The sequence below is a fragment of the Herbaspirillum sp. BH-1 genome, assembly GCF_002870055.1.
In the GTDB taxonomy this organism is placed as follows: domain Bacteria; phylum Pseudomonadota; class Gammaproteobacteria; order Burkholderiales; family Burkholderiaceae_D; genus Herbaspirillum; species Herbaspirillum frisingense.
This window is the reverse complement of record NZ_PKOI01000002.1, coordinates 284,217-399,559: the sequence shown is the minus strand read 5'-3', so window position 1 is coordinate 399,559 and position 115,343 is coordinate 284,217. Positions and strand designations below refer to the sequence as shown.

Annotated in this window: 86 protein-coding genes and 1 tRNA gene (2 of these 87 cut by a window edge); 36 read left to right on the top strand and 51 right to left on the bottom strand. The window is 62.8% G+C overall.

Going from position 1 to position 115,343, the window contains the following annotated elements:
- Positions 1 to 2,055: the 5' portion of an RNA polymerase sigma factor RpoD gene (gene rpoD / locus HBH1_RS04910; protein WP_233207517.1), read on the bottom strand. Its footprint begins 171 nt before the window's first position; only the first 2,055 of its 2,226 coding nucleotides appear in the window; its start codon is at positions 2,053 to 2,055; its stop codon lies beyond the left edge, outside the window.
- A 115-nt stretch (positions 2,056 to 2,170) separates the two neighbouring features.
- Between rpoD and HBH1_RS25360 the strand changes: the two genes are divergently transcribed.
- On the top strand, positions 2,171 to 2,401 hold the full coding sequence (locus HBH1_RS25360; RefSeq protein WP_233207516.1) for a hypothetical protein: 231 nt from the start codon (positions 2,171 to 2,173) through the stop codon (positions 2,399 to 2,401).
- A 497-nt stretch (positions 2,402 to 2,898) separates the two neighbouring features.
- On the opposite strand, the gene dnaG is transcribed toward HBH1_RS25360, so the two are convergent.
- The 8 genes from dnaG to HBH1_RS04870 form a co-directional block, all read right to left on the bottom strand.
- Entirely contained in the window at positions 2,899 to 4,695 is a 1,797-nt protein-coding gene (gene dnaG / locus HBH1_RS04905; RefSeq protein ID WP_077237336.1) for a DNA primase, read from the bottom strand.
- Between the two features lie 52 nt (positions 4,696 to 4,747).
- Positions 4,748 to 5,194, bottom strand: coding sequence for a GatB/YqeY domain-containing protein (locus tag HBH1_RS04900; protein WP_102661793.1), 447 nt, complete (start codon positions 5,192 to 5,194; stop codon positions 4,748 to 4,750).
- A gap of 295 nt (positions 5,195 to 5,489) precedes the next feature.
- Positions 5,490 to 5,702, bottom strand: a complete 213-nt coding sequence (gene rpsU, locus HBH1_RS04895; RefSeq protein ID WP_006462949.1) for a 30S ribosomal protein S21 — start codon at positions 5,700 to 5,702, stop codon at positions 5,490 to 5,492.
- Positions 5,703 to 5,934: 232 nt separating this feature from the next.
- Complete coding sequence (locus tag HBH1_RS04890; RefSeq protein ID WP_102661828.1) at positions 5,935 to 7,143, bottom strand: BaiN/RdsA family NAD(P)/FAD-dependent oxidoreductase; 1,209 nt, start codon at positions 7,141 to 7,143, stop codon at positions 5,935 to 5,937.
- A gap of 246 nt (positions 7,144 to 7,389) precedes the next feature.
- Complete coding sequence (locus tag HBH1_RS04885; RefSeq protein ID WP_233207515.1) at positions 7,390 to 8,619, bottom strand: YbdK family carboxylate-amine ligase; 1,230 nt, start codon at positions 8,617 to 8,619, stop codon at positions 7,390 to 7,392.
- Positions 8,616 to 9,824 carry a cation:proton antiporter gene (locus HBH1_RS04880; protein ID WP_006462946.1) on the bottom strand — a complete coding sequence of 403 codons (1,209 nt, stop codon included), beginning with the start codon at positions 9,822 to 9,824 and terminating at the stop codon, positions 8,616 to 8,618. Before HBH1_RS04880 ends, HBH1_RS04885 begins: the two co-directional genes overlap by 4 nt.
- A gap of 345 nt (positions 9,825 to 10,169) precedes the next feature.
- A complete protein-coding gene (locus HBH1_RS04875) occupies positions 10,170 to 13,622 on the bottom strand; it encodes a UvrD-helicase domain-containing protein (RefSeq protein WP_199181524.1) in 3,453 nt (1,150 codons plus the stop codon).
- Positions 13,623 to 13,633: 11 nt separating this feature from the next.
- On the bottom strand, positions 13,634 to 16,417 hold the full coding sequence (locus tag HBH1_RS04870; RefSeq protein ID WP_102661792.1) for a PD-(D/E)XK nuclease family protein: 2,784 nt from the start codon (positions 16,415 to 16,417) through the stop codon (positions 13,634 to 13,636).
- A 497-nt stretch (positions 16,418 to 16,914) separates the two neighbouring features.
- Here HBH1_RS04870 and trxA point away from each other — a divergent pair, with 497 nt between their 5' ends.
- The 5 genes from trxA (at position 16,915) to HBH1_RS04845 (ending at position 22,658) form a co-directional block, all read left to right on the top strand.
- Entirely contained in the window at positions 16,915 to 17,241 is a 327-nt protein-coding gene (trxA, locus tag HBH1_RS04865) for a thioredoxin TrxA (protein WP_006462943.1), read from the top strand.
- Between the two features lie 125 nt (positions 17,242 to 17,366).
- Positions 17,367 to 18,629, top strand: a complete 1,263-nt coding sequence (rho, locus tag HBH1_RS04860) for a transcription termination factor Rho (protein ID WP_006462942.1) — start codon at positions 17,367 to 17,369, stop codon at positions 18,627 to 18,629.
- Between the two features lie 286 nt (positions 18,630 to 18,915).
- The gene (locus HBH1_RS04855; RefSeq protein ID WP_006462941.1) at positions 18,916 to 19,185 is read left to right on the top strand and encodes a type B 50S ribosomal protein L31; all 270 of its coding nucleotides are present in this window, start codon (positions 18,916 to 18,918) and stop codon (positions 19,183 to 19,185) included.
- A 281-nt stretch (positions 19,186 to 19,466) separates the two neighbouring features.
- Complete coding sequence (locus tag HBH1_RS04850) at positions 19,467 to 21,191, top strand: ArnT family glycosyltransferase (RefSeq protein WP_102661825.1); 1,725 nt, start codon at positions 19,467 to 19,469, stop codon at positions 21,189 to 21,191.
- Positions 21,192 to 21,266: 75 nt separating this feature from the next.
- Positions 21,267 to 22,658 carry an MATE family efflux transporter gene (locus tag HBH1_RS04845; RefSeq protein ID WP_102661791.1) on the top strand — a complete coding sequence of 464 codons (1,392 nt, stop codon included), beginning with the start codon at positions 21,267 to 21,269 and terminating at the stop codon, positions 22,656 to 22,658.
- Here the strand turns inward: HBH1_RS04845 and HBH1_RS04840 are convergent.
- Entirely contained in the window at positions 22,648 to 24,747 is a 2,100-nt protein-coding gene (locus HBH1_RS04840; RefSeq protein ID WP_102661790.1) for a putative bifunctional diguanylate cyclase/phosphodiesterase, read from the bottom strand. The two genes, HBH1_RS04845 and HBH1_RS04840, sit on opposite strands and share 11 nt — an antisense overlap.
- 952 nt (positions 24,748 to 25,699) lie before the next feature.
- On the opposite strand from HBH1_RS04840, the gene HBH1_RS04835 reads away from it, so the two are divergent.
- A complete protein-coding gene (locus HBH1_RS04835) occupies positions 25,700 to 26,152 on the top strand; it encodes a DNA-binding protein (protein ID WP_102661789.1) in 453 nt (150 codons plus the stop codon).
- A gap of 230 nt (positions 26,153 to 26,382) precedes the next feature.
- On the opposite strand, the gene ybiB is transcribed toward HBH1_RS04835, so the two are convergent.
- Positions 26,383 to 27,435 (bottom strand): DNA-binding protein YbiB, encoded by a 1,053-nt coding sequence (gene ybiB, locus HBH1_RS04830; RefSeq protein WP_102661824.1) that lies wholly within the window; start codon positions 27,433 to 27,435, stop codon positions 26,383 to 26,385.
- A gap of 130 nt (positions 27,436 to 27,565) precedes the next feature.
- Here ybiB and tsaD point away from each other — a divergent pair, with 130 nt between their 5' ends.
- Positions 27,566 to 28,627, top strand: a complete 1,062-nt coding sequence (gene tsaD, locus HBH1_RS04825) for a tRNA (adenosine(37)-N6)-threonylcarbamoyltransferase complex transferase subunit TsaD (protein WP_102661788.1) — start codon at positions 27,566 to 27,568, stop codon at positions 28,625 to 28,627.
- A gap of 99 nt (positions 28,628 to 28,726) precedes the next feature.
- Here the strand turns inward: tsaD and plsY are convergent, their stop codons facing one another.
- The 4 genes from plsY to HBH1_RS04805 all read right to left on the bottom strand — a co-directional run bounded on the left by plsY (position 28,727) and on the right by HBH1_RS04805 (position 31,398).
- Positions 28,727 to 29,344, bottom strand: a complete 618-nt coding sequence (gene plsY / locus HBH1_RS04820; RefSeq protein ID WP_077237343.1) for a glycerol-3-phosphate 1-O-acyltransferase PlsY — start codon at positions 29,342 to 29,344, stop codon at positions 28,727 to 28,729.
- A 33-nt stretch (positions 29,345 to 29,377) separates the two neighbouring features.
- Entirely contained in the window at positions 29,378 to 29,878 is a 501-nt protein-coding gene (gene ybaK / locus HBH1_RS04815) for a Cys-tRNA(Pro) deacylase (RefSeq protein ID WP_077237344.1), read from the bottom strand.
- Positions 29,879 to 29,955: 77 nt separating this feature from the next.
- Positions 29,956 to 30,879 carry a site-specific tyrosine recombinase XerD gene (gene xerD / locus HBH1_RS04810; RefSeq protein WP_102661787.1) on the bottom strand — a complete coding sequence of 308 codons (924 nt, stop codon included), beginning with the start codon at positions 30,877 to 30,879 and terminating at the stop codon, positions 29,956 to 29,958.
- Positions 30,880 to 30,888: 9 nt separating this feature from the next.
- Positions 30,889 to 31,398 carry a methylated-DNA--[protein]-cysteine S-methyltransferase gene (locus HBH1_RS04805; RefSeq protein WP_102661786.1) on the bottom strand — a complete coding sequence of 170 codons (510 nt, stop codon included), beginning with the start codon at positions 31,396 to 31,398 and terminating at the stop codon, positions 30,889 to 30,891.
- Between the two features lie 99 nt (positions 31,399 to 31,497).
- Between HBH1_RS04805 and HBH1_RS04800 the strand changes: the two genes are divergently transcribed.
- Positions 31,498 to 32,151, top strand: coding sequence for a VOC family protein (locus tag HBH1_RS04800; RefSeq protein WP_102661785.1), 654 nt, complete (start codon positions 31,498 to 31,500; stop codon positions 32,149 to 32,151).
- A 508-nt stretch (positions 32,152 to 32,659) separates the two neighbouring features.
- Here the strand turns inward: HBH1_RS04800 and HBH1_RS04795 are convergent.
- The 3 genes from HBH1_RS04795 to HBH1_RS04785 all read right to left on the bottom strand — a co-directional run bounded on the left by HBH1_RS04795 (position 32,660) and on the right by HBH1_RS04785 (position 35,642).
- Positions 32,660 to 33,940, bottom strand: a complete 1,281-nt coding sequence (locus tag HBH1_RS04795; RefSeq protein ID WP_102661784.1) for a TRAP transporter large permease — start codon at positions 33,938 to 33,940, stop codon at positions 32,660 to 32,662.
- Positions 33,937 to 34,497 carry a TRAP transporter small permease gene (locus HBH1_RS04790; protein ID WP_102661783.1) on the bottom strand — a complete coding sequence of 187 codons (561 nt, stop codon included), beginning with the start codon at positions 34,495 to 34,497 and terminating at the stop codon, positions 33,937 to 33,939. The genes HBH1_RS04795 and HBH1_RS04790 overlap by 4 nt, the downstream gene beginning before the upstream one ends.
- Positions 34,498 to 34,625: 128 nt before the next feature.
- A complete protein-coding gene (locus HBH1_RS04785; protein ID WP_102661782.1) occupies positions 34,626 to 35,642 on the bottom strand; it encodes a TRAP transporter substrate-binding protein in 1,017 nt (338 codons plus the stop codon).
- A gap of 224 nt (positions 35,643 to 35,866) precedes the next feature.
- On the opposite strand from HBH1_RS04785, the gene HBH1_RS04780 reads away from it, so the two are divergent.
- From HBH1_RS04780 to HBH1_RS04770, 3 genes are read left to right on the top strand one after another with little or no spacing between them, the layout of a single operon-like run.
- The gene (locus HBH1_RS04780) at positions 35,867 to 37,894 is read left to right on the top strand and encodes a two-component system sensor histidine kinase NtrB (protein WP_102661823.1); all 2,028 of its coding nucleotides are present in this window, start codon (positions 35,867 to 35,869) and stop codon (positions 37,892 to 37,894) included.
- Between the two features lie 50 nt (positions 37,895 to 37,944).
- The gene (locus HBH1_RS04775; RefSeq protein WP_102661781.1) at positions 37,945 to 38,535 is read left to right on the top strand and encodes a response regulator transcription factor; all 591 of its coding nucleotides are present in this window, start codon (positions 37,945 to 37,947) and stop codon (positions 38,533 to 38,535) included.
- Between the two features lies 1 nt (position 38,536).
- A complete protein-coding gene (locus HBH1_RS04770; RefSeq protein ID WP_102661780.1) occupies positions 38,537 to 39,427 on the top strand; it encodes an AEC family transporter in 891 nt (296 codons plus the stop codon).
- Between the two features lie 133 nt (positions 39,428 to 39,560).
- On the opposite strand, the gene HBH1_RS04765 is transcribed toward HBH1_RS04770, so the two are convergent.
- The 4 genes from HBH1_RS04765 to queG all read right to left on the bottom strand — a co-directional run bounded on the left by HBH1_RS04765 (position 39,561) and on the right by queG (position 43,410).
- On the bottom strand, positions 39,561 to 40,079 hold the full coding sequence (locus tag HBH1_RS04765; RefSeq protein WP_102661779.1) for an outer membrane lipoprotein YfiB: 519 nt from the start codon (positions 40,077 to 40,079) through the stop codon (positions 39,561 to 39,563).
- Positions 40,076 to 41,341, bottom strand: coding sequence for a diguanylate cyclase DgcN/YfiN (locus HBH1_RS04760; protein ID WP_166758386.1), 1,266 nt, complete (start codon positions 41,339 to 41,341; stop codon positions 40,076 to 40,078). The genes HBH1_RS04765 and HBH1_RS04760 overlap by 4 nt, the downstream gene beginning before the upstream one ends.
- Positions 41,338 to 41,850, bottom strand: coding sequence for a regulatory sequestration protein YfiR (locus tag HBH1_RS04755; protein WP_233207523.1), 513 nt, complete (start codon positions 41,848 to 41,850; stop codon positions 41,338 to 41,340). Before HBH1_RS04755 ends, HBH1_RS04760 begins: the two co-directional genes overlap by 4 nt.
- Before the next feature lie 429 nt (positions 41,851 to 42,279).
- A complete protein-coding gene (queG, locus tag HBH1_RS04750; protein WP_102661776.1) occupies positions 42,280 to 43,410 on the bottom strand; it encodes a tRNA epoxyqueuosine(34) reductase QueG in 1,131 nt (376 codons plus the stop codon).
- Positions 43,411 to 43,467: 57 nt separating this feature from the next.
- Between queG and tsaE the strand changes: the two genes are divergently transcribed.
- The 3 genes from tsaE to HBH1_RS04735 all read left to right on the top strand — a co-directional run bounded on the left by tsaE (position 43,468) and on the right by HBH1_RS04735 (position 47,717).
- The gene (tsaE, locus tag HBH1_RS04745) at positions 43,468 to 43,953 is read left to right on the top strand and encodes a tRNA (adenosine(37)-N6)-threonylcarbamoyltransferase complex ATPase subunit type 1 TsaE (RefSeq protein ID WP_006462917.1); all 486 of its coding nucleotides are present in this window, start codon (positions 43,468 to 43,470) and stop codon (positions 43,951 to 43,953) included.
- Positions 43,917 to 45,272: an N-acetylmuramoyl-L-alanine amidase gene (locus HBH1_RS04740; protein ID WP_102661775.1), complete on the top strand. Its 1,356-nt coding sequence runs from the start codon at positions 43,917 to 43,919 to the stop codon at positions 45,270 to 45,272. The genes tsaE and HBH1_RS04740 overlap by 37 nt, the downstream gene beginning before the upstream one ends.
- A gap of 234 nt (positions 45,273 to 45,506) precedes the next feature.
- On the top strand, positions 45,507 to 47,717 hold the full coding sequence (locus HBH1_RS04735; protein WP_102661774.1) for an OsmC domain/YcaO domain-containing protein: 2,211 nt from the start codon (positions 45,507 to 45,509) through the stop codon (positions 47,715 to 47,717).
- 100 nt (positions 47,718 to 47,817) lie between these two features.
- Here HBH1_RS04735 and HBH1_RS04730 read toward each other — a convergent pair whose 3' ends face one another.
- Positions 47,818 to 48,480, bottom strand: coding sequence for a VTT domain-containing protein (locus tag HBH1_RS04730; protein ID WP_006462914.1), 663 nt, complete (start codon positions 48,478 to 48,480; stop codon positions 47,818 to 47,820).
- 441 nt (positions 48,481 to 48,921) lie between these two features.
- On the opposite strand from HBH1_RS04730, the gene HBH1_RS04725 reads away from it, so the two are divergent.
- The 7 genes from HBH1_RS04725 to HBH1_RS04700 all read left to right on the top strand — a co-directional run bounded on the left by HBH1_RS04725 (position 48,922) and on the right by HBH1_RS04700 (position 59,609).
- Positions 48,922 to 51,942 (top strand): sensor domain-containing protein, encoded by a 3,021-nt coding sequence (locus tag HBH1_RS04725; RefSeq protein ID WP_102661773.1) that lies wholly within the window; start codon positions 48,922 to 48,924, stop codon positions 51,940 to 51,942.
- Positions 51,943 to 52,122: 180 nt separating this feature from the next.
- Positions 52,123 to 52,305, top strand: a complete 183-nt coding sequence (locus tag HBH1_RS24835) for a hypothetical protein (protein WP_146012817.1) — start codon at positions 52,123 to 52,125, stop codon at positions 52,303 to 52,305.
- Positions 52,306 to 52,396: 91 nt separating this feature from the next.
- Positions 52,397 to 54,370: a methyl-accepting chemotaxis protein gene (locus HBH1_RS04720; protein WP_102661772.1), complete on the top strand. Its 1,974-nt coding sequence runs from the start codon at positions 52,397 to 52,399 to the stop codon at positions 54,368 to 54,370.
- Between the two features lie 165 nt (positions 54,371 to 54,535).
- A complete protein-coding gene (mutL, locus tag HBH1_RS04715) occupies positions 54,536 to 56,470 on the top strand; it encodes a DNA mismatch repair endonuclease MutL (RefSeq protein ID WP_199181520.1) in 1,935 nt (644 codons plus the stop codon).
- A gap of 2 nt (positions 56,471 to 56,472) precedes the next feature.
- Positions 56,473 to 57,417 (top strand): tRNA (adenosine(37)-N6)-dimethylallyltransferase MiaA, encoded by a 945-nt coding sequence (gene miaA, locus HBH1_RS04710; protein WP_102661770.1) that lies wholly within the window; start codon positions 56,473 to 56,475, stop codon positions 57,415 to 57,417.
- A 69-nt stretch (positions 57,418 to 57,486) separates the two neighbouring features.
- A tRNA-Met gene (locus HBH1_RS04705) sits at positions 57,487 to 57,563 on the top strand.
- Between the two features lie 738 nt (positions 57,564 to 58,301).
- The gene (locus HBH1_RS04700) at positions 58,302 to 59,609 is read left to right on the top strand and encodes a winged helix-turn-helix domain-containing protein (RefSeq protein ID WP_102661769.1); all 1,308 of its coding nucleotides are present in this window, start codon (positions 58,302 to 58,304) and stop codon (positions 59,607 to 59,609) included.
- 101 nt (positions 59,610 to 59,710) lie between these two features.
- Here HBH1_RS04700 and HBH1_RS04695 read toward each other — a convergent pair whose 3' ends face one another.
- The 22 genes from HBH1_RS04695 to HBH1_RS04595 all read right to left on the bottom strand — a co-directional run bounded on the left by HBH1_RS04695 (position 59,711) and on the right by HBH1_RS04595 (position 93,123).
- On the bottom strand, positions 59,711 to 60,463 hold the full coding sequence (locus HBH1_RS04695; protein ID WP_102661768.1) for a DUF6270 domain-containing protein: 753 nt from the start codon (positions 60,461 to 60,463) through the stop codon (positions 59,711 to 59,713).
- Positions 60,464 to 60,563: 100 nt separating this feature from the next.
- Positions 60,564 to 61,520, bottom strand: coding sequence for a polysaccharide deacetylase family protein (locus tag HBH1_RS04690; RefSeq protein WP_102661767.1), 957 nt, complete (start codon positions 61,518 to 61,520; stop codon positions 60,564 to 60,566).
- 18 nt (positions 61,521 to 61,538) lie between these two features.
- Entirely contained in the window at positions 61,539 to 62,537 is a 999-nt protein-coding gene (locus HBH1_RS04685) for a polysaccharide deacetylase family protein (RefSeq protein WP_102661766.1), read from the bottom strand.
- Positions 62,538 to 62,570: 33 nt separating this feature from the next.
- On the bottom strand, positions 62,571 to 63,725 hold the full coding sequence (locus tag HBH1_RS04680; protein ID WP_233207514.1) for a hypothetical protein: 1,155 nt from the start codon (positions 63,723 to 63,725) through the stop codon (positions 62,571 to 62,573).
- Positions 63,726 to 63,741: 16 nt separating this feature from the next.
- Positions 63,742 to 64,608 (bottom strand): polysaccharide deacetylase family protein, encoded by an 867-nt coding sequence (locus tag HBH1_RS04675; RefSeq protein ID WP_146012816.1) that lies wholly within the window; start codon positions 64,606 to 64,608, stop codon positions 63,742 to 63,744.
- Positions 64,609 to 64,639: 31 nt separating this feature from the next.
- The gene (locus HBH1_RS04670) at positions 64,640 to 68,047 is read right to left on the bottom strand and encodes a glycosyltransferase (protein ID WP_102661764.1); all 3,408 of its coding nucleotides are present in this window, start codon (positions 68,045 to 68,047) and stop codon (positions 64,640 to 64,642) included.
- Between the two features lie 22 nt (positions 68,048 to 68,069).
- Positions 68,070 to 69,980, bottom strand: coding sequence for a coiled-coil domain-containing protein (locus HBH1_RS04665; protein ID WP_102661763.1), 1,911 nt, complete (start codon positions 69,978 to 69,980; stop codon positions 68,070 to 68,072).
- A 76-nt stretch (positions 69,981 to 70,056) separates the two neighbouring features.
- The gene (locus tag HBH1_RS04660; protein ID WP_233207513.1) at positions 70,057 to 71,586 is read right to left on the bottom strand and encodes an LTA synthase family protein; all 1,530 of its coding nucleotides are present in this window, start codon (positions 71,584 to 71,586) and stop codon (positions 70,057 to 70,059) included.
- A gap of 1 nt (position 71,587) precedes the next feature.
- Entirely contained in the window at positions 71,588 to 72,352 is a 765-nt protein-coding gene (locus HBH1_RS04655; protein WP_102661762.1) for an SDR family NAD(P)-dependent oxidoreductase, read from the bottom strand.
- Entirely contained in the window at positions 72,345 to 73,829 is a 1,485-nt protein-coding gene (locus HBH1_RS04650) for a glycosyltransferase (RefSeq protein ID WP_233207512.1), read from the bottom strand. Before HBH1_RS04650 ends, HBH1_RS04655 begins: the two co-directional genes overlap by 8 nt.
- Before the next feature lie 10 nt (positions 73,830 to 73,839).
- On the bottom strand, positions 73,840 to 74,925 hold the full coding sequence (locus HBH1_RS04645) for a CgeB family protein (RefSeq protein ID WP_102661760.1): 1,086 nt from the start codon (positions 74,923 to 74,925) through the stop codon (positions 73,840 to 73,842).
- Positions 74,915 to 76,222, bottom strand: a complete 1,308-nt coding sequence (locus HBH1_RS04640) for a glycosyltransferase family 4 protein (protein ID WP_102661820.1) — start codon at positions 76,220 to 76,222, stop codon at positions 74,915 to 74,917. Before HBH1_RS04640 ends, HBH1_RS04645 begins: the two co-directional genes overlap by 11 nt.
- 95 nt (positions 76,223 to 76,317) lie before the next feature.
- On the bottom strand, positions 76,318 to 77,580 hold the full coding sequence (gene wecC / locus HBH1_RS04635; protein WP_102661759.1) for a UDP-N-acetyl-D-mannosamine dehydrogenase: 1,263 nt from the start codon (positions 77,578 to 77,580) through the stop codon (positions 76,318 to 76,320).
- Between the two features lie 61 nt (positions 77,581 to 77,641).
- On the bottom strand, positions 77,642 to 78,775 hold the full coding sequence (gene wecB / locus HBH1_RS04630) for a non-hydrolyzing UDP-N-acetylglucosamine 2-epimerase (protein WP_006462894.1): 1,134 nt from the start codon (positions 78,773 to 78,775) through the stop codon (positions 77,642 to 77,644).
- Positions 78,776 to 78,792: 17 nt separating this feature from the next.
- Entirely contained in the window at positions 78,793 to 79,950 is a 1,158-nt protein-coding gene (locus HBH1_RS04625; protein ID WP_233207511.1) for a KpsE/RkpR family capsule polysaccharide export protein, read from the bottom strand.
- A 5-nt stretch (positions 79,951 to 79,955) separates the two neighbouring features.
- Positions 79,956 to 80,618, bottom strand: a complete 663-nt coding sequence (locus tag HBH1_RS04620; RefSeq protein ID WP_102661757.1) for an ABC transporter ATP-binding protein — start codon at positions 80,616 to 80,618, stop codon at positions 79,956 to 79,958.
- Positions 80,615 to 81,430 (bottom strand): ABC transporter permease, encoded by an 816-nt coding sequence (locus tag HBH1_RS04615; protein WP_102661756.1) that lies wholly within the window; start codon positions 81,428 to 81,430, stop codon positions 80,615 to 80,617. Before HBH1_RS04615 ends, HBH1_RS04620 begins: the two co-directional genes overlap by 4 nt.
- Positions 81,431 to 82,600: a polysaccharide biosynthesis/export family protein gene (locus HBH1_RS04610; protein ID WP_102661755.1), complete on the bottom strand. Its 1,170-nt coding sequence runs from the start codon at positions 82,598 to 82,600 to the stop codon at positions 81,431 to 81,433.
- Between the two features lie 48 nt (positions 82,601 to 82,648).
- Complete coding sequence (locus tag HBH1_RS04605; RefSeq protein ID WP_102661754.1) at positions 82,649 to 83,971, bottom strand: aminotransferase class I/II-fold pyridoxal phosphate-dependent enzyme; 1,323 nt, start codon at positions 83,969 to 83,971, stop codon at positions 82,649 to 82,651.
- Complete coding sequence (locus HBH1_RS25355; RefSeq protein WP_233207509.1) at positions 83,968 to 87,555, bottom strand: SDR family NAD(P)-dependent oxidoreductase; 3,588 nt, start codon at positions 87,553 to 87,555, stop codon at positions 83,968 to 83,970. The genes HBH1_RS04605 and HBH1_RS25355 overlap by 4 nt, the downstream gene beginning before the upstream one ends.
- The gene (locus tag HBH1_RS25350; protein ID WP_233207508.1) at positions 87,494 to 91,471 is read right to left on the bottom strand and encodes a type I polyketide synthase; all 3,978 of its coding nucleotides are present in this window, start codon (positions 91,469 to 91,471) and stop codon (positions 87,494 to 87,496) included. Before HBH1_RS25350 ends, HBH1_RS25355 begins: the two co-directional genes overlap by 62 nt.
- Before the next feature lie 716 nt (positions 91,472 to 92,187).
- Entirely contained in the window at positions 92,188 to 93,123 is a 936-nt protein-coding gene (locus tag HBH1_RS04595; RefSeq protein ID WP_102661753.1) for a LysR family transcriptional regulator, read from the bottom strand.
- Positions 93,124 to 93,259: 136 nt separating this feature from the next.
- Between HBH1_RS04595 and HBH1_RS04590 the strand changes: the two genes are divergently transcribed.
- The 5 genes from HBH1_RS04590 (at position 93,260) to HBH1_RS04570 (ending at position 98,211) form a co-directional block, all read left to right on the top strand.
- Positions 93,260 to 94,381, top strand: a complete 1,122-nt coding sequence (locus HBH1_RS04590; RefSeq protein WP_102661752.1) for an alkene reductase — start codon at positions 93,260 to 93,262, stop codon at positions 94,379 to 94,381.
- 37 nt (positions 94,382 to 94,418) lie between these two features.
- Complete coding sequence (locus HBH1_RS04585) at positions 94,419 to 95,114, top strand: SDR family oxidoreductase (protein WP_006462885.1); 696 nt, start codon at positions 94,419 to 94,421, stop codon at positions 95,112 to 95,114.
- A gap of 14 nt (positions 95,115 to 95,128) precedes the next feature.
- Positions 95,129 to 95,533, top strand: a complete 405-nt coding sequence (locus HBH1_RS04580; RefSeq protein WP_102661751.1) for a VOC family protein — start codon at positions 95,129 to 95,131, stop codon at positions 95,531 to 95,533.
- Positions 95,534 to 95,871: 338 nt separating this feature from the next.
- Positions 95,872 to 97,305: a GGDEF domain-containing protein gene (locus tag HBH1_RS04575; RefSeq protein ID WP_102661750.1), complete on the top strand. Its 1,434-nt coding sequence runs from the start codon at positions 95,872 to 95,874 to the stop codon at positions 97,303 to 97,305.
- A 78-nt stretch (positions 97,306 to 97,383) separates the two neighbouring features.
- Positions 97,384 to 98,211, top strand: a complete 828-nt coding sequence (locus HBH1_RS04570; RefSeq protein WP_369878597.1) for a TIGR02285 family protein — start codon at positions 97,384 to 97,386, stop codon at positions 98,209 to 98,211.
- A gap of 18 nt (positions 98,212 to 98,229) precedes the next feature.
- Here HBH1_RS04570 and HBH1_RS04565 read toward each other — a convergent pair whose 3' ends face one another.
- From HBH1_RS04565 to HBH1_RS04545, 5 genes are all read right to left on the bottom strand, one after another.
- Positions 98,230 to 99,438, bottom strand: coding sequence for an AGE family epimerase/isomerase (locus HBH1_RS04565; RefSeq protein ID WP_102661819.1), 1,209 nt, complete (start codon positions 99,436 to 99,438; stop codon positions 98,230 to 98,232).
- Positions 99,439 to 99,467: 29 nt separating this feature from the next.
- On the bottom strand, positions 99,468 to 100,469 hold the full coding sequence (locus tag HBH1_RS04560; protein WP_102661818.1) for an ABC transporter permease subunit: 1,002 nt from the start codon (positions 100,467 to 100,469) through the stop codon (positions 99,468 to 99,470).
- A gap of 10 nt (positions 100,470 to 100,479) precedes the next feature.
- The gene (locus HBH1_RS04555) at positions 100,480 to 102,042 is read right to left on the bottom strand and encodes a sugar ABC transporter ATP-binding protein (RefSeq protein ID WP_102661748.1); all 1,563 of its coding nucleotides are present in this window, start codon (positions 102,040 to 102,042) and stop codon (positions 100,480 to 100,482) included.
- Positions 102,043 to 102,178: 136 nt separating this feature from the next.
- Complete coding sequence (locus tag HBH1_RS04550; RefSeq protein WP_102661747.1) at positions 102,179 to 103,129, bottom strand: ABC transporter substrate-binding protein; 951 nt, start codon at positions 103,127 to 103,129, stop codon at positions 102,179 to 102,181.
- A gap of 75 nt (positions 103,130 to 103,204) precedes the next feature.
- Positions 103,205 to 103,822, bottom strand: a complete 618-nt coding sequence (locus tag HBH1_RS04545) for a nucleoside/nucleotide kinase family protein (RefSeq protein WP_102661746.1) — start codon at positions 103,820 to 103,822, stop codon at positions 103,205 to 103,207.
- A gap of 522 nt (positions 103,823 to 104,344) precedes the next feature.
- Here HBH1_RS04545 and HBH1_RS24830 point away from each other — a divergent pair.
- The 7 genes from HBH1_RS24830 to HBH1_RS25595 all read left to right on the top strand — a co-directional run bounded on the left by HBH1_RS24830 (position 104,345) and on the right by HBH1_RS25595 (position 112,160).
- Positions 104,345 to 104,647 carry a hypothetical protein gene (locus HBH1_RS24830; RefSeq protein ID WP_146012815.1) on the top strand — a complete coding sequence of 101 codons (303 nt, stop codon included), beginning with the start codon at positions 104,345 to 104,347 and terminating at the stop codon, positions 104,645 to 104,647.
- Entirely contained in the window at positions 104,644 to 105,315 is a 672-nt protein-coding gene (locus tag HBH1_RS04540) for a hypothetical protein (RefSeq protein WP_102661745.1), read from the top strand. Before HBH1_RS24830 ends, HBH1_RS04540 begins: the two co-directional genes overlap by 4 nt.
- Positions 105,316 to 105,317: 2 nt before the next feature.
- On the top strand, positions 105,318 to 105,812 hold the full coding sequence (locus HBH1_RS24825; RefSeq protein WP_146012814.1) for a hypothetical protein: 495 nt from the start codon (positions 105,318 to 105,320) through the stop codon (positions 105,810 to 105,812).
- Positions 105,809 to 106,384, top strand: coding sequence for a hypothetical protein (locus tag HBH1_RS04535; protein WP_102661744.1), 576 nt, complete (start codon positions 105,809 to 105,811; stop codon positions 106,382 to 106,384). The genes HBH1_RS24825 and HBH1_RS04535 overlap by 4 nt, the downstream gene beginning before the upstream one ends.
- On the top strand, positions 106,381 to 106,896 hold the full coding sequence (locus HBH1_RS04530) for a hypothetical protein (RefSeq protein WP_102661743.1): 516 nt from the start codon (positions 106,381 to 106,383) through the stop codon (positions 106,894 to 106,896). Before HBH1_RS04535 ends, HBH1_RS04530 begins: the two co-directional genes overlap by 4 nt.
- Before the next feature lie 389 nt (positions 106,897 to 107,285).
- A complete protein-coding gene (locus HBH1_RS24820) occupies positions 107,286 to 107,759 on the top strand; it encodes a hypothetical protein (RefSeq protein ID WP_146012813.1) in 474 nt (157 codons plus the stop codon).
- A 9-nt stretch (positions 107,760 to 107,768) separates the two neighbouring features.
- Positions 107,769 to 112,160, top strand: a complete 4,392-nt coding sequence (locus tag HBH1_RS25595) for a calcium-binding protein (protein ID WP_102661742.1) — start codon at positions 107,769 to 107,771, stop codon at positions 112,158 to 112,160.
- Positions 112,161 to 112,276: 116 nt separating this feature from the next.
- Here HBH1_RS25595 and HBH1_RS04520 read toward each other — a convergent pair whose 3' ends face one another.
- Positions 112,277 to 112,885 carry a cysteine hydrolase family protein gene (locus HBH1_RS04520; protein ID WP_102661741.1) on the bottom strand — a complete coding sequence of 203 codons (609 nt, stop codon included), beginning with the start codon at positions 112,883 to 112,885 and terminating at the stop codon, positions 112,277 to 112,279.
- Positions 112,886 to 113,058: 173 nt separating this feature from the next.
- Between HBH1_RS04520 and HBH1_RS04515 the strand changes: the two genes are divergently transcribed.
- Together HBH1_RS04515 and miaB are read left to right on the top strand one after the other, a co-directional pair.
- A complete protein-coding gene (locus HBH1_RS04515) occupies positions 113,059 to 113,910 on the top strand; it encodes a LysR family transcriptional regulator (protein WP_182993800.1) in 852 nt (283 codons plus the stop codon).
- Positions 113,911 to 114,105: 195 nt separating this feature from the next.
- On the top strand, positions 114,106 to 115,343 hold the 5' portion of the coding sequence (gene miaB / locus HBH1_RS04510; protein ID WP_006462873.1) for a tRNA (N6-isopentenyl adenosine(37)-C2)-methylthiotransferase MiaB. It continues 103 nt past the right edge of the window; only the first 1,238 of its 1,341 coding nucleotides appear in the window; it begins with the start codon at positions 114,106 to 114,108; its stop codon lies off the right edge, out of view.

Here is a 115,343-nt window from a genome sequence, read left to right as displayed (position 1 = left end):
GACCTTGGCTTCACGCGGGGTCAGCGAGTCCAGAATGTCCTTGACCACGTTGCGCATCGAGGCATGCAGCGCCGCATCGGCCGGGGCCAGCGTGTTGTTGTCCTCGATGAAGTCGCCCAGATGGGAATCGTCGTCGTCACCGATCGGCGTTTCCATGGAGATCGGTTCCTTGGCGATCTTCATGATCTTGCGAATCTTGTCTTCCGGCATTTCCATCTTGATCGCCAGGGTCGCGGGATCCGGCTCGGCACCGGTTTCCTGCAGGATCTGACGCGAGATGCGGTTCATCTTGTTGATCGTCTCGATCATGTGCACCGGAATACGGATGGTGCGCGCCTGGTCGGCGATGGAGCGGGTGATGGCCTGACGGATCCACCAGGTCGCATAGGTCGAGAACTTGTAGCCGCGACGATATTCGAACTTGTCCACCGCCTTCATCAGACCGATGTTGCCTTCCTGGATCAGGTCCAGGAACTGCAGGCCACGGTTGGTGTACTTCTTGGCGATCGAGATCACCAGACGCAGGTTGGCCTCGGTCATTTCACGCTTGGCCATGCGTGCCTTCTTCTCACCAGCGCCCATCTTCTTGTTGATGGCGCGCAGGTCCGGCAGCGGCAGTACGACGCGGGCCTGCAGGTCGATCAGCTTCTGCTGCAGTTCCTTGATGGCCGGGACGTTACGGCTCAGCACGGTGCTGTAGTCATGGTTGGCGGCGACTTCGCCGTCCACCCAGTCCAGGTTCACTTCATTGCCGGGGAAGACCTTGATGAAGTGGGCGCGCGGCATGTTGCACTTGTTGACGGCCACGTCCAGGATCTGACGTTCGACGGTGCGGACTTCATCCACCTGTGCGCGCAGGGTGTCGCACAGCTTCTCGACGATCTTGGCGGTGAAGCGGATGCCCAGCAGCTCGTTGGAAATGATTTCCTGCGCCTTGACGTAGGGCTTGGAGTTGTAGCCTTCCTTTTCGAAAGCCTTGCGCATGTTCTCGAACTGGGTGCCGATGACGGCGAACTTGCCCAGCGCGTCGCGCTTCAACTGTTCCAGCTGTTCGGCGGAGAAGCCGGCAGCGCCGGAACCGCTGTTCTCGCTTTCCTCTTCTTCGTCTTCTTCCTCGTCTTCTTCCGCTTCTTCGTCGTCCTCGTCGGAGTCGGAAGCGGCGGCGTCGACCTGCTGTTCGCTTTCGTTGGGATCGACCAGGCCATCGACGATTTCGTCGACCTTGATCTCATCCTTGGAGATGCGGTCAGCGGCGACCAGGATCTCGGCGATCGTGGTCGGGCAGGCGGAGATGGCCTGGATCATGTCCTTCAGGCCGTCTTCGATGCGCTTGGCGATCTCGATTTCGCCTTCGCGGGTCAGCAGCTCGACCGAACCCATTTCACGCATGTACATGCGCACCGGGTCGGTGGTACGGCCGAAGTCGGAATCGACGGTCGACAGGGCGGCTTCGGCGGCGGCTTCGGCGTCGTCATCGCTGGCGACGTTGGCCACGTTGTCCGACAGCAGCAGGGTTTCGGCGTCAGGAGCGTGCTCGTAGACCGAGATGCCCATGTCGCTGAAGGTGCCGATGATGCCTTCGATGGCTTCCGGATCGACGATGTTCTCGGGCAGGTGGTCGTTGATTTCCGAGAAGGTCAGGAAACCACGCTCCTTGCCGAGCTTGATCAGGGTCTTCAACTTCTGGCGACGACGCTCCAGCTCTTCTTCGCTGGCTTCGGTGTCGGAAGAGAAGGCGTCCTTCAACAAGGCCTTTTCCTTGGCCTTGCGGTCCTTGGCCTTGGCCTTGTCGGCGGCCTTCAGTTCAGTACGCTCGATGGTGTTGAGCGCGGCGACTTCGTCGCTCTCGGGCTGGAATTCCTTGGGCTTGCGGCCACGACGGCCCGGCACCTTGACGCTCGGCAGCACATAGCCGGACGTGTCGATGGCTGCCAGGGCGGCAGCATCAGTGGTTTGACTTACGCTCGACGCGGCAGTCGCGCTGACGTCTTTGCCTTCGACCTGTGCGGCTTTGGTGGTCTTGGCGGTCTTGGTTTCGGGTTTCTTGGTGGTCACGGAAGTCTTCGTCGCTTTCACAGAAACCGCTTGTTCGGCGGCTTGAGGTAACTTGTTGGCTGGCGTTGCAGTACCCTTGGGCGCTGCGGCGCGGGCCGGCTTGGCGGCAGTTGTCTTGACTGTCGTCTTTTTCGGCGTCGCTGCTGCTGCAGTCTTTGCCGTGGGTTTTACGGTGCTGGCTGCCGTCGCAGTCCCCTTGACTGGCGATTTGGCGGCCACCGCCTTGGTGGGCTTGGCAGCGGCGGTGGATTTTACCGCCGTTGCCGGCTTGCTGCTCTTTGTCGACGCTGCTGGAGTTTTCGCGGGTTTCTTCATTGCATTTGCCATAGAATCAACTGCCAATTGAGAATTCACTCATTGCGCCAATCAAGTCATGCTAATGATGCAACTCCGGTACCGATTTCCCGGTAGACTCCGGCTGCACGCGCAACGTTCCTTTTTACCGGCGGGCCATCGATCCGGAAGGCAGGCAGTCGTGCCATTCCCGATCCGGCAGGCGATACCGCTGTCTGCCGGCCTTCATCCCGATGCGCCGGGGTGAAGACATGGTGCCGCAGGGTGGGGATGCAAGAGCCATCCGGCGGAACTAAAGCCCTATAGTATAGCACAGATGGGGCTCTTTTCTCCCGGATCAAGCCGCGATATTCGGCCATTCGCCGGCGATCCGGCGGGCAAATCACGGCAATTTGCATGGCTTTACCGTGTTTTCCTGAAACCTGCCCTGTCAGCTCCTGCGACCCTGCCATCGACGACCTGGGTCATCGATGTCCATCCTCCTGTTTCAAGCGCGTCGCCCCACTCCCCAGCTGCTACTCATCAGCCCCTGGCGACGGCTGCCCATCCTCATCCCGCCGCGGCGGCACCGCCGGTCTGGCGCTTGAGCCATTCCTTGCGTTGCATCAGCTCGCGATAGCGGTTGCGCTCTTCCTCGGTGCGCAGGTTCGAGGTCACCAGCATCTGCATCTCCTCATCGAGGGCGCGGATCCTGGCCTGGCGGATGGCGCCGGCCATCTCGGCCCGCACCACATCGAATTCGGATTCCGATTCGGCCGCGATTTCCGCGATCATCGAATCGAACTCGGGGCCGCCCTCGCGCAGATGCTCGACCAGGGCGGCGAAATTGGCCTGCTCGCCCATGCTCTGGGCGGCGCCGACCAGTTGTCCGAGCATCTCGGCCTGGTCCGGAGCGATGCGGGCGATGGCTTCCAGCGCGCCGGCATCCAGGTCGGCCGACAACTGCGGATGCGCCACCAGCAGGCGCATGATCTGGCGCGCCAGGCCGACCGGCGCGGTACGCTTGCTGCGCGGTGGTGCGGCGCGTACGCGGGCGACCGGCTTTTCCAGTTCAAACAATGCCTCAAGCTCGGCCGCGGTTGACTGCGTGGCCTGGGCGATGCTGCGCACGATCTGCAGGCGCAAGGCGGAAGCCGGCAGGGCCTGCAGCATGGGCTTGGCCGCAAACTGGGCATGGGCGCGGCCTTCCGGGGAGCGCAGGTCGTTCTCGCCGATGATTTCCCGCAGCAGGAACTGCGACAACGGCAGCGCTTCGCGAATCTGTTCCTCGAAGGCCGGGGCACCCATCTCGCGTACGTAACTGTCGGGATCATGCTCCTTGGGCAGGAACAGGAACTTGATGGTCTTGTTGTCCGAGGCATACGGCAGGCAGGCCTCCAGCGCGCGGCGCGCGGCGCGGCGGCCGGCGTTGTCGCCGTCGAAGCTGAAGATCACCTGGTCGGTCTGGCGCAACAGCTTTTGCACGTGGATCGGGGTGCAGGCCGTTCCCAGCGTGGCCACCGCTTGCGGGAAGCCCAGCTGGGCCAGCGCCACCACATCCATATAGCCTTCGGTGACCAGCGCATAGCCGGCCTCGCGAATCGCCTGGCGCGCCTCGAACAGACCGTACAGCTCGCTGCCCTTCTGGAACAGCGGGGTTTCGGGCGAGTTCAGGTACTTGGGTTCGCCTCCATCCATCACGCGACCGCCAAAGCCGATCACCTGGCCCTTGGTATTGCGGATGGGGAACATGACGCGGCCGCGGAAGCGGTCGTAACGCTTGCGGTGGGCGCCGCCCTCTTCGCTCTTGTCGATCACCAGGCCCGATTCGACCAGGGCCTCGTTCTCGTAATCGGGGAAGACCTGGCGCAGGCTGTCCCACTCGTCGGGCGAATAGCCCAGGCCGAAGCGGGCGGCGATCTCGCCGGTCAGGCCTCGCCCCTTGAGGTAGTCGATGGCGATCTGGGCGCCGCGCAGCTGGTGCCGGTAAAAGTCATTGGCACGCGTCATCACATCCGACAAGGCCATGCTCTTGGCCTGCTTTTCCTGGCGCTGGGCCAGGGGGATGCTGTCTTCGCGCTCGGGCACCACCATGCCCACGTTCTGGGCCAGATCCTTGACCGCTTCCACGAAACCCATGCCGGAATACTCGATCAGGAAACTGATCGCGGTACCGTGCGCGCCACAGCCGAAGCAGTGATAGAACTGCTTGGTCGGGCTGACGGTGAAGCTGGGGGATTTCTCGTTGTGGAAGGGGCACAGGCCCATGAAGTTGGCGCCACCCTTCTTCAGCTGCACGTAACGTCCCACCACGTCGACGATGTCGACGCGGTTGAGCAGGTCCTGGATGAACGACTGTGGAATCACCTGGGTTGCGGACGAATGGACGGAGCCAGTGGCAGGAAGAGCGGCAAACCGATCAGGCCGCCAGCGCGGCCTTGACCAGCGCGGACACGGCCGTCATGTCGGCACGACCGGCCAGCTTGGGCTTCAACACGCCCATGACCTTGCCCATGTCCTGCGGACCGGCGGCACCCGTAGCGGCCACGGCAGCCTGCACCTCGGCCTTGATCTCGTCATCCGACAGGCTGGCCGGCATGTAGGCCGCCAGCACCGCCAGCTCGGCCTTTTCGATGTCGGCCAGATCCTGGCGACCACCGGCTTCGAACTGGGAGATGGAATCCTTGCGCTGCTTGACCATCTTGTCGATGATGGCCAGCACGTGGGCGTCGGTCAGTTCGACGCGTTCATCGACTTCCTTCTGCTTCATCGCGGCGGTCAAGAGGCGGATGGTACCCAGCTTGCCCATTTCCTTGGCGCGCATGGCGGCCTTCATGTCTTCCGTGATCTGCTCTTTCAAACCCATGGGGTACTCCGAAGATGAGGTGGATGAGTATTCTGCAATCTGGCGCCATCCCGCATCCAGTGTTCCAGGCGGCAAGGTGGCCGCCTGTCATAGGATCGTAGAACATGGATGGGCTTATCGCCAGCCCGAATCGCTGCCTTTGCTTCATATCTGGGGTTTCAGAGAAGAAAATCCAGGACGGGCAGGCTCAAGGTGACGAACCAGCAAACAAATGAGAAAAAAAGCGAAAACCCGCTGCGGACCAACACCGGAGCGGGTTTACACATCGGCCGCACCTGGGCGCGGCAGAAAATTCTTAGTACAGCTTCTTCGGCAGCTGTTGGCTGCGGATGCGCTTGTAATGACGCTTCACGGCAGCAGCCAGCTTGCGCTTGCGCTCAGCGGTCGGCTTTTCGTAGAACTCGCGTGCGCGCAGTTCGGTCAGCAGACCGGTCTTCTCGATGGTGCGCTTGAAGCGACGCATTGCAACTTCGAACGGCTCGTTCTCTTTAACGCGAATAGTGGTCATGTAAATTCAAACCAAAAAGGTTAGGTTGGATAGCAAAGAAAGCGATTGTAGCAGTACTGATACCCGATTGGAAGGCCAAACGTGGCATTTTTTCCACCCCGCCAGTAAAAAACGGATAAGAATCAGTCACTTATCACAGTCAAGATGATGCTTCACCTGAAGTCAAGGGAAGCGGACGAAAAATTCCACCCTGGCCATCTGCAACGTCAGCAACCTCACCACCAACTTCGCCTCACACCGCCGAACCGGCCGCCACGCCCGAGGCCCAGGCCCACTGGAAGTTGTAGCCGCCCAGCCAGCCGGTGACATCGGTGGCCTCACCGATGAAATGCAGGCCCGGCACCTTGTTGACCATCATGGTCTGTTGCGACAGCTCGCGGGTATCGACGCCACCCAGGGTGACCTCGGCCTTGCGGTAGCCTTCCGAGCCGCTGGGGACGATCACCCAGCGGTTCAGGGAGTCGCCCAGCTTCTTGAGTGCCCTGTCCGGCATGTCGGCAATGCGCGCGCCGGCATCGAAGCCATGTATCTGCAGCCAGCCCTCGGCCAGGCGGTTGGGCAGCCATTGCGCCAGCAGGTTGCCCAGGTTCTTCTTGAGCGTCCCCTTGCCCTCGATCAGGGTCTCGGCCACATCCAGTTGCGGCAGCAGGTTCAGGGTCAGCGGCGCGCCCGGCTTCCAGAAGCTGGAAATCTGCAGGATGGCCGGGCCGGACAGGCCACGGTGGGTGAACAGCAGGTCTTCCAGGAAATAACCCCGCTCCTTCTTCACTCCGGTTTCCACTTCCACTTCCAGGGCGATGCCGGCCAGCTCCACCAGCGATTGCCAGCCCTTGCCATCGAAGGTCAGCGGCACTAGCCCCGGGCGCGGCTCGATCAGCTTGAGATCGAACTGGCGGGCGATGCGGTAGGCAAAATCGGTGGCGCCGATCTTGGGAATGGACAGTCCGCCGGTGGCGATCACCAGGCTCGCCGCCTGGATCTCGCCGGCACTGGTGGCGATGCGGAACAGTTCGCCGCTCTTGCCCACCTCATGCACCGTGCAGGGCATGCGCCAGCTGACGTTGCCGGTCTCGCATTCGGCCTTGAGCATGGCGATGATGTCCTCGGCCGAATCGTCGCAGAACAGCTGGCCCTTGTGCTTTTCGTGAAAGCCGATGCGGTGGCGCTTGACCAGCCCGATGAAGTCCTGCGGGGTATAGCGCGACAGGGCGCTGCGGCAGAAATGCGGATTCTGCGAAAGATAATGCTGCGGCCCTGCGCCCACATTGGTGAAATTGCAGCGCCCGCCCCCGGAGATGCGGATCTTCTCGGCCAGCTTGCCGGCATGGTCGATCAGGACCACGCGCCGGCCACGCTGGCCGGCCACGGCGGCGCACATCATGCCGGCCGCGCCGGCGCCGATGACGGCGACATCAAAATGCTTGGGGGAATGGTGGTTCATGCTGGCTCCGGCACGCATCTCGGTGCAGCCCGAGGTCGCTTCAAAAGCCGTGATTGTCGGCGATCCCGGCCCTTGCGCACAAGAGCCAGGAAACAACGATCACAAAGACAAGGGGCCGGCATCTTGCGACACCGGCCCCCTGCCTTCTCGCCGCCGTCCCGTGTGCTCTGCAATCACCCGGGCGGGCGGACACCTCAACTCAAGCTCACCACCTTGCGGTGGAAATCATGGATAGCGACATATCGGTTACTGGAAATACGGCGGCGGCTCCACGCCCATCCACAACTCCGAGGACAGCCGCATCATGTCATTGAGCGATCCGCGCTGGGCGAACATCTGGCGCAGCCAGTTGGCGTCCGAGAGCCGGTCATGCGCAATGCGACGCAGGCGCACGATGGTCTGGTGCTCGGCCTCGTTGGCCACGTAGGGCTCCAGCAACTGCAACTGCTGCAGCAGATGTTCGAAGATGGGCAGCTTGCGTGACTGCGAAGGCGTGGCGCCATGCAATGCCAGCTGACCGTTCAGGCCAAAGCGGCTGGCCTCGAAACGGTTGAACTGGTACAGCAGGTAGAAATCGTCACCCACCACGAACGGCCGTTCGGTCAGGATCCAGCGTGCCAGCAACTGGGCATAGGCGCCCAGATGCGCCGCATGCTCGATGGTCAGGGGCGTATCGCAGACGCGGATTTCCACGGTGCCGTATTCCGGCTTGGGACGGATGTCCCAGTAGAAGTCCTTCATGCTGGCGATGATGCCCATCTGGTGCAATTCATCGTAGTAGGTCTCGAACTCGGCCCAGCGGGTGTGGACCGGGGCCGTGCCCGACAACGGGAAGGCGCGTACCACATTGCTGCGCGAGGAATCGAACTTGGTATCGGCCCCCTGGTAGAACGGCGACGCCGCCGAGAGTGCGATGAAATGCGGCACGTAACGCGAAAAGCCGTGTGTGAGGTACAGCGCATCGTCGCCATTCTCCACCCCGATGTGGATGTGCTGGCCGAACACCGTGAAGGTCTTGGCCAGGTAGCCGTATTTCTCGTGCAGGTAATGGAAACGCTCGCTGGGCGTGATGCGCTGTTCATTCCAGTGCTGGAAGGGATGCGCGCCACCGCCGGAGACGTCGATGTTGAGGTATTGCGCGCCCTTGTTCAAGGCAGCGCGCAAGCCCTTGAGCTCTTCGATCAGTTCATCGACGCGGGTATGGATGCCCGAATTGAGCTCGATCATGCCCTGCGTCATTTCCAGCTTGATCTGCTTTTGCAGGTCGCGCGGCTCGATCCAGTTCAGCAGATCGACCGCATCGCTGGCCAGGTTGTAATTGCGGCGGTTGACCAGTTGCAGTTCCAGCTCGATGCCCATGGTAAAAGGCGTGGAGGAACCGAACGGCAGGATGCCGGCGCTGCCCTGCGGACCGGCCACGTGGGCCTGGCTCGCAGCGGTGTCTTGTTCATTGCGGATCAGTGTCTCGGTATTCATTCGCGTCCACTCTCTCCAGATTTGATCAGGGCAAACTGTGTCGCCACCGGCCCCAGGAATTCCAGGACCACCATGCTGCCCGCCAGCAGCGGCAGCACATTGGCCGTGGTGTGCGGGTACAGCGAAGAGACCGTCTGCATCAGGCCCACGCCGACCTCGGTCATGGGCAGGGTACCCAGCGTGAGCAGGCCGGCCTGGCGCCAGTTCATGCGTGCAAAGCGCGCGAACAGGAAGATGCCCAGCCCCATCGCCAGGAAGCGGGCGGCGATCAGGATCAGCACCGAGAAGCCCAGCAGACCCAGGTCCGACAGCTTCATCGAGGCCCCCACGGTGACGAACAGCATCACCACGAACAATTCATTGGCGACGCCGAATTCCAGCTCCATCAGATCGAACTGGCGATCCAGGTTCTTGGAGAGGATGGCGAAGATCAGCATGGTCAGCATCACCGGCAGGTGCAGCGCATGCGCCACACCGATGGCCAGCGCTATCACCGAGATCACCAGCACGAACTGCGAGCTGTTCTCGCGACCCAGCAGGCGTGCCAGCGGCATCATCAGCCAATAGGTCAGGTAGGCCAGGACAGCCGAGCCCACCAGCGAATACAGGGTGTGCTGGATCAGCGTGGCCACGGGCGTACCGGCCTCGTGCGCAATCACCGGCAAGAGTGCATAGGCGGCCAGCACGGCGACGAAATTGTTCAAGGCCGTCATGGCGGCGAGGCGGCGCGTGACCTGGCCTTCGGCCTTGAGGTCGCGCAATACCACCAGCACCACGGCCGGAGCCGTAGCGATGGCCATCACGCCGCCCAGCAGCGCCATCACCGAATCGGTACCGAACCAGGTCAGCGCAATGCTGACGAAGCCGAAGCACAGCACCGCCGACACGGCCACGGTGATCATCAGCCACTTCTCGCGACGCAGCCAGCCGATATCGACATAGCGACCCAGCTGATACACCACCAGTGCCACGGCGATGTCGGCAAAGATGTTGGTGACCTTGAGCACTTCGCCCGAAAGCAGGTTGAAGCCGCCCGCACCGAGCAGGAAACCGACCAGCAGATAACCCGTGATGCGTGGCACCCATGGGGACTTGGAAACTACGTAGCCCGCGATCAGCCCGAACAGCAGCAGACCGCCGAATACCAGCAAGGCATTCCATTGCAGCGTCTGTGCGAGGGTGAAAGACGGAAGAGCCCACTCCATATCTCCTCCTGTAGAACGATTAGGTTGTTGGAACCGCGCCCGGTGCGGGGACCAGACGGGGACCATGCGTAGATCGCATGAGCGTGCAAGCGTGCGAGCGTGGATAGCCGGATCGGCCTGGCGATGCATGACTACCCGATGCGATCGGACCCGGATTGCTCAACGAGGATTTACTAACAAAACCACGTTGCCAACAATCACGGAGCACCGAAGATATCACTCTTGCCCTCTGCGATGATCTTTTTTATCTTACAACGGAAAATTTAAACTTCCTGATTTGATGTTTATTGAATTTCTGGAACTTATCCGAAGCGCATGGAGTGGATGACGGTAGTTGGGGGAGCCTCAATGTTCCACCAGCGTGCCATCTGCGGTAATCAGCGCAGACCTGATTCGCATGTCAGAAAAGACCGACACGAGCGCGCTGCGATAGCGCGCCAGCTGTGCGGCGTAATCGGCGCGTTCGCTATCGAGCAGGCGCCGCTTGTAGTCGAGCACCCAGACTTCATCCTCGAACATCACGACCCGGTCCAGGCGCATCACACCGCTGGTGGAAACGATCTCCATCTCGTTGCGCGCCCAGCGGTGCAGGGCCGGATTGAAGAAGCGTTCCAGTTGCGGCTGCGCCAGCATCTGGCGCGCCTGCGCATGCACCACCTGCGCCATCTCCGCCGACACACCCAACCAGCGCACCAGCACCGGGGGCGCGGGCAGCGCCAGCGGCCAGGCCTGGGCATGGGTCAGGCGTTCCAGCAACGCGTGCAGGGCCACGCCTTCGTCGATGGCTTCGCTGGCGACCAGGGTGCCGTCTTCGGCAACGAAGGTCGGCGTTTCGGCCTCGCCAGTGCCAGAGCCAGTGCCCGCACCGAACAGCGACAACGGGACCGGCCGCGGCTCGAACAGCGACAGCTCGAAGCGCTCTTCCAGCGCTGCCGCCTGCGCGCCCTGCACCGCCTCCTCGCTGATCTCGCGTACCGGGGCATCGCTGGCGAAGAGGCGCTCGTACCAGCTACCGGCCACCACACCGCCCTCCCCTGCGCCACGGGTGCCGGCCACGCCTGACACCAGCAGCAATTGCTTGGCGCGGGTGACGGCGACGTAGAGCAGGTTCCAGTCTTCCTGCTGACGCAGGGCATCCTCTTCGTCGAACAGGCGCTGGCGGGCCGCGCCACGTTCACTGCGTCGGCCGAAGGCGGAGAAATGCGTCGGCGCATCCTGATCCTGCGGCCATTCGCAGATGATGCCCAGGTTGTCTTCCACCGATTCGCTGTGATTGGCATCCAGGATCGCCACCACGGGCGCCTCCAGCCCCTTGGCGCTGTGTACGGTGAGGATGCGCACGGCATCGGCGCTGGCATCCACGCTGGCCTCGTCGGGCGCATCACCACCGGCACTGCGCTGCAACACGCGCAGCGCGTCGATGAACTTGGGCAGGCTGGGATAACGTCCGGCATCCATGTTCAACGACAGCTCCACGAAGGCGGCGATATTGCCCAGGGTCTGGCTGCGCGTCAGCGGCGAGGCGTACTGGGCATAGCGCGCGACCAGGTCGCCCTGGTGCAGGATCATGTCCAGCAGATCATGCACCGGCAGGTGCGGTGCCGCCTGCAACCAGCGTTGCAACATGCCCGCTGCGCGCACCAGCGCGGCCGAGGCCACACCTTCCTGCTGCATGGCCAGCATGTGCTGCCACCAGTGGTCGCCATCGGCCTGTGCGGCACGGCGGGCGATCTGTACCAGATCGTCGTCGGCCGCGCCGATGATGGGACTCTTGAGGACGTGCGCCAGCGCCCGCGTATCGTTGGGGGTGATGAGGAAGGTCAGCAGCGCGATCAGGTCGGCGATCTCCAGCGATTCCAGCAGACCTCCGCGCTTGTCCGAGATGAAGGGGATGCCGGCTGCGCGCAAGGCACTTTCATAGGCCGCCAGGTGGCTGCGCTTGCGCACCAGCAGCATGATGTCGCTCCAGCGCATGGGCCGGGTCGACTTGCCGCCCACCACCGGCACCTCGCGGCTGGCCTTGAGCAGCGCCTGCGCCAGCGCCTGCCCCTCCAGCAGGCGACGGGCATCGTCTTCCTCGCCGCGTGCCGTGGTCAGTGGATTGCGCCAGGCGATCACGGGCGCCGGGTCACTGGCGTCGGCGTCCTCGTCGTTGACGTTTTCTGCACCTTCCTCCTGCCGCACCAGCGGCAGGCGCCACACCTCGCCTCCCTCCAGGCCCAGCGTGGTCTGCTGCGCGAACAGCGGATTGCCGCCGCGCACGAATGAGCGATTGAGCACCTCGACCACGGCGCTGGCATTGCGCCGCGTCTGGTTGGCGCGCAGCACCGCCGCGCCCTGCGCGCGCAACAGGTCACGCGCCGCCACGAACACCCGGGGCTCGGCGCGCCGGAAGCGATAGATCGATTGCTTGGGGTCCCCCACCACGAACACGCTCGGTTGCGCCGCGTCGCCGCCATAGGCACGCAGCCAGGAACGCACGATGCTCCATTGCAGCGGATTGGTGTCCTGGAATTCGTCCAGCAGGATGTGCTTGTAGCGGGCATCCAGCCGGGTCTGCAGATAGGCGGCGCTGGCCTCGTCGTTGAGCAGGCGATAGGCCTGCCATTCGAGGTCGGCGAAGTCCAGCACGCGCTGTTCCGATTTCACTTCCTGATAGCTGTCGAGATAGGCGCGGCCGGCGATGAAGAGGGCGCGGTTGAGCTGCAGCACCTGTTTTTCCTTGCTGCGTCCCTGCAGCTTGCGCAACTCGGCGCCGACGGCATTGAATTCGCTGTCGAAGGCTTCCAGCGCGGCATCCTCGCCCACCTGGAAATGCTGCACCACTGCCGCCAGCAGGGATTTCACCTTGCCGTTCTTGCGCGGCTTGTCCTTGTCATCGAAGAACTGGTTGTACAGCGCGTCGAAGTGCGCCAGCGCCGGGCCGGCAGTCAACGCCGATTCGATGGCCACGGCGCGGGTCTTGTTGGCGGTACCGCCCTGCCCCAGCAGGATGGCGATGCGACTGGCGCGTTCCACCAGGGCAGCGTCGTCCCACAACGACAGTCGCGCGTCGCGCTGCGCATCCTGGCCGCACAGGGCTTGCAGCCACAGCAGCGGGGTCGGCGCATCGATCTCTTCACTGTCGTCGCCGTCGTGCTGGGTCGCGGCCCACCATTCGGCACGCTTGTCGATGAAGGCGTCCAGCAACTGGCGGGCATTGAAATCGCCAGCCAGTTCATACAGTTCCAGCAAGGCAGCCTTGATGCGCTCACCCTCGGGGTTGCGCAGCTTCTGCATGAAGCGGCGATAGGCCTCGTCCAGCAGCTCGCCATTCTTCTCGGTCAGGGTATAGCCATGCGGCACGCCCGAGGCCAGCGGCGCGATCTGCAGCAGGCGTGCAAACCAGCTATGGAAGGTATCGATGGACAGGCTCTGTTCGGACGACAGGATGCGCTCATACAGGCCGCGCGCCACCGGCAGCAACCGCGGCAGATCGGCCTCGGCCACGCCGCGCTCGCGCAACAGTGCAGCGGCCCCGGTCTCATCGGCCAGCGCCAGTTCATGCAAAAGCTCCATCAGGCGTTCGCGCATTTCCTGCGCGGCCTTGCGGGTGAAGGTGATGGCCAGCAGCTCAGGCGCCTGGGCGCCCGCGAGCAACAGCCGCAACATGCGCGCCACCAGCAGCCAGGTCTTGCCGCTGCCGGCGCAAGCTTCCACCACCACCGAGTGGCGCGGGTCGCAGGCGGCGCGGGTGAACTGGGCGGCCTCGACGGCAGTGCCATCGATCTCGTAGGCCGCCGGAGCGGGTTTCTTCATCTCACCGGCGCTCACAGCCAGGCTCCCTTGCGGCAGAGGCCGCGCATATCGCAGTACTGGCATACCGATTCGATGCCATTGGCCGGTAGCGGCGCACCCTGCGCCACCTGATGCAGGGTGGTGGTGATCTGTTGCTTGAGCATGTCTTGCTTGCGGAGGAAATCGGGGGCGGCGGCGTCGCCGGTCTTCTTGTCGCTGCCCAGTTCGAGGGCCACGTAATGGGCGTGTTCTATTGCGCCGCCGGCCAGCAGGCCATAGAAGGCCAGTTGATGATCATCCTCTTCCTTGACCTTCTGCCTGAGGCTGGCGACGCTGCGGGTCTTGTAGTCCAGCAGGGCGCGCTCGCCCTGCGCATTCTGATCCACCCGGTCCAGGCGACCATACAGTTCGATGCCGCCATCCTGCCAGGACAGCGCTTGCGACTGCGACTGCTCACCGAAGACGAACTGCCAGCCATCGGCCTCGCGTTCATTGGCCCAGAGCAGGTAGGCCGGCATCACCTTCTGCCAGCGGGCGTGGAAGGCCAGCGCCGCAGGGTGACGCTGCATCTCGCGCTGGAACACCTCTTCCGAGATGCCGGCCAGCAGAGCGGGACGTTCCGCCAGCGGCGTGGCCTGCTCACGCAGGTGGGCGTGGTAGCGATGCAGGATTTCATGCAGCCAGCTGCCGTAGTCGCGCTTTTCGGGCAGGTCGGAGAGCTCGTCCATCACGGCCACGCGCAACATGCGCGCCGCGAAGAACTGGTAGGGGCAGGCCAGGAAACTGCCGAAGCCGCTGGCCGACAGGCTGGACGGCAACAGCTCCGGCGCGCTCGGTGCCGGCATGGATGAACGCTGCGCCTGCAGCTTGCGCAGCGGCGCCTGCCAATGCACATTGCGCAACGGCGCCATGCCCTGCTGCGCCAGCTTCAGTTCCAGGCGCTGTATCCAGGGGCTGACCGGGTTGGGTTCGCCATCCTGATGGGTCTGCCAGCACAGCACCACCTCGGGGTTCACGCACAGCAGTTCGGTCAGGTCGCGCAGTTGCTGGCGCTGGCGTTCGGCGCGCGTGACCAGGTTCAGTTCGCGCCGCACGGCATTGGAAAAGAACAGCGTTTCCTGCGGTGGCGATGGCAGGTGCGCGGCATCGGCACCGATCACCAGTACCCCGTCGAAGCGACGCAGGCGGGCGCCATTGAGCGGCAGCATCACCACCCGCCGATCCTTGATGGGCGGCATGTAGGAAGTGGCATCGAGGCGCAGGTTCAGCAGTGCACGCCACTCGGCAAAGGAGAAACTGTCTTCCAGGCCACCTTGCCCGGCGGCGATGTCGTCCAGCATCAGGAGGCATTGTTCGCCCGCGCCATCGTCGCGCAATGCGTTCTCCATGCCCAGGGCCTGACACAGGGCGCGCTGGGTGTCACACCATTGCGCCAGGGTCTTGCGACCGCCGAAGCGGGCGGCCTGGCGGGCCAGCAAGGTGATGCAGGCGAGGTCGGCGCCATCCTCCGCCTGTGCGAAGGCCGATTGCAGGGCTTGCCAGTCACCGGCGATATTGGCACGACGCAGGCGGGCTTCGATGCGCATGACACGATCGGCGCGGCTCGGGTCATCGGGAAAGACGAAGGGTGACTTCAGCAGATCCAGCAGGGCATTGGTCTCGCCACGGGCCGACACCAGATCGTTCCAGGCGGCCAGGGCGGCGGCGGCGCGGGTGGTGGACAGCTTCCAGCCGGTCTCGTCGGCCACGGCCACTTCGGCGCGTTCCAGCAGGGCCCGCAGACGGCGTGCGGTGACCCGGTCCTGGGCGACGATGGCGATCTCACCCTTGCCCTGCTCCAGCCAGCGCAGCACGATCTGTGCGCTCTGCACGGCGGCACTCTCCAGGTCCGGCGCCGGACAGAGCAGCGGGAGCGACAGCGCGGGAGTCTTGACCGGAGCAGGGTCCGGCAGGGAGGCCGGTTCGAGGAAGGCCGGCGCTACGCCTTCATCCCCGGCCACCAGTTCTTCCCATGCCGCCAGATAGACCGGATGCAATGGCGCGATGGCCTGGCGGCTCCAGTCGAGGGTGACGATGCGTACCGGCTGATGCCTGGCATAGGTGGCCAGGAAGGCTGCGTCCAGCGGTTCCGGGGCAGTGGGGCTGACCCACACCAGCGGCAGGCTGGCGCGTTCGGCCAAGGCCAGCATGGCGTCGAAGCGCTGCACGATGCGGTCGTTGGCATCCAGCTGGGTCTTCCAGACCTGCCACACCAGCGCGGCCTCGTCGGACAACATGCCATGCGCCGACGGCGCCAGCGGTTCCAGCAGTTGGGCCAGGGCCTGCGCCCAGCGGCCGACAGCGGCCTGCTCGCCCTCGGCGCTGGCACGGATCTCGGGCAAGAGCGCCAGCGTCAGCTCGTCCGACAACGCCAGCAGGGTATGGGCCAAGGGCAGGAGATCGGCATTGCGGCGCGCGGAAAACATCTTCTTCAACCAGCCGTGCTCGCGCAGCTGGGCGTAGAGCTGCATCAGGCGTTCGCTCTCGGACGGCGGTGCGCTCTCGCCCGGGACCTGCATGGCCAGCAAACCCGAGAGGGTATTGATACGCGGGGCGATAAAGGGCCGGCGCAGTTCGCGCGCCAGCGCCGCCTTGAAGTTCTGCGCGTGGGAGAAGGCCGGCACCATCAGCTGCACGCCCGAGAAATCCAGTGCTGCGGCGGCCCGCGTCTCGATACGCAAGGCCTGGCCCAGTGGCTGGCCTTCGCGCAGCAACAGACGCACGGCCTGTTGCCAGAAGTCGGGAGTGGGAGCGATCGGGACGGTGGCTGACAGCATGCGTTCTCGGGATTGAATCAGGACGATTGAGGAAACCAGGGTGCCAGGTCAGGCCACATCGGGCGCGCACGAGGCCCCTTCCAGGGCTGGCGGCGATTGTATTTTTCTCTCGAAGCAAGAGATATTTTCAATCGCGGCGCGCCCCGGACTGCTGCGCATTGTATGCCAGCAGGTCCTGGCGCTTGCGCATTTTTTGCCGCCAGATCGCCTGCAAAGCCGCGTCGGCACTCGTCGGCCAGCCTGCAGCCGGTCTGAGGACGAGACACAACAAGCCCGGGCCGCTGCGTCTACACATTCCCTCAAAATGGGTTATGATTGTTCCTGTACCCCGCCGCTTACCCCTGCCGCGCTTCAAATACAACTTGAATCGGCGCGCAACGACTCCACGTAGACCAAGCAACTCCGGAAGCGTTGATGGCTCACGCCAGGCATGATGGTATGTGTCCACCGGCGCTAATTGACTACTTACTAGACCTCCCTCATACCGAGGAAATGCCATGAGCGAACATATCAAACATATTACCGACGCCTCCTTCGAAGCTGACGTGCTGAAGTCCGACAAGCCCGTGCTGGTTGATTTCTGGGCCGAATGGTGCGGTCCCTGCAAGGCCATCGCCCCGATCCTGGAAGAAGTCGCCAAGGAATACGACGGCAAGCTGCAGATCGCCAAGCTGGATGTGGATTCCAACCAGGCCATCCCGGCCAAGTTCGGCATCCGCGGCATCCCGACCCTGATCCTGTTCAAGAACGGTGCAGCCGCAGCCCAGAAGGTCGGCGCACTGGCCAAGGGCCAGCTGGTTTCGTTCATCGACAGCAACATCTGATGTAATATCCGACGGCGGCGCGCTCGCGCTGCCGTCTGTCCGGCACAACAGGCCGGGCTTGACCCCAGACTCACACCACGCAATTCCCTCCCCCACCTTTACTTATCCCGTCCCGGGACACTCATATGCACTTATCAGAACTAAAAGCGATGCACGTCTCTGCCTTGCTGGAAATGGCAATCAGCCTGGACATCGAGAACGCTGCGCGCCTGCGCAAACAGGAGTTGATGTTTGCCATCCTGAAGAAGCGCGCAAAATCAGGAGAACAGATTTTTGGCGATGGCGCCCTGGAAGTGCTGCCTGACGGCTTCGGCTTCCTACGCTCGCCCGACGCCAGCTACATGGCGTCCACCGACGACATCTATATCTCGCCTTCGCAGATCCGCCGTTTCAACCTGCACACCGGCGACTCCATCGAAGGTGAAGTGCGCACGCCCAAGGACGGCGAGCGCTATTTCGCCCTGGTCAAGGTCGACAAGGTCAACGGCGAACCGCCGGAAGCCTCCAAACACCGCATCCTGTTTGAAAACCTCACCCCGCTGCACCCCAACAAGCTGCTGCAGCTTGAGCGCGAGATGCGCGGCGAGGAAAACATCACCGGCCGCATCATCGACCTGATCGCCCCGGTCGGTCGCGGCCAGCGCGGCCTGCTGGTGGCCTCGCCCAAGTCGGGCAAGTCGGTGATGCTGCAACACATCGCCCACGCCATCACCACCAATCATCCGGACACCGTGATGATCGTGCTGCTGATCGACGAACGCCCGGAAGAAGTGACCGAAATGCAGCGCTCGGTGCGCGGCGAAGTGGTCGCCTCCACCTTCGACGAACCGGCCACGCGTCACGTGCAGGTCGCCGAAATGGTGCTGGAAAAGGCCAAGCGCCTGGTCGAAATGAAGAAGGACGTGGTCATCCTGCTGGACTCGATCACCCGCCTGGCACGCGCCTACAACACCGTCATCCCGGCCTCCGGCAAGGTGCTCACCGGTGGTGTGGACGCCAACGCCCTGCAGCGCCCGAAGCGTTTCTTCGGCGCGGCGCGCAATGTGGAAGAAGGCGGCTCGCTGACCATCATCGCTACCGCCCTGATCGAAACCGGCTCGCGCATGGATGACGTGATCTTTGAAGAATTCAAGGGTACCGGCAACATGGAAGTCCACCTGGAGCGTCGCCTGGCCGAGAAGCGCGTGTACCCGGCCATCAACCTCTCCAAGTCCGGCACCCGCCGTGAAGAGCTGCTGATCAAGCCCGACCAGCTGCAGAAGATCTGGGTGCTGCGCAAGCTGATGTACGACATGGACGAAATCGAGGCGATGGAATTCATCCTCGACAAGATGAAGTCCACCAAGAACAACGCCGAGTTCTTCGACATGATGCGTCGCGGCAACTAAACGCATCACTGCATCGTCCGGTCATCCACCGGCGAAACGGCATGCCTGCTTGCAGACATGCCGTTTTTCATTGCGTCAGGAGCAATACAATCGCAATACGATCCGCGTCCATGAACCCGAAAAACCACGTCCGGACCGGCCAGGGCACTGTGCACCTTGACCCAAGCTCCTGATTTGATTGTATAATTTCGGACTTTTCCAAACCGGCAAGTGATCATCAATCGGGTCAAGAAGCAGGGCGACCGACGAAGTGGCGATTGGCTACCAAACTACTCTTGAGGCAATCATGAAAGAAGGCATCCACCCGGATTACCGCGAAGTCCTGTTCCACGACGTGTCGAACGACTTCAAGTTCATCACCCGCTCCACCATCGGCACCCGCGAAACCGCTGAGTTCGAAGGCAAGCAATATCCCCTGGTGAAGATCGAAGTTTCGGCTGAATCGCACCCGTTCTACACCGGCAAGCACAAGATCGTCGACACCGCTGGCCGCGTCGAGAAGTTCCGCCAGAAGTTCGGTTCCGTCGGTTCGAAGACTGCTGTCTCGAAGGCGTAATCAGTACTTCCCTCAAAAAAGGCAGCTCCGGCTGCCTTTTTTGTTTTGCATGGTCGTGGTGCCGGCACGATGCAATGGGCGGGTTCCACGCCACAGCACCACAGCAACAGAGCAACACCGCATGCACCAGGATGTAGCAGTCAGAAACAACTATTTACTGTGATTTCCTGCACAATAGGGCCTGCAAAAAATATCCGCCGCCCCATGCAGCGGCGAGCGCACAGCCAAGGCCTGTGCCCCACCCCAATATCGCAGTACAGAACAAGAGCAACAACATCTTGATGAAGCCCGTCCGTCTTCCAGCAGCAGCCACCCATGCGCTTCCGCGCATGGCACTGCTTGCGCTCGCCCTCCTGTATATCCTGCCCGGCCTGATCGGCCGCGACCCCTGGAAGAACGAGGATGCCACCAGCTTCGGCATCATGTGGACCATGGCGCACGGGGTGCTGGCCGACTGGCTCACGCCCAATGTGGCCGGCCTGCCGCTACCGGCGGAAAGTCCGCTGGCCTACTGGTTCGGGGCGATCTGCATCAAGCTGTTCGGCTGGCTGCTCGGGGACCCGCTGGCGGCGCGCATTTCCACCATCGGCTGCTTCCTGGTCGGTTCGCTCTCGATCTGGTACACCACCTACCTGCTGGGCCGTCGGCCCGAGGCACAACCGCTGAAACTGGCCTTCGGTGGCCAGCCCGAACCCAAGGACTTCGGCCGCACGCTGGCCGATGGCGCCTTCCTGATCTATCTGGGTTTCCTCGGCCTGCTGTTGCATAGCCACGAAACCAGCCCCAAGACCCTGCAGATCGCGCTGGTGGCCTACGCCATGTACGGCGCGGCCCGCGTGTTCGATGCCGGCAAGCTGCGCCACGCCTTCTGGCTGGGCCTGGCGCTGGGCATGCTGGTGCTGACCTATGGCTGGCTGCTGCCGGCCGGCGTGCTTGTCGCGCTGCTGGTGCTGGCGCTGGTCCGCAAGGATGGCCGCGCACTGCGCCTGGCGGCACTGGTATCGCTGCCGCTGGCCCTGCTCATCAGCGCTGCCTGGGTATTGGCGCTGCGCCGGCTCATCGGCGACGACGCTGCCGGCCAGTTCGATCTCTGGATGAGCTGGAACATCTACCAGTTGAATCGCCCCACCCTGGCCACCCTCGCCTTCCTGGGCAAGTACGGTGTCTGGTTCGCCTGGCCGGCCTGGCCCTTCGCCGGCTGGGCGCTGTATGCCTGGCGCCGCCAGCCGGGTTCGCTGCACATCGCGCTGCCGCTGGCCTTCCTGATCCCGATCACGCTGCTGGTGCTGATGAACGTGCATCACGAAGAAGGCATGTTGCTGCCGCTGCTGCCAGCGCTGGCCATCCTGGCCGCCTTCGGCCTGCCGACCATGAAGCGTGGCGCCATCAATGCGGTGGACTGGTTCTCGGTAATGACGCTGACCACCTCGGCCGCCTTCATCTGGATCGGCTGGATCGCCAAGGAAACCGGCTGGCCGGCGCAGATCGCGCGCAATGCCTACAAGCTGGCACCTGGCTTCAAACCCGGCTTCGCCTGGATCTCGCTGGCCATCGCCATCGCCGCCACCATCGCCTGGATCGTGGTGGTGCACTGGCGCATCTCGCGCCGCCCCTCGGTACTGTGGCGTGCCGTCGTGCTGTCTTCGGGCGGGGTAATCCTGTGCTGGGTGCTGCTGATGACGCTGTGGCTGCCCTGGGTCAACTATGGCAAGAGCTATGCGGGCGTGGCCGAGCAGATCGAATCCAGGCTGGGCTCGGTCAAGCAATGCGTGCAGACCAATGTCGGCCCGGCGCAGCGCGCCTCCTTCGCCTACTTCGGCAACGTGCGCTTCGCCGACGAACGTGACCAGAGCTGTGATTACCTGCTGCTGCAGGATGACATCAGCAATCAGGATGCCTCGCTCATGCTGCGCCAGTACCCCGGGTCCTGGCGCATGGTGTGGGAAGGTCGCCGGCCGTCGGACCGCGATGAACGCTTCCGTCTCTATCGTCGCGCCGGTCGCTGAAGACCGGCCTGGTACTGCTGATATCGCTGATATTGCTGAGACTGCACACCTTGCACATCTGCCCCTAGCCCCCGCGTGACCACCGAACTGCCCGCCCTCTCCTCCCGCCACCACTTCGGCCGCATCGCGCGGCTGGCCTGGCCACTGCTGGTCGGCCAACTGGCCCTGATCGCCAATGGCGTGATCGATACCGTGATGGTGTCGCGCTTCTCGGCGCTGGATCTGGGTGCGCTGGCACTGGGGGTATCGATCTATGTGAGCGTGTTCGTGGGTCTGTCGGGCGTGCTGCAGGCCCTGCAACCGACCATCGGCCAACTGTTCGGCGCCGGCCGGCTGGGCGAGATCGGCAACGAGGTCAAGCAGGGCATGTGGCTGGCGGTACTGCTATCCATCGTGGGGTCGCTGGTGCTGATGTTCTCGCCGGTATTCCTGGCCTTCGCCAAGGCCTCGCCGGAACTGGTGGAAAAGGCCACCCTGTACCTGCGCATCGAGGCGCTGGCACTGCCGGCGACGCTGTTCTTCCGCGTCTATTCGGCGCTCAACACTGCGCTGGCGCGACCCAAGATGGTCATGGCCATCCAGCTCTGCGGCCTGTTGCTCAAGCTGCCGCTAAACGCCCTGCTGATCTTCGGCGGCCTGGGCCTGCCCGCCTTCGGCGGCCCCGGCTGCGCCATCGCCACTACCCTGATCGCCTGGCTGATGATGATCGCCGCCTGGTTGCTGGTGGCGCGACTGCCCTACTATCGGCCACTCAAGCTGTTCGGCAGCGGCTTCGTCGCCCCCTCCTGGAAGGCCCAGGGCAAGCTGCTGCGCCTGGGTGTTCCGATCGGCATGTCCTACTTCATCGAAGTCACCGCCTTCACGCTGATGGCGGTCTTCATCGCGCGCCTGGGCGCCGTGCCGGTGGCCGGCCACCAGATCGTGGGCAACGTCGGGACCGTGCTCTACATGCTGCCGCTGTCCATCGCCAGCGCCACCAGTACCCTGGTGGCCCAGGCCATTGGCGGCAACAACATGCAGGAGGCGAAGAAAATCGGACGCGCCGGCATCCGCCTGGCGGTCTCGCTGTCGGTGGTGATCGGGATGGTCGTCTGGTTCCTGCGTGAGCACATCATCCACGCCTACACGCCCGATCCGGTGATCATCGGCGCGGCGCTGCCGCTGTTCCTCTACATCGCTTTCTACCAGTTCTTCGATGCGATGCAGGTAACCACCGCCTTCGTACTGCGCGCCTACAAGGTCGCCGTGGTCCCCACCGTGATCTATGCGCTGACCTTGTGGGGCGTAGGCCTGGGCGGAGGCTACCTGCTGGGTCTCGACCCGCTGGGCTGGACCCCGGCCGCGCTGCGCGGACCGGCCGGCTTCTGGGCTGCCAACAGCCTCAGCCTGGGTCTCGTGGCGGTGGGCCTGCTGGCCTACCTGCGCGTGATCCAGCGACGCGCTGCCAGGGGCGAACTCAGGATCTGAACGCGCCGCCGGCAAACAGATCGTCGTTGCTGGCGTTGACCAGCCCTGGCACCGTGGGAGCCTCCGCCGGCCGTCCCAGCAGGAAGCCCTGTACCTGGTCGCAATGCAGCAACTGCAGCTCGCGCAATTGCCCTTCCGTCTCCACCCCTTCGGCCACCACCTCCATCTGCAGTGCATGTGCCAGCGCGATGATGGCAGCGACGATGGCGCGCCCGGAGTGATCTTCCAGGTCCAGGCGCGAGGTAAAGAAGCGATCGATCTTGACCTGGCGGCAGTGGAACTGCGCCAGGTAGGCCAGGCTGGAATAACCGGTGCCGAAGTCATCGATGGCGATGTCAAAGCCCAGCGATTGCAGCTCGCGCACCACTTGTGTGGTGCGTTCCACATCCTTCATGGCGGCGGTCTCGGTGATCTCGAACATCAGCCGCTGCGGTGCGATGCCGGCCGCGCCGACCATGGCGATGATGCGCTCCACCAGATCGGCGCGCATCTGCAGCGGCGACAGGTTCAGTGCCACCTTGACCGGCTTCATGCCCGCCCCGTCCCAGCGCGCGATCTGGCAACACACCGCCTGCAGCACCCAGTCGCCGATGGCGATGATCTGGCCCGAGCGCTCGGCGATGGGGATGAATTCCGCGGGCGCCATCTCGCCCAGCTCCGGGTGGTTCCAGCGCAGCAAAGCCTCCAGCCCGGTCAACTCCTTGCTGGCACCGCGATACTTGGGCTGGAAGTGCAGGCGGAACTGCTGCTGTTCGATGGCCTGCTGCAAGGCCTGGCGCACCTGCAGGTGACGCATCGCGCTGGCATGCATGGCCGGTTCGAAGAAGCGATAGGTATTGCGCCCGCTCTGCTTGGCCTCGTACATGGCGGCATCGGCATTCTTCATCAGGGCATCGGCCGATTCGCCGCTATTGGGATAGACCGCGATGCCGATGCTGGATGTCACGCGCAGGGTCGCATCCTCGATCTGGAAATCCAGGCGCAGCGCGGCCAGGATGTTTTCCGACAGCTGCTCCACCACCTCCGGCGAGGCCAGATTGCTCATCACCACCACGAACTCGTCACCACCGATGCGCGCCACCATGTCCTCGCCGCGGATGCAGGCGCGAATACGCTGGGCCACCGCCACCAACAGGCCATCGCCCACCGCATGGCCGAGTGAATCATTGATGGCCTTGAAACCATCCAGGTCCATGAACAGCACCGCAAAGGGCCGGCCATTGCGCCGCGCCACCTCCACCGCGTGCTGGATGCGATCGGCCAGCAGGGCGCGATTGGGCAGCCCGGTCAACACGTCGTGGGTGGCGAAGTGCAGCAGCTTGTCATTGGTACGGCCGACGATCTTCTTCAGGACCTGATTGCGCTGCACGCCGCTGACCACCAAGGCCATGGCCATGGCCAGGAAGGCCAGGAACACCAGGCCATTGACCAAGTGCTCGCGGGTAATACCCTCCAGCATCTGGCTCTGTGCCTGCGGGCCGATCATCACTGCGCGCAGCCCGGCCGCAGCCGAGGACACCAGTCCGGCCCCGACCAGCAGTGCAGCCAGTACCCGCCGCGTCTGCTGCGAATTGAGCGAACCGGTCATGGGCTTGCGACCATTGCTGGCCGAAAACAGGGTCACGATGAAGACCGCCACCACCTCGGTCACGACCAGCGCAACGACCAGCAGGATCGTGTGGTACAGCAGCGGCGGCTGCAGCGTCATGGCCTTGAGCGCGATATGGAAGGCCGCATTGAAAGCCGCACCGATGGCGAGACCGCCGATGACCAGGCGGGTCGGGTGCGGACGCCGCAGCCCCGTCAGGTGCATCAGATAGAAGGCGCTACCCATGCACAGCAGCAAGGACAGCACCACCAGCCTGGCATCGAAGTTGATCGCGATGCTGATCTGCAGCGACGCCACCGTGAGCAGCATGGCGCCCCAGACGCCCACGCCGAACACGGCAGCCCCGACCGACAGCCACAGCCGCCGGTGCTGCGCCTCCTGCAGCACGATGCGCTCGGAAACCTCCAGCGCGGCATAGGCAGAAAGACTGGCGACCAGCAAGGCAAAGGCCAGCAGCAGGAAATGAAAGGAACCTGACATCGTCGAACCTGGGCTAGGTTGCGCATATTCCATGCGGGCGATCGCTGGGAGCCCGCAAGCATCTGCGCCTGCACGGTATCGCGGCCATTCCGCCCGCCACTGCAGCCGCCGGTGCAAAGCGCACGGCGGGCGGCGGAGCGTCAGTCGATCCACCGTTGCATGCCAACGGGTCGCCGCGGTCCTTTCCAGAGCAGTGCCTGAGCTTGCCTGGAGGCGCCGCAAGGGCGCCGGCAAGGCGGCAGGAACCGACCCGGGAAACCTCAAAAAGTTACGTAACCAGAACGTACCACAGGGATGCTGCTGACTTCTTTGATTTATTCGTCTTGTTTCAACCAGCGTGCTGCTTGTCTGCCCGGCGCTGCCGGGCCCGTGCCACGCCCCATGGGAAGGAGCGCATTTTCAACCTGATTGACATCCCCACCAGGTGGGAAGTTAATCGGTTATTCACCACCGCATTGAATTTATTTTTCGGTGAGGCGCTATTCTAGCGCGCTTCTGCGCCGATGTGCCGCGCTGCGGCATGCGTAGTGCTTCGGATGTGCTGTCTCGCGGCAGACACATCCTCTGAAAAAATCCGGCTACGCGGCGCACGCGGGATGCATCTGGATTGACAATAGGCGCCGTAGATCAGGTGACATGCAACGCGAGAACGTCCGGAAGACAGTCCCAGGCACGTACCTGAAGTGGCCTGATGACCTGACATCCGCGTGCCCCCATCACGCCGTGATCGACGATACGGCTATTCCACCATCGCATCGGAGACCTGCGCATGGCCCCCTCCCCGTTCGGCGCAAAGCCGCGACCGATCTGCTTTTCCGGCTTCCCGCGAGGATCTCGCGCAGGGCGATGGCGAGGCTTTCCTGACCAGTGAGCATAAATCACGTTTGCTGCGTAACTCACCCCAAATGCAAACGTACCCCGGAAAGCGCTACGTCAAAGTACCTTCGAAACCATGGAAACCGCCAATCAAAAATTCGCAAAGCGCTTGCGCACCGCGATGGAAAAAGCAGGATACGAACCCAAGCCCGCCGTTCTGGAACGGGAATTCAATCTGCGGTACTGGGGCAAGCCGATGACCCTGCACGGCGTACGACGCTGGTTGCTGGGCGAGTCGATGCCCAAGCAGGACAAGCTGGAGACGCTGGCCGAATGGCTCATCGTCACCCCCCAGCATCTGCGCTTCGGCGAAGAGATCGGCAAGCGCATCGACAAGCGCCGCGCCCGCTGGGAAGAAGCCATCGGCTACCGCGAGCGCGAAGCCTTCGAGGCCTTCATCAATCTGCCGGCGCCCCAGCGCAAGATCGTCAAGGAAGTGATCTTCGCCTTCGCCCAGATTGCCGCCCACGCACCGGAAAAGCTCGTGGCAGCCGCCAAGACAACCGCCCGCCGCCGTTCGCGCAACTGAGCCCAGCACTCCCAGGTCCCTCCGAATCACGATCCCGACTCCCCAGGGATCTTCATCCGGGCCTTTTTCAGCCTGCCCTACTGGCCGCATTGCCGGCATTTCTTCCCGATTTTTTTCCTGACCATTGCTGACCGCCACGCCTTGTTTGCGCCCTGGCGACGGACTGTCAATCCGTCAGCTTCCCGCCCCGCAGGAGCCGTTGTGGCGAAACGCCCACGCCGCAAACGATGTCAGGAAATATTTTTGCGCACCCGTGCGGCCACGTCGACGCAGTGATCGACCTGCTCGGCGATGGCCTGCGGCACAGGACGACGGCCATCGAGCACCTCGCTGATCCAGCGCGCCGTGGCCAGTGCGTCGCTACCTTCCGGCAACTCCGGCACGTCCTCGGCCACGCTCTGCTTTTCCACCAGCACGGTACGCGTGCCATGGCTGAACCAGTCGATGCGCTGGGCGCGCCGGGCATTGGCCACGGTCTCGCCCTCGGTACCGCGCATCAGGAAAGCATCGCCGCGATCATGCGGTGCAGCGTTGCCAAAATAGTCGCTCAACATCTCCAGATACTCGGGATGGGTGTACGACGTCAGACGCAAGGCCGGCTGCGCAAACGGTTGCATGATCTTCACCAGGGTATGCGTGGAGTTGCGCACCCCCAGGTTACGGCGCATCTCCAGCAGTCGCGCGATGGACGGAGCCAGCGCGGCAATCGGGATGAAGGCCGGTTGTCCGGCGGCCATCAGCGCTTCAGCCTGGGCGCCGGAGGCCGCGTGGGCAATGCCCAGTGCACTGAATATCTCGGCGCTGGTCAGGCGCTGCGGGTCACGGGTCACACCGTGCATCAGCACCGGCACGCCCCGGCGCACCAGCAGCATGCACAGCAGCGGCGTAAGGTTGGCCATCTTGCGCGACCCGTTGTAGCTGGGCAGGACCACCGGCGCGTAATCGCCGGCGGGCGCGCGCAGCGGCGTGAAGGACGCTTCGGCGGCCGCCAGGAAACCGGCGATCTCCTGGACTGACTCGCCCTTGATGCGCATGGCCAGGAGGATCGCGCCCAGCTCCAGGTCGCTGACGCGGCCCTCGAGCATGGCCTGGTACATGGCCTGAGCATCGTCACGGGAGAGGCTGCGCGCGCCATCCTTGCCGCGGCCGATCTCCTTGATGAAGGGCGCAGCCACGAAGGGGGTGGCGACCACCGGGGCGGCCACCGCGGCGGCAATACCCGGGGCAGCACTGGCAGGCTCGACGGCCGCAGCCGGAGCAGGAATGTGGGCATCGTTTTGCATGGCCGAAGGGTACACCAAAAGCGGCGCCTGCCGCAGCCGGCAGGGCCAGCGGCCGGGCTTTCCATTACAATAGCGCCTTTGCCGCGCACCCCACCCGTCGGGGACCGGCCGCTTCATTGAGTCCATCCCCATGCTAGTCCTCGGCGTCGAATCCTCCTGTGATGAAACCGGCCTCGCTCTGTACGACACCGAGCGCGGCCTGCTGGCGCATGCCCTGCATTCGCAGATCGCCATGCACCAGGAGTACGGTGGTGTCGTCCCCGAGCTGGCCTCGCGCGACCACATCCGGCGCGCCATTCCACTGCTGCGGCAGACCCTGGCGGACGCCCATGTGCAGGCGCAGGAGATCGACGCCATCGCCTACACCCAGGGACCCGGACTGGCCGGCGCGCTGCTGGTCGGCGCGTCGGTGGCCTGCGGCCTGGGCCTGGCGCTGGACAAGCCGGTACTGGGCATCCATCACCTGGAGGGCCACCTGCTCTCGCCGCTGCTGGCCAGCAAGCCGCCGCGCTTTCCTTTCATCGCCCTGCTGGTCTCGGGCGGCCATACGCAATTGATGCGGGTCGATGGCGTGGGGCGCTATGAACTGCTGGGCGAAACCCTGGACGACGCTGCCGGCGAAGCCTTCGACAAGTCGGCCAAGCTGCTGGGCCTGGGCTATCCGGGTGGACCGGCCATCTCGCGCCTGGCCGAGTTCGGTGACCCGGCCGCGTACCAGCTGCCGCGCCCCATGCTGCATTCCAAGAATCTGGACTTCAGCTTCTCCGGCCTGAAGACCGCGGTGCTGACCGTGGTCAAACAGCACGGCAGCAGCAGCGCCAATATCTGCGAGCAGGACAAGGCCAACATCGCACGCGGCTTCGTGGACGCCATCGTCGACGTGCTGGTGGCCAAGTGCATGACCGCGTTGAAGCAGACCAACCTGAAGCGCCTGGTGATTGCCGGCGGTGTGGGTGCCAATGCCCAGCTGCGCGCCGCACTTGATGCTGCGGCCGCCAAGCGCCGCTACGAAGTGTTCTATCCGGAACTGCAGTTCTGCACCGACAACGGCGCCATGATAGCCTTTGCCGGCGCCATGCGCCTGCGCGAGCAACCCGATGCGGCGCGCAAGGAATATGGTTTTGGCGTGCGGCCGCGCTGGCCGCTGGATGAACTGCGGCCGCCACAAGGTGCGACGACTCCAGCCACATAAATAATTTATACGATACAAACAAAAAGGGCCGCAATCTCCATTGCGGCCCTTCTGTTTTCGGGAAGTGACAGGCAGCCTTGCCCAGCTTACTTGCTCAACTTACTTGCCCGCCTTCTTCTTGCTCCCGATCTTGCTTTCCTTGCCGGCCAGCAGGTTGCCGATGTTCTTGCGATGGCGATAGATCAGCAGTGCCGCCATCGCGACCACGGCCAGCAGGATGCCGTCGGTGGTGCCGAACAGCAGGCCGTAGTAGAACGGGGCGAACAGGGCCGCCACCAGCGCTGCCAGCGAGGAATAGCGGAAAGCGAAGGCCACCACCAGCCAGGTCCCCAGCGTGGCCAGGCCCAGCCAGGGGTCCAGTGCCAGCAGGATGCCCAGCGCGGTAGCCACGCCCTTGCCGCCCACGAAGCGGAAGAACACCGGCCACAGGTGACCCAGGAAGACGGCCAGCGTGACCAGGGCGATACCGGTGTCATCCACGCCATACTGCGGCCCGAACTTCTGCGCCAGCCAGACCGCCAACCACCCCTTGAAGCCATCGCCCAGCAGCGTCAGTGCCGCCGCCTTCTTGTTGCCGCTGCGCAGCACATTGGTGGCACCGGGATTCTTGGAACCGTAGGTGCGCGGATCGGCCAGTCCGAAGACCTTGGACACCACCACCGCAAAGGACAGCGAGCCGATCAGGTAGGCCGCGATGGCGAAAAGGATGTTGTACATGAATGCGTTCTTTCTCTTGTCTCTGGGTTCTTGTCAGGGTGCATCAGCCAGGGCGCACTGCACCGCCTTGGCCGGCAACACCTTCAGGAGGACGGCGGGGTCGATGCCCACCAGGAAGCCGCGCCGGCCGCCATTGATGTAGATCTTGTCGAGTTCCAGGATGCTGGCTTCCACGTAGACCGGCATGCTCTTGCGGGTGCCGAAGGGCGAGGTCCCACCGATCAGGAAGCCCGAGTGGCGATTGGCCACCTCCGGCTTGCAGGGCTCGACCGACTTGCAGCCGATCTGGCGCGCCAGGTTCTTGGTGGAGACCTTGCAGTCGCCATGCATGAGCACCAGCAGCGGCTTGGCCGCCTCGTCCTGCATCACCAGGGTCTTGATGACGGCATGCTCGTCCACGCCCAGCTCGCGCGAGGACACCGAGGTGCCGCCATGCTCCTCGTAATCGTAGGGATGCTCGGTGAAGGTCACGCCCTGCTTGCGCAGGAATTGCGTGGCGGGGGTTTCGGAGATGTGTTCTTTCTTGGCGCTCATCGGTGTTCTTCCTGACGGCTGCCTGACCGGCCCAGCAGGCCGGCCGGGCCGTCATGGGCGCACATTATGCCGCAAGATCAGCCGCGGGGGTGATGTGCGGCATGCAGTTGCTTGAGCCTCTCGCGCGCCACGTGGGTGTAGATCTGGGTGGTGGAGATGTCGGCATGGCCCAGCAGCAGCTGCACCACGCGCAGGTCGGCACCATGGTTGAGCAGGTGGGTGGCAAAGGCGTGGCGCAGCGTGTGCGGCGACAGGCGCACCGTAATGCCGGCCTGCAGTGCATGCTTCTTGATCAGGGTCCAGAACATCTGGCGCGTCATCGGCCCGCCGCGTGCGGTGACGAACAGGGCATCGTCGACCTGGCCCTGCAGGATCTGCGGCCGCCCCTCGGCCAGGTAGCGGGCAATCCAGGCGCCGGCCTCCTCGCCGAACGGCACCAGCCGGGTCTTGTCGCCCTTGCCAGTGACCCGCAGCACGGCCTCGTTCATACCGACTTCAATGCTCTTCAACAGCACCAGCTCCGACACCCGCAAGCCGCTGGCATACATCAGCTCGATCATGGCGCGGTCGCGCAGCCCGAGGGGCGTGGACACATCGGGTGCGGCCAGCAGGGCCTCGACCTGGCCTTCCGACAGGGTCTTGGGAAAACGCTGCGGCTGGCGCGCCGAACGCATCTTCAGGCAGGGATCGGCGGCCACCCGGTGCTGGCGCAGCGCCAGCTGGAAAAACCGCTTTAACACCGCCAGCCGGCGATTGGAAGAACTGGGCTTGGTCTGGTCATGACGGGCCGCAAAGTAGGCGTGCAGGTCATCGGCCTGGGTCTCATAGAGCGACTTGGCGTGCTCATGATGCAGCCAGTGGGCGTACAGGGTCATGTCACGCCGGTAGGCCTCCAGCGTGTTCTTGGACAGGCCGTCTTCCAGCCACAGGCTGTCGCAGAATTCGTCGATGGCCTCGCGGCTGGCGGCGGGCGCTTCTATCTTCGGTGTGGTGCGTCCCATGCGAGTCCGTCAGTATCCGTGCACGCCTTCGTGGCGCAGCAACCAGCGCTTGACCTCCAGGTGGAAGCCGTCGACGTCGTCATGATGCGAAAACCCGCCCAGGCCGCCGGCGGCGGTGACCCGATGACAGGGAATCACCAGCGGATACCAGTTGGCACCACAGGCCTGCCCGACCGCACGCGGGGCGGACTGGATGTGCTTGGCAACCTGGCCATAGGTCTGGACCTGACCACAGGGAATGGCGGCGATGGCTTGCCAGACGCGTTGCTGGAAGGCGCTGCCCACCGGAGCCAGCGGCAGCTTGAAGCGAAAGCCCGGATCGGCCAGGTAGCGCCGGATCTGCTGCACGGCCTTGGCCGCCACCGGATCGGTGGCATCCTTCTCGGCGTAATGCGCCGGCAGATAGACCATCTCGACCAGCGCCCCGGCCTGGGTACGGATGCCCATGCCGCCAAAGGGCGTATGCACCACGGCGGAAAACAGCGCGGTCAGGGGCGATTCGGTCTGGAGCTGGGTCATGGGCAAATGGGCCAAATGCGATGGAGGCCTATTTTAAGCAATTCAGGCCCGGGCTTGATACCATCGGGCAAAACAGAGGACAACACTTCAGGAGACCGCATGACGCAGGCGTCGCCCTACACCGAACCGGACCACCTGGTGGTCACCGCCCCCAGCCTTGAAGTCGGCATGGCCTGGGTACAGCAGCAGCTGGGCGTCTCGATGGCGCCGCGCATCGGCGGACAGCACGAGCGACTGGGCACACACAATGCCCTGCTGTCGTTGGGTGCGGGCTTCTACCTGGAGGTGATCGCCATCGATCCCGCCGGCAGCATTCCTGCTCGTGCACGCTGGTTCGGCATGGATGAGCTGCCCTCGGACGCGCCGCCGCGCCTGGCCCACTGGGTGGCCCGCACCGACGACATCGAAGCGGCGGTGGCCGCCAGTCCCATTGCCACCGGCGAGATCACGCCCATGCGCCGCGGCACCCTGGCCTGGCTGATCACCATCGCCGCCGACGGCCGCCTGCCCTGCGCCGGCCTGATGCCCTCGCTGATCCAGTGGCACAGCCAGCCGCATCCGGCCAGCGCCCTGCCCGACCTCGGCTGTCGCCTGCAACGCCTGGTGCTGAGCCATCCGGCGCCGGCCGAACTGGGCGCGGCCCTGGCGGCAGTGGGGATCGAGGATGCGCGCATCGTGCTGCGGGAAGGAAGGCAGACCGCCATCGAGGCCGTGATATCCACGCCATACGGGGAACGGGTGCTGCCGGGCTGAGAGAGCCCCTGAAGAGAGCCCCTGGAAGGGATGCGGAAAAAATATAAACCGTATAAACCGTATAAAGCGTATGAACTATCCACTTACGGCTGGCACAAAGAAAAAAGGCGCATCCTCGGATGCGCCTTCAAAATACTCCTGATGCATTCCCGGCCGTTTGAACGGCTTCAATCGAATGCACGTCTCCTCAGTTTCCCGGTATCGATACCGTTTGTTATGCACCACCCGCTTTGTATTCGGTGCTGCCCGCCTGCGCCCGCGCCGATGTGTCGGTAGGGTCGCCGGTGAGGCGCGTACATCAACAACTCACTAGAAAAACATCACTGCAAAACTCGATTGCCAGGACGGCAAATGCACGGTGCCGATTCAGCAAAGCCCGCACTTTAGCAGCACTCGCGGCGGTTTCAAAGCACTTTTTCAGGGCAAAACCAACATACTTTCTAGCAACTTAACAGACATCCGACAAAATCGGCACCATCGTAGTGCGTGGCGCCGATTATCAGTGACGTCAGTTGTAGATCAGGTTAGGCAGCCACAGCGACAATGCCGGCCAGTAGGTCACCAGCATCAGGAAGCCGAGCATGGTCAGCAGCCACGGCATGACCGCGATGGTCAGCTCGGTGATGCCCATCTTGGTGATGCCCGAGGCCACGTACAGGTTCAGACCGACCGGCGGATGGCACATGCCCACTTCCATGTTGACCACGATGAGGATGCCGAAGTGCACCGGATCGATGCCCAGCTTCATGGCCACGGGGAACAGGATAGGCGCCAGGATCAGCACGATCGAGGACGGCTCCATCACGTTACCGGCCAGCAGCAGCAGGATGTTGACCACCAGCAGGAAGGTGATCGGTCCCAGGCCGGAATCGGTGATCCATGCCGCCATCGCCTGCGGGATGTTTTCGCTGGTCACGAGGAACGAGAACAGCACCGCGTTGGTGATGATGTAGAGCAGCATGGCCGACATCGAGGCCGAGTCCAGCAAGACCTTGGGCACCTGCTTCAAGGTCAGGTCCTTGTAGACGAACACGGCGATGAAGAAGGCATACACCGCGGCCATGGCAGCCGCTTCCGTGGGCGTGAACACGCCGGTGTAGATGCCGCCCATGACGATGACGATCAGGAACAGACCCCAGCCACTCTTGCGGAAGGCCGCGAAACGCTCGGCCCAGGTGGCCTTCCTCAGGCGCGGGTAATTGTTCTTGCGCGCCAGGTACCAGGTGGTCACCCCCAACAGGAAGGCCAGCAGCAGACCCGGCACCACGCCGGCCATGAACAGCTTGCCCACCGAGGTATTGGTCGAGACCGAATACATCACCATCACGATGGAAGGCGGGATCAGGATGCCCAGCGCACCTGAGGTGGTGATCACGCCCGCGCCGAAGCGGTTGGGGAAGCCCTGCTTGACCATCGCCGGCAGGATGATGGAGCCGATCGCCACCACGGTGGCCGGCGAGGAACCGGACACCGCCGCGAACAGGGCGCATGCCAGCACGCCGGCCAGCGCCAGGCCACCATGCCAGTGCCCCACCATGGAGGTGGCGAAGTTGATCATGCGCCGCGCCACGCCGCCATGGGTGAGGAAGTTGCCGGCCAGGATGAAGAAGGGGATCGCCATGATCTCGAACTTCTCGATGCCGGTGAACAGCTTCAGCGCCACCGACTGGATCGGCACGTCGGTCATGGTGAAGAGGAAGGTCAGTACCGTCAGGCCCAGCGAGATCGAGATCGGCATCCCGGTCAGCATCAGGGCGAACAGCAAGACGAAAATGATGGCTGCGTTCATGCTTTACCTCCGCTGGTTTCTTCGTCCAGACCTTCCACGTGGGAATGGTCATGCTTGGGCAATTCGCCGGTCCGGTGGAAATTCCACGCGACCTGGAGGAAACGGAAGCACATCAGATAGGAACCCAGCGGCACAGCCAGGTAGACGATCCACATCGGCACTTCCAGCACTTCGGAGGTGCTGTCGTGCTGGGCGATGTCATAGACGAACTCGGCGCCGAAGGTGCCGACGATGCCGGTGAAGAGCGCACCGGCGAACAGGCCGAGGAGCACGAACTTGTTGCGCCACGGGGTGTTGAGGCGGTTGATGAGCACGTCGACGCCCACGTGGATGCCGGTGCGCACGCCATAGGCGGCGCCGAACTTGGCCATCCACACGAACATGAAGATGCACAGCTCCTGCGCCCAGCTCATGTTGATCTGGATGAGCTGGTCCTGTAACCAGGGAATGTCGAGGCCGGAGGCGTAACGATGCACCACGGCCACGAAGATGATGAAGGTGGCCGCGGCCATGAGGAACGCGATCAGCCACTCTTCCAGATGGTCGAGTAACTTCATGGAATCTCCTTGCGCCGGCAGGCCGCTCCCATGCTGGTAGCGGCCGCTGGCTTAGCTTGTTCTGATTGTTCTAGAGGGTAGCGCGGCGCACGCTGGAGGGGCGCGCCGCGCACAGGTACCGAGCCTGATTACTTCTGGCCCAGCGCTGCCGACTCCTTGTTGACGGCGTCGATCAGCTCCTTGCCGATACGGCTGGCCATCTGCTGCTGCACCGGCAGCAAGGCCTTGCGCCATTCGGCCTTCTCGGCATCGGTGAGACGGTAGATGGTGGTCTTGCCGGTCTTTTCCACGGCTGCCAGGGCGGCATCGTTTTCCTGCTGGGCGATGGCATTGGCGTACTTGGTGGCGTCCTTCATGGCGCCTTCAAGCTGGGTGCGAACGTCGGCCGGCAGGCCATCCCAGAACTTCTTGTTGACAATCACCGCATAGCCCAGATAGCCGTGGTTGGACACGGTCACGTGCTTCTGCACTTCATGCATCTTCTGGGTATAGAGGTTCGAAGGGGGATTCTCGGTGCCATCCACCACGCCGGTCTGCAGCGCCTGGTAGACCTCGGAGAAGGCCAGCACCTGCGGGTTGGCGCCCAGTGCGCGCATCTGCGCGTCCAGCACCTTGGAGGACTGGATGCGCATCTTCAGACCGCGGAAGTCGGCCGGATGATGCAGCGGCTTGTTGGCCGACATCACCTTGAAACCGTTATCCCAGTAGGCCAGGCCAGTGATGCCCTTGGGCTCCAGCTTCTTGAAGAGATCCTTGCCGATGGGCCCTTCGGTCACGCGATACAGCACGTCCTTGTTGGGGAAGATGTAGGGAAGGTCGAAGACTTCGAACTCCTTCACGCCCAGCGGGCCGAACTTGGCCAGCGAGGGCGCCAGCATCTGCACGGCGCCCAGTTGCAGGGCTTCCAGTTCTTCCTTGTCCTTGTACAGGGTGCTGTTGGGATAGACCTCGATCTTGACGCGGCCCTTGGTGGCCTTCTCGGCCAGCTCCTTGAAGCGCTCGGCGGCCTTGCCCTTGGGCGTATCGTTGGCCACCACGTGGCTGAACTTGATGATGATGGGTTGCTGTGCGAAGGCGCTCGCGGCCAGGCCGACGTTGACGACCGCCGCGGCCGTCATGGCCAGCAGGATGGACTTCAGTTTCATGCGTGTCTCCCCAATGAGATGTAGATCGTTTTGGTGGTGTGATTGTTTTAGTTGTAATGGCTCTGCTTGGCGCGGGCCAGATTATGCCCGCGCATTTTGCTCGGTGTCACCAAAATGGGGCAAGTGTGGATAACCACAATGCTCCCCGCGCCATACTTCCCTGCATTTTCCCGCCGCCCGGGATGCTGGCGCTCGCCCCAGGCGGCAGCTACACTGGCGGCGACATGAAAACCATCCCGCCTCCGCCGATCTCGCCCCAGCCCAATGCCGCCTCGCAATTGCAGGCCTCGGGGCGCAAGACCACCATGCGCTGGCTGATTCCCTTCCTGCTGCTGTGCCTGTTCCTGGCCACCCTGATCTGGTTGCCGCGCCAGGCCCAGCAGATGGAGGCCAGCGAACGGCTGGAGCAGTTGATCGCCGATTCGCTGTGGGTGGAACAGGCGATCCGTTTCCAGTTGAGCCGCGACGATGAAAGCATGCGCATCATCGGACGCGAGATCATCACCGGCCGCCTGCACCAGGACCACTTCCGCAGCCGCCTCAATGCGCTGCTGCGCAACAACCGCGAGTTCTATCGCGTGACCTGGTTCAATGCCGAAGGGCGGCCGGTGGCCTCCACCGACGACTTCCCCATCAGTCGCAACGATCTCTCGCAATCCTCGCTGATGACCGGTGACCGCGCGCGCCAGATGCACCGCCCGCTCTACAGCCCGCCCGCCGTGCCACCGGGGATCGCCGAGCCGATGCTGATGGACTATCACGTGCCCCTGTTCCGCGACAATCACTACGTCGGCAGCCTGGTGGCCAGCTATGCGGTGGCGCGCATCCTCAATGAAATGGTGCCGTGGTGGTTCGCCCAGGACAACGAGATTTCGCTCACCGACACTGACGACAACGTGGTGGCACGCCGCACCTCGGGCGGCCCCGGCCTGAATGTCTACACCCATCGCCGCGAACTGGAACTGCCGGGCCTGACCCTGGTGCTGCACACCAACAGCACCAAGAGCGCGCCCAAGCTCTTGCCCAACCTGCTGGTGGGGTCCGTGATCGTGCTCTCGCTGGGCCTGCTGTGGAGCCTGTGGGCGCTGTGGCGGGACATCACCCGCCGCACCAAGGCCGAGAAGGCCCTGCTGAACGAGGCGGTGTTTCGCGCCGCGATGGAAAACTCGCTGGTCACCGGCATGCGCGCACGCGACCTGGAGGGGCGCATCACCTATGTCAATCCGGCCTTCTGCAAGATGGTCGGCTTCGCCGCCGAAGAACTGGTGGGCAAGATCCCGCCCATGCCCTACTGGGCGCCGGAAGCCATGGACGAATACCAGGAGCGTTTTTCCAACGTCCTGGCCGGACGCGCCACACCGCAGTTCGAGACCATTTTCCAGCGCCGCGACGGAGAACGCTTCCCGGTGCTGATCTTCGAGTCTCCGCTGGTGGACCAGGACGGCAAGCAGACCGGCTGGATGGGCTCCATCCTCGACATCTCCGAACGCAAGCGCGCCGAAGACCTGAATCGCACCCAGGAAGAGAAACTGCAGGCCAGCGCCCGCCTGGCCAGCATGGGCGAGATCGCCTCCACCCTGGCGCATGAACTGAACCAGCCACTGGCGGCCATCTCCAGCTTCACCACCGGGGCGCTGAACATGATGCAGCAGGGCCAGGCCGACCCCAAGGCGCTGCAGCCGGCGCTGGAAAAGATCCACGCCCAGGCGCAGCGCGCCGGCCATGTGATCCGCAGCGTGCACCAGTTCGTCAAGAAGCGCGAACCGGCGCGCCAGCGCCTGCAGGTGAGGCAACTGATCGACAACGTGACGCCGCTGATCGAACTGCAGGCCCAGCAGTTCTTCGTGGTGCTGCAGTTGCAGGTGCCCCGCTCCCTGCCGACTATCCTGGGCGACCAGGTGCTGCTGGAACAGGTGATCCTGAACCTGACCCGCAACGGCATCCAGTCCATGGCGGCCGTGCCCTCGGCACGCCGCATCCTGCGCGTGACGGCCGAGCTCACCCGCAACGACGATGGTGCGGAATCGGTCACCGTCTCGGTGATCGACCAGGGCCACGGCATTGCCGAGGACGTGGCGGCGCGCCTGTTCTCGCCCTTCTTCTCCACCAAGGCCGAGGGCATGGGCATGGGCCTCAACATCTGTCGCACCACCATCGAATTCCACGGCGGCACGCTGACCTACACCGATAACCCGGCAGGCGGTACAATCTTCCGGTTTTCGCTGCCCGCCCAGAGCGGCCAGCCACAATAAAGAGACCGCCGCCCCACGGCCCCACTGATCTGGCCCCACCCCGCACACCGATGCTGCACATAGTCGACGACGAAGAAATCATCCGCGATTCGCTGACCTGGCTGGCGCGTTCCCGCAACATCGCCGCCACCGCCTATGAAGGTGGTGCTGCGGTCCTGGCCGCCCTGGGCGCGGCCGGCGGTATCGATGCCGAGGGCGAGTGCCTGCTGCTGGACGTGCGCATGCCCGGCACCAGCGGTGTGGCGCTGTTCAATGAACTCAAGACCAAGGGCCTGCTGCACCGGCGCCCGGTGATCTTCCTCACCGGCCATGGCGACGTCCCCATGGCGGTGGACATGCTCAAGAACGGTGCCTTCGATTTCTTCGAAAAGCCCTTCAACGACAACCAGTTGATGGACCGCGTGCTGGAAGCCCTGGCCAGCTCGCGCGCGGGTGGCGCCGAAGATGCCGTCCAGGGCCGCCTGGCGGCACTCTCGGCACGCGAACGCGAGGTGCTGGAGCTGATCCTGGCCGGCAAGATGAACAAGGTCATTGCCGATGAACTGGGCATCAGCATGCGCACCGTCGAGGTCCACCGCGCCCACATCTTCGACAAGATGAATGTCAAGACCGCCGTCGAACTGGCGCGGCTGCTCAAGTAAGGTGGAAATCCTCAATCTCCTGCTGCCGGACTTCAGCCTGATCTTGCTGGGGGTACTGGTCTATCGCATCACCAACTGGGGTGACGAATTCTGGGCCGGCATGGAAAAGCTGGTGTACTTCCTGCTCTTCCCGGCGCTGCTGTTCTATTCCACCGCACGCCTGAAGGTCGACCTGGGGGTCACCGGTGGCCTGGTGCAGACCGGAGTGCTGGCGCTGCTGGCCGGCATCGTACTGACCTGGCTGGGCAAACCCCTGCTGCGGGCCACGCCGATGACCTACGAATCGGGCATGCAGTGCGCCTATCGCTTCAATTCCTACATCGCACTGGCGCTGGCCACCCGCATGGCCGGCGAGGAAGGGGCCGGCCTGATGGCGATCCTGCTGGGCTTTGGCGTCCCGCTGTGCAATATCGCGGCGGTCCATGCGCTGGCCCCGAAGAACAGCAACCTCTTGCGCGAACTGGCCAAGAATCCGCTGCTGGTGGCCACTGCCGGCGGCCTGACGTTTTCGGCACTGGGGCTGCATCTGCCGGAGGCGGCATCGGTGGTGCTCTCGCGCCTGGGCGCGGCTTCCATCGCGCTGGGCCTGCTGATGGTAGGCGCCGGCCTGCGCCTGTCCGGGCTCAAGGAAAGCAAGCTGGTGGTGGGCTGGTTCATTCTGATCAAGCTCTTCGCCGTACCGCTGGTGGCCTACCTGATCGGCCGCCATCTGCAACTGCCCCCGCTGCAGTTGCGCATCGTGGTGCTGTTCTGCAGCCTGCCCACCGCCTCCAGCGCCTACATCCTGGCCGCGCGCATGGGCGGCAATGGTCCCTTCACGGCTTTCCTGATTTCCTTCGGCACGCTGCTCTCGGCGCTGACCATTCCGTTCTGGCTGGCGCTGGTGCATTGATCCTGCCGCACCAGGCCAGCCCTGCGGCTTATCGCAGCGGCTGCACGATGATGCGGCCCTCGGTCACGTTCTCAATGGCCCCGCGTGAATACAGCAGCGGCAAGCAGCGCGCCGTGCAGGTGGACTACTGCGCCTACTGCGCCGGCACCACGATCACGACCCGGCGATTTTCCGCCCGGCCGGCCACGGTGCGGTTGTCGGCGATCGGCTTGCTCTTGCCCAGGCCACGGGTGGCGATGTGATCCCGGGCGATCCCGATGCTGGCCAGCGCATCGGCGACGGCGTCGGCCCGCTGCTGGGACAGGCGATTGTTGTAGGCATCGGCGCCGGTATTGTCGGTATGACCGTCCACCCGTAATTCGGTAATGTCCACCGAAAGCAGCGCGCGCCCGATCTTCCCGACCGCCGTGCGGCTCTGTTCGGTCAAGGCGTAATCATCCACCGCAAAGAGCAGCTTGTCGGCAAAACTGAGCTCCCAGCCCTCGTCGGTGAGATGGAAACCCTGCTGCTGCAACAGGGCGACCTGGGACTGCGTGAGGCCGGCCTGGGGCGCGGCGGGAGGCGGCGTCTGGCATCCGCTCAGCAGCAGGGTGCTCCCCAGCAGCATGGCCGCCAGCAGGCGTGAGGAGAGGGAAGAGGTAGCGAGCGTCATGATTGGTTTTCCTTGTTCATCTGATCTTGGAGAGCGAGCTGATAGCTGCCCCGCTGTGTGTTCTTGGCCCGGTACATCGCCTCGTCGGCCACTGCCAACACCGTCTGCGCGGTGCTGCCGTGCTCCGGGAAGATGGCGATGCCGATGCTCAGCGATGTGGCGATCACCTCGCCGCCCGGCAGGACGATGGGCAAGCGCATCTCGGCCAGGATCTTGGCGGCGATCTGCAGCGCATCGTCGCGCTGCCGCAATTGTCGCAACAGCACGGCGAATTCATCGCCGCCCAGGCGCGCGACCAGGTCGTCTTCGCGCAACTGGCTCTTGATGCGGGTGGCGATGGTCACCAGCACATGGTCGCCGGCGGCATGGCCGTAGGTATCGTTGATCTGCTTGAAGCGGTCGCTATCGATGAAATACACCGCCGCCAGGTTGCCGGTCAGCCGCGCCAGCTGTACTGCGCGCTCCAGCTGCTCCTCCAGGAAGGCGCGGTTGCACAGGCCGGTGAGACTGTCGTGACTGGCCTGGTAGGACAGGCTGGCATGCTCCTGCTGGACGTGGGTCTGCCAGGCTTCCAGTTCATCGAGCAGGGCGTTGAAGTCTTCATTGAGATCGTGGATCTCGGCGATGGCCGCCGGCCCGGCGCGCAGGGCGAAACTGCGTTCGCGCCGCACGCCGTGGGCGATGCGCGCCAGCTCGTGCAACGGTCCACTGATGCGGTGCTGCATGCGGCGCGCCAGGCGCAGCGCGATCACGGTACTGATGACCAGGCTCAACAGCACGCACAGCAGGCCGGTGGTAATGAACCGCAAGGGGCCGCTTCCGCGCGGTGCCAGGTGGATCCGGCCTATCCTGGCCTGCTCCCGGATGATGGGGTAATCCAGTGCCGGCGGCAGGATCCAGCCCGCCAGCATCTGCTCCAGCAGCGGCACCGTGCCGCCCGCATGACGCGTCCAGTGCGCCAGCAGCTGGTCGTTGCGACCGGTGAGCACGACTTCGTCGATGTCCTCGTTGCGGCCGATCAGGGCGATGGCCTCCCCGGCCGCCGCGGCATCCCCGAACACCACGGCCGCCTCCACCGTGTAGCTCATGGAACGGGCGATGAGGCGCAGGTTCTGCTCGGAATAGAAGCGCAGCGCGAACAAGCCGGCCACCGTAATGGCGAGCCCGACCATGAGTGCCGTCACCAGGGCGACGATCAGGTGGGCCTTGCTCAGGACGCTGTCCAGGGCAGGACGTGCCATCGGAATGGACTCGGTATTCATGGCGACGGTTTACGGCGGGCGAGTTGGAGAACGCTGGGATGAACGCGCAACCCGCTACGCGCGATGGCATCCAGGTTTGCATCGAAGGCGATCTGCTTGTCCCGTGACTTGAGGCAGAACATGGAACCGGTGTCGCACGACACGTCCGCCTCGGTAAAGCTCAGTACCGGATGATCCACGACCTGCGGCAGCAGCTTGCGATAGTCGGCTTCGGACAACTTGCCGATGTAGACCAGCCGGCAGCCCTCCAGTGCGGCGGCGGTGAGGTCGGTCACCAGGCGCGGCGTGATGCGCTGACCGGGCGTGGACAGACGTTCCTCGGTGAGCTCCTGGGCATACCGCGTGAGACCGACCAGGCATAGTTGCAGCTGCGGCTGTGGCTGCGGCCAGCGCACATAGCTGATGATGCCGGCCACCACCCGGGCAGTATCGGCCGCACGACCTGCGTCATCGGGATCGCCCTGGGCGTAAGACGGCAAGGCGCCTGCCACCATCAGCCACGACAACACGGCCAGCAAACACCGCCTCACCCGGAGCCAACCCGGCAGCACGGCATCGGCCGTGCGGAGGAAAGGGGCAAGCCTGTTTGCGGGCGCTGTCATCGGCATCATGGTGTGGGTCGGGATGATGAGGGGGCAGAGGCGCATGGATGGACTGATCAGTCACGCAGAATGCTTGATTTCCGATAAAGATAGGTATTGTCAATTCAATAATTAAATTGGACCTCATCAGGACAAGCTCGTCAATGACTAATTAGCGTGACGCCTCGCTACCGGGGGATTGACTGAAGGAAAGACAGGCAGCAGAGAGCCCTTGCAGCCAGCCACGAAGGCCCGCCATGCATGGATGGGCCTGAAGGCAACAGCCTTGCATGACGGGCAGCGGTGGGCAATATCGGGAATCGACCGGATCCCCTCAGCGTGGAAATCCGGTGACAGTCAGGCCGCTCCATGCCGGGCCAGCGCCCACGCCACATGCTCGACCACCAGCGCCGACGGATGCACAAGCCTTGCCCGCAGCGCCGCCACGACGGCGGCGTCCCCCTTGTGGGAGGGGCTATCGGCGGCATTGCCCAGGCCCACGGCCAGGTTGCGCAGCCAGCGTTCATGGCCGATGCGGCGGATCGCGCTGCCCTCGGTGTTCTTCAGGAACTGCTCTTCGCTCCAGCCGAACAGGTCGACCAGGCTGGCGCTGTCCAGGCCATGGCGCGGGTCGAAGTCGGGCAGGCTGGCGCGCTGGGCGAACTTGTTCCAGGGGCAGTAGAGCTGGCAGTCGTCGCAGCCGTAGATGCGGTTGCCGATCAGCGGCCGCAGGTCGGACGGGATGCTGCCCTTCAATTCGATGGTGAGGTAGGAGATGCAGCGCCGCGCATCCAGCTCATACGGGGCGACGATGGCCCCGGTCGGGCAAGCCGTGATGCAGGCGCTGCACTGGCCGCAGTGCGGGGTGACCGGGTCATCGACCGGCAGCGGCAGGTCGGTCAGCATCTCGCCCAGGAAGAACATGGAACCGGCCTCCCGGTGCAGCAACAGGGTGTGCTTGCCGCGCCAGCCCAGCCCGGCCTTTTCGGCCAGGGCCACTTCCATGACCGGTGCCGAATCGGTGAAGACGCGGTAACCGAAGCTACCAATGCGTTCCTCGATGCGGGTGGCCAGTTGCTGCAGACGGGCGCGCAAGACCTTGTGGTAGTCGCGTCCGCGTGCATAGATCGAGACCTGGGCCGCCGCCGGGTCGCCGCTGCGGGCCTCTTCCCGGGCGCGCCAGTCGGCCTGGCCGGGGTCGGTAGCGGCCGGCAGATAGGGCATGCGCACGCTGATCACGCGCACCGTCCCCGGCACCAGTTCGGCCGGCCGCGCCCGTTTCAGGCCGTGGCTTGCCATATAATCCATCTCGCCGTGGTAACCCTTGTCCAGCCAGGCCTGGAAGCCCGCCTCCCGGTGCGACAGGTCGACATCGGCGATGCGCACCTCGGCAAAGCCCAGTGCCCGGCCCCAGTCCTTGATGGCGGCCGCCAGGGCGGCCAGGCTGGCGGGGTCGGCAAGATCGACAGGGGTGGCGTGAGCAGGCATGAAGCGATTGAACCAGTAAACAAGTCATCTCGGATGACGTAACAAACCAGGATGTATATGCAGCGACTCCACCTCCACCTGCCCGACGAAACCGCCACCGCGCGCCTGGGCGCCGACCTGGCGCAGGTGCTGGCACCGGGCCTGGCGATCTACCTGCACGGCGACCTGGGCGCCGGCAAGACCGCGCTGACGCGTGCCTTGCTGCATGCAGCGGGCTATTCGGGGCGGGTCAAGAGCCCGACCTACACCCTGGCCGAACCCTATGAAGTGACACTCGCAGGGCGCATGGTAACAGTCATCCACTTCGATCTGTATCGCATGGCCAGCCCGGAGGAATTCCTCGATGCCGGTTTCCGTGAACATTTCAACGAAAACTCCGTCTGTATCGTCGAATGGCCAGAAAAAGGCGATCCGGTGTTGCCGCCGCCGGACATCCACGTCAACCTGTCTCTTGCAGGGAACGGTCGTGATGTAGAATTGCGTGCGTTGTCCGACAAGGGTCATCAATGCCTCGCTCGACTGAAATTCGCCCCCAACCTGTGAAGTCCAAAAGCCGCCGCACCATCCTCAAAGCCGGCGGTGCGCTGTTCGTCTCCGTCGTCACTCCCCTGCCCGCCCTGGCCTCCCAGATCCTGGCCGTGCGTGTCTGGCCGTCCGACGACTACACCCGCGTCACGCTGGAAAACGACAGCGACCTGAAGGTCACCCACTTCGTGGTCAAGGACCCGGAGCGCCTGGTGGTGGACATCGAGGGCATCGACCTCAATTCCACCCTGAAGGACCTGGTCGCCAAGATCCAGCCCAACGATCCCTATATCAAGCAGGTACGCGTGGGCCAGAACCGGCCCAGCGTGGTGCGCCTGGTGTTCGACCTGAAGGATGAAATCAAGCCGCAGGTGTTCACCCTGGCCCCGGTGGGCGAATACAAGTATCGCTTCGTGATCGACCTGTATCCGTCCAACCCGCCGGACCCGATCGCCGCCCTGATCCAGAAGGGCGACTGGAACAAGGAAGCCCCGGCCACCCCGCCGCTGGCGCAGGCACCGGCGCCCAAGCCGGACCCGGTACCGCTGGCGGAAATCAAGCCACAACCGGACGACAAGAGCGATCGCAATCCGCGGGTGGTCCCGGAAGAGCCGCGCATGCAGCTCACCCGCATGATCACCATCGCGCTGGACCCCGGCCACGGTGGCGAAGACCCCGGCGCCACCGGCGCGCGGGGCAACCGCGAGAAGGACGTGGTGCTGTCCATCGCCAAACGCCTGAAGCGCAAGATCGAGCAATACCCCAACATGCGCGTCATGCTGACCCGCGACGCCGACTTCTTCGTGCCGCTGGGCCAGCGCGTGGTCAAGGCGCGCAAGGTGCAGGCCGACCTGTTCGTGTCGATCCATGCCGATGCCTTCGTGCAGCCCACCGCACGTGGTTCTTCGGTGTTCGCCCTGTCCGAGAAGGGTGCCAGCTCGACGGCGGCACGCTGGCTGGCCAACAAGGAAAACTCGGCCGACCTGATCGGTGGCGTCAACATCAAGACCCACGACCGCCAGCTGGCCAGCGTACTGCTGGACCTGTCGACCACCGCCCAGATCAACGACAGCCTGCGGGTGGGCAATGCGGTGTTGAAGGAGATCGGCGGCATCAACAAGCTACACAAGGGTGCGGTGGAACAGGCCGGCTTTGCCGTGCTCAAGGCTCCGGACATCCCCAGCATCCTGATCGAGACCGCCTTCATCTCCAACCCGGAAGAAGAAGCCAAGCTCACCGACGAGCGCTATCAGGACCAGATGGCCGACGCCATCCTGACCGGCATCCGCAACTACTTCGCCAAGAACCCGCCGCTCGCCAAGAACAAGCTGACCTGAACCCGGCACCCGCCGCTGATGCCGTTCAGTCAGGTACTGAACGGCATTTTTATTTCATATTTGTCATGGGTAGCGGTCAACCGTACCTGCAGCCCCGCTGACCGCAACACACCTGCCTTTCGAGGCAGTGTCGGCGTCCGCCTTGGATCACCACCGGATGGGGGATAATAGCGCCCTCTCCCGTTTCTTGTTTCTCGTTTCAGCCGCTTTTCGGCTCTTTATCGGAATTCCGCCATGGAAATCAAAGTCAACTTCCTCGACAAGCTGCGTCTTGAAGCCAAGTTCGACGACTTTACCGTCATCGCCGACCAGCCCATCCGCTACAAGGGGGATGGCTCGGCGCCGGGTCCCTTCGATTACTTCCTGGCGTCCTCGGCCCTCTGCGCGGCGTACTTCGTGAAGCTGTACTGCAATACGCGCAATATTTCCACCGAGAATATCCGCCTGTCCCAGAACAACATCGTCGATCCGGAAAACCGCTACCAGCAGACCTTCAAGATCCAGGTCGAGCTGCCGGCCGACATCAGCGAGGCCGACCGTCGCGGCATCCTGCGCTCGATCGAGCGCTGTACCGTCAAGAAGGTGGTGCAGGAAGGGCCGGAATTCATCATCGAGGAAGTCGAGAACCTGGACGCCGATGCCCAGTCCCTGCTGACCCTCCAGCCCGAAGCCGGCGCCAGCACCCGCATCCTTGGCAAGGACCTGCCGCTGGAGCAGACCATCGCCAACATGTCGGGCCTGCTGGCCGAGCTGGGCATCAAGATCGAGATCGCCTCCTGGCGCAACATCATTCCCAATGTGTGGTCGCTGCATATCCGCGACGCGCATTCGCCGATGTGCTTCACCAACGGCAAGGGCGCCACCAAGGAAAGCGCGCTGGCCTCGGCCCTGGGCGAATACCTCGAACGCATCAGCAACAACCACTTCTATGCCGGTTCCTACTGGGGCGAGGACATCGCCAATGCCGAGTTCGTGCACTATCCAGACGAGCGCTGGTTCAAGCCCGGACGCGGCAACAAGCTGCCCAAGGACATCCTCGATGCCTACTGCCTGGACATCTACAACCCCGACGGCGAGCTGCGCGCTTCGCATCTGGTCGATACCAATTCCGGCAACGCCGAACGCGGCATCTGCTCGCTGCCGTTTGTACGGCAGTCAGATGGCGAGGTGGTGTATTTCCCTTCCAACCTGGTCGAAAACCTCTTCGTCAGCAATGGCATGAGTGCCGGCAATACCTTGCCCGAAGCCCAGGTGCAGTGCCTGTCGGAGATCTTCGAGCGCGCGGTCAAGCGTGAAATCCTGGAAGGCGAGATCTGCTTGCCCGACGTCCCCCAGGAAGTGCTGGCGAAGTACCCCGGCATCCTGGCGGGCATCCAGGGGCTGGAAGAGCAAGGCTTCCCGGTGCTGGTCAAGGATGCCTCGCTGGGCGGCGTCTATCCGGTGATGTGCGTCACCCTGATGAACCCGCGCACCGGCGGGGTCTTCGCCTCCTTCGGCGCCCACCCGAGTTTCGAGGTGGCGCTGGAACGCAGCCTGACCGAACTGCTGCAGGGACGCAGCTTCGAAGGCCTCAATGACCTGCCCCAGCCGACCTTCGAGAGCAACGCCGTCACCGAGCCCAACAACTTCGTCGAGCACTTCATCGATTCGTCGGGCATCGTCTCGTGGCGCTTCTTCAGTGCCAGGTCGGACTACGAATTTGTGGAATGGGATTTCTCCGGCCAGGGCGAAAACTCCAACGCCGAGGAAGCCGCCGCCCTGTTCGGCCTCCTGGACGAGATGGGCAAGCAAGCCTACGTCGCCGTGTATGACCAACTGGGCGCCACAGCCTGCCGCATCCTGGTGCCGGGCTATTCCGAGGTGTACCCGGTGGAAGACCTGATCTGGGACAACACCAACAAGGCGCTCCTGTTCCGCGCCGATATCCTGAACCTGCATCGCCTGGACGATGACGCCCTGGCCGCCCTGCTTGAGCGCCTGGAGAACAACGAGCTGGATGACTACTCGGACATCGCCACCCTGATCGGCATCGAGTTCGATGAAAACACCGAGTGGGGCCAGTTGACCGTGCTCGAACTGAAGCTGCTGATCCATCTGGCCCTGCAGCAGTTCGAAGAGGCCCATGACCTGGTCGGCGCCTTCCTGCAATACAACGACAACTCGGTCGAACGCGGTCTGTTCTACCACGCCCTGAACGTCGTGCTGGAAGTGGAACTGGACGATGCGCTGGCGCTGGAAGACTACGAAACCAACTTCCGTCGCATGTTCGGCAATGAGCGCATGGATGCGGCCATCGGATCGGTGAAGGGGGATGTGCGCTTCCACGGCCTGACACCCACCAGCATGAAGCTCGAAGGCCTGGACCGCCATCAGCGCCTGCTCGACAGCTATCGCAAGCTGCACAAGGCGCGCGCCAGGTTCGCCCAGGCTGCCGCTGCGGCCTGAGGCGATTGGCCGGCATCATGAAAAATGCCGTTCAGTCTTCACTGAACGGCATTCATGAGACTGCCAACGCTTGTTCTTTTCTTCCCTGACGCCGGTGGTCTCAGGCGCTGCGCACCTTGCGCTTGCCGCGTACCTTGCGCCACAGCTGCCACAAGGCGCCCAGCACGATGGGAATGATGGCCGCCACGATCCCGATCAGGACCAGGGTATTGAGGTTCTGCTGCACCACCGGGATATTGCCGAACAGGTAGCCCAGCACCACCAGCCCCACCACCCACAGCAAGGCGCCCAGCACATTGAATAGCTGGAAGCGGGCGAAGCTCATGCCCGACACGCCGGCGATGAACGGTGCGAAGGTGCGCACGATGGGCGTGAAGCGGGCGATGACGATGGTCTTGCCGCCGTGTTTCTCGTAGAAGGAATGGGTCTTTTGCAGGGCTTCGGGATTGAGCCAGCGGTAATTGTGGGTATAGACGCGGTGGCCGACCCAGCCGCCTATCCAGTAGTTGAGGGTATTGCCCGCCACCGCTGCGATCACCAGCAGGGTCATCAGCAGCCAGATATCCATGGCGCCCATGGCACAGAAGGTGCCGGCGATGAACAACAGGGAATCTCCGGGCAGGAACGGCAACACCACCAGCCCGGTCTCGCAGAACACGATCAGGAACAACACCGCGTAGATGAGCGTGCCGTACTGCTCGATGAGGACGCCCAGATATTTGTCCACGTGCACCAGCACGTCCAGCAACTGCAGATAATCCATAAAACCCAATCGTTGGTGATTCATCGATGCCGCGGCGCCCCATCGCCAGGCGGCGGGATATTTCCCCTGCGCAACGCCGGGAAATATCCGGAAGGCGGGGTGATCCCTCCCACCTGCGAAGGCATCATACAACACTCGCCCCGGGGCGGACTCAAGAACCCCGAACGGATGTCGATAAAAAAAGCCGGGCTTGTACTTGTGCAACAGGACAATCCTCGCAGAACCTCATGACGCTGTTGCGCTCCTCTGGCGCCAGCCGAGAGCGACCGCACAAGGCTGGCGATTTGGCATATGATCAAGACAGATTGCTTCAGTTTTCGACAGAGCGGGGTGTACGGCGAGGCATGGTCGGCACAGACAGGAAAACTGAAAAATCGTAACTCCGGACTGCATGGGGCAAGACGCGCGGCAGGCGTCATTACCGGGCCACAGGGGGGCTGTATGGAGAGCCAGGAGTCGTTCACCGGCGAGTTTGATCATCAGCGTGATCCGCCAGGTGAGGTGCCGCAGGATGATCAGAATCTGTGTGGCCAGGAGCGCGATGCGCTGCTGGGTGCATTGTGGCGTTCGATGGCCATTCTCGAATTCGCTGCCGATGGCACGATACTGCAGGCCAATGACAATTTCCTGGGCATGCTGGGCTACCGTCGCGAAGAGCTGATCGGCCGGCACCACAGCATGCTGTGCGAACCGCTGTACGTCCAGTCTGCGGACTATCAACAATTCTGGCAGCACCTGCGCCAGGGCGAGATCATCACCGGCACCCTGCAGCGCTGCCGCATCGACGGCACCATCGTCTGGCTGGAGGCATTGTGCAGCCCGATCCTGGACGAGCGCGGCGAACTCAGCAAGGTCATCTCGGCGGCCGCCGACATCAGTTCCCACATCGACGACTCGCATCACAGCAACAGCGTGCTGAGCGCACTCAACCGCTCGCTGGGGGTGGTCGAGCTCTCGCCCGACGGCCTCATCCTTGCCGCCAACCGCAACTACCTCAAGACCATGGAATACCTGGCGGAGGATCTGGTGGGCAAGTCACACTCCCTGCTATGCGACCCCGAGTATGCCAATGGCGAGGAATATGCCGCCTTCTGGCGCGATGTCTGTAATGGCCGCTTCTTCTCCGGCCGCTTCCCGCGACGCACCCGCAGCGGCCGCACGATCTGGTGGGAGGCCACCTATTCACCCCTGCTGGACCCGCACGGCAAGGCCGAGCGCGTGATCTGCATCGGCAACGACGTCACCTACCGCGTGACCCGCGAAAAGAGCGATCGCGAACACCTGCATCTGCTCTCGCTGGGGATCAATGAAACCGACAATGCGGTGCTCATCACCGACGCCCAGAACCGCATCGTCTTCCACAACACCGGCTTTACCCGCATGCTCGGTTTCCAGAGCCAGCAGGTGATCGGCAAGCAGCCCCGCGAACTGTTCGCCCATCATCCGACCTTCGTGAAGTCGATCGAACGCTGCCACGGTGAACTGCTGCAGGGACACAGCTTCCATACCGAGGAGCTGATCCACGACTTCCACGAACAGCCGGTCTGGATTTCGGCGGTGGTCAACCCGATCCTGGACGCCGATGGCCGTCTCATCAATGCCGTCTGCGTGATGACCGACATCACCAATACCAAGGTGCATGAGGTGCTGCAATACCGCGTCCTCAATGCCATGGCGCGCGATTCTTCGCTGTCCGAGCAGATGAACCTGCTGTGCGAGGAAGTCGAACGCGTCGCGCCGGAGGTGATCGCCTCCATCCTGCGGGTGGACGAACAGGGACGCCTGCACACCCTGGCCGGCCCCAGCCTGCCGGAGGCCTACAGCCGCGCCATCGATGGCCTGTCCATCGGCCCGCTGGTGGGCTCCTGCGGCAGCGCCGCCTTCACCGGCCAGGCGATCATCTCGGAAGACATCGCCAGCGATCCGCACTGGGCCGACTACAAGGAACTGGCGCTGACCCACGGCCTGCGTGCCTGCTGGTCGACCCCGATCAAGTCGGCCGATGGCAAGGTGATCGGCACCTTCGGCTTCTACTTCCGCCAGCCCCGTCAGCCCAGCGGCTTTCATCACCTGCTGGTCGATGCCGGCCTGCACCTGTGCGCCCTGGCCATCGAACGTGAAGCCTCGCGCGCGCGCATCCACCAGCTGGCCTTCTATGATTCGCTGACCGGCCTGCCCAACCGCAGCCTGCTGCTGGTCCAGGCCGGCCAGGCCATCGCCGCCGCCGAGCGCAACCACAGTACGGTGGCGGTGATGTTCATCGACCTCGATCGCTTTAAGCAGGTCAACGACTCGCTGGGTCATCAGGCCGGCGACGAACTGCTGCGCACGGTCGCCACCCGGCTGCAATCGCAGGCACGGCGCTCCGACATCGTGGGACGACTCTCCGGGGACGAGTTCGTGGTGGTCCTGACCCAGTACGACACCCTGCACCTGACCGAAGTGGTCAAGCGCATCCAGGAACGGCTGGCCATGCCCTGCCACATCAACGGCACCCCGCTCAATCCCTCGGCCAGCATCGGCGTGGCGATCTTCCCGGACAACGGCAACGACATCGAAACCCTCCTGCACCGGGCCGATATCGCCATGTACCAGGCCAAGGCCGTCAATCGCGGCCGCTTCAGTTTCTTCAGCGAAGAAATGAACAGCATGGCCCAGGAGCGCCTGGCCCTGGAAGGCGCCCTGCGCGACGCCCTGCGGGGTGGTCTTTTCGAATTGCATTACCAGCCGCAGATCAGGCTGCGCGAGCATACCCTGCATGGCGTGGAAGCCCTGGCGCGCTGGCACGATGCACAGCTGGGACAGATCTCGCCGGGCCGCTTCATCCCCATTGCCGAGGAATGCGGCCTGATCGGCGAACTCGGCAAGTGGGCGCTGGAAGAAGCCTGTTTCCAGCTGGCCGACTGGCGTCGGCGCGGCATCCAGGTGCCTTGCATCTCGGTGAACCTGTCCGCGACCAACTTCCACGACCTGGACCTGCCGCAGTTCGTCACCGGACTGCTGCGCCGCTACAGCCTGGTACCCACCGACCTGACCCTGGAAATCACCGAAACCGTGTTGATGGACACCAACCCCAGCACCAACCAGACCATCGCCGCCGTGCATGCGCTGGGCATCCCGCTGGCCATGGACGACTTCGGCACCGGTTATTCCAGCCTGGGCTACCTGCGCAAGCTCCCGGTTTCCGAACTGAAGCTGGACCAGAGTTTCGTGCGCGACATGGCCAAGGATGACGCCGTCAGCGCCTTGACCAATGCCGTCATCCGCATCGGCGAAAGCCTGAAACTGACGGTGGTGGCCGAAGGGGTGGAAGATGCCGACCAGTACCAGCTGCTGCTCAGCCAGGGCTGCGACGTGGCGCAGGGCTACTACTTCTCGCGCCCGATGGCGGCCGATGAACTGGAACGCTGGGTCAGGGATTTTCGTGCAAACCTGAACGAAGAAGCCGGCCAGGCGACTTAGCACTACAGTGGCCACGATGGAGACAATCAGGAACAAGTGAGGCGAATTCGTCATGCCAAAAAAGCACTTTCCGGATAGAAAAACAACAGCACAGTTGCATGTGGGCGCAAACATCCGAAGTATTTTGATCGAGCTCAAATGCTGACGATATACTGACGGCCTCCCCCAGCGAGTACCGTAATGGCAGCGTCAGCAACAACACTGGCGCTGCGCGATGTCAACGTGTTCGAAGCCGCGCCCCATTGCCGATTCGGCAATGTCGCCGACGTGCTGCCTGATCGGCACGCAGGCCGCCGCGCGAACGCAGCGTTGCAGGCTTTCCGCATGACGGAGAACAAGGAGGGACCAGCGGTCACAGCGTAATGCGCGCCTGCCGGCGCGACCGACCTTCCGGGCAGTTTTCCGTTCGGTATTTGCATTTCCACACGACGTTTTTTCAAAAACAAGAACAGCCATGGCTAACGATATGTCTGGTGCGCGCCGCGCATCCCTTTTCCACCGCTCGGTAGGTGCAAAACTGACTGCCATGACGGTCGCCCTGGTGGGCGTCGTCTTCGTGATCGCATTGATGCTGATCACCTATTCCGCCTCGCGCATGATGGAGCATCGCTCCATCGAGCAGATGGGCAACGATGCCCGTGGCGTAGCCCACATGGTCGGCATCTTCGACCGCTCGGTGAACAGCCAGGTCGACCGTTTCTCCAAGATGTTCGACAATGAATTCGGCAAGCTCACCCTGGATGAGAGCCGCACCGTACAGATCGCCGACCGCGCCACCCCGGTGCTGCAGAACGACGGACACGACCTGAATCTGGACTTTTCCATCCCGGACCGGTTCACCGGCCGTACCGGCGTGACCGCGACCATCTTCGCCAAGACCGGCGAAGACTTCGTGCGCGTCTCGACCTCGGTGAAGAAGGAAAACGGCGAGCGTGCCGTGGGCACCCTGCTCGACCGCACCCACCCCGGCTATGCCGCCCTGAAATCCGACAAACCCTATAGCGGCCTGGCCACGCTGTTCGGCAAGCAGTACATCACCAAGTACGTCCCCATCAAGAACGATGCCGGCCAGATCATCGCCGCCCTGTATGTGGGGATCGACATCTCCGCCGACGTCAAGGCCTTGAAGGAGCAGATCAAGGCACTGAAGATCGGCCAGACCGGCAATTTCTATGCCCTCAACGGTCGTGAAGGCAAGGACCTGGGCGTGATGATCGCCGGCGCCCCGCGCGAGGGCAAGGAAGAAGGCACCAGCCTGCTGGAACTCAAGGATGCCGCCGGCGAGAGCTACATCAGGACCGTGCTGCAGCAAAAGGAAGGTGCGCTGCACTACACCGCCATCGATGGTCGCAAGAAGATCGTGGTCTTCACCCACTACGCCCCCTGGAACTGGGTCATCGTCGGCGAGGCCGCCGTTGACGAAATCACCAGCGAAGTCACTTCCATGCGCAATCTCTACATCGGACTGGGCCTGCTGTTCCTGGCGGTACTGGGGGCGATCCTGACGGTGATGATCAACCGCATGGTCACCCGCCCGCTGGATGCGGTGTGCGGGGCCGCCGACCAGATCGCCAGCGGCGACCTGACCACCCGCCTGCATGTCCACAGCAGCGACGAGATCGGCCGCCTGATGGGCGCCTTCAATGGCATCAGCGCGGGCCTGTCGGAAGTGGTCTCCAGCGTGCGCGCCGGTACCGAGGAAATCAATACCGCCGCCAGCGAGATCGCTGCCGGCAACCTCCATCTGTCATCCCGCACCGAACAACAGGCCGGCGCCCTGGAAGAAACCGCTTCGGCCATGGAAGAACTGACCTCCACCGTCAAGCAGAACGCCGCCAATGCGGTGCAGGCCGACGAACTGTCGAGCTCGGCCTCGGACGTGGCCAGCCACGGGGGTGAAGTGGTGGGCAAGGTAGTGCAGACCATGGACGCCATCAACAGCTCTTCGCAACGCATCGTGGACATCATCAGCGTGATCGACGGCATTGCCTTCCAGACCAACATCCTGGCCCTGAACGCCGCGGTGGAAGCGGCCCGCGCCGGCGAGCAGGGACGCGGCTTTGCGGTGGTGGCCACCGAAGTGCGCACCCTGGCCCAGCGCAGCGCCTCGGCTGCCAAGGAAATCAAGGAACTGATCGATGCCTCGGTGCAGACCGTCTCCAGCGGCGGCCAGTTGGTAGCCCAGGCCGGCAACACCATGAACGACGTGGTCTCCAGCGTGCAGCGCGTCTCCACCGTCATCAGCGAAATCACCACCGCCAGCCGCGAACAGAGCGAGGGTATCGACCAGATCAACCGCGCCATCGCGCAGATGGACGAGAGCACCCAGCAGAACGCTGCCCTGGTGGAACAGGCTGCCGCAGCAGCACAATCGCTGCAGCAACAGGCCGAACGCCTGGCCGCGGCCGTCAGTACCTTCCGCGTGTAGGACGGCTCTCTGGAGCGGGTCGCCGGAGGTCAGCAGCCCGTCTTGTCAGCCATAGGACGTTGGGTTTTTCCGACCGGAAAACCTGTTCCCCATCACCGCCCGACGAAGCCGCCCATGGGCGGCTTCTTCACATTGCCGCCACTGCGTCGGCGGTATAATCGCCGGATGAACGCACCGCATGCCTCCCCCGTTTCCGATTCCGCCGCCACGCCCCATCGCCCCATCCAGGCGCTGCCCGATCAGTTGATCTCGCAGATCGCCGCAGGCGAGGTGATCGAACGCCCCTCGGCGGTCGTCAAGGAATTGCTGGAGAACGCACTCGACGCCGGCTCCACCCAGATCACCGTGCGGCTGGAGCAGGGCGGCGTCAAGCGCATCGCCATCACCGACAACGGGCGCGGCATCCCGCCCGAGCAAATGCCATTGGCCCTGGCGCGGCACGCCACCTCCAAGATCGCCTCGCTGACCGACCTGGAGAATGTCTCCACACTGGGCTTTCGTGGCGAGGCCCTGGCCTCGATCGCCTCGGTAGCGCAACTGACGGTGACCAGCCGCACCGCCGATGCTCCCCACGCCTGGGAAATCACCGGCTCCCAGTTCGGCACGGTCGCCCCCGCCTCGGGCGCACAAGGTACCACCATCGACGTCCAGGACCTGTACTTCAACACCCCGGCGCGCCGCAAGTTCCTCAAGTCCGAACAGACCGAATATGGCCACTGCGCCGAGGTGGTACGCCGCATCGCGCTGGCGCGGCCGGACGTGAGCTTCTCGTTGTCGCACAACGGCAAGACCGTCGATCACTGGAACGTCGGCGAATTCGCCAAGCGTAGTGCCCATATCCTCGGCGATGAATTCGCCAACGCCCGCCTGCCGTTGGACGAGAGCGCCGGCCCGCTGCGCCTGCATGGCTTCGTCGGCCTGCCCACGGCCTCCAAGGCACGCGCCGATGGCCAGTATTTCTACGTCAATGGCCGCTTCGTGCGCGACAAGCTGCTCACCCACGCGGTGCGCGCAGCCTATCAGGACGTGCTGCACGGCGACCGCTACCCGGCCTATGCCCTGTCGCTGATGCTGGACCCGGCACTGGTGGACGTGAACGTGCATCCGTCCAAGATCGAAGTGCGCTTCCGCGACAGCCGCGCCGTGCACCAGTTCGTATTCCACGCTGTCGCGCGCGCGCTGGCACAGACCTCGGCGGTCTCCTTCGGCAATCTGCCGCAACAGGCGGGTAAAGGCGATAGCCTGCCCCCCGCGCCGGCCGCGACCGGCAACACCGGCGGCCCCCTGCCCTGGATCCGCGAACAGCAGCAGCAGACCTTCTCGGCGCAGTTCGCGGAGCAGCCACGCCCCTACTCCTTCGGCGGCAACAGCGGCTTTGGCGTGCGCCAGAACACCGAGGCCTACGGCAGCATGTTCCGCAGCGATCCGGCCGCTGGCGAGGCCGTTCCCGGCCGCCCCGCAGCAGGGTATCCGGGCAGCACAGCCGCGCCCGCTCCGGCGCCGCTGCCGGAAGGCGACTTCCCGCTGGGCTTCGCGCTGGCGCAATTGCATGGCATCTACGTGCTGGCACAGAACCAGGCCGGCCTGGTGGTGGTGGACATGCATGCCGCCCACGAACGCATCCTCTATGAACAACTGAAGACGGCGCTGGACGGCAATGAGATCTTCCTGCAGCCCCTGCTGATCCCGGTGACCTTCTACGCCGATCCGGTGGAGGTGGGCACGGTGGAAGAACACCAGGACACCCTCTCGGCACTGGGCTTCGACATTGCCGTGATGTCGCCCACCACGCTGGCCGTGCGGGCGGTCCCGGCCCTGCTCAAGAACGCCGATGCCCAGACCCTGGCCCGTGACGTCCTGCGCGACGTGCGCGAATACGGCGGCTCGCGCGTGCTGCTGGAGCGTCGCAACGAACTGCTGGGCACCCTGGCCTGCCACACCGCCGTGCGCGCCAACCGCAGCCTGACCCTGCCAGAGATGAATGCGCTGCTGCGCCAAATGGAGGCCACCGAGCGCTCCGACCAATGCAATCACGGCCGCCCGACCTGGACCCAGATGGGCTTGTCGGACCTGGACAAGCTCTTCCTGCGCGGGCAATGACGATGGAGAAGCGCCCGCCCCTGGCGGTGGCCATCATGGGCCCCACCGCCTCCGGCAAGACCGCCGCCGCCCTGGAAATCGCACGCCGCATTCCGAGTGAAATCATTTCGGTGGACTCGGCCCTGGTCTATCGCGAGATGGACATCGGTACCGCCAAGCCCACTACTGCCGAGCTGGCCGAAGTCCCGCACCACCTGATCGACATCATCGATCCCACCGAAGCCTATTCGGCCATGCAGTTCCGCCAGGATGCACTCCGCCTGACCCAGGACATCGCCGCGCGCGGCAAGCTGCCGCTGCTGGTGGGCGGCACCATGCTGTACTTCAAGGTGCTGCGCGATGGCCTGGACGAACTGCCGCAAGCCGACCCGATCCTGCGCGCCCAGCTGGACGAAGAAGCCGCCCAGGTCGGCATGCCGGCCATGCACGCCAGACTGGCGACGCTGGACCCGGTCACCGCAGCCCGCCTCAAGCCAAACGACAGCCAGCGCATCCAGCGCGCTCTGGAGATCACTTTGTTGACCGGGCAGCCGATGTCGTCGCTGCTGTCGCAAAAACCCGCCGAACCATTGCCCTTCACCCTGTTGCCGCTGGCGCTGGAGCCGAGCGAGCGCGCCGTGCTGCACGAGCGCATCGCCCTGCGCTTCGACCTGATGTTGCAGGGTGGCGCCCTGGAGCGTGAAGTAGCCGCCCTGCGTGCGCGCGGCGACCTGCACCTGGGCCTGCCCTCGATGCGTTGCGTCGGTTACCGGCAGATGTGGGAATACCTCGACGGCAGCATCGATGCCGCCACCCTGCGCGAAAAAGGTATCGCCGCCACCCGTCAGCTGGCCAAGCGCCAGCTGACCTGGCTGCGCTCCATGCCGGAGCGCATCAGCATCGACTGCAACCGCCCGGACGCCACCGCCGAGGTGCTGGCGCGGGTGCAAGAGGCTGTGGATAAGTAAATACGGGGAAAATCCGAAAAACTATTGACAGAAACCGCGCCGATGCTTATAGTCTCGGGCTTGCCTCCTGGTGATATAGCTCAGCTGGTTAGAGCACAGCACTCATAATGCTGGGGTCGGTGGTTCAAGTCCACCTATCACCACCAGATACCCGTCGCTGCATGTGCAATCATGCGTATGCGGCGCCGTCCGAAAAACCCGCCTCTTCGAAAGAAGGGCGGGTTTTTTGTTTTGGCGATTTTTTCGGCACCAGGTGAAAACCAAGCCCTGCCGCACCCTGCGCCCTGCTTCCAATGAATGCCCCTGCTCGGAAGCGACGTGACATCGCCTGCAGCAACATCGAATCCAGCAGATATCACAAAAAAATAAAGCAGCGCTCATCAATTGCAAATCAACCTGCCAACTTCGCGCTACCTGCCCGAGCATCACCGGCGCGAGCCATATCTGTTTCTTGAGTGCCTGAATATCGCCTTATCAGGCACACCAGCCGGACCGCTATCATTTCCACTCTTTTTCCCCCTGCCGCCCTCGGTTAATCGAGAATTCAGAGTCCCATTTATCAAATTTGGGCACTTCAGCAACACCAAATTACCAAATAGTACAAATTTAACGTATTGCCACTATCCCACCTGGAGACGAACCGATTACAATCTCGGCGCTCTCAGTTATTAAGTATCGGCCTGACAAGAGCGTAAACCGCAAGCGTCCGGACCGCCGGCAGCGCGCGCCATTCCCGACAAATTGCCTTCACGTGGCTCATCGGACAGCACTCTCCTCAAGGAATTTCTCATGATCATGCAAGCCAGCAGGCAATATCTGAGCGATGGCGCTGCCGCGGCAGCATTCGATAGCGCCCGGGAAAGCCAGCAACAGGGTGCAAGGCCATGCCGCTAAGACTGAACTCCCGTGGCATCCCCACCTGGCGCGGTACGGAACTGGACTTGCCGCCGAAAGAGCGGGCGGTGCTCACGCAACTGATCCAGAATTCTCCCGATCCCGTCAGCAAGGACGCCATCATCCAGCATGCATGGATGGGCGATCGTTCCGTTTCCGACGATAGCCTGGTGCGCTGTATCAGCCAGCTGCGCAAGGCCCTGCCCGACGCCAAGATTGAATCCGTCTATGGCTATGGTTACAGGTTGCTGCTCGCCCGCGAATCCACCGGGTTCCAACCGGTACCGTCGACCAACGCCTCGATGGCCCACGAGCAGTTTCTACATGCGTCCATGCTGGCGCAACAACATAGCGCCAAGCCCCTCAAGCAGGCCATCAGCGTTTTCCGTTCCATCACCCTCACCGCGCCGAACTTCGCACCTGCCAAGATCGGCCTGGCCAAGACCATCACTACGGCCATGGCCATCGGCCTGGATTCATATGTGGGCGTCTCGCAAGCCGAAGCGATCGAACATCTGGAGGCGGCCGCTGTACTGGTGCCTGACTCACCCGACCTGTTATCGGCCCAGGCCTGGTTGCGGGATAGCCAATGGCGTTTCCGGGAAGCCCGTGCAATGCATATCGAAGCGCTGCGCATGGCGCCGGACAACGCCGATGCATTGCTCTTCTACGGTCTGCACCTCTCCGGCACGGGCAGACCTGAAGAAGCCATCGGACCGCTGCGCCGGCTCTTGATGCTGCGCCCCTACAGTATTCAGATCCGTGCCATCCTCGCGCGTACCTTGGGCATGCTCAACCGCTATACCGAGGCCATGGAGGAGATTGCCATTGCCGAGGATCACGACTATGCCGGTAGCAGCCCGGCATTGAAGGGCGTCAAGATCATGGTCAGCGCGGCGTTCGAGCCAACGCAGCGACTGGCGCAAATTGCCGAAAAGCTTTCCAGCTCGACCAACATTCCCCCTTACGCACGAATCAACCTGCCCTATGTGCTGGCGCAATGCGGCCTGCTGTGCAAGGCCCGTAATCTGGTACAGGAGCGGCTGCAGAGCTGCCTCCCCAATAGCCCCGAAGGCATCCTGATGGTGAAGGATCTGGTGGCCATCGGCGAGATGGAGCAGGCAGCCGAACGCCTGCTGGGCGCATTCACCTCGCGCTTCAGCTATCTGCCCTTGTTCCTCCAGTCACCTGAACTGGCACCGTTGCTGACGCATCCCGCAGTCGAGAAGGCTTATCGGGAAATGTATCAGGAGGTCTGGCAGGAGCGTGGCGCACCTTCAGTCATCAGAAATCCTTGAAATTGCAAGGCGCTGACAATTCCCATGTCGAAGGGAGAGGGAAGACAGGGACATGTTGAATACTGCTGCAAGGAGAGAGAATGTCCTTAGATCGCCAATTCTCAACAAACGCTCCGCGACAGCCTGATCTGCCGCAATTTTCCAATGGCGGCATGGTAGAAGTCTTCTACAAAGTGGAATGGCGCAGGTCCCCATGGATGCTCATCGGGGCAACGGCACAATGCATCGTCATGGCCGATAAATTGCGTCGCCGGCAGCGTGTCCGCCATGATGGCGTATAGACGTTCGAGCATCCGATTGGCGGACTCCACCTGCTCTTCACGCACATTCGGAAAAGCTTTTCCGCTCTGCGTGGTGGCTTGCCAGTAGACCTTGTTGACGTAGGTCTTCTCCAGCATGTCTGCGGCGCGCAGCAGTTCGACCAGAGCGTGCCATCCCCTGATCCACGTTTGCAGGAACGGATCGGACCCGCTGCGGATGATCCTGATCCTCTTGCTCTCCTGCAGTTCCTTCAAGGCGCCGGTCTTGATGAATTCATTCGACACCGTGCACACCGCGCCCGTTGAGACCGCTGCCAGATTGAAGCGCTCATCGATCAGGTCGATCAGCACCATATCAGCGGCAATCGACTGCAACCGTCGTCGGCCGGACTTGGTGATATCCATGTTGACGATACGCTGCTGAAAACTTGAGGAGAGCCTCTCGCTGAAGGTGTCGGCAAAGGGTGACGGAGAAAACAGGCTGCCAATGGATGACCTCGCGATGTAGTTCACCAGCTGGAATTCATCCGGCTCGGCGAAGTTGAAAATATCCCGCGATACGCAGCTGCCGATGATGGAAACCCGTGTCACCATGGCGCCGTAATTGCATTAAGCATGTCGATTCCTTCTCCCGCCCGCAAACGCCGAGGCAGGGGAGCAAAAAATTGCTGAACAATGAACCTGTTCCAGGTGCTCAGGATTGCCTGACGAGCTCGGCCAGATCCAGGTTCACCGTGCGATCCGTCTTGATCTTTCCTCTCGCGCACAGATCAAGAAATTCAGATGAAGTAATCACGTCATAGTCCTTGGTCAGCTTCCTGAGCAACTTCCGGTAACCCTCCAGGCGCTGGTCATCGCGATAACTGCCCAGTCCATTCTCATCCCAGTACAGCAATGACCATGAATGCAGAAGAAAGACCGCGAACTCGGGCGTGCCGCTGATCATGTTGAGCAGGAAGCGTCCCCACCACGGATCGAACTGGAAATACACCGATTCCGGATAGGTCAGGCGTACCCAGCGTTCCTTCTTGCCGACCTTGGGCAAAATCCGCTTCTCCGTCATCGGGACCTCGATGACACCATTGGACCACTGGAACGGGTGGTTGGTCGGAACGCTATAGATGCATTGCCCGGTATGGACAGAGCAGACGGTATTATTGAACGAGAGCGGAATATCGGCCGCCTTGAGCGCACGAATGGTCGACGCGTTCCAGCGGAACGAGCCGGCACGGTGTGACAACACCGGTTTGCCGGTCTCCTTCGATATCAGGTCCGCGAAATGGCGGATCACGAATTGCGCCCTGTCATCGTCTTCGTACTGATTCATGTACTGCGGCCGATCCGACAGGCCATGCTGCTCCCAGAAACTCTTGGGCAGGTATTCGGGGTGCGTGTGCAGCTGTACATCCTGTCCGGCCGCATCCAGCCACCGTACTACCTCACGTAGTTCATCGAGGTAAGCATAGGCACCGCACATGTCCATGAAGAAAATGTGCTTGGCGTTGAATTCGTCCCCGATTTCCGCCATCTCGCGGATACCGGCCGTTCCATTGGCATGGCGTCCCCAGATCAGGCGGTTGACGTGGTCACCGCTGGCGCGCTTGGGGAGCGCCTCTGTATCGACGGTAAGCATTGCATAACGATTAGCCATTGCTAGTCTGACCTTCCTTTAGAAGCCTGAAGATGAATTGACCGACACCGTCGCCGGCGGCGGACTGGCAAGGTCGGCCCGTTCCAGCGGGACCACCTGCTTGGTCTTGATCTTTCGCCGGCGCACCAGATCCAGAAAGTCGGTGGTGGTGATGACGTCATAGTCCTTGACGATCGAGGCGACCAGGCGTCGATATTCCTCCTGACGCTGGTCGCCAAGGTAAGTGGCATGTTGATTGTCGTCCCAGTGCAGAAGCGACCAGGAATGCAGCAGGAACACCTGCAGATCCACCGGCGCCGGCAGCCAACTGCGCCACCACGGTGACCTCGGTGGTGCGTACTGAAAATAGGAAGACTGTGGAAACGTAAGACTGATCCACTTTTCCGGCCTGCCGCGCTGTGGCTCTGCGGGAAAATGGTGTTCCGTCACCGGCACCTCCATCACGCCGTTGGACCAGGCATAGGGACTGTTGGTCGGTTCGGCATGCGGGCTGCGGCCAAGTAGGTGGGCCCGCATCGAATTATTGAACGACAGGGGAATGCCTGCCTGCTCCAGTGCGCGGATGATGTCGCCATTCCAGCGGAACGATCCTGCGCGGTAGGCCTGAACCGGTTTGCCCGTGAGTTCCTTGAGCCGATCCGAAAAGAAACGGATGACGAACCCGGCACGCGCAATATCTTGATACTCATTCATGTAGCGCGGCCGCGGTGTCAGGCCATGCTGTTGCCAGAACTGGAGGGGCAGGATCTCCGGATGCAGGTGCAGTTGTACATCCTGCCCATCACGGTCCAGCCAGGACACCACCTCTGCCATCTCCCCCGGATAGAGCTCATCGCCGCACATATCCACGAAGAACACATGGGGCGCACCGAATTCCCTGCCAATGGCACACATCTCGCGTACACCGGCCCGGCCTGCGGCATGCTCGCCCCACACCAGATGGCGGACGTGGTCACTGGCCGCTCGGGCGGGCAGTGCCTCGGTATCGACGGTGAGAATGGCGTATCGGTTTGGCATAAGCGCTTTCTTCCTTACGGTGCAAGACAGCCTTCAGACGGCTTGCTGCAGCACCTCGTATTCGGTCACGGCGAAGCTCCAGAGGCAGGAGTTCCAGCCGTTCCAGTTCGCAAACAGATCCTTCTCATCCAGAACGATCCCATAGCGCCGGCGAAACCGGCTGGTCTCGTAGGCCGCCAGCATGGCGCGCCTGCGCGCCGGTGACACATTGAAACGATAGGCGGCCTTCTGTACAGGGATGTCGATCAGTCCGAGCCGGGCCACCAGATCGGAGCGCACCTTGTCGCGCCCGATCCGGGGATCGGGAAGATTTTTCCACTGGGCCGGCATGGCCATGGTCATGGCCAGCATCGGATAGCTGAGGAAGGGAAACAACACATCCTCAAATACCGTGGCCAGGCGATGGATGCTCTCCCCCCTGTTATTGAAAAAACTGCGTGCATGCAACCATCTCTCGTATGGCACCGAATACGTTTCCTGCGCTCCGGACAGCAGCACATAGCGGGATGGATCATGCGTCCCCCAGAAGTCGATCTGGTAGGTATAGGGGTTCCAGCCTTCGCAGGGGAGATCGGTCCTGCCGACGTTATAGACGTCCGGCCCGCTATCATCCAGCACCGAGATATTCGTCCAGCCGTTGGCGGCCATGATCGTGCGGAACGAATCGGCCTCATGGGTACACCAGCAATGGAACAAGACGTTATCGAAAGACATCTTTCCCTGGCGGCGCAGGCGTGCCATGGTCCCGGACAGGATGCGGCTGTCCGATCCCGAGGAATGTGCCATCAGATATTGCCGCCCGGGATGCATGCGTAACAGGACCTGTTCCAGCGTCGACTCAAGGCGATCAAGGTAAGCCTCGTAAGACCCCGAAAATATCGGCCAGCCTGGTCGCAGTCGTCTGTGCGCATACGCATGCGGCGGAGCACGCCGGATTTCCCTGAACGGCGTCTCGGTTGTATTGACGAACTGCGGATCGAGAAAACGCTCGTCGAAGGTCAGCGTCTTTTGCAACCGAGCGAGCAGATGAAAGCTGTCCGAGTAACGGTCTTGCCGGTCCACGAACACACAGCGATTGAAAAAATGCCGTGTATCAAATGGAGAACGGTAAGCGTAATGCATGCCATCTACCGCCGCGCCCGCTGCGACAGTCCTGCCTGGCGTGCACATCGTCTCCATGCCGTTCATATCGACCTCCGCCGCATCATGTGTCGTCACGGAAGAGTCTGGCAAAACCGGCCAGGGTCATCCGCGGCGAAACATTCAGCCGGGAAATCATGATTTTCCTTCCTTGTTGCGGCTGCGCCCATCCTTTACCGGTCGTGTAGAAGTAGCGAAAGCCGAGATGGGTCAGGCGTTCAGTCACCTGTTCATCGTACTGACCAAAAGGAAAGCAGAAATGACGCGTCTGTCCCAGCTGGGCGAGGCTGAGTGCGGCATCCTCGGCCAATGCGCCGTCATCGGCCACCAGCAGATCCGAGCGGGAAGGGTTCAGCTTCATCGAATGCAGGTTATGGGTATGGGCAGCCCACTCAAACACATCGCTTGCCGGCGCCATCTGCGCGCGCGCAATGTACTGCAGTTTCTCAGGCAGGAACCGGCTCTCGGCCAGCGCCGGCTGGCGGCCCGTGATCAGGAATACCACTGCGGTGAAACCGTACTCCTTGAGAATCGGATAGCAGAACTTCAAGGTCGTCAGATATCCATCATCGAAGGTGATGAGTACCTTTTTCTCCATCGAAGGGTCCGCACGGTTCTCGATAAGGGCTTCGAATTCCTCCAACTTCAATGAGGAGTAACCATTTTGCCGCAGCCACTCCATCTGCTCGCGAAAGCTTTCGACGGAGTTGGTGACCGAACCATCCCGATATCTTCCGGCCATTTTAAGGTCCTGCGGAAGATGATGGTGATAGGTAATGACTGGGATGCGCCGCGCACGTTCAGGAGCAGAGGTCTCTTCGTCCGGGGTCGCATCCGTGACGTCCTGGTCGCTGGCCATGCCCAGCCCTGCAAGACAGGAAAGAAGGCACAGAACAAGCCACCGCAGCAATGTCTGGGGAAACAATTTCATGATGTCTATGCTGATTGACGCGATTGATTCCTCATGCCACCCGTACCGCACCGGCCGGACTGATCAATGCCAGTTCCGCCCTGCTCATCGCCTCGGCACTGCGCGAACCGCGCACCGAACTGGCTGCCTGGGCGGAAAGCCGGGCAAACAAGGTCTCATCCTCATACAGCGACAGCACTGCTCTGGCCATCGCCTCCACATCTTCCGGGGCGCACAGCATGCCGTTGAAGCGGGAAACGAAATCACCCACCGCACCGACCTCGTTGGTCACCGGCACCAGGCCCGAGGACATGGCCTCGTCCCGCGATACACCTTGCGTATCCATGCGCGTGGGAACAAGGAAGATCCCGTATTGCTTATGCAAATCTGCAATCTCGTCCTGGGTCAGGAAGCGTTGCTCCAGCCGCACATTGTCAAATGCGCGTAGCGGTGCCACAGTCTGCTCGAACAGGTCCCCATCGCCAATCAGACGGAATTCCATCTTCGCGAAATCTGGGTGGGTGGACAAGGCCTGGATCACCTTCACCGTCAGATCATTGGCGTACGCCAGCGCCGAGTAAGGCCGGATGGACAAGACCTTGCGGCGCTGATCCGGCTGCTTGGGTATATAGGAAAACTTCCCGGTATCGATGGGATTGTGGATGATCGAATATTTCTCCGATGGCAGCTGCATGCCGAGATCGGCAAAGACCTCGTTGGCAAAGGACTGCGAGACGAAGACCAGGTGCAGATTCTCCGGCATGTCAGAGAAGATGCCGCGCCAGAACTGGGTACGCTGATCGCCCAGCTTCTTCTTGTGTTCGATCTGCTGGGCATCGAACAGGGCAAACTCGAACTGGCGTCGCTGCCACGCCTGGATCTCCGCGCCATGTACCCAGACCGTGACGCGGATGCGGTCGATATACTTTTGCAGCACTTGCCACATCTGCCGGTCCAGCATATGCACCAGTACGTGTTCCACCTGGCCGGTGGCCAGGGTGGCGTCCAGCAGTTCGGCATCTCCGGTGGCCACATCCACGCCTTCGAACTCGCGGTAACCGGGGGGCTGTGGACTGATACGGAAGACCTCGGTCAGCACACCGGCAGCACGGTAGGCGCGTATGCGCGTATGCAGGAAGCCATACCGATACAGGTCATCGTAGGCAGGATATTGCTTGCTCAACACCAGCAGCGGCGAACGGCAGACGAAGCTGGCCGGACGTTCGGAATGGCTGCCCAGCACCAGCTTGTCGATACGGAACTCACCCTCGCCTTCGATGCGCAGCCCAAAGCGGACTTTCTCGCACTCGGAGGGAATGGCCAGCGAATGCTTGTCACCGACCTTGTTGATCTGGTGCGAGAGCTTCTTGCCATCCTTGTCCTGGAACTCGAAGATGGTACGCACATCCAGTTCACCCGAGGCACAGAGCCGGAACTGGCTGTTCAGGACCAGATTGAGCTCCTCCCGGGAAAAGGTCTTGCCAGCGTAGAGATATTCATGGCTGCCCATCCCCAAGCGGGAATGGATCAACAGCTTGCCCCCTGACAGCTTGATCTGGATAAGTTTCTTCGGGACCAGCAGTTGCGATAACTTGCCGGCCTCCAGACAAGGCAGGCCGCTGGTATCTTCGTCCTGACGGTAGGAGGATGGCGAAAGACGGGCCGTGACCGCCTTCATCGTGCGCGGAAAATCGATGCCCTGGTCGACCAGTTGGAGATCGTCGACCTCATGCTGCTGCGCGGGGGATAGCAGACCGCCCCCTTCGATATAGTTGAACTCATCGATAGCCACCATCTTTTCCAGTGCCAGGGTGGCCTCTTCCGGTGCGGCCAGCAGTTGCTCCAGCAAGGCCGGTGTCATCGCCGCAGACCTGAACAGCGCACGGCGCGCAGCCAGCATCCCGACGCTGCGGTAGGCGACGTCGCCCCCCTCCAGCGCAAGGCTGCCTGCAGCGGCGCGATATCCGAGCGCCTTGCCCCAGGCATCGGCCTGGCTGTAGTGGGTGGCCAGGGCCAGATCGGTCAGGTAGTTGGGGCCGTAATAGTCCTCTGGGCAAAGCACGCCCAGCAGGGTCCCGGCAGCCAGCGCCTCGATGCGCTCCCGACAACGGGCTTCGTCCACCCAGACCACCAGCCCTTGTGCCTCCGTGACGGGCATGGGCTCGCCGATGAGCAGCAGCGTCCTGTTGACGTAGGTCTGGCGTGAGAATGCCGCCACCGCGCGCTGTGCCTCGTCCTCGTTGCGCACCCTGGCCAGCAGGACCACCGGTGCCGATGGCGAAGCTGGATCGGTCCTGGCGATGCTGGCGCAGATGGCGGACATGCGGTGGGCATAGGTGTGCTCGGACATGACCTTGCGCAGACCCAACAACCGGAACTTGCGGTAATTGACATCACTGTTCACGATCTGCCGCAGGCGTGCCTGGAGTTCCTTGGGGCTATCCGAGCACACGACCAGTTCACCGAAGAGCAAGCGCACACCACGCGAGAAATTGCTGACCACCACCGTATTGGAGGCCAGCAATTCGAACACCCGGCGCGCAAACATCGACTGCGACTGCTTGATGGTGTTCATGTTGATGCCGTAGCGATAGCCCTTGTAGGCAAGATCGATCTCCGAAAACGGCAGCTTGCCCAGAATCATCGGTTTGTACTGATCCGGGAAGGTGTAATTGGGATGCGGCTTGTCGAAGTTGCGATCATAGATCTCGACCGGCCGGAAATCCTTGACCGTGTCGATCAGCGAAGAGAAGTCACGCTGACGCTCCGGGTAGCGCAGGTAGTAGGAACCGGCAAAGTTGAAGGCATCCTTGCGCTCGTAGATCTCGAGCGGATTGTGCACCTTGGGCTGGGCCGCGAAACACAGCAGGAAGACCCGATCGTGTTCCAGCAGCGCCTTGTAGCGCGGGATACAGTCGATGTCGGTGGTAAAGACATAGTCAACCTGCCTGGCCATGTCGATGAACGTGCCGAAGTGCACCGGATCTTCCTTGTTCCAGAACATCGACGGAATACCCTGTCTACGGCACCAGTCGATGCAGGCATTGATCTCCGGACCATTGGTGCTGATCTTGAGTTTCCATTTCTGTTCGAAGCCCTGCCAGGCCGATTCGATGAACAGCAGGTCTGGCTGGAATTGCTCCAGCTGCTCCAGATAGCAGTCCGGATCCAGTTGCAGCAGTGTGCATTCGGGATCGTAGGAGTGGAAGGTAAATTCATCCATCACCGCCGCAACGCGCAGCTTGCCGGGAGCAATCGTCGCCAGCGCCTTGTGCCGCGGCGAATTGAGGAGCCTGCGCTGACACAGGGCGAGATTGGCCGCAACGTACTGCGCTCCCAGTTTCTCGCCCAGGGCCTGATAGCTGAACAATGCCGCACCAAAGTCACCCCGCTCGAATTCTTCCATTGCCTTGCGGGTCAGCGACGGCGTTTGCAATTCCACGTCCTTGTCGGTTTTCATACTCTTTCCTTGCTGTATCGCCTCAATGGGCCGCGATGAGCGTCGGCCGGATCTCGATGAGGCAGGCATCCTTGTGCAATTTCTTTTCAATCATTTGCGCACGCTGACCGCTGGCACCGATATCGGCCAGCCACATCTGCGCTACCTCCTTTTCGTCGGCACGCACGTAGTCGTCCATCAGGACATCGATGGCGCGCTCGGCAAAATGGGCCAATATCAATGGCAGCGCCGGATAGCGGGCGTGCTGGCCGGTTGCGGCTGGCGGCCCATCGACGATGACCAGGATGCGGGCTGTCGCGGGCGTCTCGCGTGCCAGTGCAGACAAGACCTCCTCGCAGGCATAGAACGGATAGCGCTTGCCATCGCGGGATTGCCAATCGGACAGAGGCGCCAGGCAGATCTGGGCATGATGTTCCAGTCCCAGCTGGCGTAAATGGCCCACGGTTTTCTGGAAATAGGGTTCCAGATGATCGAAAGAGAAAAACCTGGCCGGCGCGCGTTGGGGCGTACGGGCCTGGATCAGTTGCAGCGCCTTGGCTACCACCGTGGTGGAAATGCCGGAGCCAAACTCGATCACCAGATCGTAGGCATTGCATTCGATCAGCTCGACCAGGTAATGGGCCAGGTCCATATCGATGGCCCAGGAATGATGTTCACTGTTGAGCATGGGTAACTCGCCGGAGGCGAAGTAGCTCTGCACACCCAGGAAAGCCTGAACCTGTCGGGTCACATTGAGCGCTTCGTTCTTTACCACATTGTCCAGATGACGCCGGACCTTCAGCAGTTCTTCCGACTGCTTCCTGAAGGAGTCCGCCATGAGAGCGTCGGCAGCGGCGTTGGCATGCTGGATTTCCTGCATGGACGAACCGAACTTCTGCAACTGGTCCTGTTGCGACAGCAGTGTCTGCATCTGCGCAGTCAGGGCCTGGTTGTGTCCCAGAGCGGTCGCCACCTGCTGCTGGAGCACCCGCAGCTGCTCGGCGAGCCTGTCCCTTTCGCCTACCACGGCGGCGCGTTCCTCTTGCAGCCTGCCTTGCTCGGCCTGCAAGGCAGCATTCTCCTGTTGCGCCCGCCGGTACTCACTGCGCAGCCAGGCCTGCTCCTGCTCCAGCGTGGTTTTGCGCGCCTCCAGCGCCGCCACCCGCTGCTGCAGCTGGGACGTCTTCTCCAACGTCTCGCTGGCCTGCTTCCTGAGCGCGGCCTGGCGTTCGCTGAAATTGGTCAATTGCATGGCCTTGCCATGCCAGAACCGTTGCGTCTGCTGGCGCAGCTTTTCCACCTGGCGCAGTTCCGATTCGCTGAACGGCACATCCTCCGGCAAGCAATCCAGGTTGGCCTGGGCTTGCTCCATCACTCCTGCCTCGTACTGGCGCAGCGCCAGCCATTTGAGACGGAACGGCCGCGGCTCAAGATCGTAAGCCTTGCGCGCCAGGTCGGCAGCAGCCTGCGCGTCTTCCTTCTGCAGACTGCGCGCGAGGACGGTGAGCGCCTTGGCCCGCAGTTCCGGCGGTGTCATGCACTGGTCGAACAGGACGTCAACGGCACGTGCCCCGCCACTGGCATAAGCGGCGATCACCTTGGCAAAGCTCTTGCCACCCAGCCGGTCGGCACCCGGCATGTGCTGCCACAGGCGCCGCCACCATGACAGCCGGCCGTTGGCGGCCGCATAGCGACGCTCGGCGGCCAGGTTACGTTTCCATGCGGCGATGAAGGCCGCGTTGGCGAGATTGTCGGCGTGCGCCTGCACAACGTGGTCGTCGATCAGGTCGATCCGAACTGTGGCTGCCGGTGGCAACGCCTGCAGACGTTCCAGCTCTTCCTGCAACACCACGGACTGCCTGAGCAACAGCTGGTTCTCCTGCTGCAGCTCCTGATTCACCGCCAGCAGCTCGGCTGGCGGGAAGGTCTGACTGTTCTCGATCTCGTTATGCATGGGCGCGATTCCCCTGGACTAGGCGCTTGGGATGGGAAAGAAAAAAATAGGCATGGTGATCCGGATGGCGGGCAAGTCAGGTGCCGTATCTGGCCTGTGCCGTCGCACGCGACTGCTCGGTCACCATGATTCGGGACACCTCCTCCACGCGGGTGTTCCGGACCTCGCCCCGACCAGCCTCGACATTGCTCCAGAGGATGTATTCCACAGTGCCATCGGGTGCGCCGAATTGCTGGTAGACCTCCGGCATGATGGGGACGTGATCGCCATACCAGCACAGCCGAGCCGGGAATTTCTGGCGCTCCAGGAAAGCCCGCAACCGGGCCAGCATACGGTCCGCATTGCGCAGGTGACGCAGATAGACGGTCAGATCGTCACAGCCCGACGGCGGCGGCTCGGTGTACAGATCGTCAATATCCGACTGGCTGACCGATTCCAGGTGCAGCGGGCCATGGTTTTCCATGGTGACCACGAAAATGAATACCGGCCCGGTGGCAAACTTGAGAATCGATTCAATCTTCTCGGCCACGGCATCGTCACTGGTGTAGGGTCCAAAGCGCGACTGCTCGTCGAACTGCTCGATATCGATGAATTCGTCAAAGCCTAGCCGTGGAAATACCCGATCGCGCCGATAGAAACTCTTGGGATAAGGATGGATGCAGACGGTGCGGTAACCCTGGCGCTTGAGATGAAGCGCCACGGAACCAGGCTTCCAGCCTGCGGCTACAGCGCGGTAGGGGTTGAAGCGATGTACGCCCAGCGAACGATTGGAAATCCCCGACAGGAAGGCGAACTCGGTGCGTACCGTGTTGGCCCCCCAGGCCGGCACCTTCATGGTGCCGCGCACGAGCGCATCGCGCTTGAGCTGGTCGAAGTGATGCAGCACGTCCTTCTTCACACCTGGATAGAGCGCGCGGGCGTCGAAAAACGACTCGCTCTGGATCGTCACCAGATGCGACAATTGCGCCGTCTGCGTGGTCGCCGCCGGGAGCGTGGCGAACGGCGAAGCAGCGCGGGGGAACTGGCTTTCCTCCTGCCCATAGCGGATGAAGCTTGCCCAGAAGCCCAGTCGCGGCAGATCCAGCGTCGGATCAAGCGTGATGGGCAGCGCCTGGCGCAGACCCGCCCTCAGCAACAGCAGCCCGATGACCAACAGCACCAGCATGGCACCGCCCTGCCCCCGCACCGCCAGGCGCATTTCCGGCAGTGACTCTCCCAGCAGACCGATGGCGACGGCCAGCACGAATCCGCCCACCGCACCGATGAACTTGAGCCAGCCGAGGAAGGGAATGTACAGACGCGGATGCCGGATCGCATCGGTGAAGTATTCGTAATCCTGGAACACGAAGGGCTCGCGCAAGGCCTTTTGCTTGGCATTGTTGACCAGGATGAAGGTCAGCATGACCGCCGACACGATGGCCATCGAAAACCAGGGCCGGCCCAACACCAGCAGGAAGGCATCGAACGTCAGTGTCCAGAGCGCGACGTGCAGCGCCCAGGCGCCCCACGGGCGGTGCAGCGAGGGACGTGGCGTCATCAGGGCTTCGATGCATACCGACAGCAGCAGTCCTGCCACCCAGGCACTGAGCGCGACGACAAGAGTCACATTAATGTCCATAGCCCATCCAGCGAACGATTCGGGTCGACAGTCCGGCCGGCAGCACCGCCAGGAACCAGGTACCCAGGTTGAGAGGGAACGGGAAGCTGATGCGTGCCCGGTTGGCCTGCAGACCGCTCCTGATGGACGCCGCCGCCCGCTGCGGCGTCCACAGGAAAGGCTTGGGACCGGGCATGTCGTCGCACATGGCGGACTTGACATAGCCCGGCATGATCACGCTGACCTTGATGCCATAGGGCATGAGCCAGCCGCGCAGTGCCTCACCATAGGCTTTCAGCCCGGCCTTGCTGGCGCTGTAGGCGGGCGTCACCGGCAAGCCGAAGTATGCCGCCAGCGAACTGATCAGCGCGATCTGGCCGCGACCGCGTGCACGCATGGCCGGGTAGGCGGCATGTACGGCGACCATGGCGGACTTCAGGTTCACATCCAGCAGGGCCTCGACTTCATCCCAGGGCTCGGCCTGACCGTCGGGCCCGGTGCTGGTGTTGATCCCGGCATTGAGGATCAGCAGGTCGATGACCGGCAACCGCGACAGCGCATCACGCAGCGTGGCGAAATCGCGCAGGTCGAAGCTGAGCAACTCGACTTGCGCGCCCAGTGCGCGGGCGCCATCTGCAACCTCCTCCAGCCGCAGCGCATTTCGCCCGTGTAGTACCAGCTGCACGCCCGGTCGCGCATAGGCCACCGCCAGAGCAGCGCCGATGGCGCTGGTGGCGCCGGTGATGACGATAGTGCTTTGTATTTCTTCAACCATGATCACGGCTCAACCTTTCCTTCCAGGACCAGTACAGCACCATCGCGAAACCGACGCAGACGGTCACGTTCAGTGGTACCAGGCAAAAATTGTCTTCGTCCAGCGCAACCAGCACGGCCGCCAGCGAATAGAAAAACGTGAATATCTCTCCCAACAGCATGGCGGTATTGGCACGAGGCATCTTCGTGCGATGTTCGTCACCGGCCTTGGGGGTACGGTGGAACTCGCCATAGACGCCGAACAGGGCGCGACAGCCACCGAAGAAGTAGTACCAGGCCATCGGCAGGAACAGCGCAATGTAGAGATAGGAATCCCAGACCATGCGTCCCAGGGAGCGTTTGTCGTTGATCCACGCGCCCTTGCTGGCGCCGATGGCATTGTCGATGCCCCAGACGCCGGCCAGAATGAAGAACAGCAAGGCGCCCCACTGGACACTGGCTGCCTCGAAGTTCAGGAGATAGTTCAGCGGCAGGCTCAACAGGACCAGCACGTGGATGGAAGCCAGCAGCAGCGAAGAAAACATGGTCGAGATGGCATGCAGTCTTCGCATCAGCGGCATGCGCTGGTGGAACATGGCCCCGGCATGCTTGAAGGCGCTGTGGATCAAGCCGCGCCCCCAACGCTCACGCTGCATGCGAAAGGCGCTGATGGTCTCAGGCAGGATCGACATCGACATCACATCGCGCAGGTAGGCGTACTTCCAGTGGCTGAACTGGGCACGGTAACCCAGGTCGACATCTTCGGTCACGGTGGCATCGCTCCAGCCACCCACGGCCTCGATGCAGCGCTTGCGCCAGACGCAGGAACTTCCGCTGAGGGAAGCCATGTCGCCATCTTCACTCAGTCCCACGGTCACATATTGCTGGTGGCCCATCTCCATGGCCTGGAACCGCGTCAGGAAGGAGTGGTCGCGGTTTTCATAGCCGATGCCGGTCTGCAGGAAGCCCAGTTCCGGGTCGCTGAAACAAGGCATCGTACGCAGCAGGAAATCCGCCGGTGGCAAAAAATCGGCATCGAAGATGGCAAAGAACTCGCCACGCGACTGTTCGATGCCATGGATCAGGTTGCCCGCCTTGAAGCCATTCCTGTCGGGGCGCCGCAGCACGCGGATATCGATACCGGCGGCCTGGTAGCGGCTGGCCGCCTGCTGCGCCAGCGCCGAGGTCTGATCGGTCGAATCGTCCAGCACCAGAATTTCGAGCTGGCCTGCCGGGTACTGCATCTGGCAGACGGCGTGGATCAGGCGTTCGATCACGGCAGATTCGTTACAGACCGGCAGCAGCACCGTAACCGGCGGATAGCCAGCGGGTGGCTGCACGGGCAGCGCCGGTGTCGCCGTCAACTGCGCCAGCTTGCGCCGCTCGGTCTTGCGCGAGATCAGCAAGGCACGCAGCTCCAGCCCCACGTACAGGAAGAAATAGCAGACCACCAGCCAGAAAATGGCCTGGGCGAGGAAGGAAAAAATGGAGACCAGCACGCTGCGCCCTTCAGAGACCAAGCACGGCGCAGACTTCCTGCAACCGATGTGACCAGGTGTGATGGGCACGTACGTAACGGGCGCCTGCTTCGGCACGCTCCAGATCCAGAGACGACGGGCCATGCTTGAGACGACCGAAGACTTCCTGCATCTCTTCCCGATTGCGCACAACATGGCAAAAATCGGCGAAGTGCCGTTCCACCGAACGGCTCGGATTGGTCACCGCAATGCCGCCACAGGCCAGGATTTCCAGCAGGCGCCGAGAAAACATGGTGTCGGATGCGGTGACCGAATTCACATTGAGCGAGAGGACATGCCGCTTGTAGATCTCCGCCGTCTGGCGATGCGCAACGCCACGCTGTACGTTCAGGTGGCTGCCACGGGGATAGCGGAATTCGATGTACCGGGAAAGCCGGTCGTGATTGCGATCGAAGACGTTGAGCGTCAGCGCGGTATCGGCGCATGCCTGGAAAGCGCTGTCCAGGAATTCCCGGCGCGCACCCAGGATGCGGCGATAGTAGCTCCCGGTGAAACAGGCTTCCTTGTGCGTGAAGCGGAAGCCATCAAAACGATGGAAAGCCGGCTGGTAGGGCATGATCAGCGTGTTGACCGCGCGCGCACCGGGGGCGGCTGCACGGTACCGGGGCACGCAGGTCTCGTCGGTGGTGAAGATGTAATCGAAATGCCTGGCCACGTCGATGAAGGGCTCGAAATAGGCGCCGTCGTCCTTGTTCCAGAAGACCGTCGGAATACCCTGGGCCTTGGCGAAATCGATCAGCCTGAAGATGGCCGTCGGTCGTGTCAGGCGCAGCAACCGGGGCTGGCGGGCCAGCTCGTAGCGCCAGCTGCCCCGTATGCCGTGGAAGGCCGATTCGACGAACACCAGATCGGGCTTCCACTCACTGATGACGGTGCGGTAGTTGGCAGGCGTGAGCGCCCGCACGCGACATTCTCCGGAAAGGCAGTCGGCGGTGAAATGGTCGGTGACCAACGCGATCTTGAGTTGACCGAAGGGACCGGCTGCCGGTTGGTCTTCCTGCAATTCGGGGAAGCGGTATATCAGCGAACCGACGGCGCGAATGACTCTACCGACCATGCGGTGCTCCCATATTGCCGGCGCTCGCCCGAGGGGTAGCACCCGGCACTGCCGCACCGACGAAACCCTGCCAGCGGCGTTGCCCTATCGCATAGGTACGCGCACGCTGGCCAATCGCAGCCAGTTGCGCATGATCTTCCAGCGCCACCCTGAGTGTGCGCGCAAGATCTGCGGAGTCGCCTGCCTTGAAGAACCAGCCGGCAGGATCACTGCCCATCTCGTCGACGAACACCGGCAGATCAGGGACCACGACCGGACGCGCCATGGCCAGGGCTTCCACCAGCTTGAGCGGCGGCACGATCCTGCAAACCTCGAAGGGACGACGCGGAATGCAGATCACCGCGCAGCGGCCGATGATGGCGCGCGCCTGCACGGCGCTGACGCGGCCATGGAAACACACCACATCGTCGATGCCCAGTTGGCGCGCCTGCTCTTGCAGTGCCTGGCCTGCTTCGCCGTGGCCTGCCACGTGCAAGCGCACCGCCAGGCCTTCACGCTTGAGCCGGGCGACGGCCTCCAGCAAGGTATCCAGACCTTCGTAGACGATCAGCGAGCCGGCGTAACCGATGGTCAGTGGCACTGCCTGGGCAGGATCGGCCGCCGGAATGCGATCCGCATCGATGCAATTGGGTAACAGCGTCATGCGTTCGGCAGGAATGCCCCAATGCTGCTGGATGTACTTACCCAACTGTTCCGAGATGACGAACAGGCGATCCGCCTGGGACGCCACCAGACGTTCCAGTGCCAGCCCCTGGCGGAAGGCCCAGCTACCCTCGAAGTCGGGCGAACGGGAGATACGGCTCAGTTCCCACAGGCCGCGCATCTCGTAGTGGAAGGGAATTCCCAGTCGACGCGCCGCCAGCAGGGCCGGCAAGGCATTGGTGTGGTTGGAAGCGGCGTGGATGGCAGCCACTTTGCGGCTGGCCGCCAGTTGCGCAATGGCAGGCGCGGCCTGCAGTGCAAACTGCAGGACCGGACGATGGTTGGAGGGGCTCCGGCTGTGGTGATAGAGGATGCCGTCGACCAGGGTGGCGTCAGGACCGGCATCGACGACGCGGTCCTTGCGATCCCAGGGATAGCCAGGGCGGGTCATCACGCTCACATCGGCGCCGACCGAGCGCAGCGCGACAATGATTTCCTGGGTCCGGTTGGTATAGCCGGAGACGTGATAAGGCAGCGCGCTGGCAGCCACATACAACAGACTGCCTGGACGCGGAGTGTACTCCGGCGCCCTGCGTGCCTTGCGCTTGACCAGCCAACGCAAGGCGCAAACCGTCAGATGGCGATTGATCGCCATCGTCAAGGTCATTGACCGGAGCCGTTTCAAGAACAAGATAGTTACCTTTCTGGAGGGGCCGGCGGGCGAAGCTTGATACGTTTGCCGGCCTGGCCTCATGCCCTGGTGATACCGACCACGTCGACCAGACGCTGGTGAGGCTTGAGTCTGGAACGCAGATCGCGGAATTCCTTGTGCGCCACCAGCACGGCAATCACATTGGCCTCAGCCAGCGCGGTATCGAGCTCGACCAGGCGGGCCTCGGCCAGCTGGGCTGGAAGCGTCTCGATATTGGGCTCCACCAGTGACACCTGGCCCGTGTAGCGGGACGAGAGCTCATGAGCGATATCCACCGCCGGACTCTCGCGCAGGTCGTCGATGTCCGGCTTGAAGGCCAGGCCCAGGCAGGCGATACGCACGTCCGCGCCGGTCATCCTGGCCTGCGCCATGGCTTCTTCCACCTTGCCGATGACCCACTTCGGCTTGAAGTCATTGACTTCGCGTGCGGTGCGGATCAGCTTGGCCTGTTCCGGATTGCTGTGCACGATGAACCAGGGGTCCACCGCGATGCAGTGACCGCCCACGCCAGCACCCGGCTGCAGGATGTTCACGCGTGGGTGGCGATTGGCCAGTGCGATCAGCTCGCGCACATCGATATCGAGCTGGTCACAGATCAACGACAGTTCGTTGGCAAATGCGATGTTGGTATCACGGAAGGAGTTTTCGGTGAGCTTGCACATCTCCGCAGTGCGCGCCGTGGTGATGACACACTCGCCTTCGACAAAGATCTTGTACAGGGCTGCAGCGGCAGCCGAGCACGCCGGAGTCATGCCGCCGATGACGCGATCATTGGACACCAGCTCGCGCAGCACATGGCCCGGCAACACCCGCTCGGGGCAGTGCGCCACGCGGATATCGGAGGCCTCGCCGGCGTTCTGCGGGAAGCTCAGGTCAGGACGGGCCTCGGCCAGCCACTCGGCCATGCGTTCGGTGGCGCCAACCGGCGAGGTCGATTCCAGGATCACCAGATCGCCCTTCTTGAGCACCGGGGCGATGCCACGGGCCGCCGATTCGATATAGGACAGGTCCGGTTCGAAGCCTTCCTTGAAGGGTGTTGGCACCGCCACCAGGAAAGCATCCGCCGGCTCGGCCACGGTGGTGGCGCGCAGGGCGCCATCGGTGACGACCGCGCGCACCACGATGTCCAGATCCGGCTCCACGATATGGATCTCGCCACGATTGATGGTGTCGACGGCACGAGCGTTGACGTCCACCCCGATCACCTTCACCCCGCGCGAGGCAAAGACCGCGGCCGTGGGCAGACCGATATAACCCAGCCCGATCACCGAAATGGTCTTGAATTGCTGACTTGCTTGCATGACTTTTACCTTCGTTGGAAATGGAACCCGCGGAACCCGCGGAACCCGCCGCACGCGGCGCTCAGTTCAAGCTGGCCTTCCTTGCCAGCAGTGCTTCGACGATCCGCTGGCAGGCACGACCGTCGCCGTAGGGGTTATGGGCACGCGACATGGCCTGGTAGGCCGCGGCGTCGTCCATGAGCATGCTCACGCCATTGACAATCTCTTCGCGGCTGGTGCCGACCAGTCTGACGGTGCCGGCCGTGACCGCCTCGGGTCGCTCGGTGGTGTCGCGCATGACCAGCACCGGCTTGCCCAGCGACGGAGCCTCTTCCTGGATGCCGCCGGAGTCGGTCAGGATCAGGTGCGAGCGCTGCATCAGGTAGACGAAGGGCAGGTAATCCAGGGGCTCGATCAGATGGACATTGGCCAGGCCCTGCAGGATGCGGTTGACCGGCTCGCGCACATTGGGATTGAGGTGCACCGGATAGACGAAATCAGCCTGCGGATAGCGGTCGGCCAGTTCGGCGATTGCGCCGCACATGCGTTCGAAACCGGCACCGAAGTTCTCGCGCCGATGGCCGGTGATCAGGATCACGCGGGCGTCCTGGCGGATAAACCCGAAGCGCTGCGAAAATTCCTGCTGCAGCAAGGCGTCGCTGTCGATCTTGTCTTTCACGGCCAGCAGGGCATCGATGACGGTATTGCCGGTGACGACGATGTTGCCTTCGTCCACGTTCTCGACCAGCAGGTTCTGGCGCGACATGTCTGTCGGAGAGAAATGCAGCTTCGCCAGCGCGCCGGTGAGCTTGCGATTGGCTTCCTCAGGCCAGGGCGAATACAGGTCGCCGGTGCGCAGACCCGCCTCCACGTGACCTACCGTGATCTTGCGGTAGTACGCGGCCAGTGTCGTGGCAAAGGTCGTGGAGGTATCACCGTGTACCAGCACCACGTCGGGCTGGAATTCCTGCAGCACCGATTCGATGCGCGCCAGGATTTCACGGGTGATATCGGACAGGGTCTGGCCGGGCTTCATGATGTCGAGATCGAAGTCAGGTGTGATCTCGAACAGTTCAAGCACCTGATCCAGCATCTGCCGGTGCTGTGCGGTCACGCACACCTTGGCATCGATGCTAGGTGTTTCTTCCAGCAGCTTGACCAGCGGCGCCATCTTGATGGCTTCCGGCCGTGTTCCAAAAACAGTCAGTACTTTCATCTGGTTCCCCCCATAGGTCAATCAACGTGATCGCGTACGATGCTTTCGAGAAGCTTCAGGATGCCGGCCAGCATGAGTGCCACCAGCAAGGTGAAGAAGGCGTTATAGAGACGGCGCGGCTCCAGCGGGTACTCGGGCAGGTTCGGCGTCTGCAGCACGGAAACCTTGTCGATCATCCGGGTAGCCTCCGAGCGTCCCCGCTCCAGCCCGGCCAGCGCGGCCTTGTAGATATCCTGGGCAAACACCGTTTCCATCTGCAGGCGCTGGTACTCTTCCATGGTGTAGTTCAGGGTCTTGCCTTCGGGCTGCGCGAGCTTGGCGCGCTCGCGGGCGATCTGGCGGTCCACCGCTGCCAACGAGTTCTGCAGCATCACCACATTGGGATGATCGGCATTGAGGTTGCGAGGCAAGGCGGCCAGATTGGTCTGGATCTGGGAGCGCTGCTCTTCCAGTTTGGACACGATGGCGTTGAGGCCCTCGGCCGTGGTCTGAGGTGAGATCAGTCCCTTGCTGTTCTGGAAGCGCAGCAGTGCCTGGTTGGTCTGTTGTACCCGCAGGCGTGCGGTATCGACCTGACCGACCAGGAAATCGACCTGCGCCTGAGCCAGTTCATGGCCCAGCTGGTTCATGTAGCGCTCGCCTTCCTGGACCAGCGCACGCGCCAGATCCTGTGAGAACTTGGCGTCGTAGGCTTGTACTGCGATACGCAATACCCCGGCGTAGTCGTCATATTCCACGCTGACCCGCGACAGGTAATAGGCATGGAAATGCTCGATCGAATCGCGGCCCAGCCACATCCGCGAGAAGGGGTCATGCTCGCTGTCACTGTAGTGCTCGCGCAGGTGCAGTTTCTGGTCGAGCTTTTTGAGCATGTCCACCGACAGCAGGTATTCCCGCAGCAGGAACTGATCGGCCCGATTGATGCCCAGCATGCCCTTGGTGACGGCAGACAGATCGGTGGCCGCAGAGGCTGCGGAGTCGGTCTTGCGCAGGATCACGGTCGCTTCGGAGACATACCGGTCCGAGGCCACAAAGAGCCAATAGAGGCTGACCAGCACGGCCAGCACGGCGATGACACGGATCAGCTTTCCGAAGATACGGATGGACAACCAGTCCTGTTTCAGGCGCGCCCAGCGTGAGCCCTTGACGGAGATTGGGGAATGTTCTGCTTGCATGTTACTCATGGGTTCAACGTCTCTTTGTATGCCTTCAGTGCATCTTCAATATCATCGAACCAGTCGGCTCGACCATCGTGGATCCATATGCCGGACTGGCAAAAATCGCGCAGCGTGCGCTCGTCGTGCGCCACCATGATCAGACCGGCCCGATTGGTCATGGACTTGAATGCCGCTGCCGCCTTGCGCCGAAAGGCAGCATCGCCAGCCGCAGTCACTTCGTCGGAGATATAGACATCGAAGTCGAAGGCCAGCGAGAGTCCGAATTGCAGGCGCGAGCGCATGCCTGACGAATAGGTCTTGACCGGCTCATCAAAAGCCGGCCCGAGCTCGGCGAAGTCCTGGATGAACTGCAGACGTTCGGCCAGATCGCTGCGATGGCCATGCACGCGGCAGACGAACTTCGCGTTCTGGCGTCCGGTGAGCGTGCCTTCCAGGCCGCCCTGCCCCATCGGCCAGGACACGCGGCATTGACGCTGGACCGATCCCTTGCTGGGCTGGTCAGCGCCGCAGATGATGCGCAACAAGGTCGATTTGCCGGCCCCGTTGGCGCCGATCAGTGCAACGTTGCTCGCCGTAGGGATGCGCAGATTGATGCCGCGCAGTACCCAGCGCCCCACGCCATGCTCCGTCATGTAGCGCTTGTGAACGTCGTCGACCACGATCATTGCATCACCAGCTTTCGTTCAAAGCGGCGGTACAGAACCAGTCCCAGGAACAGGCTGGACAAGGCCCACATCAACAGGTAGTCGAGACTGGTCTCGGCGACTGCGTGGTAGTTCTCCATGTATCCCAGACGGATCAGTTCCAGGCCGTTGGCGACCGGGTTGTACATCAGCCAGCCACGATAAGGCTCAGGCACGGCCGACATCGGCAAGATGACGCCCGAGAGCAGATAGAGCGGCATCATCAGCAGCTTGAGGATATGTTCGCTCTCCGGCACCAGCGCCATGAGCACCGAGGCCACCAGGCCATAGCCCAGCGCGAACAGCCACAAGGCCACTGCCGACAGCAGTACCAGCAAGGGATCATCGACGGCCAGCGTGTCGTGTCCCAGCAGCGCCGCCCCCAACAGCAGCACGGCGCTGATGACCGCCATCAGGAAGGCCTCCAGCAGCGCGCGCATGAGCGCCGTGTCGAAAGGCTTGACCTGGCGATAGGCAAACAGCGGCAGGTTGGACTCGACCGCATAACTCACCTGCAGGGCGGTGCGACGGTAGAGGAAGAAGCCCAGCATGCCGATCATCGTCCACACCGCGAGGTCGGCACCACCAATGGTCTGGATGCGCAGCGAACGCCAGATCAGCGCGATGAAGCCGATATGCACCACCGGCTCGGCGATGAGCCACAGCCAGGCCGCGCGCATGTCGAACAGGCGATCCAGCGCCTCGCGCAGGAAGATCGCATGCCAGACCGACAGCGTTACCGACAGCGCGCTGCGCTGCCGGGGAGCCAGTGAATTGTCAGAAGATTCGGTCACTTAGTCTTTGAGCACATTGTTCAGGGTGACACTGGGGGCCGCCACGGAGACCACCAGACTCAGGAACTTGCGGAATTCGGCGGCCGGCGAATTGGCGACGTAGATCACGTCATGGTCCTGCACCGGGAAGTTCTGGGTGACGAACAGCGAAGCCGGATCGCGCAGGTCCACCTGGTAGACCACCGGCACCTTGCCGTCCACGCCCACGGCCAGCGGCTGGGCGCTGCGCACCAGGGCGGGATCTTCGAAGCGGAAGATGAACACGCCGCGGGCATCGGCACGGCTATCGTTGAGTCCACCGGAACGCGCCAGCGCCTGGGCCAGTGAAATGCCGGCCGCCTCGAACGGAATTTCCTCGTTCTTGCCGGTCGCCCCCAGCACCGAGAAGGATTGCGACTGGAACAGGGCGGTCACCACATCACCGGGTTGCAAGGCTATGTTCTGACGCGGGTCGCGGATGATTGCGTCCAGCGGCATGGAGGCGGTCAGGTCGGCACGCGAAAGCTGGATGGCCATGCGATTGACCGGTTGCTTGACGCCGCCACTGGCGGCCAGCGCGTCCAGCAGTCGTTCGCGACGCGGCGTCAGTGGCAGGAGCACACTGTTGCTGACCTCGCCCACCACGGTCACGTTGGACGAATTGTTCTTGCCCACGCGCACCATCACCTGAGGCCTGTTGGCCTTGCCGTTGAGGCGACGCACAATCTCGCGCTCGATCTCGTCGGTGGTCTTGTCATTGGCCACGATGCGACCCGCAAAGGGAATACCGATGGTGCCGTCCGAGGACACCATCTGCGAAGGAAAGGCGACCGGCTGCACCGTGGTCGCGCTGACATGGGCGTCCGCGGAGACGGTTCCGAACAGCACCGCGGGCGGGGTCTCCCACAGGGTGACATCGACCACATCACCGGAACGCACCAGGTAACGATCATCGGCCTTGCCGTCGAACAGTCTGGCGAATTGCTCGTGCTTGCGGCTGGCAGCCAGCCTGCGTGCCAGTGCATCATCTACATCGACCAGCTGGATACCCTCGATGCGGCCAGAGGCAGGCTCTTCGATCACCTGCGCACGGCTGGCGCCGGAGGTGGGAATCCAGCCCGGCATGGTGGCGCAACCGGCCAGCAGCACGATCAGGCTAAAGGGAAGGGCAAGACGCGCCCGGAGGGTCATTGAATGCATGGCTTGGGTATCTTCTTGGGTATCGCTGTGGGCGGCCTGTCAGCCGACCAGTTTTCTGAGCAGCTCACAGGTAGTGGTGATCTGCTCTTCGCTGTGCATGGCGGAGAAGAAGAAACGCAGGCGCGCGGCCTTCTCTTCCACGGCGGGATAAATGATCGGCTGGGCATTGACGCCGGCCTGGAACATCTGCTCCGACAGCTTGCCGGCCTTGATCGAACTGCCGGTGATCACGGGCACTACGGCATAGCCCTGGGCATAGCCGGTGTTGATGCCGTACTCCTGCATCCTTTGCAGGAACTGTCCGGTGCGCGCGCGCAGCTGGTGCACCCGTTGCGGCTCGGCCAGCATGATGCGCAACGCTTCCAGCGAGGCCGCCGCCAGCGGGGGCGAGATACCGACGCTGTAGACGAAACCGGGGGCGGCGTACTTCAGGTGCTCCACCAGTGCCCGCTCACCGGCGATATAGCCGCCGCAACTGGCCAGGGTCTTGGAGAGCGTGCCCATCCAGATATCCACATCCTTGCCGGCCACCCCGAAGTGCTCGCGCAGACCGCGTCCGCTCTGGCCGAGCACGCCCAGCGAATGCGCCTCGTCGACCATCAGGAAGGCAGCATGGCGGCGCTTGATGTCGATGAAGGCCGGCAGGTCGGGAATGTCACCGTCCATGCTGTAGAGACCTTCGATGACGATCAGCACCCGCTCGAAACGCGGGCGCACCTCGGCCAGGATGGCGTCCAGCGCCGCCGCGTCGTTGTGCGGGAAGGAGCGTCGCGTGGCACCGGATAGCCGGGCACCTTCCAGGACGCTGTTGTGGATCAGGCTATCGTGCAGAATCAGGTCCTTGGGGCCGAACAGATAACCGATGGTGGTGACATTGGTCGCATGGCCACTGACGAAGACCACACAGTCCTCGACCTCATAGAGCGCGGCCAGCGCCTGTTCCAGTTCCTGCTGGACCGGTCGTTCACCCGCGACCAGGCGACTGGCCGACGGCGTGGTGCCATAGCGCAGGATGGCGTCGCTGGCGGCCTGGTTGACCGACGGATGACCGTTCAGACCGAGGTAGTTGTAGTTGGCGAAGTTGATCAGCTCACGTCCGCCGACGCGGGTGGTCGCACCGGCGATGCCTTCATGGACCTTGAAAAACGGATTGGGTACGCCAAAGCGATCGGCTGCGACCTTGGGTACGAGGATCTTCTGGTAACCCGGATGATGGTCGAAGCGGGTGAACGCCTGCGACACCCTGGTCTGCGTCGGCTGCACAGCGGCACCGGCAGCGCGGCCGCCTCCGCTGGCGGCGCCGTTCTTGCCCAGGAAACGTGCGATCAGGTCGGACTTGGACCTTCCTTCCAATTTGCTCATGGGGTCAACCTCGCGCCTTGCGCCTTCATGCGTTGGGTCTCGGCGCTCATGCTGGCCCGATCGTCGGCGCTGACCTCTTCGCCGTGCTTGCGGATGAAATCCTCGACCAGCGTGTCGCTGCCGGGCGCCTCTTCGGGGGCGTCCTCGCCGCCGAGACGGGCGGTGATCTTGGCGGCGACCTTGGCAATGGTGGGCGCATCATTGAGCATCATGACCGGCAACTGCACACCGACCCGGCGTTCCAGCCCCATGGCAAGCTCCACCGCCATCAGGGAATCAAGACCGAGATCGTGCAGTGCTTGTTCATGGCCGATGCGTTCTTCGCTCACGCCAAGGATGGCCGACACCTCGCGCGCCACCTGTTGGCTGACCAGCTGATGAATCTCGGCGCCGGACTTGCCGGTCACCATGCTGCGGAAATCGCTGTCGTTCTGGTCATCGGTGCTCATCACGCGCGCCGCGTCCAGTGCCGCGAAACGGGTAGCCGGCGCCAGCAGGCGCGCCAACGTAGGCCATTCGAAATTGGCAGCGGCCAGGGTGTCGTTGGGGCCGCCTGCGGCCAGAATCCGTCCCAGCGTATCCAGGGCCTGACGGGTCGTTAGCGGAGGACGCCCCAGGCGCTGCTCCAGCGCGTCGCGCACTGCGGTATTGCGGGTCAGGTAACCACTATCGGCAATGGGCCCCCAACCGATTGAAATCGCTGGCAACCCCTGTCGGCGACGCAGGCCAGCCAGGCTTTCCAGGCCGGCATTGGCCGCCACATAGTTGGCCTGGCCAGGATTGCCGATCGATGTGGTAATGGAGGAATACAGCACGAAGTGCTCCAGCGGCAGAGCGGCGGTCGCTTCATGCAGATGCCATGCCCCCTGCAGCTTGGGCCGCAGGACTGCCTCGATGGCCTCGGGATCCAGCTTGGGGATAAGGCGATCGTCGATCACCATGGCCGCATGCAGAACACCTTTCAGTGGTGGCAGGGTGTGGCCGATCTCGTCGATCAATGCCGTCAGCGCGCTGCGGTCGCTGATGTCGCAAGCAGCGGCATGGACCCGCGTGCCCTGCGCCTGCAGCTCGGCGATGGCTTCCGCTGCGCCAGGGGTCGCCGCGCCGCGTCGGCTCACCAGCACCAGGCTGCGCACGCCCTGTTGCGCCAGCCACCGGGCCGAAGCCAGGCCGAAACCGGACAGGCCGCCCGTGACCAGCCAGGTGGCATCAGCCTGCAGCAGAGGCTGCGCGGCACCGCTGGCTTCCACGCGCGCGGGCGTCTGGTCCAGCGTGACGACCACCTTGCCGATGTGGCGCGCCTGTTGCATGGTGCGGAAGGCATCGACGATATGCGGCACGGTAAAGCTGCGATATGGCAGCGGCGCCAGCACGCCTTCGGCGAACAGTGCCATGAGTTCGGTGAACAGGCGTGCGGCCAGCCGTGGGCGACCGGTCAGCAACTGGTCGGCATCAATGCCGAAATAGCTGATGTTGTCCTTGAAGGGACGCAAGCCGATGGGCGTGTTCTCGAAGAAATCGCGCTTGCCAAGTTCCAGGAAGCGACCGAAGGGCTTGAGCACCGAGAAGTTGCGACGTACGGCCTCGCCTGCCAGCGAATTGAGGACCACGTCCACACCCTCGCCGCCGGTCGCGGCCATGATGTCGTCGACGAAGTCCAGGCTGCGTGAATCGAACACATGGTCGGCACCGAGCAGGCGCACGAAGTCGCGCTTTTCCTCGCTGCCGGCGGTGGCAAAGACTTCCGCGCCAAGGTGGCGGGCCAACTGGATGGCCGCGATGCCGACCCCACCGGCACCGCCGTGGATCAGCACGCGTTCGCCTTCGGCCAGGTCGGCCAGGTGGCACAGCGCGTAATAGACGGTGAAGAAGACGGTCGGCACCGTGGCCGCGGATTCGAAACTCCAGTGGGCAGGCTTGCGCGCCACGGCGTCACGTCGGGTGACGATATGGCTGGCAAAGCAGGCGCTGCCGAAGCCCATGACCTCCTCGCCGACCTGCAGATCAGTCACGGCCGCCCCGACCCGGGTAACAACACCGGCGAATTCCAGCCCCAGGCTGGCACCGGCAAAACCGTTCTCGACGGCTTCGTCGGGCAGCAGACCCATCAGGTACATGACATCGCGGAAGTTCAGGCCGGCGGCCAGGGTACGTACTTCGATCTGGTCATCGGCCAGTGGCTGCGGCGCCATCGCGAACCATTGCAGGTTGCGCAACTGGCCTGGCACCTTGAAGTCCAGACGGAAGCGCGTCGGCTCCGATGCCTGGGACGCTGCCGTAGCAAGCTGTTCGCAGGCTTGCCAGCGCAGAGCCAGGCGCGCCTGGCCGCTGAGCAGGATTTCGTTGACGCCATCCGGTGCGAGCAGCTCCTGGCACAGACGCACTGCGCCCTCCTGCCGGTCGGCGCCGCTGTCCATGTCCACCAGCGTGATCTGCAGATCCGGGAATTCGTTCATCGCCACGCGCATGGCACCCCACAGCGCCGCTTGCGCGGGCTTGTGCTGGTAGTGCGCGGGGAGGTCCTGTGCCAGTGCGCCACCCTGGGTCATTACCCACAGGCGGGGGACGCGTGTCGAGCGCATCAGCGAGGGCAGTACATCCAGCAGTTCGCTCACGTAGAGGCCTGCGGCATCGACGCTTGCTGACGAGCCGCGCAGATAGACCACCTGATCGCTACCGTTATGCAGGACCCGCTCCAGGTCGGTGGTGCAATCGACTTCCTGGCCTTGGGCGATCAGGCAGGCGCGCAGGTGTTCGGTCATCAGTGCCGATGCGTCGTCGAACCAGAGCAACCAGCGGCGTGTCGGGCCGGTCGGTAGCAGCGAGTGCTGTGCCTCGGCGGCATGACGCGCCAACAGCAGGTAGGCAGCGCGTGCCGCGGCATCTGGTTCACTGACACTTTCGATGTCGGCAAAGCCGGCACGGGTCAGGAAGATTTCCCAGTCGGCCGGTGAGGTCAGCGAAGACAGCGGCGCATCTGCGGCCTCATCCTGCTGTACCGGGGCATGCCACCAGTGCGGACGCAGCCCTTCGATGAAATCGGCGCTCAGGTCGGCGTGGCGCTCGGCCACGACCAGCAGTCCGCCCGGTACGATCTGGCGGCGCAGTTTTTCCAGTACCTGTTGCGGCTGTGCGGCCAGGTTCAGGCAGTGGCGCAGCACAACGACATCGTAGGACTGCGGCAGCCCTGCATCGCTGTGCACATTCCAGTCGGCGTCCAGCCGGGCCAGTGTCAGGCCGGGCAGGCCCGCCAGTTCGGCCTGGTGACGCTGGACCATGGTTTCATCGGACAGCGCCAGGGTGTAATGCAGACTGCCCTCGGATTGCGACTGTACGAAACGGCGTGCCACATCGCTGTAGCCAACGGATATCTCAAGAATGCGCAGGCGCGACTGGATGGGCCAGACCCGGGCGAGATCGGAGAGCAGTTGCTCGATGCCGCGCGTGCTGCCGGCATAGACCGGATCGCTGTCAAGCTGGGTTTCCACCGCGGGCATGCGCGCCAACTGCATCCAGAAGCTCTCATGCAGCGACGGATCGGCCAGTAGTGCCGGCAGGTGCAGGCCCACGCGACCGGCCAGCAATAGTTGCTGGCAGGCTTTGTGGGGACTGGGTGAGCAGGAGTTTCCAGATCTCTGCAGCCGGCGGCAGTGCGGAATCCGCATGCAGTTGCCAGTGCTGACCAGCACGGCTCAACAGGCCTTCGGCGTGCAGCACATGGCGTACCCAGCGGCCATAGGCACTGTTTTCCAGCACGGCCGGGTCCAGTCCATCGCGCAAAGCCTCGTGCAGGAAGGCCATCACCAGGGCTTCCTGCAGCGGCAGGTTCTCGTTGAACCAGGATTGGCGCTGGGTGGCCATCTGAGACAGGGTCTGGCGAATGCTGTCGACCATTGGAGCCAGCGCCGGCGCATGTTGGGTGTGCAGGTGACCAACGCCGTCAGCGCGAGGTGCCAGGCGCGCGCTGGTCTGCCACAGGCTGACCGCACCACCGGCGCCTTGAACCAACGGCGCGGCGCGGAACCGGCAATCGCTCAGGCGCGCCACCAGTTCGCCATCGGCATCATGCAATTCGATATCGGCCAGGGCGGCGCGCGTGCTGACGCGCTTGAGATGCAAGCGGGCGAACTGCGGACAAGCCGCGCCGAATACCTCCACGCGCGCGGTCTTGACAGGCAGGAAGGCGCGTCCCTGGCCAGCGCGGATTTCGTCTCCGAAAAAGCCGACCAGTGCCTGGTAGCAGACATCCAGCAGGGCGGGATGCAGCAGGTAGTCGGCCAGGCCGTTCTGCACCGCAGACGGCAGGGACAGATGCAATTCCATGCAGCGCCCGGCGACGCGGGCGTGGCTGAAGCCGCGGAACGCAGGGCCATACTCCAGCCCGACGGCAGCGGTAAAACCATAATGCTCGCTGGCGTCAATCATGCGGGCGTCGGCGGGCACCCTGATGGTGCCGGCGCGGACTCCCTTGCCCGGGGCCAGGATGCGACCGCTGGCATGCAGCGTCCATTCGTCGGCCGACAGACGTGACTTGCTCTTGATGAGGAAACTGCCATCGCGCTCATTCAAGCTCAGACGCAAGGTGCGGGCCTGGTCCTGATCGAAGAGCATCGGTGCCAGGATATCGACCTGATCCAGCAGATAGTGACCGCTGCCCTGGGTCCCCAGCCATTGCCGGGCCGCGGCCAGCGCCATCTCGGTATAGCCGGCACCGGGGAAGACCATCGCACCGCCAACCTGATGGTCCTTCAGCCAAGGCAGGATGCTTGCGTCCAGTACGTTTTCCCAGGCATGGCCGTCGTACAGGGACCAGCCGAGCAAGGGATGCTCGCGGCGGCTGGTATTGGCACGCCGTCCTTCGCTGGTGCTGGGGTGCCAGTGCCGCACATGTTGCCAGGCGTAGGAGGGCAGGCGTACTGGACGTCCAGGCTGCGGGAAATGATGCTGCAGATTGGGTGCACGCGCCAGCAATTCGGCCCGCGCCACGGTGTCCATGAGACAGTCCATACCATCATGCTGACGACGCAGGAAGGGCAGTACCTTGCCCTTGGCGCCCGCGCCTTGCAGCGATTCGCCGATGTAGCGCTGCAGGATCGCATGGGGTCCGATTTCGATGAAGACGCGGCAGTGGCGTTGCGCCAGCACACGAATAGCCTGGTCGAACAGCACCGGTGCACGCACGTTACGCCACCAGTAGTCAGCATCAAGCTGGTTGCCTTGCAGCTCCTCACCGGTGACCGTAGAAACGAAGATGGCCAGATCCGCTGGGCCCGGTCGCAGTCCTTGCAGACTGTCCACGAGCAGTTGCTGCACCGGGTCCATGGCGTGGCTGTGGAAGGCGTAGTCGAGATCGAGCAGACGGAAGAACACACCACGCGGACGAAGCCACGCCTCGACGCGGGCCAGCTGCTCGGGCGACCCCGAGAGAGTGACATTGCCAGGACTATTGATCCCGGCCACGACGACGTCGTCACTGCCGGTGGCGACGATGGCCTCCAGTACATCCTGTTCACCCAGGGCGACGGCGGCCATGCGGCCGGCACCCCGGGTCTTGCCTTGCGCGGCACTGCGCATGACTACCACCTGCAAGGCCTGATCCAGGCTGAGTGCGCCACACGCCCAGGCGGCGGCCACTTCGCCCACGCTATGGCCGGTCACGGCCGCAGGCTGTACCCCCTGTTCACGCAGCAGCAAGGTCGCGCCGACCTGCACGGCGAACAGCAGCGGCTGTGCCACTTCGGTTTCGTCCAGACGGGCCTGTGCGCCGTCGGCGTAGAGTTCGGCCAGGATGGAATAGCCGAGCATGGGATGCATGCGCGCATCCAGATCGGTGATGATCTGCCTGAAGCGCGGGACTTCCTCGCACAGGCGACGTCCCATGCCGACCCATTGCGCGCCATTGCCGGAATAGACGAAGGCGATATCGCCAGACTCGGCGGGTTCGTCTTCGCACACGATCGTGGCCACGGCATGGCCGGCGGCATAGGCTTGCAGCGCGGCGACCAGTTCGGTACGCGAACCGGCCCGGCACACCAGCCGGCGTGCCAGGCGCTGGCGCCCGGTGGCACTGGCATAGGCGACGTCATAGCAACGCTCGTCGGCCACCTCATCGGCTAACCAGCTTGCATAGCGCCCAGCCAGCTCACGCAGGGCGTCTTCGGTTCTGGCCGAAAGGTAGAGCGGCGGCAGGCCAGCGGCCGCTGGCGTGTTGCCGGCGACCTCGGCCACCGCCGGGGTGCCGGCTTCCAGCAGCACATGGGCATTGGCACCACCAAATCCAAAGGAATTCAGGCCAGCGATCAGCGTGCGACCATTACCCGGGGTCAGCTCGGTATAGTCGGTCAGCAGGGCCAGCTTCAGGCCGGCGAAATCGATGCGGGGATTGGGCGTGTTGAGATGCAGGCTGGCCGGCAAGGCGCGCTGACGCAGGGCGATCACCGTCTTGACCAGTCCGGCCATACCGGAGGCGGCCTCGAGATGGCCCAGGTTGGCTTTCACCGAGCCGATGGGAAGATCCCGTTCGCGTCCCGAGCCGGCACCATAGACTGCGCCGATGGCGGCCGCCTCGATCGGATCGCCAACCGACGTACCGGTCCCGTGCGCCTCGACGAAATCAATATCGGCTGCCGCCAGTCCGCTGCGGGCAAGAACGCTGCGCATCAGCTCCACCTGGCCGTCGCGGCTGGGGATGGTGATGCCGGTCTTGCGCGCGCCATCGGCGTTGACGCCGCTGGCGCGGATGACGGCCAATACATCGTCGCCGTCGGCCTGGGCCTGGGCCAGCGGCTTGAGCAGCAGCACGGCACCGCCTTCGGCGCGCACGTAGCCGTCGCCGGATTCGTCAAAGGCCTTGCTGCGCCCGTCCGCCGACAGCATGGAGGCCTTGGTGAAGCCCACGAACGGATAGGGATGCATGAGCATGTTGACGCCACCGACCAGCGCGGTGGAAGCCTGACCGGTCTGCAGCGCCACGCAGGCGTGATGCAGTGCGACCAGCGACGAGGAACATGCGGTATCGACGGCCAGCGAAGGGCCGTGCAGATCGAAGACGTAGGAGATGCGATTGGCGGCCACACTCATGGTGTTGCCGGTCATCATGTGGCCGCCCAGGCTGGACAGATCGTCCAGCACGCGGGTGCCGTAATCGAGACTGGAAATGCCGACGTAGACGGCGCAATCGCTGCCGGCCAGCGAGGCAGGCGGTACGCCTGCATGCTCCAGGGCCTCCCAGGTCAGCTCCAGCAGCAGACGCTGCTGCGGATCCATCCAGGCCGCCTCGCGCGGCGATATGCCGAAGAATTCCGCATCGAACTGGTCCGCACGGGTCAGCACGCCGGCGGCAAAGGTGATGCTGCGCCCAGGTTCGGCGCGTGTTCCGTGTTGCAGTTCGTCGGTCGCCCAGCGATCGGCCGGCACCTCGGTCACGAGGTCACGACCCGCCTTCAGCGCCGTCCAGAATTCGCTTTCATTGCCAAGATCGCCAGGCAGTCGAAAGCCCATGCCAACGATGGCTACAGGCAGGCACGCAGGGGCATGGGACTGACTGTTACCCACCGAGCTCTGGTCAATTCCGTGTGGCAACTTATCGCCATCGCTCGTTGTGCTTTGAGCCATGCTTCCCCCGAAGATGCTCTTCCCTGCCCCCTCGTAAGCTCAGATGCCTGCTTGACTTCCGAATCCAACACGCAGTGAAGATAGTTCACTTATTCACTTAATCAGGCGGCGAAGTATTCAGTAAATAATCGCAAACATCCCGATGAATCCCGATGTCTTATTGTAAAAGCTGGGCATTGAGGGAGCAATGAATACAGGAAGTCTTTACCGAAATCCATCCCAGAAGATGAGATGGAATTATCAGGAAGCAGAACAGATCTAAGATAATTCTGAGGTAAATCGGAATATATACGGGTTTTTACCTGAATTTGATCTTATTTTATAGGATTTTTCTTATATTTCCAAAATAACACCATTCCTGGCGGAATGTTATGCTTTATGACAAAATGCTGGAGAGTACGGTGTAATTCCGATTACCAATCAGCAGGTTGCCGATGTATTCTTCGCACCACAGCTGGGCAGTCGATTACGTAACTGCAGCGACCTGGATACAGGGGGTCTAGCCGCACAGGTACACAAAAGTAGCGCAGCGGACCTGTTGCAGGACCAGCACCCGATATTTGCCTGCCAGCAAGAAGAGTCGCCGGTATTCGTCGCTGGCCTTACCGCAGCTCAGACAGCGCCTTCATCTCCCCACCCGCCACCTCGAACCGCTCCACCAGATAATCCAGCAAGGCCCGCACCCGGGGCGCCATGTAGCGCGTGCGCTGGTAAAGCGCATGCACCGGTGCTTCCGGGGCGCGCCACTGCGGCATCACCACCTGCAAGCTGCCCTCGCGCAGGTCCGCCGCCACATCCCAGATCGACTTCATGACCAGTCCCTTGCCGTCGATGGCCCACTGACGGGCCAGCGCGCCGTCGTTGGTTTCGCGTGCGCTGGTGAGGGGAACGGTATGGGTCTGCACCACGCCGTCACGCTCAAAGCGCCACTCGTTGGCCGGACCGCTGGCCGTGAGCAGCACGATGCAGTCCTGATGCTGCAGATCGGCCGGCTGTTGCGGCGCTTCGCGAGTGGCCAGATAGGACGGCGCCGCGCACAGCACGCGGCGGTTCGGCGCCAGCGGGCGGGCAACCATGGAACTGTTCTGCGGGACGCCGAAGCGGATGGCCAGGTCCAGGTCGTCCTGCAGCAGATTGGCGACCGTGTCGCCCAGGATCAGGGCCAGCGTGATCTGGGGATGCAGCGCATTGAATTCTTCCAGCCAGCCCTGCAGGACATGGCGGCCGAAGTCGGAGGTGGCGGCGATGCGCAACTTGCCGCTGACCGCGCTGCGGCCTGCCTGCAGGGCCGCCTGGGCATCGTCCAGCGCGGCCAGGGCCTGCTGGCAGTGCGACAGATAGAGCACCCCCTCGGCGGTCAGTCGCAGGCGGCGCGTGGTGCGCTCGAAGAGCCGGGTGTTGAGTTCCGCCTCCAGCTTGACCAGCCGCGCACTGGCGGCCGCCGGGGACAGGCCGATCTTGCGCCCCGCTGCTGACAGGCTGCCCAGGCCGGCGGCTTCCACGAAGAGTCGGATATCACCCAGGTTGTGCGCTGCCATTATTCTGCTCCTTTTGATAATTCTTCAAATACTAGACCAATTATCAAATTTCAAGGCGGTTTGCATAATGACCTCCATCAGCGCTTGAACCCTTTGATGAACCCTTTGATCGTCTTGCCCCTTTTTGGAGTCTTTCATGCAAACCCCGACCTCCCTGCTGGCACCGCTGACCGTGGGCCACCTTTCGCTTCCCCACCGCATCGTGATGGCACCCATGACCCGCGCACGCAGTTCGCAGCCGGGTGACATTCCCAATGCCATGAACGCCTTGCACTACGCTCAACGCGCTTCGGCTGCGCTGATCATCACCGAGGCATCGCAGATTTCGCCGCAGGGCAAGGGCTACTCCTTTACCCCCGGCATCTACAGCCCCGAGCAGGTCGCCGGCTGGCGCCTGGTCAGCGAGGCGGTGCATCGTGCCGATGGCCGTATCTTCCTGCAGCTGTGGCATGTGGGCCGCATGTCGCATCCCGATTTCCACGACGGCGCGCTGCCGGTGGCGCCTTCGGCAATGCCCTTCGAGGGCCAGATCTGGAAGGTGGACCCCGTCACCGGCCAGGGCGGCATGGTCGCCAGCCCGACCCCTCGCGCACTGGAACGCCAGGAGATCAAGGCCATCGTGGAGGACTTCCGCCGCGCTGCACGCAATGCCATCGACGCCGGTTTCGATGGTGTGGAAATCCACGGCGCCAATGGTTACCTGGTGGACCAGTTCCTGCGCACCACTTCCAATGTACGTACCGATGAATACGGCGGTTCACGTGAAAACCGGTTGCGCTTCCTGAAGGAGGTGGTCGATGCAGTGGCCGATGAAGTCGGTGCGCATCGCACCGCGATCCGCCTGGCGCCCTTCCTGACCGCTCGCGGCATGGATTGCCCGGACATCCTGCCCACCATTCTGGATGCGGCCGCCTGGCTGCAGCAGCGCGGCATTGCCTATCTGCACCTGGTCGAAGCGGACTGGGACGATGCACCGGTCGTGACCGAAGCATTCCGCCAACAGCTGCGCGAGCGTTTCAGCCATCCCATCATCGTGGCCGGCAACTACAACAAGGCGCGTGCGCAATGGGTGCTGGAACACGGCTACGCCGACCTGGTGGCCTTCGGCCGCCCCTTTGTCGCCAATCCGGATTTCCCGCGCCGCCTGATCGAAGACCTGCCCCTGGCCGAATTCGATGGCGCCACGCTGTTCGGCGGTACCGAGCTCGGCTATACCGACTACCCGGCCCTGCCGACTGCCACCGCGGCAGCCGCCTGAACCTCATCCACCGGTTGATCCCTCAAGGAGTCTCATCATGAAAGACCAGAAAATCGTCGTCATCGGCGGCCTGACCGGCATCGGTCGCGCCGTCGCCGAACAGGCTGCCGCTGCCGGCGCGCAGGTGACCGTGGCCGGGCGCCGCAGTGCGCCGGCCGACTTTCCCACCCACATCACCACGGCCCAGGTCGACATCGGCGACGATGCGTCGGTGGCGCAATTGTTTGCCAGCATCGGCAGCTTCGATCATCTGGTGGTCACGGCCGGTCCCGTGATCGGGTCGGCGCGACTGGCCGACCTGAAGATCGCCGACGCCATGGCCGCCTTCAACGTCAAGTTCTTCGGCCAGATACGCGCCGCGCAACAGGCACTCCCCTATCTGCAGCCCAACGGTTCCATCACCTTCACTTCCGGCCTGCTGGCACGCAAGGCGGCGCCGGGTGCGCTGGTGAAGGCGACCATGAATGCCGCCACCGAAATCCTCGCCAAGACCCTGGCCAAGGAACTGGCGCCCCTGCGCGTGAATGTGGTCAGTCCGGGCATGGTCGAGAGTGGCATGTGGGGCGACATGAGCGAGGCCGACCGCAAGGCCATGGCCGCGCGTGCCGGAGGCAAGCTGCCGGTGGGACGCGTGGGTCAGGGCGCGGACCTGGCGCAGGCCTACCTGTTGCTGATGCAGAACGGTTTCATGACCGGCAGCGTGGTCGACGTCGACGGTGGCGGGCTGCTGTAGGCCTCGGACATTGCATGCGTCTTGATCACATCACCATCGTGGCCGGTGACTGCAGCTTCCTGCGCCAGTTCTTCGTGGAAGTGGCCGCCCTGACGGAGGGTCCCAGGCCGCCCTTCGGCAGTACCGGCCATTGGCTTTACCTGGGCCAGCAGCCGGTGCTGCATCTCATCGAACGCAGCACCCCGCCAGCACGGCACGGCATCAGCAATGGGCCGCCGGCCACGCGTATCGACCATCTGGCGCTGCGCATCGACAGTCATCCGGAATGGCAGGCGCTGCTGCAACGTCTGCATGCGCACCGCCTGCGCTATCGGATCGAGACGATCGATGCCCTGCAGGAACGGCAACTCTTCGTGGCACCGGTTTCCGGGGTCAAGGTCGAGTTCGTCATTGCCGAACGGCATCTTGCGGCGACCTGATTGCGCCCCTCCTGCCGCAATCCTCACCAACCCTTCGCGTCCATCCCCCCTCAGCAAACTTCGCGCCCCCCTGCGGGCGCAATTTACCCAACATCATTGGCAGTTTCGCAAAACCTAACTGTTAAAATTTGCTCCACGCATTCAACGACCAACACGTTGATCATTTTCATTCCAGCGGGAGGAAATTCCATGGGGCAGCAGCATGCCTTGCCAACGCACCCGATCCCGCCCAGCGGGACGCAGCGTCAACCTGCAGGGGAGTCCGAGGGCGCATGGCGGCGCCTTCCGCTCTGTCGATTCTCTCAATACTGAGCAGAGCTTCCCCATCACGCAAGAACATGAATTTGCTCTCCAAGAATTCCCTGGCGGTCCACCTGCTGCGCATCATTTTCGGGAGCTACTTCCTGGTGACGCTGATCGTCACCTGCCTGCAGCTGGGGGCCGAGTACGAGCACACCCAGTCCGGCGTGGATAACGAATTGCGGGCCATGGACCTGACCTTCGGCGCGAGCCTGGCCAGTTCGACCTGGCGTTTCCAGGGCGATGTGCAAAAGGCCACATTACGCGGCATCAGCAACCTGCCGGTGGTGACCGGGGTGAAGATCGAAGATCCGCAGGGTCGGCTGGTGATGGCCCAGGGCAATATCGTCGATCACGACGGCCGCCAGATCCATGTCGATGCCGAGGGGCAGCGCAGCCCGGTGCGGACGGGATTCCTCAACGCCGCCACCAGCCATCGCTTCCCCATCCTGTATCGCGATGAACATGGCGTGACGCACGACATCGGCGCCTGGACCGTGTACTCCAGCCGTCACGTGGTGATCCAGAAAGTGGCCTATGGTTTTACGCTGATCCTGATCAACTCGGTGATCAAGACGCTGGTGCTGTGGTTCATCTTCCTCTACGTCTTCAATCGCTGGCTGGGCCGGCCGATCACGCGCCTGTCGGGCTTCGTGCGTCGCCAGGACCTGAACCGCCCGGACCTGCCGGACTCGCCGCAGAGCATCGACCTGCCGGGCAAGAAGCGGCATGAGCTGCATTTCCTGGCCGATGCCATCAATGCCATGCTGGCCAACCTGCGCAGCCATACCATCCAGAATCGCACCCTCTACGCCCAGCTGGAACAGGAGAAGGAATCCCTGCGCGCACTCAACAAATCGCTGGAGCTGCGCATTGCCGAGCGTACCCGCGATCTGGCCCAGGCCAATGAACAGCTGCGCTCGCTCAGTCTCACCGATGGCCTGACCGGCATTGCCAACCGGCGCAGCTTCGATGACACCCTGGACCAGGAATGGCGGCGCAGCGTGCGTCATGGCAAGCCGCTGACGGTGGCCTTCATCGACGTCGACTGGTTCAAGCCCTACAACGACCACTACGGCCACGTGGCGGGCGACGCCGTGCTGCGCCAGGTGGCGCAGACCATGCGTGATACCGTCTGCCGCGCTGGCGAGACCGTGGCCCGCTATGGCGGCGAGGAATTCGCGGTGATCGCGGCCGATACCGATGGCGAGCAAGGCGTGCAGATCGTACAGCGCATGTGCGATGCCATCCATGCCCTGGCGTTGCCGCACGCCGGGTCGACACTGGGGCGCATCACCATCAGTGGCGGCGTGGCTTCCTGCATACCGGCCCATCCCGGGGCGCGACTGGAGTCCTTGCTGCAGGCTGCCGATGCGGCCCTCTACCAGGCCAAGACGCTGGGGCGCAATCGCGTCCTGCTGGCGCCGCCGTTTGTGTCACCGCCCCCTTCTTCTCCCCCTTCCCCTGCCTGAAGAAAGTCGCGCATGCCCTCACGCATTTTCCGCCGCCTCGCCGGTTCTCTGGTTCTCGGCAGCACGTTGTTATCGGCGATGTCGTCAACGTCGGCACAGTCGACACAGCCGACACAGCCGACACAGCCGGCAGCGCAGGCGGCCGACCAGATCGTCTGGGGCAAATACAATGTGCCGCCCTACATGATCCGCAGCGGTGAATTCGCGCATCAGGGCATCTTCGACCTGACCCTGGACATCATCAAGAAAGGCCTGCCGCAATACCAGCACGTGGAACTGGAAGCGCCCTTCCCGCGCATCAACAATGAAATCCGCAAGGGCAGCCACTGGTGTTACAACGGCATGTTGAAGACCCCGGAACGCGAGAAGGTCGGCTACCTATCGCTGCCAACTTCGATCTTCCTGCCGCTGCGCATCATCGTGCGGCGTGACCGGCTGGACCAGTTCAAGGGCAAGCTATCGCTGCAGGCACTGCTGCAGAATCCGCAACTGACCACCTCGGTCATGCGCGACCGCTCCTACAGCCCGACCGTGGACAAGCTGCTGGCAGCCTATCCGCCCAGGGAAAACTACTCGGAACAGGTGGAATCGATCGGCATGCTGCTGGCCGGGCGCATCGACTACATGATCGAGTTGCCCTTGCTGGCCTTCGAACAGGCACGCGTCATGGGACAGCCCGGCGTGCTGGTGGCGCTGCCGATGCAGGAGGCCAGCGAGGTCGTGTTCAATCGCGTGATGTGCCCCAGGAATGAATGGGGACGGCAGGTGGTGGAGCAGGTCAACAAGGTCTTGCTGGCCAAGCGCGCGCAGCCTGCCTACCGGGCGATCGTGGAAAAATGGCACGATCCGGAATCGGTGGCGGAAATCGACAAGATCTATGACAAGGTGTTCCTGAAGATCCCCTGACGTCGCTGACCGACCCGACTAGGGCCGCAGGCCACCCGCCTCCAGCACGTCCCAGCAGGCGCCCATGGTGTGGTAGTCGACCTTGCCGGCGGGGGACTTGGTGTCTTCCAGCTTTTTGCCATCGGCGGCGAGAATGCGAAACCAGGCGCCGTACTGGTGATCGACCAGGTGTTCCCAGCTCCAGGCCCAGATGGCGTGATACTGGCGACGGAATGCCTCATCGCCCGTCACCCGCCACAGCCGCCAGGCACTGGCGAAGGATTCGGCCTGGACCCAGAAATACTTGTCGCTGTCATAGGGCCGCATGTCCGGATCGAAACCGTAGATCAGGCCGCCATGTTCGCCATCCCAGCCATGCGTCCAGGCGGCCTTCTGCAGCTCGGCCGCGCGCTTCACGTAATCCGGGTTGGCCTCGATGGCGTGGGCGATCAGCAGCAGCTTGGCCCACTCGGTCTGGTGACCGGTCTGGAAGCCCCAGGGCTTGAAGATGTTGTCGCGATTGCCGCGGTTGTAGTCGTGGTCGGGCGTCCAGTCCTGGTGGTAGTGCTCCCAGACCAGCCCCTGCGACTGCTGCGCCAGTCCGAACACGAAACGGTCGATCAGCAGACGGGCGCGCTCCAGATAGTATGCCTGGCCGGTGGCCGCATAGGCCGCCAGGCAGGCTTCGCACATGTGCATGTTGGCGTTCTGGCCGCGATAGGCAATCAGCTCGCCAGAGGGGGTGATCTCATCGGCATAGGCGCCATGGGCGGGTTCGAAGAAGGCGCGCTCCATGCGCTCGAAGGCCTGCGCCACCTGCTGCGCATCACACAGGCCGACGCGATGGGCGTGGGCATAGGCCAGCAGTACGAAAGCCTGACCATAGGCCATCACGGTACCGTCCTCGATCTGCCCGTCGCGCAGGGTCCAGGCATACAGGCCGGCCAGCGGACCGTGCGGATGGCGGAAACGCTCCAGATGCGAGAGCGCGTGCCGCGCCTGCTCCAGATAACGTTCCTGGCGGGTATGCGGGGTATGCGGGGTATGCGTATAGGCCATGGCCTGCGTGAAGACCAGGCGGGTGGCACTGACCAGATGGCGGTGCGAGCGGTCGTAGACGCTGCCGTCGTCCTTCAGGTAATGGAAGAAGCCGCCCTGCGGATCGACGGCATGGCGGTCGTAGAAGGCCAGGGTATCGGCCACATGCGACTGCAGGAAATGACGGCTTTCGAAATCGGGTTGCTGCATGCTGCGCTCCTTGTGCGAGAGGCTGAGGTTCATTGGCTGGCATCCTTCTGGCGCCATTTGTCGAGGATCACCGCCAGCACGATCACCGCGCCCTTGGCCACGTATTGCCAGAACGAGGACAGGCCGAGAATGGTCAGCCCGTTGTTCATGACGCCGATGATCAGCGCCCCCACCACCGTTCCCCAGATCGTGCCCACGCCACCCATCAGGCTGGTGCCGCCCAGTACCACGGCGGCGATCGCATCGAGTTCATAGCCACTGCCCCAGTTGCCGTTGGCGCCATACAGGCGACTGGCCGACATGGCACCGGCCAATCCCGAGAACAGCCCGCTGATGGCATAGACGAACAACAGGACCAGCCCGACGCGGATGCCGGTCAGGCGCGCTGCCTGCAGGTTGCCGCCGATGGCATAGATGTGCATGCCCAGCACCGTCTTGCGCAGGATCACCCAGGATAGCAGCACCACCGCCAGCGCCACCCAGATCAGCCAGGGCACATGCAGGAAGTCGCCATTGCCGATCCACTCGAAGCTGGGGATGTCGTTGTTCAAGACCGTGGTGCCATCGGCCAGCAGGTAGGCCGCCCCGCGAAAGGCCGTCATGGTCCCCAGGGTGACCACGAAGGCATTGATGTTGAGGAAGGCCACCATGGCGCCGTTGAGCAGGCCCATCAGTAATCCCGAGAAGACGAAGACCGGAATCGACCAGCCGGACGCCGCACCCAGTGACACCTGCATGCCCAGTACCGCCGAGACCGCCAGCACCGACCCCACCGACAGGTCGATGCCGGCAGTCAGGATGACAAAGGTCATGCCGGCGGCCAGCACCAGGTTGATGGCGACCTGGCGCAGGATGTTCATGGTGTTTTCGGCACTGGCGAAATTGGAGCTGCCATCGCCGCTGAGGTAGATCGTCAGCGCGTAGAAGAGGAGGTAGAGCACCACCAGCACCGGCAACATGCCCAGCCGGTGCAGCAGCCATTGCGTGGGTCGGGAAGGGGCGCGGGAAGGTGCGCGTGCGGTCTCATGCATGGGATCGATTTCAGCCATGGGTGGGATGAAGGGAAGGTTGCGGTGAAGGGGGAGATGCGGGTGGCACGCCGGCAGTGTCGGTGGCCAGGCGCATGATGTTTTCCTGGGTGATGTCGGCACCGGCCAGTTCGCCGGTGATGGCGCCTTCGCGCATGACCAGTACACGGTCGCAGATGCCGATCACCTCGGGCAGTTCGCTGGAGATGACGACCACGGCCACGCCCTGCTCGGCCAGCCTGTGGACAAGTTGATAGATCTCGCTCTTGGCATAGATATCCACACCCCGCGTGGGCTCGTCCAGGATCAGCACGCGTGGCGCGATCTCCAGCCAGCGCGCCAGCAAGACCTTTTGCTGGTTGCCACCGGAGAGCTTGCCCACCGGCACGCCGGGATGGGCCACCTTGACGTTGAGGCGACGTATCGATGCCTGCGCCACTCCGTGCAGGGTGCGGCCGTTGACCAATCCCAGCCGCGCATGGCGCGACGCCACATTCATGGTGGCGTTGGCCGCCACCGCCATCTGCAGGAACAGGCCCTGCCCCTTGCGGTCCTCAGGCACATAGGCGATGCCAGCCCGCATGGCCGCGCGCGGGCTATCGATCTGCAGCAATTGCCCATCCAGCAGGACCTGGCCGCCGCTGCGGGCATCGGCACCGAACAGCAGGCGTGCCAGTTCGGTACGGCCGGCACCCACCAGCCCGGCAAAGCCCAGCACTTCGCCTGCGCGCAGCGCGAAGGAGGCCGGTTTGACCTTGCCACCGGCAAGCGCCTGCACCTGCAATACGGTGGGCAGGGTCGCGGCCTGCTCGGGCGCCATGCGGCGATGCTGGTAGAACTCCCCCAGCGAGCGCCCGACCATCATCTGGACGATGCGCTCGGGGTCGATCTCCTGGCGCGTCAGCTCGCCGACGAAGCTGCCATCGCGCAGTACCGTGACTCGGTCGGCCAGGGCGTGGACCTCAGCCATGCGATGGCTGATGTAGATGATGGCCAGACCCTCGTCGCGCAGGCGACGCACGACCTTGAACAGGTTTTCGGTCTCGCGCTCGGACAGCGCTGCCGTCGGTTCATCCATGATGACAATGCGGCTGCGATGCACCAGGGCGCGAGCGATTTCGACCTGCTGCTGCTCGGCGATGGAAAGGCGTCCGGCACGGTCGCTGGCGCGAAAGGCGGCACCCAGCTGCGCCAGCACGGCATCGGTGCGTTGCCGCATCGCGACGTGGTCGATCAAGCCCAGGCGGGTGCGCAATTCGCTGCCCATGAAGACATTGGCAGCCACGCTGATATTGGGTGCCACGGCCAGCTCCTGATAGATCAGGTTGATACCGGCCACGCGGCTGGCTCCGGGGTCACGCAGGGACAGCGGTTTGCCGTCCAGGAGAATCTCGCCGCTGTCCGGCGCATGCACGCCGGACAGGACTTTCATCAAGGTGCTCTTGCCGGCGCCGTTCTCGCCCATGAGGGCGTGGATTTCGCCGGGATAGATGCTCAGGTGCATCGCCGACAGCGCGCGCGTGGCCCCGAAGGACTTGCTGATGCCGGTCATCTGCAGCAGGGGTGTGGAAGTCATGAGATCGAAAAGGAAACGGTAACGTCAGCCATACGCGGCAACGCTGCCCAAGGGCGCCGGACGGTGCAGCCATCGGACGCGCCGGCCCGCCACGATGCAGGCAGGCCGGCGCTCCGGGCAGCGACAGATCAGTCAATCAGTTGGCCGGGACCCAGCCCTTGTAGTCGGCCACGTTGTCGCGGGTGATCAGCTTCACCGGCAGCAGCTTGACGTTCTTTTCCGAGGCACGGCCATTCATCAACTGATAGCCGATGGCCACGCTCTCGGCGGCCATGCCATACGGGTCCTGGGCTGGCGAGGCGGCGAACAGCGACTTGCTGTCCTTGAGGGCGCGCTCGGCATCGGGTGCGCCATCCACGCCACTGATGACCTTGATGTCGCTGCGCTTGGCCTGGCGGATCGCCAGTTCGGCACCAATCGCGGTGGGGTCGTTGATGGCGAAGACGCCATCGATCCTGGCGTGCGCGGCCAGCAGGTTGGACATGGTGGTCATGCCACCGTCGCGACTGCCACCGGCATTCTGGTTGTCGGAGAGGATCTTGATGCCGGGCGACTTCTTGAACTCGGCCTTGCAGCCGGTGACACGATCCATCACCGCCGAGACAGGCGGGCCATTGACGATGACCACATTGCCCTTGCCCTGCAGCTTGTCGGCGATGAACTTGCAGGACTCGGCGCCGGCCATGGTGTTATCCGACATGACGGTGACATCGGCTCCCTCGGCGGCCACGTCCACGGCCACTACCACGATGCCAGCCTTCTTTGCCTTTTTCACCGCCGGGCCGATGCCCTTGGAGTCGGCCGCATTGAGCACGATCATGTCGACCTTGTTGGCGATGAAATTCTCGATCTGGCCGACCTGGGTGTTGAGGTCGTACTTGGAGGACACCACGGTCACCCGCGCGTCCGGGTTGATCTTGTGGGCACCGCTCTCGGCTCCCTTGGCGATGGCCACGAAGAAGGGATTGGCGAGGTCACCCAGGGTGACGCCAACCGACTTCAGCGGCTTGTCAGCGGCCTGGACCGCATATGTGATGGACGCCAGCGAGAGAGTGGCACAGGCGATGGCGAGGGTTTTTCTGATCATGCTTGTCTCCGGTTCTTTTTAGAGGGGGATGGCTTGTTCTACGTTTTGCGTGCTGCTGACATTCACGCCGGGACTTCAGTCCCAGCGAAAAATACGGTCAGCCCGATCCCGTGTGGTGGCGATCAGGGCGGCATTGATTTCATCGCTGTTCATCACCCAGGCCTCGGCATCGGCGCGGCTGCGTCCGAACTGCACATGGCGGGCGATCAGACGTTCCAGCCGCAGGGCGGGATCGACCTCGACATACCAGACCTCGTCCAGCAGCGGACGCACGCCCGACCAGTGGCCACGGTCGAGCAGCAGGTAGTTGCCTTCGGTGATGATGAGCGGGATATCGGCGCTGATGGCGATGCTGCCGGCAATGGCTTCCTCGATCTCGCGCAGGAACTGCGGGGCGTAGACCATCTCGTCGGCGGCCTGGCGGCGCAGGCGCGACAGCAGGTGGACGAAACCGGCGCTGTCGAAAGTATCCTCGGCACCCTTGCGGGCAGCGCGACCCAGGCGTGCCAGCTCGACATTGGCGAGGTGGTATCCATCCATGGGCAGCACCGCAGCGCGGGAACCGGCATGGTCGAGCAGGGCCTGCGCCAGCGTGGACTTGCCACAGCCGGGCGGCCCGGCCAGTCCAAGTATCGTGCGCTGGCCGTTGGCGAGCAGCGCATCGAGCCTGTCGCGAAAGACTGCCGGGATCATGTTCGACTCATCCTTTTTCCAGGGAGCGTGGCGGTGGCGACCGGGCCACCTTATGCAGCCACCTTATGCAGCCACCTTAGTGAAATGCGGCAGTGCGAAACTGCAGTGGTTCTGTTCGGTACGTCTGTCACGCTTGCTGCGCCTGGCCCTGTAGCCGGGCGTGGGGCGTGATCGACATTTTTTGACAGCCGACAAACTAAGCGATTCTGTCACCTGAATTTCAATGCTCCTGAATGTTCTCCAGGAAATTCCAATTATTGCTAGTTCCGCGTCGTCAACGTGATGAAATTTTCTTCAGAAAAATTCGATATCGATCAACTTATGGATAACACGACGTAAAAGATTCTTGGGGGGCGCAGCTTCGCCTCCGCCAGTTATCCAGCGCCATTCGTTCGGGGTCGCTTTACTTACCGAGCAAGATTGCTCCGGCCATATTCCAACCCTGATCACCCAGCAACGTCCTGACGGCCTCGCTTCATTCGCGCATAAAAAAAAGAGACGCACCAACACATTTCAGCGAACGTGAAGACCCTGATACAGGTTCGATGTGTTCCGCGAAAAGCCGGTTTTCACGAGAAAAAGCTTCACGATCACGCCCGCGTTGATTGCCACGCTCAACATAAGTTTTGCTTCCTTGAAAAATTTGGGGCAAGCAAGACAAATAGGCTTGCGCCTATCGATACCCCTGCCAATATGGCGATAGGAGAGCACCGTGGTGTCCTCCTTGTTGAATTGCAGCGCACGTCGTTTTTGTTGCATTTGAATGTTTACATCAGGAAGAAAATCGATATGAAAAATTTACTTGATAAGGAGAAGTACCAGTGAACACGATCCACAACACGTACGTCGGTTCCTTGCTTGCCGATGCAGCGTACATAGATCTAGACAAGGATATGGATGCCGGAAAAATGGTCGCCGTCCTCAAAAAGAGAATGGACACAGATCAAGCGAAATTCATCGCCGTGAACTTCGAGGTCATCGCATCAGAAAACAAACGCGACATCCCGCTGCCAGGATCCTGCTTTGACGCCACTGTATGGCGCGGCAGGGCTGGAAGAGTCTACGCCGGCGAGGTTTACGTCTCCTTTCGCGGAACGCAAGCACAAGACGGCGGAGCCGGCATCGAGGCCGATGTCGATCTTGCCTCACGCGGCGTGGGCTACAACCAGCTGCGTGACATGGTCAACTGGTGGATGCGGATCACCGGCAAGCCGGGGGACTTGGTCAAACAGCTCAAGGTCGAGACCATTGCTTCCTCCCCTCTCGCAAATAACTACACCTTCGCCGCCGATAGTCCAGTGGTCGCCACCGGCGAACTCTACGGCCAGGTCAGCACCATCGCGGGCGTGAACGCCCTCAGTCTCGGTGGATGCCTCTTCGCGGCGTTCACGCATCTGCTTGAAGCCAATCTCTTGGCGGCCACTACCTTCAATAGCGCGGATACCAGCAACGTAACGGGTGACGGGGCAAATCAAGATACCAGGGGGGCGTAGGCATGATCGGATTGCTATTCCTCATCTTTTTCTTTGTGTGGCTGGCATCCGCCTTTTACTTTGGCAGGGCAATCCCACGATGGTTGGGCCTGAAACGCGCGTGGTCGTATCTGTTTGTCCCGTTGGCGTTTCTCGCGCCCATTGTCGATGAGTTGATCGGTCATTGGCAATTCAAACGGCTTTGTGAGAAAGAGGCGGTCGTTTGGCTCAGCCCGGTTTGGGAAAGCGTAAGGGCTGTACGTAATGTCAGTCCTGGTTCATCTGAACCAGTTCGTGGAACGGTCATACCGATCAGTATTCAACGGGCCGCCTATATAGATGCAGAAACAGGGCAACCATTCATGACATACAACGCAGTACATACCAAAGGCGGCCTGTTGCTTGGAAGGTTGGGATTAGGACTTGACGGAACTACTACCTGCTGGCCAGAAGATAAACATGAGATTTTAAAGAAGATCGATATCGATAAATTACTTGAAAAAGGAGATTCCAAATGAAGGCAATAAATTACGCATATATCAATGCCCTACTTGCCGATGCGGCCTATGTAGACCTGAGGAAAGGATTGGTAGTTAAAGATGTAATCGACGCGCTTAGTGAAAGAATGACCGAAGATCAAGCGAAGTTCATCGCAGCGAGCTTCGACGTCATCGCCTCAGAAAACAAAAGCGACATCCCCCTGCTGGGCTCCGGCCTTGATGCTACTGTATGGCGCGGCAAGTCTGGCACAGCCTGCGCTGGCGAGGTCTATGTCTCCTTTCGCGGCACGCAACCGAAAGACGGTGGAGCCGATATCGAGGCCGATGTCGATCTTGCCTCACGCGGCGTCGCCTACAACCAGGTACGCGACATGGCCAACTGGTGGATGCGGATCACCGCCAAGCCGGGTGACCTGGTCAAACAGATCAAGGTCGAGACCATTGCTCGCTCCCCTCTCACGAATATCTACGCCTTCGCCGCCGACATCCCAGTGGTCGCCACCGGCGAACTCTACGGCCAGATCAACACCTTCAACAGCGCAGGCTTCAGTGACGCAGCAAATCAAGATGCGTGGCGGGCCGTTTCATGATTGGGCTGTTGTTCTTTGGAGTCATAGGTTTGTGGGGACTGATCTCCCTATACCTTGGGATCAAGCTGCCTAAATGGTTCAAGTTCAAGTCAGGCTGGTCTTTTCTGTTTGTGCCCCTCCTGTTCTTTGCGCCAGTGATTGATGAAGTCATTGCGATTCCCCAGGCGTATGTTCTCTGCAAGCAGGCTGAAGATGCGTTCTGGTATGACTCCACGGCAAAAGGAAAAGTCCGACTTATGGGCAGTTTTCCAATTAGAAAAGATGAAGTTACCGTGGGATTTAACGTAGTCGCCCATATCGAGGAATACGGAATCAAATTGGCAGAGAACAACGCGATTGTTTCCCGATGGACTGAAGTGAGATTTTCTCCGGGATTTTTAAATTTCCCTAACGGCTCTGGCAGCGGCTCGATGCCTTTGTTGCTGCCCTCTGAGCCTGAATGCCCAGCTAGGGCCGTTCAATGGAGAAGGATTGATTCCATGAAAAAGGAATTGCAACTTTCCGCTGAATAAGCATCCCTGTAAATCATAAAAAGAGAGAACAATATGAATACCGTAAAGACCACCTACGTCAATGCTTTACTTGCAGACGCTTCTTATGTCACATTGCGCAACGGTGACGGAATTATCACCGAACAATCTGAACTCCGATCCAGCCTGGCTGCCTCATTGACTCAACCCCAAGCGGAGTTTCTTCTTTTAAACTTCGACATCCTCACCCAAACACTATCCCCTTCAGGTGGCTTTGACGCAGTCGTCTGGCGGGGAAAGTCTGGCACAGACTATGCGGGTCAGGTTTACGTTTCCCTGAGGGGGACGCAGGGTGCGCAGGATATCTTGGATGACGTGAGCCTCGCTTCTCGCGGGGTACCTTACGAACAACTGCGCGACATGGCCAATTGGTGGATGAGGGCCACGGCCAAGCCTGGCGAATTGGTCAGGCAGATCAAGGTCGACACCATTGCTCACTCGCCCCTTGCAAATATCTATACATTCTCCGCCGACATCTCAGCGGTTGCCACCGGCGAACTCTACGGTCAGGTCAACACATCACCGGCGTCAATGGCCACAGTCTCGGGGGCTACCTCGCCACCGCTTTCACGCGGCTGTTCGGCGCCAAGGTCTCGGCAATCAACACCTTCAACAGTGCAGGCTTCAGCGACGCTACGGGCAGCAACATCCGCGCTGAGTTCAACAACATCGAAACCTTGTTGGGCAGCACGGCGCTGGGCACGCGCAGCCTTGATGCGGCAGGCCTCAAGCAGACCAACTTCAGGGCCGGCAATGGCGTGAGCGTGACCACCAACAACTGGGGCGAAATGCCTTATTGGGCTATTGGCTTCAACCAGTACGGAAAGAAGATTCCCTTCTATTAGGAAGATACCTTGGGTGGCAATCCCATCGCCAACCACTCCATGTTCAAACTGACCGACTATCTGGCGCTGGGCGCGACCTTGGAAAAGCTTGCACCGACGCTCACGTTTTCGCAGCTCAATACCCTTGTGCAAGCGGCCAGCAATGACATGGAGGCCAGCCTTGAGAGCGTGCTCGACGCAGTGCGTCGGATTGTGACCGGCACGGATTTCCCAATTACGCGGGTGGGTGATGTGGGAGGAAACGCGCTAAGCCGCGCCGACTTTCATAGCCACCTGGCAGAACTGCAGGCGAGTGTGCCTTACAAGAAACTGCTCGGCAACGCCAACATCATCTCGCTCGCTGCGACGTCAGGAGCTTCGATACTGAGCGCAGCCGAGCAAGCTGGGGCAATCGGCATGGCTTACCGCTACGCCCTGGTCACCGGCAACCCCTTCGTCGTCACAGGCGCAGACTACAGCGCCGCCAACACCAACGGCAAGCTGGATCTCTTTGCCAAGACCGGCGGCACGGGCAAGTTGACCGAGCGATACCTCAGTGACCGGGCCAACTTCCTCGTCTGGAAAATCATCAAGAACAATGCCGACGCAGACTACGGCAAGGTCATCACCAGCGACACCACCGAGGGCGATTGGGACTACACCGACATGGCCGCAAAGATCACGCTGAAGGTAGATGGACGCGGCGACCTGTTCAGCACGGCCCACCAGATCATCTTTGGCACCGACACGGCCGATACCTTGACGGGTAAAGATCAACGCGACCACCTGTATGGCGGTGATGGTAACGACACCCTGATCGGGGGCGACGGTGCTGATTATCTGGAGGGTGGAAATGGTGTTGATATCTATCAGGCCGCAAACGGCGACATCCTCTTCGACGCTGACAGCCAGGGCGTGGTGATGCTGGCCGGCAAGCGCCTGGACGGTGCCACGCAGCGCTTGAGTGAACACCGCTGGCGGGGTGCCGCCGGAGAAATCTACACCCGCAATGGCGATGATCTGGACATCACGCTGGACGCTCAACGGATCACGATCAAGGACGGCTATCTGCACCGTCTCAAGGCGCCGGGCGGCGTGCTGGGTCTGGCGCTGACGGGCGAGGTGCCGACGCCATCGGGCGATGACAGGGTCTACACCGGCAGTAGCTTGCGCGACATCTGGGAGTGGCAGCGCATTTATGGTGTCGGTTACTACGAGACCACCGGCCGTGAAACCTTTCGCATGGGGGCTGGCGATGACCAGGTGGCCTCGGTCGGGGGCGGGGATATCTTTTACGGCGAAGACGGTAACGATGTCTTCATCGCCACCGACGGCGACAATGTTGGCGAGGGTGGCAAGGGCAACGATGTGCTGGCCGACGGCGTGATGCTGGACTATACCTCGCGCCCGGTCTGGCAGGCGGGCGATCCGTACTATGTCCCCTTCCTCGGCTGGACACAGGGACCGGGCTACTGGCGTGACGAGGTCGACGTGCCCGACGTGGATCGACAGGAGCGCACGCTGGCCACGACCGGTATCGTGATGCATACGCTGACCGGCACCATTGACCGCATCAACACCAATACCAACGACAACTATGCCGGCGGCGAGGGTGACGATTGGCTATGGGGCGAGGGCGGCGACGATGTGCTGGCGGGCGATGCCGGCAACGATGTGGTCTATGGTGGCGAGGGCGGCGACGATGTCACGGGTGGAGATGGCGACGACATCCTTTCAGGGGACGACCTCACGCTCAATACTGCCGGCGCCAGGCACGGAGATGACTTCATCGATGGCGGCGCAGGCAACGACACCCTGTTCGGCAACGGCGGCCAGGACGACCTTTGGGGCGGTGCCGGGGATGACCGGATCTGGGGCGATGATGCGTTCACGCCGCTCAAGTTTCACGGTGACGACTGGATTTCCGGCGGGGCCGGCGATGACAAGATCTATGCCGGTGGCGGCGATGACACTGCCTATGGAGACGAGGGCAATGACCTGGTGGTCGGGGGCGAAGGCGATGACCTGCTGTACGGTGGAGAAGGAAACGACCGCCTGGTGGGAGACCTGCCGTCGGCGGCGGATCGCGACGCGGGTACGCACCTCTATGTGAGCGCCACCGAATGGAGTGCCAAGTTCTATCAGACGCAACTGGCCAACGGCACGCTGACCAGCTATGCCGAACGCTATCAAGCCGATGAGGCGGCCCCGGGCGGCAACGACGTGCTGGACGGCGGCGCAGGGGACGACACGCTGATGGGAGGACGAGGTAATGACATCCTGCTGGGCGGCACGGGCAGTGATACCTACCTCTTCAATCTCGGCGATGGCGTCGACTTCATCAGAGAAGCCGCAGGAAAAGCGGGCGATGTCGATACCCTGCGACTAGGTAGCGGGCTGACGGCCGCTGCCACGGTGGCGACGCGCCAAGGCGATGATCTGGTCCTGAACTGGGGCGGCGATGATGCCGTGATCGTGAATGCCTTCTTTGCGGCGGACGGGTCGGGCCGCATCGAGCAGGTCCTGTTCGCGGATGGCACGCGATGGACTGCGGACGAGCTTGCGGCACAGGCCCGATCGGACGCGCCAGACAACGGCGGGGACGACCATATCGAAGCGGCGCACCACTACACCCGCAGCAGTCTGGCGTGGAACAGTTTCCTGAGCAGAAACGCCAGCGTCATCAGTACCAGCGGCAAACTGGCTGATCTGGATCTGATGAGCAGCAGCTTCACCCTCAATGGGGCCTCAGTTGCCGGTGACTATGCTGCCCGGGTCATCCAGCTCGACACCCGGGGCGCAGGTCAGGCCACGACCTGGATCGGTTTCTATGACGGGGCCGTCTACAGCAAGGCGATGCAAGTGCGTTTTGCGGATCGGGCCGAGGGTGGTTTGACGGCCACCGTACTCAACGCCAAATACATCGAAGGCAATGTACTGGGCACAGACTTCAACTGGGACACCCAGGGCAAGCTGACCAATGTGGCGACCAGCAACTCGGGCGCCGGTTATGGCTTGGCCAGCATGCGCCTGAAGGGTGCGCCGACCTTTGCCGATGGCAGGCGCTTCGAGGGTGGTGCTGGCAACGATACGGTCGACTATCGGGCAGGCTATGTGGAGGCGACCAGCATGGGCATCGACGCCTCGCTCGCGCGTGGGACGGTCATCGTCGGTGGCGGCACGGACAGGCTGATCAGCATCGAAAACCTGGGCGGCACCGATGCGGCCGATCGCCTGACCGGTGACGCCAACGACAACCGGCTCGAAGGCTATGGTGGTAACGACCGTTTTTTCACCGGCACAGGCCGGGATCAGGTGTCCGGCGGCGACGGCAACGACCGCATCGAGGTAGCACATCACTACACGCGCAGCAGCCTGGCATGGGATCGTTACCTGACCAAGAACGCCAGCGTCATCAGTACCAGCGGCAAGCTGGCTGATCTGGACCTGGCCGGTAGCCACTTCATCCTCAACGGTGCTTCGGTCGCCGGCGATTACGCCGCGAGGGTGATTGAGCTCGACACCAGCGTTGCCGGTCAGGCGACGGCATGGATCGGCTTCTATGACGGGGCGGTCTACAGCAAGGCCATGCAAATCCGCTTTGCGGATCGGGTTGAGGGCGGTTTCACGGCCACCGTACTCAATGCCAAATACATGGAAGGCAACGTAATCGGCACGAACTTCAACTGGAACAGCAATGGCAAGCTGACCAATGTGGCGACCAGCCACACCGCCGGTGGCTACGGCCTGGCCAGCATGAGCTTGTACGGCCTGCCAGCCTTTGATGACGACAAGGTGCTGGTGGGTGATGCCGGCAACGACACGGTCGATTACCGGGCCAGTTATCTGGCCGGTGCCGGGATTGGCATCGACGCCTCCTTGGCAAGGGGCACGGTCATTCTCGGCGGTGGCACGGATACACTGATCGGTATCGAAAACCTGGGCGGCACCGATGCAGCCGACCGCCTCGTCGGCGATGCCTATGACAACCGGATCGAAGGCTATGGAGGCAATGACATCCTGTCCGGCGGGCGCGGAAACGATATCTTGATCGGAGGGAGCGGCAACGATACCTACCTGTACAGCGCAGGCGATGGGAAGGACATCCTTGTAGACCACGACAAGGCTGGCCGCACCGATATGCTGATGTTGACGGACATTGACCGGACCCAGCTGTGGTTCCGTCACACGGGCAATGACCTGCAGATCGATGTGCTGGGTACGGCGGATCAGATCAGGGTGAAGGACTGGTACGTCGGCGGTGCCAGCGGGGCGGACAATCACATTGAGCGTATCCGTACGGCTGACGGCAGCACTCTCTACGACAGCGATGTGGACAAACTGGTGCAAGCGATGGCAGCCTTTGCGCCACCTGAGGCCAGTCAGACACGCTGGACCACCGGCCAGGTGATCCTGGCGTGACGCACTGCAGGTCGTTTCCGCAGCTGGATTAGAGACTGGCTGCTCCCAAAAAAGCGCTACCGCATGGGTAGCGCTTGAGCGTGAATTTTAGAAGCAGCGCACTTCTCAGGATATGGTCAGGCGGTCGCCAGCGCGTTCGCATCCGGTACCACGGTGGCGAAACGATCCGCCAGCTCGACCAGGGCCACGCGCTGGATGTCGGCGGCGCTGATGGGCTGGCCGCCCAGCGGATCGGGCAGGTCACGCGTGGCGCAGGCGGCAGCGACCACGGTACTGGCATAGCCGAGATCCAGCGCAGAACGCACCGTGGCGCTGACGCACATGTGGGTGGCGAAGCCGGCCACGATCAGGGCGCGGCGACCGGTGCTCTTCAGGACCTCGTCCAGGGTGGTGCCGGCGAAGGCGTTGGGCAAGCCCTTGTGCACGATCGGCTCACCGGGCTCGGCCTGCAGACCGTCGATGATGGCCACATGCGGCCCTTGCGGATCGAACATGGCGGCTCCCGGCTTGCTGTGGTGGACCACGTGGATCACCGGTGCGCCAGCAGCGCGCGCCTGTGCCAGCAGGGTGGCGATCTGGCCGACGGCGGCATCGATGCCGGCCAGCGGTGCGCGGCCGGTGGTGTATTCGGTCTGATGGTCGATGATGAGCAGGACGGCTTCCTGCCAGGTGGCGGCGCGGGAAGTGCCGCCGGCGATCTGGATCAGGGTCTGTGGCGTGGACATGGGTGACTCCTTGTCTGAAGAAGGGAAGAAGGAAATTCGAAAAGATGCTGCAGAACGTTGATGACAGGCCATCTTAGTCCGATAAAATTCGCACCACCATTCCCCGCCATCGACAGCCACCTGTGAAAAAATTGACAGCCCCTCTCCCTGCCACCCAATCCGCGCACGCAGCCTTGCAAGCCGACTGGGAGAGCCTGCGCAGCTTTGCCGCCTTCATCGACGCTGGCAGCTTTTCCGGCGCGGCGCGCTTGCTGGGGGTGACGCACGCCACCATCGGCCGCCGCCTGCAGCAGCTGGAAGCAGCGATGCAGGCGCCGCTGTTCATCCGGCGCGCCGACGATGTCGAACTTACCCGCCTGGGCGAAAGTGTGCTGACGGCCGCCCGTGCCATGCAGGAACAGACCCGGCAACTGGCCCGCACCCTGGCCGGTGAAGACCTGCGTCTGGAAGGCAAGCTGCGCCTGGCTTGCACCGATGCCATCGGCACCCTGTTCCTGGCGCCGCGCCTGCCGGCGCTGTTGCAGCAATGGCCGGCGCTGGACGTGGAGCTGGCACTGGGCCACCAGACGCTCAGCCTGGCCCGGCGCGAGGCCGACCTGGCGCTGCGTTTCGCCCGGCCGCAGGATGGCGAACTGATCGCGCGCCGGCTGGGGACGGTGCGCTTCTACCTGTGCGGCACGCCGGCCAATGTCGCCCTGTGGCGTCGCGCCCGCAAGACGGCGCCCTTCGTCGGCTATGACGATGGCGTGCCCGACATTCCCGAGACGCAGTGGATTGCCACCCATGCAGCCGGAAATCCGGTGCGCTTTCGCAGCACCAGCCTGGTGGCACAGTGCATGGCGGCGCGCGCCGGGGTCGGACTGGCGCTGCTGCCCAGCTACCTGCTGGCGCCGGAATTGCAGACTGTGGACGCCGCGCCACAGCTGGAGCGCGAGCTGTGGGCGGTCTTTCACCGCGACCTCAAGGCCCTGCCGCGCCTGCGTGCGGTACTGGACTGGCTGCTGGACTGCTGCGGCGAACTCTGAGCCGATTCCCGGCGCTGCGCCGCCCGCAGGCCACGCCCGGCCTGGCGCGGCCTGCGGTGATATAATCGCGAACCTTCGAGGACGGGCTCCTCCACCGCTGCAGCAGCAGATTCCAGCGGCCCGCCGCCCTCCTCCTTGCCGGCGCCCGCATGGGTCCATGCGGCCTCTCCAGCGCTCTACGCCTGAAACAGATCTATGCAGAAAAAAGTATTCATCAAAACCTTCGGCTGCCAGATGAACGAGTACGACTCGGACAAGATGGCCGACGTGCTCAATGCCTCCGACGGTCTCATCAAGACCGACCGTCCGGAAGAGGCGGACGTGATCTTGCTCAACACCTGTTCCATCCGCGAAAAGGCGCAGGAAAAGGTGTTTTCCGACCTGGGCCGGCTGCGCGCACTGAAGAAGGACAATCCCGACCTGCTCATCGGCGTGGGCGGCTGCGTGGCTTCGCAGGAGGGGGATGCCATCATCAAGCGCGCGCCCTTCGTGGACATGGTGTTTGGCCCGCAGACCCTGCACCGGCTGCCGCAGATGATCAGCGAGCGCCGCTACAGCGGCCGTCCGCAGGTGGACATCAGCTTCCCGGAGATCGAGAAGTTCGACCACCTGCCCCCGGCGCGGGTGGAAGGCGCCAGCGCCTACGTGTCGATCATGGAAGGCTGCAGCAAGTATTGCAGCTACTGCGTGGTGCCCTATACCCGTGGCGAGGAAGTCTCGCGCCGCTTCGAGGACGTCTTGACCGAGGTGGCCGGCCTGGCTGACCAGGGCGTGAAGGAAATCATGCTGCTGGGACAGAACGTGAATGCCTATCGCGGCGTAATGGAAGATGGCGAAATCGCCGACTTCGCGCTGTTGATCGAGTACATCGCCGAGCTGCCCGGCATCGAGCGCATCCGCTTCGTGACCAGCCATCCCAAGGAATTCTCGCAGCGCCTGATCGATACCTATGCCAAGGTCCCCAAGCTGTGCAACCACCTCTACCTGCCGGCCCAGCATGGTTCGGACCGTACCCTGGCGGCCATGAAGCGCGGCTACACGGCGCTGGAATACAAGTCGGTGATCCGCCGCATGCGCAAGGTGCGCCCCGATATCACGGTGCAGTCCGACTTCATCGTCGGTTTCCCCGGTGAGACCGAGGAAGATTTCGAGGCCTTGATGAAACTGGTGGCCGATGTCGGCTTCGACAACAGTTTCTCGTTCATCTTCAGCGCCCGCCCCGGCACGCCGGCAGCCAACCTGCCCGACGATACGCCGGCCGAGGTCAAGCTGGCGCGTCTGCAGCGTCTGCAGGCCGCACTCAACGACAACGCCGCCAAGATCAGCGCAGCCCAGGTCGGCTCGGTGCAGCGCATCCTGGTCGAAGGCATTTCCAAACGCCGCGAAGATGAGCTGCAGGGCCGCAACGAGAGCAACCGCGTGGTCAACTTCGA

Coding starts and splice junctions, on each gene's coding strand:
- HBH1_RS04900 (WP_102661793.1), bottom strand. CDS start 5,194: ATGGGTTTGAAAGAGCAGATCACGGAAGACATGAAGGCCGCCATGCGC.
- rpsU (WP_006462949.1), bottom strand. CDS start 5,702: ATGACCACTATTCGCGTTAAAGAGAACGAGCCGTTCGAAGTTGCAATG.
- HBH1_RS04890 (WP_102661828.1), bottom strand. CDS start 7,143: ATGAACCACCATTCCCCCAAGCATTTTGATGTCGCCGTCATCGGCGCC.
- HBH1_RS04885 (WP_233207515.1), bottom strand. CDS start 8,619: ATGAATACCGAGACACTGATCCGCAATGAACAAGACACCGCTGCGAGC.
- HBH1_RS04880 (WP_006462946.1), bottom strand. CDS start 9,824: ATGGAGTGGGCTCTTCCGTCTTTCACCCTCGCACAGACGCTGCAATGG.
- HBH1_RS04875 (WP_199181524.1), bottom strand. CDS start 13,622: ATGAAGAAACCCGCTCCGGCGGCCTACGAGATCGATGGCACTGCCGTC.
- HBH1_RS04870 (WP_102661792.1), bottom strand. CDS start 16,417: ATGCTGTCAGCCACCGTCCCGATCGCTCCCACTCCCGACTTCTGGCAA.
- trxA (WP_006462943.1), top strand. CDS start 16,915: ATGAGCGAACATATCAAACATATTACCGACGCCTCCTTCGAAGCTGAC.
- rho (WP_006462942.1), top strand. CDS start 17,367: ATGCACTTATCAGAACTAAAAGCGATGCACGTCTCTGCCTTGCTGGAA.
- HBH1_RS04855 (WP_006462941.1), top strand. CDS start 18,916: ATGAAAGAAGGCATCCACCCGGATTACCGCGAAGTCCTGTTCCACGAC.
- HBH1_RS04850 (WP_102661825.1), top strand. CDS start 19,467: ATGAAGCCCGTCCGTCTTCCAGCAGCAGCCACCCATGCGCTTCCGCGC.
- HBH1_RS04840 (WP_102661790.1), bottom strand. CDS start 24,747: ATGTCAGGTTCCTTTCATTTCCTGCTGCTGGCCTTTGCCTTGCTGGTC.
- HBH1_RS04835 (WP_102661789.1), top strand. CDS start 25,700: ATGGAAACCGCCAATCAAAAATTCGCAAAGCGCTTGCGCACCGCGATG.
- ybiB (WP_102661824.1), bottom strand. CDS start 27,435: ATGCAAAACGATGCCCACATTCCTGCTCCGGCTGCGGCCGTCGAGCCT.
- tsaD (WP_102661788.1), top strand. CDS start 27,566: ATGCTAGTCCTCGGCGTCGAATCCTCCTGTGATGAAACCGGCCTCGCT.
- plsY (WP_077237343.1), bottom strand. CDS start 29,344: ATGTACAACATCCTTTTCGCCATCGCGGCCTACCTGATCGGCTCGCTG.
- ybaK (WP_077237344.1), bottom strand. CDS start 29,878: ATGAGCGCCAAGAAAGAACACATCTCCGAAACCCCCGCCACGCAATTC.
- xerD (WP_102661787.1), bottom strand. CDS start 30,879: ATGGGACGCACCACACCGAAGATAGAAGCGCCCGCCGCCAGCCGCGAG.
- HBH1_RS04805 (WP_102661786.1), bottom strand. CDS start 31,398: ATGACCCAGCTCCAGACCGAATCGCCCCTGACCGCGCTGTTTTCCGCC.
- HBH1_RS04800 (WP_102661785.1), top strand. CDS start 31,498: ATGACGCAGGCGTCGCCCTACACCGAACCGGACCACCTGGTGGTCACC.
- HBH1_RS04795 (WP_102661784.1), bottom strand. CDS start 33,940: ATGAACGCAGCCATCATTTTCGTCTTGCTGTTCGCCCTGATGCTGACC.
- HBH1_RS04790 (WP_102661783.1), bottom strand. CDS start 34,497: ATGAAGTTACTCGACCATCTGGAAGAGTGGCTGATCGCGTTCCTCATG.
- HBH1_RS04785 (WP_102661782.1), bottom strand. CDS start 35,642: ATGAAACTGAAGTCCATCCTGCTGGCCATGACGGCCGCGGCGGTCGTC.
- HBH1_RS04780 (WP_102661823.1), top strand. CDS start 35,867: ATGAAAACCATCCCGCCTCCGCCGATCTCGCCCCAGCCCAATGCCGCC.
- HBH1_RS04775 (WP_102661781.1), top strand. CDS start 37,945: ATGCTGCACATAGTCGACGACGAAGAAATCATCCGCGATTCGCTGACC.
- HBH1_RS04765 (WP_102661779.1), bottom strand. CDS start 40,079: ATGACGCTCGCTACCTCTTCCCTCTCCTCACGCCTGCTGGCGGCCATG.
- HBH1_RS04760 (WP_166758386.1), bottom strand. CDS start 41,341: ATGAATACCGAGTCCATTCCGATGGCACGTCCTGCCCTGGACAGCGTC.
- queG (WP_102661776.1), bottom strand. CDS start 43,410: ATGCCTGCTCACGCCACCCCTGTCGATCTTGCCGACCCCGCCAGCCTG.
- tsaE (WP_006462917.1), top strand. CDS start 43,468: ATGCAGCGACTCCACCTCCACCTGCCCGACGAAACCGCCACCGCGCGC.
- HBH1_RS04740 (WP_102661775.1), top strand. CDS start 43,917: ATGCCTCGCTCGACTGAAATTCGCCCCCAACCTGTGAAGTCCAAAAGC.
- HBH1_RS04735 (WP_102661774.1), top strand. CDS start 45,507: ATGGAAATCAAAGTCAACTTCCTCGACAAGCTGCGTCTTGAAGCCAAG.
- HBH1_RS04730 (WP_006462914.1), bottom strand. CDS start 48,480: ATGGATTATCTGCAGTTGCTGGACGTGCTGGTGCACGTGGACAAATAT.
- HBH1_RS04725 (WP_102661773.1), top strand. CDS start 48,922: ATGGAGAGCCAGGAGTCGTTCACCGGCGAGTTTGATCATCAGCGTGAT.
- HBH1_RS24835 (WP_146012817.1), top strand. CDS start 52,123: ATGGCAGCGTCAGCAACAACACTGGCGCTGCGCGATGTCAACGTGTTC.
- HBH1_RS04720 (WP_102661772.1), top strand. CDS start 52,397: ATGGCTAACGATATGTCTGGTGCGCGCCGCGCATCCCTTTTCCACCGC.
- mutL (WP_199181520.1), top strand. CDS start 54,536: ATGAACGCACCGCATGCCTCCCCCGTTTCCGATTCCGCCGCCACGCCC.
- miaA (WP_102661770.1), top strand. CDS start 56,473: ATGGAGAAGCGCCCGCCCCTGGCGGTGGCCATCATGGGCCCCACCGCC.
- HBH1_RS04700 (WP_102661769.1), top strand. CDS start 58,302: ATGCCGCTAAGACTGAACTCCCGTGGCATCCCCACCTGGCGCGGTACG.
- HBH1_RS04695 (WP_102661768.1), bottom strand. CDS start 60,463: ATGGTGACACGGGTTTCCATCATCGGCAGCTGCGTATCGCGGGATATT.
- HBH1_RS04690 (WP_102661767.1), bottom strand. CDS start 61,520: ATGGCTAATCGTTATGCAATGCTTACCGTCGATACAGAGGCGCTCCCC.
- HBH1_RS04685 (WP_102661766.1), bottom strand. CDS start 62,537: ATGCCAAACCGATACGCCATTCTCACCGTCGATACCGAGGCACTGCCC.
- HBH1_RS04680 (WP_233207514.1), bottom strand. CDS start 63,725: ATGAACGGCATGGAGACGATGTGCACGCCAGGCAGGACTGTCGCAGCG.
- HBH1_RS04675 (WP_146012816.1), bottom strand. CDS start 64,608: ATGAAATTGTTTCCCCAGACATTGCTGCGGTGGCTTGTTCTGTGCCTT.
- HBH1_RS04670 (WP_102661764.1), bottom strand. CDS start 68,047: ATGAAAACCGACAAGGACGTGGAATTGCAAACGCCGTCGCTGACCCGC.
- HBH1_RS04665 (WP_102661763.1), bottom strand. CDS start 69,980: ATGCATAACGAGATCGAGAACAGTCAGACCTTCCCGCCAGCCGAGCTG.
- HBH1_RS04655 (WP_102661762.1), bottom strand. CDS start 72,352: ATGGTTGAAGAAATACAAAGCACTATCGTCATCACCGGCGCCACCAGC.
- HBH1_RS04645 (WP_102661760.1), bottom strand. CDS start 74,925: ATGGTCGGTAGAGTCATTCGCGCCGTCGGTTCGCTGATATACCGCTTC.
- HBH1_RS04640 (WP_102661820.1), bottom strand. CDS start 76,222: ATGGCGATCAATCGCCATCTGACGGTTTGCGCCTTGCGTTGGCTGGTC.
- wecC (WP_102661759.1), bottom strand. CDS start 77,580: ATGCAAGCAAGTCAGCAATTCAAGACCATTTCGGTGATCGGGCTGGGT.
- wecB (WP_006462894.1), bottom strand. CDS start 78,775: ATGAAAGTACTGACTGTTTTTGGAACACGGCCGGAAGCCATCAAGATG.
- HBH1_RS04625 (WP_233207511.1), bottom strand. CDS start 79,950: ATGCAAGCAGAACATTCCCCAATCTCCGTCAAGGGCTCACGCTGGGCG.
- HBH1_RS04620 (WP_102661757.1), bottom strand. CDS start 80,618: ATGATCGTGGTCGACGACGTTCACAAGCGCTACATGACGGAGCATGGC.
- HBH1_RS04610 (WP_102661755.1), bottom strand. CDS start 82,600: ATGACCCTCCGGGCGCGTCTTGCCCTTCCCTTTAGCCTGATCGTGCTG.
- HBH1_RS04605 (WP_102661754.1), bottom strand. CDS start 83,971: ATGAGCAAATTGGAAGGAAGGTCCAAGTCCGACCTGATCGCACGTTTC.
- HBH1_RS25350 (WP_233207508.1), bottom strand. CDS start 91,471: ATGGGCTTTCGACTGCCTGGCGATCTTGGCAATGAAAGCGAATTCTGG.
- HBH1_RS04595 (WP_102661753.1), bottom strand. CDS start 93,123: ATGGCAGCGCACAACCTGGGTGATATCCGACTCTTCGTGGAAGCCGCC.
- HBH1_RS04590 (WP_102661752.1), top strand. CDS start 93,260: ATGCAAACCCCGACCTCCCTGCTGGCACCGCTGACCGTGGGCCACCTT.
- HBH1_RS04585 (WP_006462885.1), top strand. CDS start 94,419: ATGAAAGACCAGAAAATCGTCGTCATCGGCGGCCTGACCGGCATCGGT.
- HBH1_RS04580 (WP_102661751.1), top strand. CDS start 95,129: ATGCGTCTTGATCACATCACCATCGTGGCCGGTGACTGCAGCTTCCTG.
- HBH1_RS04575 (WP_102661750.1), top strand. CDS start 95,872: ATGAATTTGCTCTCCAAGAATTCCCTGGCGGTCCACCTGCTGCGCATC.
- HBH1_RS04570 (WP_369878597.1), top strand. CDS start 97,384: ATGTCGTCAACGTCGGCACAGTCGACACAGCCGACACAGCCGACACAG.
- HBH1_RS04565 (WP_102661819.1), bottom strand. CDS start 99,438: ATGCAGCAACCCGATTTCGAAAGCCGTCATTTCCTGCAGTCGCATGTG.
- HBH1_RS04560 (WP_102661818.1), bottom strand. CDS start 100,469: ATGCATGAGACCGCACGCGCACCTTCCCGCGCCCCTTCCCGACCCACG.
- HBH1_RS04555 (WP_102661748.1), bottom strand. CDS start 102,042: ATGACTTCCACACCCCTGCTGCAGATGACCGGCATCAGCAAGTCCTTC.
- HBH1_RS04550 (WP_102661747.1), bottom strand. CDS start 103,129: ATGATCAGAAAAACCCTCGCCATCGCCTGTGCCACTCTCTCGCTGGCG.
- HBH1_RS04545 (WP_102661746.1), bottom strand. CDS start 103,822: ATGATCCCGGCAGTCTTTCGCGACAGGCTCGATGCGCTGCTCGCCAAC.
- HBH1_RS24825 (WP_146012814.1), top strand. CDS start 105,318: ATGATCGGATTGCTATTCCTCATCTTTTTCTTTGTGTGGCTGGCATCC.
- HBH1_RS04535 (WP_102661744.1), top strand. CDS start 105,809: ATGAAGGCAATAAATTACGCATATATCAATGCCCTACTTGCCGATGCG.
- HBH1_RS04530 (WP_102661743.1), top strand. CDS start 106,381: ATGATTGGGCTGTTGTTCTTTGGAGTCATAGGTTTGTGGGGACTGATC.
- HBH1_RS04520 (WP_102661741.1), bottom strand. CDS start 112,885: ATGTCCACGCCACAGACCCTGATCCAGATCGCCGGCGGCACTTCCCGC.